Annotated in this window: 87 protein-coding genes and 1 pseudogene (2 of these 88 running past the window's edge); 52 read left to right on the top strand and 36 right to left on the bottom strand. The window is 65.6% G+C overall.

Features of this window, described 5'->3' with window-relative positions; translation table 11 throughout:
* From flhA to H7A87_RS09820, 7 genes are all read left to right on the top strand, one after another.
* On the top strand, positions 1 to 109 hold the end of the coding sequence (gene flhA / locus H7A87_RS09850) for a flagellar biosynthesis protein FlhA (RefSeq protein WP_024937671.1). The gene continues 1964 nt to the left of window position 1, outside the view; 109 of the gene's 2073 nt are visible here — the last part of the coding sequence; the start codon falls outside the window, past its left edge; the stop codon is at positions 107 to 109.
* Between the two features lie 792 nt (positions 110 to 901).
* Positions 902 to 2584: a flagellar biosynthesis protein FlhF gene (flhF, locus tag H7A87_RS09845; RefSeq protein WP_119128798.1), complete on the top strand. Its 1683-nt coding sequence runs from the start codon at positions 902 to 904 to the stop codon at positions 2582 to 2584.
* Complete coding sequence (locus H7A87_RS09840; RefSeq protein ID WP_047125416.1) at positions 2571 to 3455, top strand: MinD/ParA family protein; 885 nt, start codon at positions 2571 to 2573, stop codon at positions 3453 to 3455. The genes flhF and H7A87_RS09840 overlap by 14 nt, the downstream gene beginning before the upstream one ends.
* The gene (locus H7A87_RS09835; protein WP_047125417.1) at positions 3452 to 4219 is read left to right on the top strand and encodes an RNA polymerase sigma factor FliA; all 768 of its coding nucleotides are present in this window, start codon (positions 3452 to 3454) and stop codon (positions 4217 to 4219) included. Before H7A87_RS09840 ends, H7A87_RS09835 begins: the two co-directional genes overlap by 4 nt.
* Positions 4220 to 4253: 34 nt before the next feature.
* The gene (cheY, locus tag H7A87_RS09830) at positions 4254 to 4646 is read left to right on the top strand and encodes a chemotaxis response regulator CheY (protein WP_002813536.1); all 393 of its coding nucleotides are present in this window, start codon (positions 4254 to 4256) and stop codon (positions 4644 to 4646) included.
* Positions 4646 to 5272: a protein phosphatase CheZ gene (locus H7A87_RS09825; protein WP_104585132.1), complete on the top strand. Its 627-nt coding sequence runs from the start codon at positions 4646 to 4648 to the stop codon at positions 5270 to 5272. Before cheY ends, H7A87_RS09825 begins: the two co-directional genes overlap by 1 nt.
* Before the next feature lie 2 nt (positions 5273 to 5274).
* A complete protein-coding gene (locus H7A87_RS09820) occupies positions 5275 to 6927 on the top strand; it encodes a chemotaxis protein CheA (RefSeq protein WP_104585130.1) in 1653 nt (550 codons plus the stop codon).
* A gap of 300 nt (positions 6928 to 7227) precedes the next feature.
* Here the strand turns inward: H7A87_RS09820 and H7A87_RS09815 are convergent, their stop codons facing one another.
* Both H7A87_RS09815 and H7A87_RS09810 read right to left on the bottom strand, forming a co-directional pair.
* Complete coding sequence (locus H7A87_RS09815; RefSeq protein ID WP_146099246.1) at positions 7228 to 7956, bottom strand: hypothetical protein; 729 nt, start codon at positions 7954 to 7956, stop codon at positions 7228 to 7230.
* A gap of 169 nt (positions 7957 to 8125) precedes the next feature.
* On the bottom strand, positions 8126 to 9127 hold the full coding sequence (locus tag H7A87_RS09810) for a hypothetical protein (protein ID WP_146099245.1): 1002 nt from the start codon (positions 9125 to 9127) through the stop codon (positions 8126 to 8128).
* Between the two features lie 306 nt (positions 9128 to 9433).
* On the opposite strand from H7A87_RS09810, the pseudogene H7A87_RS09805 reads away from it, so the two are divergent.
* Positions 9434 to 10174, top strand: a pseudogene (locus H7A87_RS09805) (chemotaxis protein CheW); the annotation flags it as partial.
* Between the two features lie 328 nt (positions 10175 to 10502).
* Here the strand turns inward: H7A87_RS09805 and H7A87_RS09800 are convergent.
* The 3 genes from H7A87_RS09800 to H7A87_RS09790 form a co-directional block, all read right to left on the bottom strand.
* Positions 10503 to 11612: a serine hydrolase domain-containing protein gene (locus tag H7A87_RS09800; protein ID WP_119128799.1), complete on the bottom strand. Its 1110-nt coding sequence runs from the start codon at positions 11610 to 11612 to the stop codon at positions 10503 to 10505.
* A 321-nt stretch (positions 11613 to 11933) separates the two neighbouring features.
* On the bottom strand, positions 11934 to 12350 hold the full coding sequence (locus H7A87_RS09795; RefSeq protein ID WP_065046965.1) for a SymE family type I addiction module toxin: 417 nt from the start codon (positions 12348 to 12350) through the stop codon (positions 11934 to 11936).
* Positions 12347 to 12574 (bottom strand): hypothetical protein, encoded by a 228-nt coding sequence (locus H7A87_RS09790; RefSeq protein WP_232087958.1) that lies wholly within the window; start codon positions 12572 to 12574, stop codon positions 12347 to 12349. The genes H7A87_RS09795 and H7A87_RS09790 overlap by 4 nt, the downstream gene beginning before the upstream one ends.
* A 447-nt stretch (positions 12575 to 13021) precedes the next feature.
* Between H7A87_RS09790 and H7A87_RS20990 the strand changes: the two genes are divergently transcribed.
* From H7A87_RS20990 to H7A87_RS09780, 3 genes are all read left to right on the top strand, one after another.
* Positions 13022 to 13186: a chemotaxis protein CheW gene (locus H7A87_RS20990; RefSeq protein ID WP_342344368.1), complete on the top strand. Its 165-nt coding sequence runs from the start codon at positions 13022 to 13024 to the stop codon at positions 13184 to 13186.
* 310 nt (positions 13187 to 13496) lie between these two features.
* A complete protein-coding gene (locus tag H7A87_RS09785) occupies positions 13497 to 14843 on the top strand; it encodes a hypothetical protein (RefSeq protein ID WP_147421089.1) in 1347 nt (448 codons plus the stop codon).
* A gap of 176 nt (positions 14844 to 15019) precedes the next feature.
* Positions 15020 to 16135 carry a hypothetical protein gene (locus H7A87_RS09780; protein WP_119128802.1) on the top strand — a complete coding sequence of 372 codons (1116 nt, stop codon included), beginning with the start codon at positions 15020 to 15022 and terminating at the stop codon, positions 16133 to 16135.
* Positions 16136 to 16597: 462 nt separating this feature from the next.
* Here H7A87_RS09780 and H7A87_RS09775 read toward each other — a convergent pair whose 3' ends face one another.
* Entirely contained in the window at positions 16598 to 19750 is a 3153-nt protein-coding gene (locus tag H7A87_RS09775) for a TonB-dependent receptor (protein ID WP_180497009.1), read from the bottom strand.
* Between the two features lie 640 nt (positions 19751 to 20390).
* Between H7A87_RS09775 and H7A87_RS09770 the strand changes: the two genes are divergently transcribed.
* From H7A87_RS09770 to H7A87_RS09720, 11 genes are all read left to right on the top strand, one after another.
* Positions 20391 to 21131: a flagellar motor protein gene (locus H7A87_RS09770; protein ID WP_026064871.1), complete on the top strand. Its 741-nt coding sequence runs from the start codon at positions 20391 to 20393 to the stop codon at positions 21129 to 21131.
* Positions 21132 to 21138: 7 nt separating this feature from the next.
* Positions 21139 to 22113, top strand: coding sequence for a flagellar motor protein MotD (gene motD, locus H7A87_RS09765; RefSeq protein ID WP_104585116.1), 975 nt, complete (start codon positions 21139 to 21141; stop codon positions 22111 to 22113).
* 1 nt (position 22114) lies between these two features.
* Positions 22115 to 22897, top strand: coding sequence for a ParA family protein (locus H7A87_RS09760; protein WP_016904758.1), 783 nt, complete (start codon positions 22115 to 22117; stop codon positions 22895 to 22897).
* Positions 22894 to 24228, top strand: coding sequence for a chemotaxis protein CheW (locus H7A87_RS09755; RefSeq protein WP_119128803.1), 1335 nt, complete (start codon positions 22894 to 22896; stop codon positions 24226 to 24228). Before H7A87_RS09760 ends, H7A87_RS09755 begins: the two co-directional genes overlap by 4 nt.
* A 103-nt stretch (positions 24229 to 24331) precedes the next feature.
* Complete coding sequence (locus H7A87_RS09750; RefSeq protein WP_026064926.1) at positions 24332 to 24640, top strand: STAS domain-containing protein; 309 nt, start codon at positions 24332 to 24334, stop codon at positions 24638 to 24640.
* Positions 24637 to 25002 carry a response regulator gene (locus H7A87_RS09745; RefSeq protein ID WP_002806565.1) on the top strand — a complete coding sequence of 122 codons (366 nt, stop codon included), beginning with the start codon at positions 24637 to 24639 and terminating at the stop codon, positions 25000 to 25002. Before H7A87_RS09750 ends, H7A87_RS09745 begins: the two co-directional genes overlap by 4 nt.
* Before the next feature lie 32 nt (positions 25003 to 25034).
* Complete coding sequence (locus tag H7A87_RS09740; RefSeq protein WP_104644543.1) at positions 25035 to 27038, top strand: chemotaxis protein CheA; 2004 nt, start codon at positions 25035 to 25037, stop codon at positions 27036 to 27038.
* A 453-nt stretch (positions 27039 to 27491) separates the two neighbouring features.
* The gene (locus tag H7A87_RS09735) at positions 27492 to 28019 is read left to right on the top strand and encodes a hypothetical protein (protein ID WP_119128804.1); all 528 of its coding nucleotides are present in this window, start codon (positions 27492 to 27494) and stop codon (positions 28017 to 28019) included.
* 352 nt (positions 28020 to 28371) lie between these two features.
* Entirely contained in the window at positions 28372 to 30549 is a 2178-nt protein-coding gene (locus tag H7A87_RS09730) for a methyl-accepting chemotaxis protein (protein WP_119128805.1), read from the top strand.
* A 51-nt stretch (positions 30550 to 30600) separates the two neighbouring features.
* Complete coding sequence (locus tag H7A87_RS09725) at positions 30601 to 33393, top strand: methyl-accepting chemotaxis protein (protein WP_180496964.1); 2793 nt, start codon at positions 30601 to 30603, stop codon at positions 33391 to 33393.
* Positions 33394 to 33604: 211 nt separating this feature from the next.
* Complete coding sequence (locus H7A87_RS09720; RefSeq protein ID WP_119128807.1) at positions 33605 to 35863, top strand: methyl-accepting chemotaxis protein; 2259 nt, start codon at positions 33605 to 33607, stop codon at positions 35861 to 35863.
* A 212-nt stretch (positions 35864 to 36075) separates the two neighbouring features.
* Here the strand turns inward: H7A87_RS09720 and H7A87_RS09715 are convergent, their stop codons facing one another.
* Positions 36076 to 36261, bottom strand: a complete 186-nt coding sequence (locus tag H7A87_RS09715; RefSeq protein WP_147421090.1) for a hypothetical protein — start codon at positions 36259 to 36261, stop codon at positions 36076 to 36078.
* Between H7A87_RS09715 and H7A87_RS09710 the strand changes: the two genes are divergently transcribed.
* From H7A87_RS09710 to H7A87_RS09650, 13 genes are all read left to right on the top strand, one after another.
* On the top strand, positions 36260 to 38512 hold the full coding sequence (locus H7A87_RS09710) for a methyl-accepting chemotaxis protein (RefSeq protein WP_119128882.1): 2253 nt from the start codon (positions 36260 to 36262) through the stop codon (positions 38510 to 38512). The genes H7A87_RS09715 and H7A87_RS09710 overlap by 2 nt on opposite strands.
* 107 nt (positions 38513 to 38619) lie before the next feature.
* Positions 38620 to 41094, top strand: a complete 2475-nt coding sequence (locus tag H7A87_RS09705) for a methyl-accepting chemotaxis protein (RefSeq protein ID WP_119128808.1) — start codon at positions 38620 to 38622, stop codon at positions 41092 to 41094.
* A gap of 715 nt (positions 41095 to 41809) precedes the next feature.
* The gene (locus tag H7A87_RS09700; protein WP_119128809.1) at positions 41810 to 44068 is read left to right on the top strand and encodes a methyl-accepting chemotaxis protein; all 2259 of its coding nucleotides are present in this window, start codon (positions 41810 to 41812) and stop codon (positions 44066 to 44068) included.
* A 478-nt stretch (positions 44069 to 44546) separates the two neighbouring features.
* Complete coding sequence (locus H7A87_RS09695) at positions 44547 to 46811, top strand: methyl-accepting chemotaxis protein (RefSeq protein WP_115677189.1); 2265 nt, start codon at positions 44547 to 44549, stop codon at positions 46809 to 46811.
* Positions 46812 to 47144: 333 nt separating this feature from the next.
* On the top strand, positions 47145 to 49817 hold the full coding sequence (locus H7A87_RS09690; protein ID WP_119128810.1) for a Cache 3/Cache 2 fusion domain-containing protein: 2673 nt from the start codon (positions 47145 to 47147) through the stop codon (positions 49815 to 49817).
* Positions 49818 to 50965: 1148 nt separating this feature from the next.
* Positions 50966 to 51748, top strand: coding sequence for a flagellar brake protein (locus H7A87_RS09685; protein WP_164739190.1), 783 nt, complete (start codon positions 50966 to 50968; stop codon positions 51746 to 51748).
* A 130-nt stretch (positions 51749 to 51878) separates the two neighbouring features.
* On the top strand, positions 51879 to 52364 hold the full coding sequence (locus H7A87_RS09680; protein WP_016904902.1) for a chemotaxis protein CheW: 486 nt from the start codon (positions 51879 to 51881) through the stop codon (positions 52362 to 52364).
* A 171-nt stretch (positions 52365 to 52535) separates the two neighbouring features.
* Entirely contained in the window at positions 52536 to 52919 is a 384-nt protein-coding gene (locus H7A87_RS09675) for a hypothetical protein (protein WP_005993867.1), read from the top strand.
* A gap of 85 nt (positions 52920 to 53004) precedes the next feature.
* Positions 53005 to 55386 carry a methyl-accepting chemotaxis protein gene (locus H7A87_RS09670; RefSeq protein ID WP_180496963.1) on the top strand — a complete coding sequence of 794 codons (2382 nt, stop codon included), beginning with the start codon at positions 53005 to 53007 and terminating at the stop codon, positions 55384 to 55386.
* Positions 55387 to 55591: 205 nt separating this feature from the next.
* The gene (locus H7A87_RS09665; protein WP_104537492.1) at positions 55592 to 56461 is read left to right on the top strand and encodes a CheR family methyltransferase; all 870 of its coding nucleotides are present in this window, start codon (positions 55592 to 55594) and stop codon (positions 56459 to 56461) included.
* Positions 56458 to 57054 carry a chemoreceptor glutamine deamidase CheD gene (gene cheD, locus H7A87_RS09660; protein ID WP_024937701.1) on the top strand — a complete coding sequence of 199 codons (597 nt, stop codon included), beginning with the start codon at positions 56458 to 56460 and terminating at the stop codon, positions 57052 to 57054. The genes H7A87_RS09665 and cheD overlap by 4 nt, the downstream gene beginning before the upstream one ends.
* Entirely contained in the window at positions 57051 to 58127 is a 1077-nt protein-coding gene (locus H7A87_RS09655; RefSeq protein ID WP_047125438.1) for a chemotaxis response regulator protein-glutamate methylesterase, read from the top strand. Before cheD ends, H7A87_RS09655 begins: the two co-directional genes overlap by 4 nt.
* 108 nt (positions 58128 to 58235) lie before the next feature.
* Positions 58236 to 60461 (top strand): EAL domain-containing protein, encoded by a 2226-nt coding sequence (locus H7A87_RS09650; RefSeq protein ID WP_232087974.1) that lies wholly within the window; start codon positions 58236 to 58238, stop codon positions 60459 to 60461.
* 343 nt (positions 60462 to 60804) lie between these two features.
* Here H7A87_RS09650 and H7A87_RS09645 read toward each other — a convergent pair whose 3' ends face one another.
* From H7A87_RS09645 to H7A87_RS09630, 4 genes are all read right to left on the bottom strand, one after another.
* The gene (locus H7A87_RS09645) at positions 60805 to 61683 is read right to left on the bottom strand and encodes an alpha/beta fold hydrolase (protein ID WP_232087957.1); all 879 of its coding nucleotides are present in this window, start codon (positions 61681 to 61683) and stop codon (positions 60805 to 60807) included.
* 197 nt (positions 61684 to 61880) lie between these two features.
* Entirely contained in the window at positions 61881 to 64472 is a 2592-nt protein-coding gene (acnB, locus tag H7A87_RS09640; RefSeq protein WP_119128815.1) for a bifunctional aconitate hydratase 2/2-methylisocitrate dehydratase, read from the bottom strand.
* A 48-nt stretch (positions 64473 to 64520) separates the two neighbouring features.
* Complete coding sequence (locus H7A87_RS09635) at positions 64521 to 64931, bottom strand: type II toxin-antitoxin system VapC family toxin (RefSeq protein ID WP_016903181.1); 411 nt, start codon at positions 64929 to 64931, stop codon at positions 64521 to 64523.
* A complete protein-coding gene (locus tag H7A87_RS09630) occupies positions 64928 to 65176 on the bottom strand; it encodes an AbrB/MazE/SpoVT family DNA-binding domain-containing protein (RefSeq protein ID WP_016903180.1) in 249 nt (82 codons plus the stop codon). The genes H7A87_RS09635 and H7A87_RS09630 overlap by 4 nt, the downstream gene beginning before the upstream one ends.
* Positions 65177 to 65327: 151 nt before the next feature.
* Here H7A87_RS09630 and acnA point away from each other — a divergent pair, with 151 nt between their 5' ends.
* Positions 65328 to 68096, top strand: a complete 2769-nt coding sequence (acnA, locus tag H7A87_RS09625; protein ID WP_119128816.1) for an aconitate hydratase AcnA — start codon at positions 65328 to 65330, stop codon at positions 68094 to 68096.
* Between the two features lie 208 nt (positions 68097 to 68304).
* Here acnA and H7A87_RS09620 read toward each other — a convergent pair whose 3' ends face one another.
* Entirely contained in the window at positions 68305 to 68754 is a 450-nt protein-coding gene (locus H7A87_RS09620) for a nuclear transport factor 2 family protein (RefSeq protein WP_119128817.1), read from the bottom strand.
* 97 nt (positions 68755 to 68851) lie between these two features.
* Between H7A87_RS09620 and H7A87_RS09615 the strand changes: the two genes are divergently transcribed.
* Entirely contained in the window at positions 68852 to 70534 is a 1683-nt protein-coding gene (locus H7A87_RS09615; protein WP_026064479.1) for a long-chain fatty acid--CoA ligase, read from the top strand.
* Positions 70535 to 71008: 474 nt separating this feature from the next.
* Complete coding sequence (locus H7A87_RS09610; RefSeq protein WP_119128818.1) at positions 71009 to 71878, top strand: crotonase/enoyl-CoA hydratase family protein; 870 nt, start codon at positions 71009 to 71011, stop codon at positions 71876 to 71878.
* Between the two features lie 53 nt (positions 71879 to 71931).
* On the opposite strand, the gene H7A87_RS09605 is transcribed toward H7A87_RS09610, so the two are convergent.
* From H7A87_RS09605 to H7A87_RS09580, 6 genes are all read right to left on the bottom strand, one after another.
* Positions 71932 to 74109, bottom strand: a complete 2178-nt coding sequence (locus tag H7A87_RS09605; protein WP_119128819.1) for an ATP-binding protein — start codon at positions 74107 to 74109, stop codon at positions 71932 to 71934.
* Positions 74110 to 74113: 4 nt separating this feature from the next.
* Complete coding sequence (locus H7A87_RS09600) at positions 74114 to 75250, bottom strand: two-component system response regulator (protein ID WP_026064477.1); 1137 nt, start codon at positions 75248 to 75250, stop codon at positions 74114 to 74116.
* A gap of 140 nt (positions 75251 to 75390) precedes the next feature.
* Positions 75391 to 76908 (bottom strand): lysine--tRNA ligase, encoded by a 1518-nt coding sequence (gene lysS, locus H7A87_RS09595; protein WP_053045483.1) that lies wholly within the window; start codon positions 76906 to 76908, stop codon positions 75391 to 75393.
* A gap of 185 nt (positions 76909 to 77093) precedes the next feature.
* A protein-coding gene (gene prfB / locus H7A87_RS09590) for a peptide chain release factor 2 (protein WP_104544732.1) occupies positions 77094 to 78219 on the bottom strand; the annotation gives its coding sequence in 2 pieces (ribosomal slippage) (positions 77094 to 78143 and positions 78145 to 78219; 1125 coding nt in all).
* Positions 78216 to 78398 (bottom strand): hypothetical protein, encoded by a 183-nt coding sequence (locus H7A87_RS09585; protein WP_147421093.1) that lies wholly within the window; start codon positions 78396 to 78398, stop codon positions 78216 to 78218. The genes prfB and H7A87_RS09585 overlap by 4 nt, the downstream gene beginning before the upstream one ends.
* A gap of 55 nt (positions 78399 to 78453) precedes the next feature.
* On the bottom strand, positions 78454 to 79374 hold the full coding sequence (locus H7A87_RS09580) for a LytTR family DNA-binding domain-containing protein (protein WP_119128820.1): 921 nt from the start codon (positions 79372 to 79374) through the stop codon (positions 78454 to 78456).
* Positions 79375 to 79526: 152 nt separating this feature from the next.
* Here H7A87_RS09580 and H7A87_RS09575 point away from each other — a divergent pair, with 152 nt between their 5' ends.
* Together H7A87_RS09575 and H7A87_RS09570 are read left to right on the top strand one after the other, a co-directional pair.
* The gene (locus tag H7A87_RS09575) at positions 79527 to 80741 is read left to right on the top strand and encodes an acyltransferase family protein (RefSeq protein ID WP_119128821.1); all 1215 of its coding nucleotides are present in this window, start codon (positions 79527 to 79529) and stop codon (positions 80739 to 80741) included.
* 100 nt (positions 80742 to 80841) lie between these two features.
* Positions 80842 to 81879: a DUF1176 domain-containing protein gene (locus H7A87_RS09570; RefSeq protein ID WP_119128822.1), complete on the top strand. Its 1038-nt coding sequence runs from the start codon at positions 80842 to 80844 to the stop codon at positions 81877 to 81879.
* Between the two features lie 224 nt (positions 81880 to 82103).
* Here H7A87_RS09570 and recJ read toward each other — a convergent pair whose 3' ends face one another.
* The 13 genes from recJ to H7A87_RS09505 all read right to left on the bottom strand — a co-directional run bounded on the left by recJ (position 82104) and on the right by H7A87_RS09505 (position 96752).
* On the bottom strand, positions 82104 to 83843 hold the full coding sequence (recJ, locus tag H7A87_RS09565) for a single-stranded-DNA-specific exonuclease RecJ (RefSeq protein ID WP_119128823.1): 1740 nt from the start codon (positions 83841 to 83843) through the stop codon (positions 82104 to 82106).
* The gene (locus H7A87_RS09560) at positions 83840 to 84760 is read right to left on the bottom strand and encodes a phosphoglycerate mutase (protein ID WP_119128824.1); all 921 of its coding nucleotides are present in this window, start codon (positions 84758 to 84760) and stop codon (positions 83840 to 83842) included. The genes recJ and H7A87_RS09560 overlap by 4 nt, the downstream gene beginning before the upstream one ends.
* 30 nt (positions 84761 to 84790) lie before the next feature.
* Entirely contained in the window at positions 84791 to 85255 is a 465-nt protein-coding gene (gene greA, locus H7A87_RS09555; RefSeq protein ID WP_016903166.1) for a transcription elongation factor GreA, read from the bottom strand.
* Positions 85256 to 85263: 8 nt separating this feature from the next.
* Positions 85264 to 88506 carry a carbamoyl-phosphate synthase large subunit gene (carB, locus tag H7A87_RS09550; protein ID WP_119128825.1) on the bottom strand — a complete coding sequence of 1081 codons (3243 nt, stop codon included), beginning with the start codon at positions 88504 to 88506 and terminating at the stop codon, positions 85264 to 85266.
* Positions 88507 to 88620: 114 nt separating this feature from the next.
* A complete protein-coding gene (locus H7A87_RS09545) occupies positions 88621 to 88962 on the bottom strand; it encodes a hypothetical protein (RefSeq protein WP_232087973.1) in 342 nt (113 codons plus the stop codon).
* A gap of 11 nt (positions 88963 to 88973) precedes the next feature.
* Positions 88974 to 90107, bottom strand: coding sequence for a glutamine-hydrolyzing carbamoyl-phosphate synthase small subunit (carA, locus tag H7A87_RS09540; RefSeq protein ID WP_119128826.1), 1134 nt, complete (start codon positions 90105 to 90107; stop codon positions 88974 to 88976).
* A gap of 239 nt (positions 90108 to 90346) precedes the next feature.
* Entirely contained in the window at positions 90347 to 91063 is a 717-nt protein-coding gene (gene dapB, locus H7A87_RS09535) for a 4-hydroxy-tetrahydrodipicolinate reductase (protein ID WP_104585275.1), read from the bottom strand.
* 479 nt (positions 91064 to 91542) lie between these two features.
* Positions 91543 to 92265: an MOSC domain-containing protein gene (locus H7A87_RS09530; RefSeq protein WP_119128827.1), complete on the bottom strand. Its 723-nt coding sequence runs from the start codon at positions 92263 to 92265 to the stop codon at positions 91543 to 91545.
* Positions 92262 to 93464 carry a PLP-dependent aminotransferase family protein gene (locus tag H7A87_RS09525; protein WP_119128828.1) on the bottom strand — a complete coding sequence of 401 codons (1203 nt, stop codon included), beginning with the start codon at positions 93462 to 93464 and terminating at the stop codon, positions 92262 to 92264. The genes H7A87_RS09530 and H7A87_RS09525 overlap by 4 nt, the downstream gene beginning before the upstream one ends.
* A 369-nt stretch (positions 93465 to 93833) precedes the next feature.
* Positions 93834 to 94334: an autotransporter outer membrane beta-barrel domain-containing protein gene (locus tag H7A87_RS09520; protein ID WP_119128885.1), complete on the bottom strand. Its 501-nt coding sequence runs from the start codon at positions 94332 to 94334 to the stop codon at positions 93834 to 93836.
* A gap of 57 nt (positions 94335 to 94391) precedes the next feature.
* Positions 94392 to 94646 (bottom strand): DUF6587 family protein, encoded by a 255-nt coding sequence (locus tag H7A87_RS09515; protein WP_016904924.1) that lies wholly within the window; start codon positions 94644 to 94646, stop codon positions 94392 to 94394.
* Between the two features lies 1 nt (position 94647).
* Positions 94648 to 96507 carry a ferrous iron transporter B gene (locus H7A87_RS09510; protein WP_104648642.1) on the bottom strand — a complete coding sequence of 620 codons (1860 nt, stop codon included), beginning with the start codon at positions 96505 to 96507 and terminating at the stop codon, positions 94648 to 94650.
* Positions 96504 to 96752 carry a FeoA family protein gene (locus tag H7A87_RS09505; protein WP_104585288.1) on the bottom strand — a complete coding sequence of 83 codons (249 nt, stop codon included), beginning with the start codon at positions 96750 to 96752 and terminating at the stop codon, positions 96504 to 96506. Before H7A87_RS09505 ends, H7A87_RS09510 begins: the two co-directional genes overlap by 4 nt.
* Positions 96753 to 96868: 116 nt before the next feature.
* Between H7A87_RS09505 and H7A87_RS09500 the strand changes: the two genes are divergently transcribed.
* The 5 genes from H7A87_RS09500 (at position 96869) to H7A87_RS09480 (ending at position 100540) form a co-directional block, all read left to right on the top strand.
* The gene (locus tag H7A87_RS09500; RefSeq protein WP_119128829.1) at positions 96869 to 97666 is read left to right on the top strand and encodes an enoyl-CoA hydratase-related protein; all 798 of its coding nucleotides are present in this window, start codon (positions 96869 to 96871) and stop codon (positions 97664 to 97666) included.
* Entirely contained in the window at positions 97663 to 98559 is an 897-nt protein-coding gene (locus tag H7A87_RS09495; protein ID WP_119128830.1) for a hydroxymethylglutaryl-CoA lyase, read from the top strand. The genes H7A87_RS09500 and H7A87_RS09495 overlap by 4 nt, the downstream gene beginning before the upstream one ends.
* Before the next feature lie 145 nt (positions 98560 to 98704).
* Positions 98705 to 99475: an SDR family NAD(P)-dependent oxidoreductase gene (locus H7A87_RS09490; RefSeq protein ID WP_104648639.1), complete on the top strand. Its 771-nt coding sequence runs from the start codon at positions 98705 to 98707 to the stop codon at positions 99473 to 99475.
* Between the two features lie 100 nt (positions 99476 to 99575).
* Positions 99576 to 100142, top strand: coding sequence for an elongation factor P-like protein YeiP (yeiP, locus tag H7A87_RS09485; protein ID WP_115676860.1), 567 nt, complete (start codon positions 99576 to 99578; stop codon positions 100140 to 100142).
* A complete protein-coding gene (locus H7A87_RS09480) occupies positions 100142 to 100540 on the top strand; it encodes a hypothetical protein (protein WP_180496962.1) in 399 nt (132 codons plus the stop codon). The genes yeiP and H7A87_RS09480 overlap by 1 nt, the downstream gene beginning before the upstream one ends.
* 297 nt (positions 100541 to 100837) lie before the next feature.
* On the opposite strand, the gene H7A87_RS09475 is transcribed toward H7A87_RS09480, so the two are convergent.
* The 3 genes from H7A87_RS09475 to H7A87_RS09465 are packed head-to-tail and all read right to left on the bottom strand — an operon-like array spanning position 100838 to position 104446.
* The gene (locus H7A87_RS09475; RefSeq protein ID WP_119128831.1) at positions 100838 to 102697 is read right to left on the bottom strand and encodes a DUF4105 domain-containing protein; all 1860 of its coding nucleotides are present in this window, start codon (positions 102695 to 102697) and stop codon (positions 100838 to 100840) included.
* Complete coding sequence (locus H7A87_RS09470; protein WP_047125458.1) at positions 102694 to 102993, bottom strand: DUF2388 domain-containing protein; 300 nt, start codon at positions 102991 to 102993, stop codon at positions 102694 to 102696. Before H7A87_RS09470 ends, H7A87_RS09475 begins: the two co-directional genes overlap by 4 nt.
* 34 nt (positions 102994 to 103027) lie before the next feature.
* Positions 103028 to 104446 carry an FAD-binding oxidoreductase gene (locus tag H7A87_RS09465; RefSeq protein ID WP_119128832.1) on the bottom strand — a complete coding sequence of 473 codons (1419 nt, stop codon included), beginning with the start codon at positions 104444 to 104446 and terminating at the stop codon, positions 103028 to 103030.
* 208 nt (positions 104447 to 104654) lie between these two features.
* Here H7A87_RS09465 and serA point away from each other — a divergent pair, with 208 nt between their 5' ends.
* Positions 104655 to 105896 carry a phosphoglycerate dehydrogenase gene (gene serA, locus H7A87_RS09460; protein WP_119128833.1) on the top strand — a complete coding sequence of 414 codons (1242 nt, stop codon included), beginning with the start codon at positions 104655 to 104657 and terminating at the stop codon, positions 105894 to 105896.
* A gap of 409 nt (positions 105897 to 106305) precedes the next feature.
* Here the strand turns inward: serA and H7A87_RS09455 are convergent, their stop codons facing one another.
* Positions 106306 to 106893 carry an NUDIX hydrolase gene (locus tag H7A87_RS09455; protein WP_180496961.1) on the bottom strand — a complete coding sequence of 196 codons (588 nt, stop codon included), beginning with the start codon at positions 106891 to 106893 and terminating at the stop codon, positions 106306 to 106308.
* A 141-nt stretch (positions 106894 to 107034) separates the two neighbouring features.
* Here H7A87_RS09455 and H7A87_RS09450 point away from each other — a divergent pair, with 141 nt between their 5' ends.
* The 6 genes from H7A87_RS09450 (at position 107035) to H7A87_RS09425 (ending at position 114435) form a co-directional block, all read left to right on the top strand.
* Positions 107035 to 108507 (top strand): amino acid permease, encoded by a 1473-nt coding sequence (locus tag H7A87_RS09450; RefSeq protein WP_164739368.1) that lies wholly within the window; start codon positions 107035 to 107037, stop codon positions 108505 to 108507.
* A 79-nt stretch (positions 108508 to 108586) separates the two neighbouring features.
* Positions 108587 to 110017: an amino acid permease gene (locus H7A87_RS09445; protein ID WP_016904398.1), complete on the top strand. Its 1431-nt coding sequence runs from the start codon at positions 108587 to 108589 to the stop codon at positions 110015 to 110017.
* A 1052-nt stretch (positions 110018 to 111069) separates the two neighbouring features.
* Complete coding sequence (locus H7A87_RS09440; RefSeq protein WP_119128442.1) at positions 111070 to 111723, top strand: methylthioribulose 1-phosphate dehydratase; 654 nt, start codon at positions 111070 to 111072, stop codon at positions 111721 to 111723.
* Between the two features lie 39 nt (positions 111724 to 111762).
* Positions 111763 to 112329 carry an acireductone dioxygenase gene (locus H7A87_RS09435; RefSeq protein ID WP_104585392.1) on the top strand — a complete coding sequence of 189 codons (567 nt, stop codon included), beginning with the start codon at positions 111763 to 111765 and terminating at the stop codon, positions 112327 to 112329.
* A 2-nt stretch (positions 112330 to 112331) separates the two neighbouring features.
* Positions 112332 to 113030 carry an acireductone synthase gene (gene mtnC, locus H7A87_RS09430; RefSeq protein ID WP_115676855.1) on the top strand — a complete coding sequence of 233 codons (699 nt, stop codon included), beginning with the start codon at positions 112332 to 112334 and terminating at the stop codon, positions 113028 to 113030.
* Positions 113031 to 113352: 322 nt separating this feature from the next.
* Positions 113353 to 114435 carry a C13 family peptidase gene (locus H7A87_RS09425; protein ID WP_119128441.1) on the top strand — a complete coding sequence of 361 codons (1083 nt, stop codon included), beginning with the start codon at positions 113353 to 113355 and terminating at the stop codon, positions 114433 to 114435.
* Positions 114436 to 114703: 268 nt separating this feature from the next.
* Here H7A87_RS09425 and H7A87_RS09420 read toward each other — a convergent pair whose 3' ends face one another.
* Positions 114704 to 115343: the end of a calcineurin-like phosphoesterase family protein gene (locus H7A87_RS09420; protein WP_104648630.1), read on the bottom strand. The gene runs 947 nt beyond the window's last position; only the last 640 of its 1587 coding nucleotides appear in the window; the start codon falls outside the window, past its right edge; its stop codon occupies positions 114704 to 114706.

The following is a 115343-nucleotide window of genomic DNA, read 5'->3' as shown; positions in this document are numbered from 1 at the left end:
CGCCGCGCTGGCCCGCCTGGTCCGCCACAGCGTCCCGTCCCTGTCGGTGCTGGCCTACAGCGAAGTGCCCGAAGACAAGCGCCTGAAGCTGGTCGGCACGATCAGCTGAGGCGTAGGAGCGCACCCGGGCGCGACGGGCTTTCCCAGGACAGCCCCATCGCGCCCTGGTGCGCTCCTACGACGCGCCGGGTATCCGACGGCACGCCGCAAACCAGGACACCCCTGTAGGAGCGCACCTGGGCGCGACCGGCCTTACCGGGACAGCCCCGTCGCGCCCGGGTGCGCTCCTACGACGCGCCGGGTATCCGACGGCACGGCCGCAAACCAGAACACCCCTGTAGGAGCGCACCCGGGCGCGACCGGCGTTACCGGGACAGCCCGTCGCGCCCGGGTGCGCTCCTACGAAATCGTCAGGCCGTTGTGCCTCCACCACGCCGACCGGCAACGCGTTCAGACCGACCGCCACACCCGGCGTCGGAAAGCCGCCACCGGTCCGGCCATCCAATCGATTGCACGCCGCCGGCCGTTTCGAGGCGTGCCGGGCACAGCAATCCCGGCGCCCGCACCGCCAGCGCATCCGCCCGCACGGGCAATGCCAACACCGTGCCGGCCCGGAGAAAAGTCAATCAATCCATTGACTTGAACTCCCAATCCGGACCAGACGCACAGCCGCCGCCCCACCCCGACCGACCAGGGTCCCCGCGCCGGAACCCTGGCACCACGTTTTGGCACACCACATGCATTAGCTCTGGCGAGACCGCAGCCAGCGTCACCGCTGCGGGGCGAGAGCAGCACTTGGAACAACCGAACGGGACAGGCACCTCATGACGCTGGCAACGCACCCACATTCATCGCGCACCCGTCCGGCGTCCGGCGGGTCCCGTTCCTGGAGGCACTTGGCATGAAAATCAAACGCTTCGTTGCCCCGGACATGCGCACCGCATTCCGCATGGTGCGTGAAGAACACGGCCCGGACGCCGTGATCCTGTCCAATCGCCGTACCGCCGAAGGCATCGAGATCGTCGCTGCCAGCAACTACGACGAAGAACTCGTGCAGCGCGCCCTGGAAACCGCACGCTCCGAGACGCCGGCGGTTGCCGCCGCACCGATCCCGTCGGCACCTGCCCAGCAGGCCCCGGCCCCGCAAGCCGCCGCCGCGCCGGTCCACGCACCGCTCACGCCGGCCGCCGATGCCGGTACGAGCCAGCGCCAGCGTGTTGCCAGCGCCGCCGAAGACATGATCGCCGCAATGGCGCTGCGCCAGCCGGTCAACGTGCCGCGTCAGGCCCCGGTCGCCGCACCGGTCCGTACCGCCGCCGTCCCCTCGCCCGCCGCCCAGGCCCTGGCCCGCGCCGTTGCGGTGTCCGCCGCGCCGCGCCAGGAGCACGCGTTGTCGGCGGTGCCGGAACAACTGTTCGCCGACTTCCTGACCACCGCCCCGGTGCAGCGCGCCGCCGTGCAGGCCGCCCCGGTGCAGGCGCCGACGCCGATCATGGCCGCCGCCGCCGCCCCTGTGCAGGCCGGCTACGACCAGGACGAAGACGCGCTGGCCGACGACGCCGACTTCGACCTGGACGCGCTGCCGCAGATCCTGCCGCCGGCCGCGTTGCCGCCGCTGGTGGCCGCCCCGCCGGCGCTGGCCGCGGTGCCGGCCGCCGCCGCCCCGGCGCCGCAGAACGACGAAGAACTCAAGCAGTTGCGCGGCGAGCTGGCGCTGATGCGGCAGATGATCGAGCGCGAAATGAACCGCCTCACCGACGAGCGCCTACGCGGCTCACCGGTGCGTGCGCAGGCCCTGGAGCTGATGGACGACTATGGCTTCGACGCCGGCCTGATCCGCGATGTGGCGCTGCAGATCCCGGCCGATACCGAATTGCACCGCGGCCGCGGGCTGATGCTGGGCCTGCTGTCCAAGCGCCTGCCGGTGGCCCCGGTCGACCCGCTGGAACGCGGCGGCGTGATCGCCCTGGTCGGCCCGACCGGTGCCGGCAAGACCACCACCATCGCCAAGCTGGCGCAGCGCTTCGCCGCCCAGCACGCCCCGCGCGACGTGGCCCTGGTCACCACCGACACCCAGCGCGTCGGCGGCCGCGAGCAGCTGCACAGCTACGGCCGTCAGCTCGGCATCGCCGTGCACGAGGCCGACAGCGCCGAGAGCCTGCTGGAACTGCTCGAGCGCCTGCGCGACTACAAGCTGGTGCTGATCGACACCGCCGGCATGGGCCAGCGCGACCGCGCCCTGGCCGCGCAGCTGAACTGGCTGCGCGCCGCGCACCAGGTCACCTCGCTGCTGGTGCTGCCTGCCAACGCGCACTTTTCCGACCTCGACGAGGTCGTGCGCCGCTTCGCCCACGCCAAGCCCCAGGGCGTGGTGCTGACCAAACTTGACGAGACCGGCCGCTTCGGTAGTGCGCTGTCGGTCGTCGTCGATCACCAAATGCCCATCACCTGGGTGACTGACGGACAGCGGGTCCCCGACGACCTGCACCGCGCCAATGCCGCCAGTCTCGTTCTTCGCCTTGAAGATTTGCGGCGCGCTGCCGATAAGCCCTGTACTCCGGAGCACAACCATGCAGTCGCGTGAATACGCCAAGCTGACCAACGCCTTCCCCCTGTCGGCGACCCGTCCCGAGCCTTTGGGCCCGGTGCGCACCATTGCCGTGACCGGTGGCAAGGGCGGCGTGGGCAAAACCAACATCTCCGCCAACCTGGCCGTGGCGCTGGCCGACATGGGCAAGCGCACCCTGCTGCTGGACGCCGACCTGGGCCTGGCCAACCTGGACGTGGTGCTGGGCCTGTCGCCTAAGTACACCCTGGCCGACCTGATCGCCGGCCGCTGCACGCTGGACGAGGTGATCATCGAAGGCCCCGGCGGCGTGCTGGTGGTCCCGGCCGCCTCCGGTCGCCGCCACATGGCCGAACTGGCCCCGGCCCAGCACATCGGCCTGGTCAACGTGTTCTCCGAACTGGAGCGCGACCTGGACGTGATGGTCATCGACACCGCCGCCGGCATCACCGACAGCGTGCTGACCTTCTGCCAGGCCGCCCAGGACACCGTGGTGGTGGTCTGCGACGAGCCGGCCTCGATCACCGACGCCTACGCGCTGATCAAGGTGCTCTCGCGCGAACGCGGCGTGGACCGTCTGCAGATCATCGCCAACATGGTGCGCGACCCCAACGAAGGCCGCCTGCTGTACGACAAGCTGTCGCGGGTCTGCGAAAAATTCCTCGGCGACGTGTCGCTGAACTACCTCGGCCACGTGCCGCAGGACGACTGGTTGCGCCTGTCGGTACAGCGCCAGCAACCGGTCATCAAGGCCTACCCCGCCAGTCCGTCGGCGCAGGCCATTGCAGAAATCGCTCGCCGTACCTCGCGCTGGCAGGCCCCGACCGTGTCCCGCGGCAACGTCGAATTCTTCGTCGAACGCATCATCCAACGGGGAGTGGCCGCATGAGCACCGCTACCGCAACCACGGCCACCGCGCAGTACCGTGCCGTGCAGCGCAACAACGCCAATGACATCGTCACCCAGCACGCCGACCTGGTGCGCCGCATCGCCCACCATCTGGCCGCGCGCCTGCCGGCGAGCGTGGAAGTGGACGACCTGATCCAGGCCGGCATGATCGGCCTGATCGAAGCCTCGCGCAGCTACGATTCCGAGCAGGGCGCCTCGTTCGAGACCTACGCCTCGATCCGCATCCGCGGCTCGATGATCGACGAGATCCGCCGTGGCGACTGGGTACCGCGCTCGGTGCACCGCCGCGCACGCGATGCCGCCGCGGCCGTGCGCAAGATCGAGCAGCACACCGGCCGCGCCGCCGCCGCCACCGAGGTGGCCGCCGCGATGGAGATGCCGCTGCCGGACTACCTGCGTCTGATGGAAGATGCCGCCCGCGGCCAGGTGCTGAGCCTGGAGTCGCGGATCGAGGATCACGGCGAGCTGGACACCACCGCCAAGGGTGGCCCCAATCCGCAGCAGATGATGGAGCGCGGCGAGTTCGGCCGCGAGCTGGGCAAGGCCATCGGCCAGTTGCCCGAGCGCGAGCAGCTGGTGCTGTCGCTGTACTACGAACAGGAATTGAACCTGAAAGAAATCGGCGCCGTGCTCGGTGTCAGCGAATCGCGCGTGTGCCAGATCCATGGCCAGGCGGTGGTGCGTCTGCGCGGCCGCCTCAAGGTCTTCGAACTGGCCGATGCCGGTGTCGAAATCGACGAATGATTTTTTCGCGTATTTTTAGTGTTAGGAGCTTGATGTGAACAAGAACATGCGGATTTTGATCGTGGACGACTTCTCGACGATGCGGCGCATCGTCAAGAATCTGTTGGGCGATCTGGGCTTCACCAATACCGCAGAGGCCGAAGACGGCAACAGCGCATTGGCTGCGTTGCGGGCCGGCCCGTTCGATTTCGTGGTCACCGACTGGAACATGCCCGGCATGACCGGCATCGACCTGCTGCGCAACATCCGCGCCGACGCCAAGCTCAAGCACCTGCCGGTGATGATGGTGACCGCCGAAGCCAAGCGCGAGCAGATCATCGAAGCGGCCCAGTGCGGCGTGAACGGCTACATCATCAAGCCGTTCACCGCGCAGACGCTGGAAGAGAAGCTGGGCAAGGTGTTCGAACGTCTGGCGGCGACCGCCTGATGAACGCCACCGTGGACACCAATGCCGAACGCGCTGCGTTGATCGACCGCCTGCAGGGCGCGCTCGATGCACTGGAAAGCGGTGACGAAGCTGCGTGGAAGCGCGAGGTCGACCACCTCGCCGCCCTGCGCACGCGCCCGATGATGCAGGGCCTGAGCCGGCTTGCGCGCGAACTCGGCCAGGCGCTGGGCGAGCTGCCCACCGTGCCCGAGGAAGCCGGCGAGCTGGACGATGCGTGTTCGCGCCTAGACCACGTGGTGGAGATGACCGAGAAGGCCAGCCATCGCACGCTGGATCTGGTCGAGGAATGCCGTGAGCTGGCCAACCAGCTACGCGACGGTGGACTCAATCAGGACCAGGGCGCGCTGATGGACAAGATGCGCCACAACCTGACCGAGCTGTCGCTGGCGCAGAGTTACCAGGACCTGAGCGGGCAGATCATCCGTCGCGTGGCCGGCATCGTCCGGCGCGTGCACGAGGGTTTCGGTGCGCTCGGCCTGCCGCCGAAGAATCCAGAGCCGAAGAAAGACGACGGCGGTCTTGCCGGTCCTGCAGTCAAGGGCCTGGACCGTCACGCGGTGTCGCAGGACGACGCCGATGACCTGCTGTCCGGATTGGGGTTGTAACCATGAGTGCTGTTCCAGACGATATTGCTGCCGATTTCATCGTCGAGGCCCAGGAAATCCTGGATCGCCTCGGCGAACAGCTGGTGTCGCTGGAACAGGCACCTGACGAAGCCGACCAGCTGAACGCGGTGTTCCGCGGCTTCCACACGCTCAAGGGCGGCGCCGGCTTTCTGGCGATCAAGCCCATGGTCGAGCTCTGCCACGCCGCCGAGGAAACCCTGGGCATGGCGCGCTCCGGCCAGGCGGTGTTGCAGGCGCATCACTTCGATGCCGCGCAGCAGTCGCTGGATTACCTGCAGGCCATGCTGGATGCAATGGGCTCGGGTGAAGCCGTGCCGCATGCACCGGCTTCGCTGATTGCGCAGTTCGATGCCAAGAGCGGCCCGCCGGCGGTCAAGGCCGCGCCCAAGGCCGCCGCCGCAGCGCCCGCACCCGACGACGCACATGGCGCCGCTGCGCCCGGCGCCAAGGCCGCGCCCAAGGCGGCGGCCAAGGGAGCCGACGCCGAGCAGACCGTGCGCGTGGACACCAAGCGCCTGGATGCCATCGTCAACCTGATCGGCGAACTGGTGCTGTCGCGCAATCGCCTCAAGACCCTGCGCACCCGCCTGCGCGACGAGGAACTGGACCGCGCGGTCAGCACGCTGGACATCGCCACCGCACGCCTGCAGACCGCGGTGATGCGCACCCGCATGCAACCGGTCAGCAAGGTGTTCTCGCGCTTTCCCAAGGTGGCCCGCGATGTCGCGCGCACCCTGTCCAAGGAAGTGGAGCTGGAACTGATCGGCGCCGAGACGGAACTGGACCGCAACCTGGTCGAGGCCCTGGCCGACCCGCTGGTGCACCTGGTGCGCAATGCGATCGACCACGGCATCGAATCGCCGGCCCTGCGCGAAGCCACCGGCAAGCCGCGTAGCGGCCATGTGCGGTTGTCCGCGCAGCAGGAAGGCGACTATGTCAGCATCGAGATCCAGGACGACGGCGCCGGCATCGACCCCGAGCGCCTGCGCGAGATCGCCCGCAACAAAGGCCTGATCGACGCCGAAGCCGCCGCCCGCCTGAGCACCGACGAGTGCCTGCATCTGATCTTCATGCCGGGCTTTTCGACCAAGGCCGAGGTCACCGACATCTCCGGCCGTGGCGTGGGCATGGACGTGGTGCAATCGCGCATCCGCGAACTCAGCGGGCAGATCCAGATCCAGTCCGAACTGGGCCGCGGCAGCCGCTTCATGATCCGCGTGCCGCTGACCCTGGCGATCCTGCCGACCCTGCTGGTGCAGGCCGGCGAAGCGGTCTATGCGTTGCCGCTGGCCCGCGTGGTCGAGGTGCTGCACGCCCCGCAGACCTCGCTGGGCTGGTTCGACGGCCGCGCCGTGCTGGACCGCCGCTCGCACACCTTGCCGCTGATCGACCTGCGCCGCTGGCTGGGCGTACCTGCCGAACAGCCGCCGCTGCTGACCGTGGTGCTGCTGCAGGCCGGCGAAACGCGTTTCGGCCTGGTGGTGGACCAGGTCCGCGGCCGCGAGGAAGTGGTGATCAAGCCCCTGCCTCGTGCCCTGCGCGGCCTGCCCGGCTACGCCGGCGCCACCCTGATCGGCGATGGCCGCATGGCGCTGATCCTGGATGTGGATGGATTGCGTTCCAGCGATCATTGAAGTATCGCGGTAGTGCGGCCAACGCAGCCCAGGCCGACTGTGGAAGATTTAAACGACCAGCGTGTGCAAACAGGGCCACGATGGCCGAGCGCGCTGCCTTCAGACGTTTCGTCCGGGCCGCTCAGTCATCCATCCGGGAGTCAAGGGTACGGGTAAGCCCCATACCACCAACAGCTCCCGGATGGATGGTGTTTCCGTCACGTAAGCTCGGCATGCTTGACGCTCACGCTGATCCGCTGCCAATACGGACCGTCACTGCGCGAGCAACACCACATCCGGAAGCTTGCTCATCAACAGCTCTCAGATCGGGGTATAAAGGCAAATTTGGCGTTCGAACTCAGGCAGGTAGCCATCCACCGTTTGGCCTGCCCCATTGAACGTGCATAAGGTAAACCTTCCCCACTTGCCAGAGAAATCCGACGCAGTGAAGTGTGGTGGACAGGCTGCGAACTGTCCGGCGACACGATAGGTTTTGGCCGAGATCATCTTGATCCGCCCCATTCGCTCACCGACCCAATTGGCGGCCCGGCCCTCAAAGCCATGATCCGGTTGACAGGTCACCGACTCGGACCGCTCGTGGCATGCCGACCAGCTTTTACCGCCCCCGCCGCTTAGGGAAAACGCGCCCCAGACCGGTGGAATGGGCGGCTCCCAACTTGCGCCGATGTTAAAGGACTGCTCCACACACTGGCTCGTACCCGAGGTTTCCTGCCCTTGGATGCATGCACCACCACCTCCTCTTGGGCAGGCGATGGCATTGGTGGACTTGTTGACATAGTAGGCCTTCTGCTGGTGCCCGAGCCATTGCTGAAAATTGTCTTTTATGGTCTGTGCCTGCGCAGAACCGATTGACACAAGTGACAGCGCCACAATCGCCAACATGTTTCGAAATCGTAGGCGCCGACCAGATTGGTGATGCTCAAACATAAATATGCTCCAAAAGAGGCGGAAGGATTGTTCTGAAATATCGCAAATCGCGCTGCGCGCCCAATTCAAACGCATGAGCGGAATAATTACTGCAATAATCACTTCAAAGGCAGATGCATCAGATGTAAAAATGTTTAAAACGCGCTTCCCTGCCGATAACAAACCAATACCCCGGGACGCATCCGGCTATACGGACCCGCTCCACTGCATCGGCAACTCCGGAGTAGGACGCCGATTGTCGGTCATCGGTATTACCGGTTCGAACAGGTGATCAGGGTCCCTGCGAAACAACAGCGTTGTAGTGCGCCACTGCGGCTGCTGGAAGAGACCCTCGCGCGACGGCGGACGCAAGTGCTGACCTTAGTGCTGGCGTCAGCTCTACATCGCCGCTGGAGACCGAATAAAGCGTCTGATCGACCATCCACGGGTTGGCTCCATCTTTCCTGATGAAGCCGGCGGCGAGATTTGCGGCATCTTCGGGTGAGGAGAGTTGATAGATTTTTTGCGCTGCGATCCCGCGCACTGATTTATCCTGATCGTTGGATACAAGAGAACTCATTTGCGATACGGCTGCTTTGCGCAATTGCGCAGCGTCCAGCGAATCATCCTTTTCCAGCGTGCCGATGAGGTTCAACGATGCGACAGCAGTCCCGCTCCCAATGCCATGCGTACTGAGGCCGGCAATGGCATCGACGATAACCGGCTTGGGGGCCTGGCCCGGAAAGCCCGAATAGGTTTCGTACATGTGCTGGTATGACTCCTTGTCCTTGCTGTCCCATATCCGCTTGGCCTCGTCCAGCATGACTGCACGACCTACAGGCCCAACTGCGAGCATGTTCCGCATGATGTCGCGCCGCATCGCCTTGTCGGCCGGGATTTGACGGTAATACTCAGAGACCGCCTTGCGGGTGTTCTTATCGCTTTCGAGCGCCAATGCAAGCCGATAGGCAAATGCGTCCCGCTCTGCCAGCGTCATTGTCCGATCCGAGTAGAGCCTTGAAAAAAACCCATTGAGATGTGACACGACATTGCCCGCCGTGAAAGATTGATCGCTCGCTGAAAGTTCTGAAAAATCAGATGCATCCCATTGCCCATTGGCGTTGCCATTAGGAGAAATGCTTTTAACCATTGGACGATCCTCACCGGAGGATCTTGCAACTCCAGGCATGGTCGATCCGCTGGTTTGCGCGCCATGCGCAACATAGAGAGCAGCTGCGGCAAACAGCCCCGCAATGACAACCAAAATAAAGACCGACCTCGTTGAACCAGACATCAATTCACCCTCCTGCTCTCGATTCAAGACTGACTATGGACGCCAAATTCCACCAAGTCGCGATAATAGACCTAGTTATCAATTCACTCGCACCAGCATCTATACACATGTAAATACCCAGATTTAGATCCAACCCCCTCCGGGCATTTAAGGTAAGCGACTGCCTTTAAGCTTTTATGTCGCGCGGTGACAAAAAAACAAAATCATTCCAAAATTATTTTGATAAAACAGGAAAATAATATTCCAAGTTTCTTGCCGGAACAGGCTATTGGCAAATCGAATTGCCCGCCCTGCGGGATGCCACCAACAGGCGGTGTGCGCCTGTCCGCGCGGCAGGAATGCGACTACGTCAGTATCAAAATCTAGGACGACGGCGCCGGCATCGACCCCGAGCGCCTGCGCGAGATCGCCCGCAACAAGGGCCTGATCGACGCCGAAGCCGCCGCCCGCCTGAGCACCGACGAGTGCCTGCATCTGATCTTCATGCCGGGCTTTTCGACCAAGGCCGAGGTCACCGACATCTCCGGCCGTGGCGTGGGCATGGACGTGGTGCAATCGCGCATCCGCGAGTTGAGCGGGCAGATCCAGATCCAGTCCGAACTGGGGCGCGGCAGCCGTTTCATGATCCGCGTGCCGCTGACCCTGGCGATCCTGCCGACCCTGCTGGTGCAGGCCGGCGAAGCGGTCTATGCGCTGCCGCTGGCGCGCGTGGTCGAAGTGCTGCATGCCCCGCAGACTTCGCTGGGCTGGTTCGACGGCCGCGCCGTGCTGGACCGCCGCTCGCACACCTTGCCGCTGATCGACCTGCGCCGCTGGCTGGGCGTACCTGCCGAACAGCCGCCGCTACTGACCGTGGTGCTGCTGCAGGCTGGCGAAACGCGTTTCGGCCTGGTGGTGGACCAGGTCCGCGGCCGCGAGGAAGTGGTGATCAAGCCCCTGCCCCGCGCATTACGCGGCCTGCCCGGCTACGCCGGCGCCACCCTGATCGGCGATGGCCGCATGGCGCTGATCCTGGATGTGGATGGATTGCGCTCCAGCGATCATTGACGTTCGGGATTCGGGATTCGGGATTCGGGATTCGGGATTCGGGATTCGGGATTCGGGATTGGGGAATCGGGAGTCGGGAGTCGGGAGTCGGGAGTCGGGAATCGGGAATCGGGAATCGGGAATCGTCAAAACGATCCTGGCTGCCTGATCTAACGACAACGGCCGCGTATTGTGGCCGTTGTCGTTTCACTACCATCATCGCTGCCGATCTATGCCGCTACGCGCGCAGGCATGGGCGCGATGGTCTGCGACGGTCAGGCTGCCGTGGAAGTGAACCTGGAACCGTTATTTACAGCCAATATTTAAGCATCTTAAACCAGCCCGGGTTTTAGAAAAACGGGGGAACATGCGAGCCAGCTGGTGCAAGCATCCCAAGCGCGATATCGTCAACTCCCAAACCCGATGTTTTGTTGATAAACGCGATTGCGGCGACGCGCGTGTCGGCGTTGAAGCCCATGAAGCTACGAACGCCGCCGCCATTTCCATTGCTCCAAGCTATACTCTGGCCATCCGGATGGACCTTCCGCCAGCCGATACCCATTCTGGTATCGGTATTATCGCCGGGCCTATCTACGGTCAGCATCATTGAAGCCGCCCGCGAGAGGGGACCGCTTTCTTTGTTTGTCCAAAGTGTCATGAATTTCGACAGATCCTTCACCGTCGAAAAAAGGCCGCCTGCCGGCGCTAACGCACCAAATTCCCAGGGTTGAGCCGAGTGGAAGTCCGCATCATAACCCCAAATTTCCCGGTGCTGCATCGCCGTTGATAGAGCAAGCGTAGTCTCGTCCATACGAAGCGGTTCAAGAATGCGAGCTCGCAAGAGGTCAGCATACGTTTTGCCAAGGCGCTGTGACAACGCGTAAGCCAATAACGCGTAATCAAAATTCGAGTATTCAAAACTCGACCCCGGTAAGCGCGTGAGATGGACACGACCTAAATCAGCACAAAGATCGCTCTCGGTGTAGCCGGCATAGGGGTTGCCTTGACTGAGGCCGGTGCGACTGGATGGCCGAAGTGGTAGCCCACTCGTATGAGTGGCTAAATCGAGAAGCGTGATTTCATTCCCGTCGAAGGTGGCGGGAGGAACTGCAATGTACATTGATAGTGGATCGACGAGATTCACTTCACCCCGTTGAACGCAGTCAGCAAGTAATAGTGCCGTGAATATCTTGGTTAGCGAGGCGATCTGAAATACTGACCGATCATTCGGCTGTTGGAGTTTACCTAGGCCAATCGTTCCGTAGTGGAAGGTCTTCAATTCGCCTGCGCGTACCACCCCCAATACGGCCCCGGTGCCCTGCTTTTCCTCGGCTACGCGACGGCGAAGGGCCGAGGACACGCTATCAGCTTCAATTCCGGGTTTGGCAAAGCTACGCATCGGCAGGGCCATGGATAATGCCGCAGCCAAAACAGTGCGGCGTTTAATCGAGGCGACCATTTTTACTCCTCACTCCAACATCAGCGTTTGAGCCATGCAGAGGGTATCACCCTATTCGGACGGATGCTTCCTGTCCGAATACGCGACGTTGTATGGTGTCGCCACCTCGCAAGACAGAAATCTCTCGCCGGTTTGGTGATACGGCCAAGCGGCGGGAATCGCTTTAGCTGCTTCGAAACCAGCCTTTCCGCATTCCACCAATCCCGGCCATTCAACAATGGCATCTATTTGTCGAATAACGGGTCCAAACCTCAGGGTCAGGTTGACTTCCTTAAGTGAATCTGAGCCCGTTCTTTTGCAAGGGGTATGGCAGCCGCCGCATCATCGCCGCACGCTACGCGCCTTGGCCGGCACCTCCACCGGCGGTAGCACCTCCATCAACAGCTGCCCTTCGCTGGCGGTGATGCGTAGCTTGGTGCCGATGGCAAAGCCCAGTTGTTCCAGCCATAGGCCGCTGAGGCGGACGTGGGGCACGTGCTGGTCGCCGGCGTGGTCGTGGGCACCGGGGTAATGGGTGTAGCTGACGGTGCATTGGCGCGGGCGGCGGGCGCGGCGGGGTGCGCGTAGCGTGCCGGGGCCTTGCGGGGAGGCGTCCGGGTCGGGCGGCAGCATCGGTGGCAGCTTGGTGCGGTCGGGTTCCACCACGACCCACTGCACCCGCTTGGGTGGCGCGGAGCGCGCACGCGTGCGGGTGGGCCGTGCGTTGGCAGATGCCTTGGGTGGGCGGCGGCGTGTCATGGCGCCTCCGGGTGATGGCGGGTAGTGCTGGGTGCAGCGACGCACTGCTGCAACGCCACGTCGATGCGTGCAGAAAGGCTATGCAAGGCCTGCGACAACACGCCGGGCTGGTTGAGCAACTGCTGCGCACGATCGTCGTCGGCCTGCTCAACGGCCGCGCATGCGGCCCGCCGGCGCAGCACTTCGCCTACCTCGCTCAGCAAGCTGTGGGCGGAAGCTGGCAACAGATCAACCGGCACAGATACCGGCATGGATGGTGCGGTAGACATGGCAACGCCCTCCTGGAACAACCCAAGAACCGCCGCCAACGGCGACGGGATGTCGGGAGGTTCGAAACCGCTAGTAGCCGGCGGGCGTATTCCCCTTGCGGGTGTTGTATTAGCCGCCCTCCCGACACAGGCATTGCGTCGGCTTGTACCTGCGGAATGCAGGCACAAAAAACCCACCGGTTTGACGGAGGTGGGTACCGCTACTAGAGGAGTTTCGACGCTCCTTGGGCCTAGATTGCAAGCACACGGTCTGGCGTGTCAATACACGCTGTCGGGTCTCGCGCGGCTGCGTGCGCCGCTGGCGCAGTTCCATAAGGGCCACGCAAGCCGAGCGCCGTCGCCTGATAAGTGCACCTGACCCCATCACGGTCCGAGGCCCTACAGGCCACGGCTGCAAGCTGCATGCCTATGTATTCAAATGACGGTTCCAGATTCATTTCTTTCGTGATCAAACCCCTACCCCACGCCCTGCGCGGCCTATCCGGCTACGCCGGCGCTACCCTGATCGGCGACGGCCGCATGGTGTTGATCCTGGATGTAGACGGATTGCGCTCCAGTGATCATTGATTTTTCGGGAATCTGGAATCGGGAAAACGATCCCGGTTGCCTGATCTAACGGCCACGGCCGCGTACTGCGGCCGTGGCCGTGTCACTACCAGCATTGCTGCCGATCTATGCCGCTACGCGTACAAGCATGGGCGCAATGGTTTGGCGACGGCCAGGCTGCTGTGGAAGTGAACCTGGAAAACCTGGAACCGTTATTTCGAAACGGCCGCCCTATAAAGCCGCAGGCGTGGCGGGGCGATAATTGCGCGCGAGACTTGTGAAAGTGACGCCCCCCACCTAGGCTTAACAGCTCAATGAGTGGGGGGATCACATGTCTGAACAAAATGAGAGCGAGAGTTCACTAAAGGAAATCGCAGCGGTGTTGCATGAGCTTCAACGTTCAGTTGGAGCTATACGTGGCGAGGGGAATTCTGCTATCCACGCTCATGGGTGGCTGGCACCAGCGGTGACACTCTGGGATCTAGAGAAAGCGGCAGAGCTTTTAGCCGAACAAATAGAATCAGAGCTGCCTTTTACTGAGGACGAGGACGCGCGCCAACTGCTTGAAGACTGGCCAACGTCGCTGCGGGCTCTGATGTCGCAAACCGTACCCCAGTTAGCAACGACGAACGCCGCTACAGCAGCATCTGTTTATATTTCTAGTATCAGTGCTTTGCGAATTGCGTTGTATTCTGTGCTGGGTTGGTCGGATGTTCGCGACAAGGGAAAAATGCCCGCTGCGCTCAGAAGACGAATCAAGAATACAGAATTAATTCTCAACTCGATCATCCCCGACGCTGACAAGCTGAAAGAGCAGGTCCAACGAATTAGCCAAGCCGCAGATGCGGCTGATGACCTCCCTGTGACTCTAGTAGAGTTGGAAAGGGCAAGAGCTCAAGCTGCTATAGATGCTGATAATGCACAGAGTCGATCATTACAGGCGTCAGCCGCACTAGAGTCGACCCAATCCGTACTAGCCAAGATAGAAGCTGCAGCAACTGAGGCAACGGCTTTGGTTGAAAAGGTTCGCGAAGCTCATCGCATCACTACTTCTGTAGGGCTGGCAGCCGCTTTTGACGAGCGCGCCAAGCGCCTAGGCCGCACATTATTCTACTGGGTCATAGTACTTATAGGCTCATTACTCACGGGTGCCGCGCTGAGTGCTGTGCGCTGGAGCGCTTTGACTAAGCTGGCCGAAGGCACGCCAAACTGGCCTGCAGTAGGTCTGCAGATATTTCTTTCGGTAGTTAGCCTAGGGGGGCCAATCTGGCTAGCATGGATGGCTACCAAGCAGATTGGTGAGCGTTTCAAGTTGTCTGAAGATTACGCTTTCAAAGCCTCAGTTGCGAAAGCATATGAGGGTTATAGACGAGAGGCCGAGGCAATCGCAGACGAAGGAATGGCAACACGTCTATTTGAATCCGCATTGACTCGACTGGAAGAGGCCCCGCTAAGATTTGTAGAGCAGGAATCGCATGGAAGCCCTTGGAACGATTTTTCCAGCTCCCCTGCGTTTCAGGAGGCGATGAATAAAATTCCGGGATTTTTAGAAAGTTATAAAGCACTACTTCCTAGTGGCATGCGTCTTCCCTTTAAGAGAAATAATCAAGCAGAGCCCGCTTCAGCCGCCGCCGCCTCCCCGGCCACCGATTCCAGCGATGGGACCGGCACCAGCTAATTGATCGCAACACTGCCTTTATTGCGTAAAAATTAGGCAATCCCTTGTGATGGGTCTGCTCTTGTTTAATTCTCATAGAGCCCTCATGTTAAGATTGACCTCCTTAAGTGAATCTGATCTCGTTCTTTAGTTCTTCAATAGAATCGAACCCGTAGGGGGATGAGGGATCATTCAAGATGTCCGGATACTTCAAGGTATCGATGAGTGCGGCAAAGGCCATCGCAATCGCAAGCGAAGGACCGGATCTGCTGGCCGGCTATATGACGCTAGCGTCATACGCCTACGGTCCGAAGCGCGAGCACACTGCAGCGGGCGCGAAAGCGATTCGCCTGACAACTAGCTGCTCCGACTTCCGGTCAAAGAAGGTTCTGAAACGCCTTCTGTCTTTCAGGGCGGACCACGGGTTGCCTCAGGGCCTGATAAGCGCGACTGGTCGTAAGAAGGCCAACGCTGATGAATACAGGATAGAGCAATGGGGGGATGAATTTGCCTATCTGCCATCCCTGCTCACAGATCGGCATCCTGATTTCGGGTCGCACCTTGCTCGACTCCTACTATTAGATAAGCCAGAGTCGGCCATCAGAGATGCCTTGATCGTGCTCCTGCACGTGTATGCGTCCACTGACTACGCTGAGTGGTTTGGTTGCCCGCCTGACACCATGCCCTACAGAGAATGGGAACAGTCTGGGACTTCCAGCCAGGACTTTGAGCTTGGGTATCAGGGGGACGTTGGAGCACTGCAGCTCTGGCTGGTCTCAGAAAGAGATGAGGAAGCTTGGCGAGTTCCGCGCCAAGTAGTTGCTAGCCTCTTCGGGTCTGACTCCGAGGAAAACATTGCCCGCTTCTGGAGGGCTTGGGACTGCCTGATCGAAGCGGGGTCGCTCGTCACCGTGGTCTCGGTCCAATCCGGGGGGCGGGCCTACCCGCTGTGGGTGTACTCCAAGGGCTATCGGCAATCCCTAGTAAAGCACCATGGAATTGTTGCTGATCTGGGGAGGGAGGCGCAGCTCGCAGCCTGCGTAAGCGGGCTGGATCCAGACAACCTAGTGATCCGGTACGCAGTCGACGACCTGGGGGGATCCGGATCGGGGCTCTTCTACTGTTTCGGCAAGTCGCCGAAAGTCCGAACCATCGTAGCTCCCCGCCTGCACGCGCCAACTCCTCTCAACCTTGATGGGCTCAGGGAGGCCGCAGCGGTGACCCGGAACATCTCTCGAGAGATCAGTGCAGCCCGCCGCGAAGACCGTGAAACCTACGCTGAGTACACCGCTACTTCCATGGTACTTCCATGACCTTCCATGTGATTTCCAAGACTACAGGCGCGAAGCAAGATGCGACAGCCTCAGTAGCCAAGCCTGCCAATGGCATTTGCCAAACCTTGGCAGACTATTACTTTACTGAGCTGGAGCGGTGGCAAGCCAGACGTAAAAAGGCCCGTATATCAAGCGCACGCCCTGGAAACGTGATCGACCTCTGCGCGATGCGGCGTGGCCGAAAGGGTGTGAGCTTAGTCCAGGGGCTACCAGAAGCGGTGGTCATATCCGGCGCTACTTCACTGGGAGTGTTCGGACATCCCGCGTGCACTGCGTGAGCCTCTGCTCGTACTCGTAAGAGCTTTCCTCCAGTTGGGAAAAGCCGGTGCAAGTACGCGCTTCGAAGAACGCAAGGCCATATGCCAGACCCGCCAGCCGTCGCCAAACCATCGCGCCCATACCGTCCGCCACGCGGCAGGCATGGGCGCCACACACTGGGACCTAGAACTTGTAGGTCAGCCCCAGGTACGCCAGCCGGCCTGCGTATCCGCCCGTATAGAAGCGGGCGCGGGTGTCCTCGCCCAGGTGCGAGCGGGACTCCTGCTTGGTCAGGTTCAGCACCGAGGCGGTGAGGCTGAGCGCGGGGGTGATGTTGTAGGCCGCGTTCACGTCGATCTGGTAGTACGGCTCCTCAAAGACGTTCAACCCGTTGACCAGGCCTTGCACCAGCTCACCGCGACGGTTGTACGAGGCGCGTAGCAGCAGGCTGTCGGTCTCGTAGAACACGGTGAGGTTGGTCTGGTTCCTGGCGCTGCCCGGCATGGCGGTCTCGCCGGCCTCGGTGCCATCCTCCAGCCGCACCGCCGCCTTGCTGGCATCGTTGTAGGTGTAGTTGAACTGCACCCCAAGGCCAAACGGCAGCGTGTGCTGCGCGTACAGCTCCACACCCTGCGAGACCGCGTCCTGGCCGCCGGCCTGGGTGCTGTAGTTCTGCACGGTGACCGGTTGCCCGTCGACCATCATGTTGACGTCGCTGATCACGTCGACCGCGAAGTTCTCCACGTTCTTGCGGAACAGCCCCACACCCGCCACCGAACCCGGGAGGAAATACCATTCCAGCCCCAGGTCGAACTGGTTGGCCTTGTACGGCTCCAGGTTCTTGTTGCTGCCCGAGCCGTACCAGCCCTGCTCGCTAGCGCCGCCGGTCAGGCGCCGGTCGGCCACGTACTCGGGGCTGTAAAACTCCAGGCTGCCGGGTGCGGCGATGTCGTTGTAGCTGGGGCGTGCAATCACTTTCGACGCTGCCGCGCGCAGCAGCAGGTTCTCGGTCAGGTCGTAGGCCAGGTTGAAACTCGGCAGCACGTCGGTGTAGTTGCGGTCCAGCCCGCTGACCACGAACGACTCGGTGCGTTGCACGCTGTCGGCCAAGCGCCAGTAGCCTTCGGTGCCGCAATAGGTGTCGGCCGGGGCGCCGCCGGGCATGGCGGCGCCCTGCTGGCAGGCCAGCGGATTGCCGTCGGCGCCGTCGAAGAAGTAGTCGTTGTAGGCGGTCACCTTGTCGGTGGAATCGGCACGCTGGCCGGTACGCGCCACCCGCACGCCGACGTTGCCACGCAGCCGCTCGGTGTGGAAGTTGAGCTGCAGGTAGCTGGAATAGATCTCTTCGTCCACGTTGTAGACGAAGTTGTCTTCGTTGCGGGTCTGCATCGCGCCGTAGGTTTGGTTCAAGTAGCCGATGTAGCCCGGGAAGTTGATCGCCGGGAACGCGCTGGCGTTGACGCCGCCGGCCAGGTTGTCCTGCGCGAACAGCAGGCCCGGGGAGAACTGCGTGGCGATGGCATTGCAGCGCCCGTTCCAGTAGCGGTTGTCGTAGTCGCCCGGGTCGGTGCCCGGGCACACCCAGTAGTTGTTGCCGGTACTGCGGTGGATGCCGCCGTCGCGCCGTTTGATGCCGAACTGCAGCGAGTCGAAGACCTCGCCGTCGAAATGCCAGGTGGTATCGATCTGCGCGTACTGCTGCTGGTTGGTGTTGCGGGTCCAGGACGAGCCGGTCGAGCCCAGGTCGACCTGCAGGATGCCGTCGCGCAGGTTCTGCATCAGCTCCGGCGAGAACGTCATGGACGGCGTGCCGGTCAGGTCCCAGGCGCTGGCGAAGTTGGCGTTGGTCCAGCTGCCGTCGGCGTTCTGCAGGCGCGGCTTGATCGGCAGGGAAAACTGCAGCTCCGGCCCGCCCTTGGCCCAGGTGCGGCCGGCCTTGAACGCCACGTCCACCTGCTCGCCACGCCATTCGCCGCCCAGGTCCACAGTCTGCGACAGCGATTTTTCGATGTTGTAGCTGCCGGTGATCTGCGGCGTGGGCACCGTGCAGTCGTCCGAGCCCCAGCCGCCCGGCGGCAGGCCGGCCGCAGCGGCCTGCGCCTCGTTGCAGTAGTAGGTCTTGCCTGGGCGCAGGCTGTAGGCGGCGCCAGTGACGATGGTGCCGCTGGGATCGAACTGCAGCCGGTCGAGCAGACGGCCGCCGCGCCAGTTGCCGTCGCCGTTGTAACGGGCGATGTTCCACTCGGGAATCTTGATGGTATTGGTCTGCGAGTCCTGCGACAGGTCGAAGCGGAAGTAGTTCGCGGTCAGCGTCAGGTCGTCGGTCGGCTTGAACTGCAAGGTCAGTTGCGCGCCCTTGCGCTCGCGTTCCTCGCGTTTGGCGCCCAGGCTGACCGCCGTCGGCATCATGAAACCGGTGGCGTAATTGCCGTCCTGGTTCCAGAAACCGGTCCCGCCCCACCAGTTGGCGTTGAAGTCCGACGGATTACCGTTCACGTCGACCGCCGGGCCGCCTTCGTCGCGCCCGTACCATTGCCAGCTCTCGGTACTGGCATCGAGTGTACGTGCGGTGCGCTTTTGCTGCGTGTAGCCGACGAAGACACCGAAGCGGTTGTCCTTGTCGTGCCACGAATACGAACCGGAGAACTGGCCGTCGGTCTTCTTGCTGGTATCGGACCAGGTGCCCTCGGCGGACACGAAGCCCGAATGTGGCTCCAGTTCCAGCGGGCGCCGCGTCTGCAGGATCACCGTGCCGCCGATGCCGCCTTCGTCGATGCGCGCTTCCGGGGTCTTGTACAGCTCCGCGCTGCCCAGCAGGTTCGACGGCAGCAGCGTGTAGTTGAACGAGCGCGTCGGGTCGCCGTTGGACTCAGCGGTGGCGATGTAGTTGCCATTCAATTCGGTCAGCACCAGCTCCGAGGACAGGCCGCGCACGCTGACGTTCTTGCCTTCGCCGCCGTCGCGGCTGATGACCACGCCGGGCACGCGCTGCAGCGCATCGGCCACGTTCTTGTCGGGGAACTTGCCCACGTCCTCGGCGGTGATCACATCGACCACGGCGTTGGCGTTGCGCTTCTGCTCCAGGCTTTTTTCGATCGCGTAGCGGTAGCCGGTCACCGTCACTGCGTCCAGGTCCGTGGCCTGCACCTCGGCCTGGCCCGTGGGCGCCGGCGTGCCGTCGGCCTGCTGGGCGGCGGCGGTGGAGGCGGCACTCGCGAACAAGGCGATGGCGATACCGGCGGACAGCGTGCTGCGGTGGCGTGCGAATGGCATGCAGTTCATTTCGATCATGCTCTCCCAAAGGTGATTGGCTTCGGCGGATTTCTGTCGATCCAGCGATCGGCCAAGAACGCTGCGCGAAGTGACACAAAAATATCCGGCGCCGTTGCGCCCCCCTCCTCTTGCGTCCGCTTCCACGCAGATGCGATTAGATCGTTCTAATGCCGTGGAAAGCTAAGTAGCACAGCCCAAGCGGCAGCGCATTCTGCCGCGCAACAGACCAGCGGCGTTGCGAGGCATCCACGATGAACGGCCGGCCCGCCACGCTTGCACGCGGCACGGCACAGCCGACCGCGTCGCGGCTGCAGCAGCGTGATCGCTTCAAACGACACACCCTCGCCCGCAACCGGACGCAAGCGGTTTGCCGAAGCGCCAGCACACACCTTGCTTAAAACCGAGCTCAGCAAGAGACTGGATCGAGTAGAGGGCATCGCCCACCACACGCCGCTTGGCGGCCATCGCCAACGCGGTCGCCACACCGAACATGCGCGCGCCTGTTGCCTGCGTGCACGCGCAAGGGGGGCGGGCCTGCTGCGGCATTGATGACACGCCCTGGTCGGGAGCGCATGCGCCGATGACCTGTCACCCCTGCATCGACGCCAGCGTGGAAGCGGCCCATGCCGCAAAACGACAACTTTCTGGCGCTCTCGACCATCTGCTCTATCAAGTCCGCCGCGCTCGCGCCGATATCGCCTCCATGGACAGACTCAGCATCATCGGACTGGTGCTCGCGATCGTGGCGATCGTGGGCGGCAGCGTGTTGAAAGGCGCCGGCATTTCGTCGCTGTGGTCGCCGGCTGCCTTCGTGATCGTGATCGTCGGCACCGTGGCGGCGATCCTGCTGCATACCTCGCCGGCGGTTTTCCGGCGCGCCTTCAAGATCCTGCGCTGGGTGATCCAGCCGCCGGCCAGCGACCGCCCGCAGTTGCTGGCGCGCATCGTCGAGTGGAGCAACATCGCCCGCCGCCAGGGCCTGCTGGGCCTGGAAGACCAGCTGCCGCGCCAGGACGACGCGTTCCTGCGCAAGGGCCTGCAGATGCTGGTCGATGGCGTGGAGCCCGAATCCATGCGGCATATGCTCGAGATCGAAATGGACAACCAGGAGCGGCAGGACCTTGCCGCGGCCAAGGTGTTCGAAGGCATGGGCATCTACGCGCCCACGCTGGGCATCATCGGTGCGGTGCTCGGGCTGATGGCGGTGATGAAGAACCTGGCCGACCCGGCCATGCTCGGCCATGGCATCGCCGCGGCCTTCACCGCCACCATCTACGGCATCGCCTCGGCCAACCTGCTGTTCCTGCCGGTCGCCGCCAAGCTCAAGAGCGTCATCCATTGCAGCACCAACGAGCGCGAAATGGCGATCGAAGGCTTGATCGCGATCGCCCAGGGCGAGAACCCGCGTAACATCGAGTCGAAACTGGCAGGCTACTTGCATTAGTCCCGTCATGGCCCGCCGTCGCAAACACCACGAAGACCATGGCAACCACGAAGCGTGGGCGATTCCGTATGCCGATCTGATGACGCTGCTGCTGGCGTTCTTCGTGGTGATGTACGCAATCTCCTCGCTCAACGAGGGCAAGTACAAGGTCATGGCGCAGGCGCTGACCACCGCCTTCGGTGGCGCGTCCACCGCCGCCAGCCCGGTGCAGGTCGGCAGGACCCAGACCCTGGGCGCCGATTACGACCGCCCGTCGGTGATCAAGGCCGGCGCGCCGATGGCCGCGTCCAGAGGACCGACCGACCCCACCCTGCTGCCGTCGATGGCCGCGCAGATGCGCATGCCGGTGTCGCTGCGCAACCAGGCGCAGCTGGCGCGTGCGCAGCGGCAGATGGACGCGGTGGCCCAGCAGTTGGGCAAGACGCTGGCGCCGCTGATCGACCAGAAACTCATCACCATCCGCCGCAACGATCTGTGGATCGAGGTGGAGATCAACAGCGACATCCTGTTCGGTACCGGCTCGGCGGCATTGGCAGGCAGCGCCCGCGGCACCCTGTCGGCGCTGGCCGCGGTGCTGCGCGATGCGCCCAACGGCGTGCGCGTGGAGGGCTATACCGACAATCAGCCGATCGCCACCGCACAGTTCCCCTCCAACTGGGAGCTGTCGGCCGCGCGCGCCGCCAGCGTGGTGCACCTGTTTGCCGACGACGGCATCGCCCCGCAGCGATTGGCGATGGTGGGCTATGGAGAATTCCGCGCACGTGCCGATAACAGCACTGAGGCGGGACGGAATGCGAACCGGCGTGTGGTGTTGATCATCCTCGCTGACTCGGCTGGCTCACTCGCACCCGATCCGCCATCGCAGCTGCATGCGACCGCCGCCGGGGCGCCCAAGCTTCCCAAGTCTGACGGCGGCCAAACGGCCGTCACCACCGAAAGCGGCACAAGTTCCGTTCCCGCCGTAATTCAAGGAGTGCAGTGAGATGCGTATCTGGGCAATCGCCAACCAGAAGGGCGGCGTCGGCAAGACCACCACGACGCTGGCATTGGGTCGTGGCCTGGCCGCGCTCGGCCACCGGGTATTGTTGATCGACCTCGATCCGCACTCCTCACTCACCCGCGCGTTCGGTGTGGCGATCGACCCGCCGCCGCGCGGGGTGCTGGACCTGTTCGGCACCCCGCCGAGCGACCTGGCCAGCCTGGCCCACGAAAGCGCCATCCCCGGCCTGTCCTATGTCTGCGCGCAAGCCGCATTGGCCACGCTGGAACGCCGCAGCGCCAACCAGCCCGGGCTGGGCCTGGCCCTGCAGAACGCGATGACCCGGCATGCCGGCCAGCACGACTACATCCTGCTCGACTGCCCGCCCACGCTCGGCCTGCTGATGATCAACGCGCTGGCCGCCTGCGACCGCGTGGTGGTGCCGACCCAGGCCGAGCCGCTGGCGCTGCATGGCCTGGCCAGCATGGTGCGTACCGCCGACATGGTGCAGCGTTCGCGTCGCCGCGCACTGCCGGTGTCGATCCTGCCGACCCTGTTCGACCGCCGCACCCGCGCCGGCACCGAGACGCTCAAGGAGATGCAGGACACCTACGGCGCCGTCGTCTGGGAAGACGCGGTGCCGGTGGATACCCGAATCTGCAACGCCGCCGCACTGACTGTCCCCGCCACCGGCGGCGACTACCAGGGCCGCGGCCTGTCCGCCTATCGCCGTGCGCTGGAATGGGTGCTGGCCGATGACGCGGTGCGTATGGAGCAAGCCGCATGAGCAACCACACCGCCAACGGTGAGCTGGACGATTATCTGGAAGGCCTGCTGCACGATGCCGGCGTCGAGCCCCCTGCCCCGGCTGCCACTGCCACCGTCGCGGCGGCACCGGCAACTGCCGAGGCAGACGTCACGCTGGCTGAAGCGCCGGTGCAGGCTGCCGCGGCCCCCGAAGCCGCCGCTGTCTCCGAAGCGGCCACTTCCAACGCGATCGCCGCGGTGCTCAGCGCCGATGCGATCGCCGCCGATTTCCTTGCCGAAATGGATGCCGACCCGGCCTTCGGCCCGCCGGTGGTCGCCGCGCCCAGCGCCGCGGACATCGCCGCCGATTTCCTCGCCGAAATGGATGCCGACCCGGCCTTCGCCCCGCCGGTGGTCGCCGCGCCCAGCGCTGCGGACATCGCTGCCGATTTCCTCGCCGAAATGGATGCCGACCCGGCGTTCGGCCCGCCGGTGGTCGCCGCGCCCAGCGCCGCGGACATCGCTGCCGATTTCCTCGCCGAAATGGATGCCGACCCGGCGTTCGGCCCGCCGGTGGTTGCCGCGCCCAGCGCTGCAGATATCGCTGCCGATTTCCTCGCCGAAATGGATGCCGACCCGGCGTTCGCCACGGCGGCGCCCAGCCCGTTCATGAGCACCGCCGACCTGATGGCCGAGATGGACGCGGACCCGGCCTTCGCCAGCGCTGCCTCCGGCGCAGACCTGCTGGCCGCCGATCTGCTGTCGGAGATGGATGCCGACCCGGCCTTTGCCGATGCCGCACCCGCCGCGCCGGCACCTGCGCGGCCTGCGCCGGCACCGATGCAGGCACCGCACCGCGCACCGCCGTCGCCGATCTATCCGCAAGGCCTGCAGGCACTGCTGGCCCCCGGCCAGGCCGAGCACATCCAGGCCGAGCGGCGCGCGGCCGAACGCAGCACGCGCTGGCTGCGCCTGCGCTGCGGCGAACAGACCTATGCGCTGGAATTGCTCAAGGTGCAGGAGGTGGTACTGCCGGTGCCGCTGCTGCCACTGCGCGGCACCGCCAGCGCGATGCTCGGCATCATGAACCTGCGTGGCCAGGTGGTGCCGGTGATCGACCTGGGCATGCATCTGGGCTCGGCGCCGATCAACATGGATCTGCAGACGCGCGTGGTGGTGCTGGAGGAAAACGGCGAGACCATGGGCCTGCGCGTGTCGGCGGTGGAAGACGTCACCAGCCTGACCGATCAGCAGATCGAACCACCGGACAACGCACGCCTGTGCCGCATTTCCAACAACCTGTTCCGCGGCGTCGCGCGGCTGGGCCATCAGCCGATGATCCTGCTCGATGCCAGCCATTTGCTGCATTGACCCGGCGCGCAGCTGACGCGCACCTGCACGCGCAACGATTCACCGTTAAAGCTTTCCCGCCGCCCGCCGTTAGTACGCATAGAACCATCCGTTCGGAGCAACAATGAGCACAGTGACATTGGGTGAGGATCTCGGCATCGAGACCAGCGCCGACCTCAAGCAGAAGCTTGCCGCGTTCCTGGCCCAGGACGGCGAGGTGGTGCTCAATGCCGGCGACGTCCGGCGTATCCATACCGCCAGCGTGCAGTTGCTCTGTGCCTTTGTGCAGACCCGCCGCCAGGCGGGGTTGCATACCGAATTCGATGGCTGCAACGACACTTTTAGAGATGCGGCCCGTCTGCTCGGCGTCACCGACGCGCTCGGACTTTCCGCATCCAATGACAACCTGAAATCTGTGGAGAACGCCGCATGAGCGCACGTATCTTGGTGGTGGACGATTCGGCGTCAATGCGCCAGATGGTCTCTTTCGCCCTCACCTCTGCCGGCTTTGCCGTCGAAGAAGCCGAGGACGGCGCCGTGGCGCTGGGCCGCGCGAAGGGCCAACGCTTCAACGCGGTGGTGACCGACGTGAACATGCCCAACATGGACGGCATCTCGCTGATCCGTGAGCTGCGCCAGCTGCCGGACTACAAGTTCACCCCGATGCTGATGCTCACCACCGAGTCGGCGGCCGACAAGAAGTCCGAAGGCAAGGCCGCCGGTGCCACCGGCTGGCTGGTCAAGCCGTTCAACCCGGAACAGCTGATCGCCACCGTCCAGAAAGTTCTGGGTTAATTCCACTTGCCTCCCCATCGGATGTCACGCCCATGAGCATGGACCTGCAACGTTTCCACGCCACCTTTTTCGAGGAAAGCCGCGAAGGGCTGGACGCGATGGAGGCCGGGCTGTTGTCCCTTGAAGAGGGCAACCGCGACCCGGAAATCATCAATTCGGTGTTCCGCGCCGCGCACTCGATCAAGGGCGGCGCTGCCACCTTCGGTTTCGAAGCGGTCGCCGGCCTGACCCACGTGCTGGAGACGCTGCTGGACGAGTTGCGCTCCAACAAGCGCCAGCTCGAGCCCAATGCGGTCGATGCCATGCTCGGCTCGGTCGACGTGCTGCGCGCGCTGCTGCGCGAAGCCGAACACGGCACCCCGGCCGACCCGGCCGCGGTCAAGGCCGTGCATACCCGCTTGAACGCGGTGCTGGCCGGCGAAGCGCCGACCGCCGCGGCGGTGGCCAAGCCGAAGGAAGAAGAACCCGAAGCCTGGCATATCGGCTTCACCCCGGCGCCGTCGCTGTTCATGAGCGGCAACGACCCGCTGCGCATCATCCGCGAGCTCGAGCACCTGGGCCCGCTGCAGATTGCCGCGCGCCTGGAGCGCATGCCGGGCTTTGAGAACATCGACCCGCTGGAAGCCTACCTGGCCTGGGATCTGGGCCTGATCGGCAAGATTCCGCGCAGCAAGATCGAAGACACCTTCGCCTGGGTGGTGGACGATTGCGAGCTGGACATCCGCCCGATGGCGGTGCCCGGCCCGCCGCCGAGCCTGGCCGTCGAAGCCGCCGCTGCGCCTGTCGCCGTCGCTGCGGCACCGGTGGCCGCTGCCGAACCTGCCGCCGCCGCTGCCACGCCGGCCAAGGCCGCCGCAGCCGAAGCCGAAACCTCGATCCGCGTCAGCGTCGACAAGGTCGATGCCCTGATCAATCTGGTCGGCGAGCTGGTCATCACCCAGGCCATGCTCAAGCAGGTCTCCACCGGCCTGGATCCGGCGCATGCCGAACAGCTGTTCGCCGGCCTGGATCTGCTCGAACGCAATACCCGCGACCTGCAGGAAGCGGTCATCGGCGTGCGCATGCTGCCGGTGGACGCGGTGTTCCGTCGCTTCCCGCGCCTGGTCCGCGACCTCTCCAGCCGCCTCGGCAAGCAGGTCCGCCTGCGTACCATTGGCGAAGGCACGGAACTGGACAAGGGCCTGATCGAAAAGATTGCCGATCCGTTGGTGCACCTTGTGCGCAACTCGATCGACCACGGCCTGGAAATGCCCGATGCGCGTCGCGCCTCCGGCAAGGACGAAACCGGCACGATCACCCTGGCGGCCTCGCACCAGGGCGGCCATATCGTGATCGAAGTCAGTGACGACGGCCGCGGCCTCAATCGCGCCAAGATCCTGGAAAAAGCCGCCGAACGCGGCATCGCCGTGCCGGACAACCCGACCGACGCGCAGGTGTGGGACCTGATCTTCGCGCCGGGCTTCTCCACCGCCGACGCGGTGACCGACCTGTCCGGTCGTGGCGTGGGCATGGACGTGGTCCGCCGCAACATCCAGGGCCTGGGTGGCGAAGTGCAGCTGGAAAGCAACGCCGGCAGCGGTACCCGCGTGCTGATCCGCCTGCCGCTGACCCTGGCCATCCTGGACGGCATGACCGTCTCGGTCGCCGGCGAAACCCTGATCCTGCCGCTGGCCTACGTGCTCGAGGCACTGCAGCCGGCGCCGGAAGACATCCGCTCGATGGCGGGCGACGGTCGGGTGCTGCGGGTGCGCGGCGAGTACCTGCCGATCCTGTCGCTTACCGACTACTACGGCTTCGGCGGGCAGCAGTCCTCGCAGGAACCGCTGGTGGTGGTGGTCGAAGGCGACGGCCAGAAGATCGCGCTGGAAGTGGATGAATTGCTCGGCCAGCAACAGGTCGTGGTCAAGAACATCGAGAACAACTACCGCCGTATCCCGGGTGTCTCAGGCGCCACCATCCTGGGCGATGGCCGGGTCTCGCTGATCGTGGACATCGGCGGGCTGGTGCGCTCGCTGCGTGTGCCGCAGGCCGCGTAACACGCCAGGCCACGCAACAAGCGCGGTGTGGCTCCTTCTCCCGCGGGAGAAAAGGCCGCAGATTATGTGCGGTCACGACAAAGCCCTGGCAGCGATGCCGGGGCTTTTCATTTCTGCCAGGCACCGCAGTGCCCGGCGCAGTCCTGCAATTGCGCACCTGCCCCGCGACGCGTGCCGCATGGCCTGCAGCCGCTGCCCCGGCGTGTCGGAACATGTCCGGCGCAGCGCCTATCCACGCGCGCAGGGCCAACCACGACGATGCTCAACACGCCCCGATCCTGCCGGGGCGTTCTGCCATTTGGCAGCGACCGACAGACGCACGCGCTTCGTAATACCCGCTGCGTTTCCCCGCAAACGTGCCGTCCGTCGAAAGGTGATCAAGCCCGCGCCGCGGCGGCCGATACAGGGAGCAATGAGGGCTGCCTGGCCCGCGCCACGTCGAAGGAAGTCCGCATGCCCACCGTCAACTCACCACGCGCTGTCCGCCACCTGCTGGGCTCGGTGTGCGCCGCCGCGCTGCTGGCTGCCAGCATCTCGCTGCCGCCGTCCTTCGCAGCACCGGCCGCGCCGGTGTCGGTCCTGCTGGACAACGTGCCGGTGAACGCGCTGCAGTCGCTCGCCATCGACCTGGTGCAGTTGCGCGACGAGCAGCGGGCGCAGCTTGCCGCAGCGCATGACCCCGCCCGCATCGAGGCCTACGACGAGCGCCTGGGCAACCTGCGTCAACGCATTGCACGGCATGCGGGCTACGTCCAGGCCAGCGCGCCACAGGGCGAGCAGGCGCGCCAGTTTGCGCTGGTGCAGCAGCAACTGGGCCAGTATCTGGCGCAGCAGCGCCAGGCCAACCGCGCCCTGCATGCCGGCGACCTGCAGGCTGCGCAGGCCTTGTCGCTGGACCATGCAGGCGACGCACGGCTGTGGACGCAACTGCACACCCTGCAGCAATCGATGGCCAGCATGGGCACAACGCAACGCCACTGAGCATTGCCCGCCTCGCGACCGCGATGGTCGCAGCGGCGTCGTAGGCTCTCCAGCCAGCCAGCCAGCCCCGCGCTGCGCGACGTGCGCCGAAGCGCCGGCCTGCGCTGCAGGTCCTATCGCCCTCGTGCGCACTGCCTTTGCCAGCGGGTCCACGGGCCGCGTGCCCTGCCCGGCCCGATACACGCCGCCGCATCGCCATGGCAACCGTATGACGCCCCCAAGGTGCGGCTGGCGCACCTGCAAAACGCACTGAAAAACGCCCTCACGCCGGCTGTCGCGCACTGCTCAACATTTTGGGGATCAGGTCGCTATTCGACTTACCTCGGTCACATTCCTTTGCTGGATACCTGCCATGACCTTCAAGACCACGATTGCAAACACGCTGGCCAACGTACCGCTGAAGCGCAAGTTTCTGGCGCAGACCGCGCTGGTGGCGCTGGGCATCATCGTGCTGGCGGTGATCGCCGCACGCTTGCAATATGTGGATCTCACCGATACGCGCCGCGACGGGCTCAAGAGCCAGATCGAAATGGCCATCGCGGTGGTCAATGGCTATGCCGAGCGCGCGGAGAAAGGCGAGATGGATGTGGACAGCGCCAAGAAGGCCGCGCTGCATACCTTGTCCACCATGCGCGCACGTGGCGGCGTGGATTACATCTACGTCACCGACCAGACGCCGGTGATGCTGATGCACCCCACCCGCCCGGACCTCATCGGCAAGCCGCTCAACGATGTGCTGAGCCCCGACGGCAAGCGCATCTTCCCGGCCTTCGTCAGCGCGGCGCAGGCCGGCGGCGGCTACGTCGATTACGCCTGGGCCAAGCCCGGCGAAAAAGACCCGGTGCAGAAGACCTCCTACGCCTCGCTGTACAAGCCGTGGGGCTGGGTGATCGGCACCGGCGTGTATCTGGACGACACCCAGGCGCAGGCGCTGGTCTTCACCGGCATCGTCACCCTGGCCGGCGGCGTGCTGGTGCTGCTCAACCTGCTGGTGGGCTGGCTGATCGGCAATTCGGTGCTGGAGCCGGTGTCGCGCGCGCTTGCCGCCATCAAGGGCGTGGCGCGTGGCGATCTGAGCGTGCGCACCGCCCAGCATGGCAGCGATGAAATCGGCCAGATGCTCAAGGCCACCGACGACATGGTGCATACGCTGGAGCGCTTCTCCGCGCAGACCAAGGTGATGATGCACATGCACGCCGGCGAAGACGTCAGCCACCGCATGCCCACCGATTTCCCCGGCGTCTACGGCGAGCTGGCCGGCGGCATCAACACGATGATCTTCGAACACCTGGACGCCATCATCGACGCGATCGGCATCCTCAACGAGTACGCGCAAGGCGATCTGTCGCGCGACGCCGCGCGCCTGCCCGGTACCCGGGCGGTGCTGCACGAAGCGATGGATGCGGCCAAGGCCAGCCTGCTGGCGATCAACACAGAGATCAAGCGGCTGGCCCAGGCTGCGGCCAATGGCGACTTCAGCCAGCGCGGCGATGCCACGCGTTTCAGGCACGACTCGGCACGCATGATCAACGACCTCAACGCGATGATGGACGTCAGCGACCGCAACCTGGGCAAGCTGTCCGAGCTATTGGCCGCGCTGGCCGAGGGCGACCTCACCGCGCGCCTGGACGGTGAGTTCCACGGCGTGTTCGCGCGCATGCGCGATGATGCCAACACCACCGCCACGCAGCTGGCCGGCATCGTCGGGCGCATCCAGCAGGCCGCCGGTGCCATCACCGGGTCGGCCAGCGAGATCGCCGCCGGCAACAACGACCTGTCGCAGCGCACCGAACAACAGGCAGCCAACCTGGAAGAAACCGCCGCCTCGATGGAAGAGCTCACCTCCACGGTCAGGCAGAACGCCGAAAGCGCCCGCCAGGCCAACCAGCTGGCGATCGGCGCGGCATCGGTGGCCTCGCAAGGCGGCCAGGTGGTCAGCCAGGTGGTGGACACCATGTCCGGCATCCAGACCTCGTCGAAGAAGATCGCCGAGATCATCTCGGTTATCGATGGCATCGCCTTCCAGACCAATATCCTGGCCTTGAACGCGGCGGTGGAAGCCGCCCGTGCCGGCGAACAGGGCCGCGGCTTTGCCGTGGTTGCCTCCGAGGTGCGCACGCTGGCGCAGCGCTCGGCCGGCGCGGCCAAGGAGATCAAGCACCTGATCGACGATTCGGTCGGCAAGGTGGCGCAGGGCTCGGCGCTGGTGGATCAGGCCGGCAAGACCATGGCCGAGATCGTGTCCTCGGTGCAGCGCGTGACCGACATCATGAGCGAGATCTCTGCCGCCTCGCAGGAGCAATCGGCCGGCATCGAGCAGGTCAATCTCACCGTCACCCAGATGGACGAGAGCACCCAGCAGAACGCCGCGCTGGTGGAAGAAGCCACCGCCGCCGCCAACGCCATGCAGCAGCAGGCGCAGCAGCTCGACGAGGCGGTGTCCAGCTTCCGGGTGACCGCGGCCTCGCCCGTGCAGCGCGGCCCCGCCCGTGATGCCGCGCGCGCGGAGGCCCTGCGCGTCGCCAGCTGATCGCCACCAGATCGCTCTCCCGTACCACCTCCTCACTTCGAAGCCACGCCCATGCCCTCGCCCCCCACGCAATCCCGCTCCGGCGGCAGTCTGGCGTACCGCCTGATGCTCGGCACCGCGGTCGCTGCATTGCTGTGCTTCGGCCTGACCGCGGCGATCAGCTACTGGCAAAGCAGTCGCGCGTTGATCGCTTCGGCGCAGACCACGATGCAGAACGCGGCGCGCTATCAGGCCGAGCAGATCGGCAGCGAGCTGGGGCAGGCATTCACCACCGGCCAGTCGCTCGCCAGCGCCCTGCTGGCGCAGCGTGCGCATGGCGGGGTGAGCCGCGAGGCGGCGGCGGCGATCATGCACGACGCATTGCAGAACCATCCCGAATGGGTGGGCATGGGCACCTTGTGGGAGCCGCAGGCCTTCGACGGCAGGGACGGCGAGTATGTCGATGCCGAGGGCCACGACAGCAGCGGTCGCTTCATGACCTATTGGGCCTACAACGGGCAGTCGCTGATCCGCGAGCCGTTGGTCGGCTACGAAAAGCCCGGCGACGGCGACTGGTACCTCAAGCCCCGCGAGCTGGGCCGGCAGATCGTGGCCGGCCCCTACGATTACCAGATCGGCGGCAAGCCGGTGCTGATGACCACCTTGTCCACGCCCATCCTGGACCAGGGCAAGTATGTGGGCGTGGTGTCGGTGGATTTCGCCCTGGCAGCATTGCAGAAGCGCCTGAGCGCGTTGCGTCCGATGGACGATGGCTATGTCGAGCTGATCTCGCCGGCCGGGGTGATTCTGGCCTCGCGCGACGCTGCGCGGATCGGCAAGCCGGCCGACGGTGCCGACTACCGCGCGATGCTGGAGGCCACCAGGGCCGGCAAGGACTATCTGGACTTCACGCCGGACGCCGCCGGCACGGTCAGCGCCTATGTGCCGTTGCAGATCGGCCAGGCGCAGGAGCGTTTTGCGCTGGGCGTGGTGGTGCCGTACGCGGCGATCATGCAGCAGGCACATCGGCTGTTGTGGACCATCCTGGCGGTCGGCCTGGGCTCGGCACTGGTGCTCAGCGTTGCGCTGTTCGCACTGTTGCGCCGTCAGGTGGTGGGCCCGCTGGATGCCGCTGCAAAGGTGGCAGGTGCCATTGCCTCCGGCAAGCTGGACAACCAGATCGCCGCGCAGCGCCAGGACGAGGTGGGCCGCCTGATGGGCGCCATGCAGCGCATGCAGACCGACCTGCGCCAGCGCATCGAACGCGATGCGCAGATCGCCAACGAAAACCTGCGCATCCGCACCGCGCTGGAACATTCGGAGATGGAAGTGCTGCTGGCCGACGAGCAGCACACGGCGGTGTTCATCACCCAGGCGCTGCACAACTCGTTGAAGCGCAGCGAAGCGGCGTTTCATGCCAAGGGCCAGCAGGGCTTCAGCGCCGATGCGGTGGTCGGCAATCCGCTGGACTATGTGTTCGGCACCGATGCCGACGGCAAGGCACGCTTGCAACGCCTGCAACAACTGCAGTCCACCACGTTGGAGCGCTACGCCTTCGGGCCGGTGACGCTGGATCTGAGCATGACCCCGCTGTACGCCGCCGATGGTCATCGCAGCGGCAGCATGCTGCTGTGGCGCAATGTCAGCGCCGAGGTCAGCACGCAGGCAGAGGTCGCCGCGCTGGTGCAGTCGGCGCTGATGGGCGACTTCGGCCAACGCCTGGCATTGGACGACAAGCACGGCTTCTATCTGGAATTCGGCCGTCAGCTCAACGGACTGCTGGAAACCACCTCGCAAGGCCTGGAACGTATTTCCCGCCTGCTCAGCGCGCTGGCCGAGGGCGACCTCACCGTGCGCATGGACGGACAGTTCCAGGGCGTGTTCGCCCGCATGCGCGACGATGCCAACGCCACCGTGGCGCAACTGACCGGCATCGTGGCGGGCATCCAGACCTCGGCCACGCAGATCAACGCGGCCGCCAGCGAGATTGCCGCCGGCAACAGCGACCTGTCGCAACGCACCGAACAACAGGCCGCCAACCTGGAAGAAACCGCCGCCTCGATGGAGGAGCTCACCTCCACCGTCAAGCAGAACGCCGAGCACGCGCGCCAGGCCAACCAGCTGGCGATCGGCGCGGCCGATGTCGCCTCGCATGGCGGCGCGGTGGTGGCGCAGGTGGTCACCACCATGTCCGGCATCGAGATCTCCTCGAAGAAGATTGCCGAGATCATCAGCGTGATCGACGGCATCGCCTTCCAGACCAATATCCTGGCCTTGAACGCGGCGGTGGAAGCGGCGCGTGCCGGCGAACAGGGCCGTGGTTTTGCCGTGGTCGCCACCGAAGTGCGCACGTTGGCGCAGCGCTCGGCCGGCGCGGCCAAGGAGATCAAGCACCTGATCGACGACTCGGTAGGCAAGGTCGCGCAGGGCGCGTCGCTGGTGCAGCAGGCCGGCACCACCATGGCCGAGATCGTGGCCAGCGTGCAGCGCGTGACCGACATCATGGGCGAGATCTCCGCCGCCTCGCAGGAGCAGTCCAGCGGCATCGAGCAGGTCAACCTCACCGTCACCCAGATGGACGAAGCCACCCAGCAGAACGCGGCACTGGTGGAAGAAGCCACCGCCGCCGCACGCGCGATGGAAGAACAGGCCGGCCAGCTGACCGATGCGGTGGCGGTGTTCAAGCTCAGCCACGTCGGCAGGCCGGCGGCGATTGCCGCTGCCGCCACACCCGGCGTCAGCCCGGTTGCGCCCTCCACAGGGGCACCGACCGGCAACAAGCGCGCTGCCATGCCGCCGCGTCCCCCTACCCGCAAGTCGCCCGGCCGTGCCGCCGGCAACGACAGCCAGTGGCAGGATTTCTGAGTGCAGCGGCGCTGCCCTGACCGGGGCGGCTCCCGTGCACCTTCAGCGTCACCGGCGTGCGCACCCTGCCCGCCACGGCCGCGTTGCCGGCGGCTGATCGCCGCACACACCGGCCGGCGGCCCTACCGTTCGTCCTTCAAAAATAAAGAATCATCCCGGGCGGCCGTTAGCGTGCTGGAGAGCGTCCCTGCGCAATGTCCCGGAGTCACTGATGAACAAGTTCAACGATTGGCCGATCCGCCGCAAACTGATGGTTGCCTTCTGCCTGAGCGCCGTGCTCACCGCCTTGCTGGGCGGCCTGGGCTATTCACGCATGCGGCAGATGCAGCAGCAGACCACCCTGATCAACCAGGACGTGGTGCCGGTGCTGAGCCGCCTGTCCGAGCTGCGTGGCTTTGCCGGCGAATTCCGTGTCTATGAAGTGGGCCAGTTCGCCAATCTGGACGACCCGGAACGCTATGCGATGTTCTTCAAGCGCATGGACGAGATCCAGGCCAAGTACGTGGAGACGCAAAAGCTCCTGGACGCCAAGATCGGCGCTGCCTCGCCGCTGAAGGCCGAATACGCCAGGCTGACCGATGCCAGCACGCGCTATTTCGCCGCCAACCGGCAGCTGCGCGCGCTCTATGCACAACCCGATCGCAGCGCGGCGATGGAATTTTCGCGCAATCAGTCCGGCGAACTGCGCAAGGAGGTGTTCGCCTCGGTCGACAAGCTCTATGCACAGCAGTCCAAGGCACTGAGCGACATGGTCGCGGCCAGCGCCGCCTCGTTCAAGCTGACCAGCGCGGTGTTGCTGCTCGGCACGCTGCTGATGGCGGCACTATCGGTAACCTTTGGCTGGCTGATCGCACGCAGCATCACCAATCCGCTGGCCAAGGCGCTGGGCGCCATCAAGGCGGTCTCGCGCGGCGACCTGAGCGTGCAGGTCCACAAGACCAGCAACGACGAGATCGGCCAGATGCTCGAGGCCACCAGCGGCATGACGCAGATGCTGCGCCGCTTCAGCGACGAGACCGCGCGCATGTCACACCTGCATGCGGCCGAAGACATCACCCACCGCATGCCGGAGGATTTCCCCGGCGTGTACGGCACGCTGGCCGGCGGCATCAACACGATGATCTTCGAGCATCTGGATGCCATCACCGACGCGGTGCGCATCCTCAACCAGTACGCACAGGGCGACCTGACCCAAGACGCACGCCGCCTGCCGGCCAGCCGCGCGATCCTGCATGAAGCGATGGATGCGGCCAAGGCCAGCCTGTTGTCGATCAATACCGAGATCAAGCAGCTGGCGCAGGCCGCAGCCGCCGGCGACTTCAGCGCACGTGGCGACGCGGCGCGCTTCAAGTACGACTTCGCGGTGATGGTGGCGGATCTGAACTCGATGATGGAGGTCAGCGACCGCAATCTGGGCAAGCTGTCGCAGCTGCTCGGCGCGGTGGCCGAAGGCGACCTGACCGCACGCATGGACGGGCAGTTCCACGGCGTGTTCGCGCGCTTGCGTGACGATGCCAATGCCACCACCCAGCGCCTGACCGATATCGTCGGCCGCATCAAGCACTCCACGCTGGCCATCAACACCGCTGCCGGCGAAATCGCCGCCGGCAACAACGACTTGTCGCAGCGCACCGAGCAGCAGGCCGCCAACCTGGAAGAAACCGCCGCCTCGATGGAAGAGCTCACCTCCACGGTGAAGCAGAACGCCGAGCATGCGCGCCAGGCCAACCAGCTCGCCATTGGTGCGGCCGACGTGGCCTCGCACGGCGGCGCCGTGGTCAGCCAGGTGGTGGACACCATGTCCGGCATCCAGACCTCGTCCAGGAAGATCGCCGAGATCATCTCGGTCATCGACGGCATCGCCTTCCAGACCAATATCCTGGCCTTGAACGCGGCGGTGGAAGCGGCGCGCGCCGGCGAACAGGGCCGTGGCTTTGCCGTGGTCGCCTCCGAGGTGCGCACGTTGGCACAGCGTTCGGCCGGCGCCGCCAAGGAAATCAAGAGCCTGATCGACGATTCGGTCAGCAAGGTGGCCGAAGGCTCGGCGCTGGTGAACCAGGCCGGCAGCACCATGAGCGAGATCGTCGCGTCGGTGCAGCGCGTGACCGACATCATGAGCGAGATCTCCGCCGCCTCGCAGGAACAGTCGGCCGGCATCGAGCAGGTCAACCAGACCGTCACCCAGATGGACGAGGCAACCCAGCAGAACGCCGCACTGGTGGAAGAAGCCACCGCCGCCGCACGGTCGATGGAAGAACAGGCGCAACAGCTCACCGAGGCGGTCGCCTTGTTCCGCCTGTCAGCCGAGCTCGAAGCGGTGACCCGCGCCACGCCGGTGGTGCGCCAACTCGCTGCCAAGCGGCCAGCCGCCGCCAGTGCACCGGCGCCTAGGCCGCAGGTCGCCAGGCCGGCGGCACGTGCTGCCGTGGCATTGGCTCCGTCCAACGAATCGGACTGGGCCGAGTTCTAGGCCACGCCGCAGCGGCCGCGCACTGGCCGCCGTCAAACGCAAGCCGCGCTCTCCAGAGCGCGGCTTTTTTTTATGCCGCGCCACGCTTTTTAAAAGGCGCATCGACCCGATAACAAATAAAGAAGCATTCGAATAACTTTTTATTTATGTAGCAATACGATTATTGTCGAGTCCGCCGTCATCCCCCCGCCGATAACGATTACACAATCCGATCAATTCCATTCTCGCGATTTATTATTTTTCACAAGCCTGACCGCGTTATATATTTTTTTGATATCGAGGTGTTCAGCGATGCTGTCGTGCGCCGTTACTGCGCATAGCGACATGTGACGCAGACACTGTTCGGCGTCACCTGATCGCTCCCATCCATTGCGCACCGCCTGCCGGGAATTGATCATGACTGCATTTCTTCAACGCTATAACGTCGGCCCCCGACTGGCGGCGGCATTTGCCGTGCTGATCGTTCTCTCCGCCCTCATTGCCATTATCGGCTATCGCGGGCTGAGCTCGGCACGCACCCTGGTCGACGATCTGGTGCACCAGAACATGGTGAAGATTCGCCTGTCCAACGACATGATGAATGCCAACTACATTATTGCGATGCAGATCCGCAATGTGGTTTTGCCAACCAGCAGCGAAGATAATCTCAAGTTTATCGAGACCATCCAGGCTGCGCGCGCCGATTACTCCAAGGCACGCGAAGCGCTGTATGCGATTCCACCGTCTGACCAGGGCCGGGAGATCCGCGCAGAAATCGATCGCCGGCGCGCCGTGGTCAAGGCATTGAACGACCAGGTCATGGACCTGGTCCAGACCGGCCATAGCGATGAGGCCCTGCCCTTGCTGCTGACCAAGGCCGCACCGGCGATGCAGCAGTGGCAGGACAAGATCGCCGAGAACATCGCGCTGCAGAACACGCTGTCGGCCGAGGCCTCCGCCGTTGCGCTGCAATCCATGGACGACTCACGCAAGCTGCTGATCGCCGGCTCGCTGCTGGTGGTGCTGCTGAGCGGCGTGCTGGGCCTGCTGATCACCCGCAGCCTGACCCAGCCGCTGAGCCGGGCCACACGCGCGGCCGAATCAATTGCCGGCGGCAAGCTGGACAACGACGTCGACACCCAGTTCAACGACGAAAGCGGCCGCCTGCTCAAGGCGATGAGCAAGATGCAGCTGCAGTTGCGCAACCTGCTCGCCGCCCAGACCGACATGGCCAAGCGCCACGACGATGGCCAGATCAGCTTCCGTATCGATGCCGACGCCTTCCCCGGCGAGTACGGCCGCATGGCGCATGACACCAATACGTTGGTGGGCTCGCACATCGCGGTGAAGCTGCGTCTGGCGCAGATCATGGGCCGCTACGCGATCGGCGACCTGTCCGAGGACATGGAGAAACTGCCCGGCGAAAAGGCCGTGCTCAGCGAGACCATGGCGCAGGTCAAGGTCAATCTCGGCGCGATGAATACCGAGATCAAGCACCTGGCCGTGTCGGCGGCCAACGGCGACTTCAGTGCCCGCGGCGATGCCGAGCGCTTCCAGTACGACTTCCGCCTGATGGTGGAAAGCCTCAACAACCTGATGTCCACCGCCGACGGCAATCTGCAGTCGCTGTCCAGCCTGCTGCAGTCCATCGCCGCCGGCGACCTCACCGCGCGCATGAGCGGCGACTTCCGCGGCGTGTTCGCGCAGATGCGCGACGATGCCAACGCCACGGCCACGCAGCTGGCCGAGATCGTCAGCGGCATCAAGGCCTCGGCGGTGTCGATCAAGGGCGCCGCCAGCGAGATCGCGGCCGGCAACCAGGATCTGTCGCAGCGCACCGAACAGCAGGCCGCCAACCTGGAGGAAACCGCTGCCTCGATGGAAGAGCTCACCTCCACCGTCAAGCAGAACGCCGAGAGCGCACGTCAGGCCAACCAGCTCGCCATCGGCGCGGCCGGTGTGGCCTCGCAGGGCGGCGAGATCGTCAGCAGGGTGGTCGAGACCATGAGCGGGATCGAAGCCTCCTCCAAGAAGATCGCCGACATCATCTCGGTCATCGACGGCATCTCGTTCCAGACCAACATCCTGGCCTTGAACGCAGCGGTGGAAGCGGCGCGTGCCGGCGAACAGGGGCGCGGGTTTGCCGTGGTCGCCTCGGAAGTGCGGACGCTGGCGCAACGCTCGTCGGCGGCCGCCAGGGAGATCAAGGGGCTGATCGACGACTCGGTGCAGCGTGTCTCCGAGGGGTCGGTGCTGGTGCACAGCGCCGGCAAGACCATGGGCGAGATCGTGTCCAGCGTGCAGCGGGTCACCGACATCATGGGCGAGATCTCCGCCGCCTCGCAGGAGCAATCCTCGGGCATCGAGCAGGTCAACCAGACCGTCACCCAGATGGACGAGACCACCCAGCAGAACGCCGCGCTGGTGGAAGAAGCCACTGCCGCCGCACGGGCGCTGGAAGACCAGGCCACCCAGCTCACCGACGCCGTTGCGGTGTTCAAGACCGATGCCCATGCCTATGCCAAGGCACCGGTGCGCACCGTGCCGCCGCGCCCGGTGGTGACTCCCGCGCTGAAGGCCAAGGTGGCAGCGGCCGGACGCACCGCCGCGGCCAGGCCGCGCATGGTCGTCACCGCGCCCAGCAACGACACCAGCTGGCAGGAGTTCTGAGCCAAGCGGGCACAACAGTCTGAATGGAGCCGGCCGGCGCGACACCGGCCGGCTCAAGGCACAACGGTGATCGGCCGATAGGCTGCGTACGCCTATGAGACGCATCCATGATCACCTCGCCCGTGCAGTCGCCACCGACCGCCCCACGTTCTGCGCATCGCTGGAGCAGCCGCTGGGATGATCTGGCGATCGCCAGGAAGCTTGGTGTGATCGGGATGCTGGCGCTGGCCGGCCTGGTCATTCCGGTGCTGCTGTACAGCGGCAAGCTCAATGAAAGTGTGGCCATCAGCAGCAACGAGTTGCGCAGCTATGCGCCGCTCGAACAGATGCTGGGGCTGATCACCGATCTGCACGCGGCCCACGTGGACAGCGGCGGCACCGCCCGCGCCGCGGCCGAGCGCGCCGAGCGCGATCTGCAGCGCCTGCTGGCCACCACGGCAACCATGCCGGGCTTCGAGCGCAGCCAGAAGGCCCTGCTGGGCCTGCAGCAACGCCACGTCGCCGCTGCCGCTGCAAACGGCTACGCCGCCGTCAGCGAACAGGCGTTTGCCGCACTCGACGCCCTGCGCGACGACAGCCAGCTGGTCTACACCCCGTATATCGAGAGCTACCACCTGGTGGTGGCCACGCTGATCTACAGCCCCGATGCCACCGAGTCGCTGACCCGGCTGGATGCGGCCAGCGACCCGTCGCAGGCGGCCGGCAGCCGCGCCATGCTGCGCGAACAGCTCAACCAGCTGGCCCGCAGCCACCGGCGTTTCCGCCACGAGCTGGACAAGGCGATCGGCCTGCTGGAACAGCCCGACCCCGCGCTGGCCGATGCCGCCAAGGCCGAAACCGCGCGTGCAAACGCGGCGCTGGCCGCACTCGGCACCGCGCTGGACGGCAACGACGCCAGCGCCGATCTCCAGTGGAACGCTGCGCTGGACGCGCTCGGCCAGGCCATGCAAGCGCTCGGCAGCGTCTCGCTGCAGGCCTTGCAGCGCCAGTCCGAACGTCACCTGGCCGACGCCCGCAACGCGATGTGGCAGGCCATTGCCGGATTGTCGCTGCTGGCCGTACTGATCGCGGCGCTGGGCTGGTCCACCCTGTCCAGGCTGACCCGCAATGTGCGCCGCGCCGCTGCGGTGGCGGCCAATATCGCCCAAGGCCAGCTCGGCGAGCCTATCGCCGCGCCCAGCCGCGATGAAACCGGCCAGCTGCTCGACAACATGCGCCGGATGCAGGAGCAGCTGCAGCGCGTGCTGGCCGCGCAGAGCGAGATGGCGCAACGCCACGATGCCGGCCAGATCAGTTACCGCATGGACGCCGATGCCTTTCCGGGCGCCTACGCCAGCATGGTGCACGACACCAACGCCCTGGTCGGCTCGCATATCGCAGTGAAGATGAAACTCGCCCAGATCATGTCGCGCTATGCAATCGGCGACCTGAGCCAGGACATGGACCGACTGCCCGGCGAGAAAGCCGTGTTCAGCGACACCATGGATGCAGTCAAGGCCAACCTGTCGGCAATGAACAACGAGATCAAGCTGCTGGCGCAGGCCGCCGCCAACGGCGATTTCAGCGTGCGTGGCGATACGCAGCGCTTCCAGCACGACTTCCTGGCCATGGTCGACAGCCTCAACCAGCTGATGGCCACCGCCGACGGCAATCTGGGGGCGTTGTCCGGCGTGCTGCAGGCCATCGCGGCAGGCGACCTCACCACCCGCATGCAGGGCGACTTCCACGGCGTGTTCGCGCAGATGCGTGACGATGCCAATGCCACCGTGGCGCAGCTGGCCGATATCGTCGGACGCATCCAGCGCTCCACCGATGCCATCAACGCTGCGGCCAGCGAGATCGCCTCCGGCAACCAGGAGCTGTCGCAGCGTACCGAGCAGCAGGCCGCCAACCTGGAGGAAACCGCCGCCGCGATGGAAGAGCTCACCTCCACCGTGCGCAGCAACGCCGCGCACGCGCGGCGCGCCAGCGAGCTGGTGACCGGCGCCGCCGCGGTGGCCTCGCAAGGTGGCACGGTGGTGGGCGACGTGGTCGGCACCATGGCCGGCATCCAGGCCGCGTCCCGGAAGATCGCCGACATCATCTCGGTCATCGACGGCATCGCGTTCCAGACCAACATCCTGGCCTTGAACGCGGCAGTGGAAGCGGCCCGCGCCGGCGAACAGGGGCGCGGCTTTGCGGTGGTCGCCTCGGAAGTGCGCACGCTGGCGCAGCGCTCGGCCGGCGCGGCCAAGCAGATCAAGCAGCTGATCGACGATTCGGTAAGCCGGGTCGAGCAAGGCAATGTGCTGGTCAGCCAGGCAGGTCGCACCATGCAGGACATCGTCGAGTCGGTGCGCAGCGTCACCGAGATCATGCACGAGATCAGCGACGCCTCGCAGCAGCAGTCCCAAGGCATCGAGCAGGTCGGCCAGACCGTCGCACAGATGGACCAGGCCACCCAGCAGAACGCCGCGCTGGTGGAAGAAGCCAGCGCCGCCGCACGGGCGATGGAACAGCAGGCGCAGCAGTTGCGCGATGCGGTGTCGGTGTTCCAGCTGCACGCCGCCGTGGTGCCGGCCCGACGCGTGCGTGCCGCCTGACGCCCCTGTGTGCGGAGTTGGGTACGCGCGCGGTGGGCGACGCCGCGCGCATGGGGGCAGTCACACCGTGCACTCGTGCTGCGCGGTCACTGGCCGCGGTGTCTGCTACGCGGTCGCCGGCCGCGCTGTCTCGACCGAGACTGGCTGAGCCACCCCGCCTGCGCCTGCGATCGCGCATTGCATCCGGGTCGCAACCGAGGCAGTGGCGCCACCCCGCCGTTGCGGACTCGCTTCAACTGCCTAGCGCAGGTTCGATGCCTGCCGCAGGCAATACTGCCGCAGCCAATAGCCCCGCCTGCGCATACGGCGCCAGGGTCACCAGGCTGCTGCATCGCTCCAGCAGCCGGTGCCGTCCGCCCGTCTGTCCTTGCAACCGCAACGTCGCATCCACGCTCGAACGAGTGAGCCAGATGTGAATCCGCCGGTCGATGCAACTGCGTCGATGGCACGCACATCGACGTTTCCGGTCCGTTTCTGCACATGCGCGTCACTTCGGTGACGGCCGCCCATACGCAGCGCGGCTGACCAGTTCAGTCGCCCAACCACTGGCCGTTACCTTCCACGGCACGCTTACCAGCCTTGTCATCGCCGGGGTCTCCCGCTGTTGCCCGCGCGATGGATCGGCTGGATGCCTGCCTTGCCGTACCTGCGTCCGACCCACGCGTCCGCGCCGACGCATTTGTCCTTTCTTGCCCCACTGCCTCGAGACCCCCAAATGATCGCTCTTCTTCAACGGTACAACGTCGGCAAGCGCCTGAGCTTCGCCTTCGGCACGCTGATCCTGTTGTCGTGCGCACTGGTCGCTGCCGGCCTCTACACGCTGGCGCAGGCCCGCGACCGCATGGATACGGTGGTCAACCGCAACATCACGATCATGCAATACGCACAGGACATGACCAACGCCACCTCGGTCATCGCCGTGCAGCTGCGCAATATCGTGTTGCCGACCTCGCAAGAAGACAATCTGCGCTTCTACGCCGTCATCAAGGACCAGCTGAAGGACTATGAGGAGACCCGCCGCAAGCTGTACGCGTTTTCTGCCTCGCCCCAGGCCACCCAGATCCGCGACCGCATCGACCTGGCCAGCGACCAGGCCCGCAAGACCAACGACGCGGTCGCGCAGCTGGGCCTGACCGGCAAGCCTGACGAAGCACTCAAACTGCTGCTGGAGAAGGCCGCACCGGGTACGCAGCATTGGCAGAACGCATTGACGGAGTATTCGGACCTGCAGCGCCAGCGCACCCGCGAAGCCTATGTCGCCACCACGGAGGAAATGGCACGTGGCCGTGCGATGTTGATCGGCGGCGGGCTGGCGGTGGTGCTGTTCAGCGCCCTGCTCGGCTTCCTGATCACCCGCAGCCTGGTGCGCCCGCTGACCCGGGCCACCCGCGCCGCCGAAGCGATCGCCAACGGCAATCTCGACAACGATGTGCGCACGCAGTCCAACGACGAAACCGGCCGTCTGTTGCAGGCCATGGATCGCATGCAGGGCCAGGTACGCAACCTCATCACCGCCCAGCTGGACATGGCCAAGCGCCACGACGAGGGCCAGATCAGCTTCCGCATGGATGCCGGTGCCTTCCCCGGCGACTTCGGCCGCATGGCCAAGGACACCAATGCCCTGGTCAGCTCGCACCTGGCGGTGAAGATGCGCCTGGCGCATATCATGGGCCGCTATGCGGTCGGCGACCTGTCCGAGGACATGGAAAAGCTGCCCGGCGAAAAGGCCTTGCTCAGCGACACCATGGCGCAGGTCAAGGTCAATCTGAGCGCAATGAATACCGAGATCAAGCACCTGGCGGTGTCGGCGGCCAACGGCGACTTCAGCGCCCGCGGCGATGCCGAGCGCTTCCAGTACGACTTCCGCGTGATGGTGGAAAGCCTCAACAACCTGATGGCGACCGCCGACGGCAATCTGCAGTCACTGTCCGGCCTGTTGCAGTCGATCGCCGCCGGCGACCTCACCGCACGCATGAGCGGCCAGTACCAGGGTGTGTTTGCGCAGATGCGCGACGACGCCAACGCCACCGCCGCACAGCTGGCCGGCATCGTTGGCCGCATCCAGAGCGCTGCCGACGCGATCGGCCTGGCCTCGGGCGAAATCGCCTCCGGCAACCAGGACCTGTCGCAGCGCACCGAGCAGCAGGCCGCCAATCTGGAGGAAACCGCCGCCTCGATGGAAGAGCTCACCTCCACCGTCAAGCAGAATGCCGAGCACGCCAGCCAGGCCAACCAGCTCGCCATCGGCGCGGCAGCAGTGGCGTCGCAGGGCGGCGACGTGGTGGCCAAGGTGGTCACCACGATGTCCGACATCCAGGGCTCGTCGAAGAAGATCGCCGAGATCATCAGCGTCATCGACGGCATCGCCTTCCAGACCAATATCCTGGCACTGAACGCAGCGGTGGAAGCGGCGCGCGCCGGTGAGCAAGGCCGTGGCTTCGCGGTGGTTGCCTCCGAGGTACGCACCCTGGCGCAGCGTTCGGCCAGTGCGGCGAAGGAAATCAAGCAGCTGATCGACGACTCGGTCGACAAGGTCACCCAGGGCGCCACCCTGGTCGATCAGGCCGGCACCACCATGGCCGAGATCGTGGCCAGCGTGCAGCGCGTCACCAACATCATGGGCGAGATTTCCTCCGCGTCGCAGGAGCAGTACTCCGGCATCGAGCAGGTCAACCAGACCGTCACCCAGATGGACGAAACCACCCAGCAGAACGCCGCGCTGGTGGAAGAAGCCACCGCCGCCGCACGTGCGATGGAAGAACAGGCCCAGCAGCTCACCGAAGCGGTCGCCGTGTTCAAGGTCGCAGAGCACGCACCGGTGGCGCGCCAGTTGTCGGCCATTGCCAATGCGCCCGCCAATGCCCGCGGCACACCGCGTCCGATCGCCCGCACCAGCAGTGCCGCACCGTTGCGGCGCAGCGCCGCAGGCGCATCCGCGACGACAACCGACGTGGGCGACTGGCAGGAGTTCTAAGCGGCACTGACCGCTGCCGGCAACGCGCGTGTCTGTGCGCGAGGGACACACCACGCCCAGGCACGCGGCCATGTAATCCGCATCAGCAGCATCTTTATCACGGCACCGCACACGCGGTGCCGTTTTGCGTTGTGCACGACCAGGCAGCTGTCCGCACGCCGCTATGGACCGTGGGCAGCGTGAAATCGCACTTCACATCGTCCAGACCGGCCTGCGCCGGCACACCTCCAAAACCGCATTCAAGCGGGGGTTTTCTAGGGATATTCCCCACACACCCCCACCGATTCCCTACCCCGCATACACATGGCAGTCACGTGCCTGAGACCCGGCTTTACCGACCGGTCCAGCCTGCCTCAATACAGCAGCGCTAACGCCGTTATCTGACCGACGCATCACACAAGGGATGACGTGCAACGCACTGCTCCAGCACTGCGCTGCATGCCACTCCATCCAACGGCACATTCGCTCAGGTCACTCCATGAACTCCTTCCTGCACCGCTTCAACGTCGGCAAGCGCCTTTCCCTGGCCTTCGGCGTCTTGATCCTTCTCTCCTGCGCGCTGGTGGCCGCCGGTCTGTACACGCTCAGCCAGGCGCGCGAACGCCTGGACACCATCGTCAACCGCAACATGGCGATGATCCAGTACGCCACCGACATGCTGGACGCCAATGCCACCATCTCGTTGAATCTGCGCAACATCGTGCTGCCGACCACTGCCGAGCAGAATCGCCAGTTCGGCGAAGTGATCGACGCCCAGCGCATCCGCTACAAGGAGCTGCGCGACAAGCTCTACGCATTTCCCGCCGACGCGCACGACCAGGAACTGCGCAACGCGCTGGATTCGACCCGCGAGCAGGCACTGGCGCATAACCAGCAGGTGCGCGAACTGGGCACCGCCGGCAAGGTCGACCAGGCCATGCCGATCCTGCTCGAACGCGCCGCGCCGGCCACCCAGCGCTGGCAGGATGCGATCCGCACCTACTCGGACGCGCAGCGCAAGAGCAGCCAGCTGGCCTACGACCAGGCCAACGCCTCGATGGCGCGTGGCCGCAGCATGCTGATCGGCGGCGGCCTTGCGGTGGTGCTGCTGAGCGCCCTGCTGGCCTGGACGATCACCCGCAGCCTCACCGGCCCGTTGAACCGCGCCACCCGTGCTGCCGAGGCGATCGCCGACGGCAAGCTCGATAACGCCGTGCACAGCGAGGCCAGCGACGAGACCGGCCGCCTGCTGCAGGCGATGGACAAGATGCAGTCGCAGGTGCGCAACCTGATCACCGCGCAGCTGGACATGGCCAAGCGCCACGACAGCGGCCAGATCAGCTTCCGCATGGATGCCGACGCGTTCCCGGGCGACTACGGCCGCATGGCCGGTGACACCAACGCGCTGGTCGACAGCCACGTCCAGGTCACGCTGCGCCTGGCACAGATCATGGGCCGCTATGCGATCGGCGACCTCAGCGAAGACATGGACGCGCTGCCGGGCGAAAAGGCCAGGCTGACCGACACCATGGCGCAGGTGAAGACCAACCTGTCCTCGATGAATCAGCAGATCAAGCAGCTGGCCCAGTCCGCCGCCGACGGCGACTTCGGCGCACGCGGCGATGCGGCGCAGTTCCAGTTCGATTTCCGCGTCATGGTCGAGAGCCTCAACCAGTTGATGGCCACCGCCGATGGCAGCCTGCAGTCGCTGTCGGGCATCCTGCGGGCGATTGCGGCGGGTGACCTGACCGCGCGCATGGACGGCGAGTTCAAGGGCGTGTTCGCACAGATGCGTGACGACGCCAACGCCACCGCGACCCAGTTGTCCGGCATCGTCGGGCACATCCAGCACTCGGCCACCTCGATCAACGCCGCCGCCAGCGAGATCGCCGCCGGCAACCAGGACCTGTCCCAGCGCACCGAGCAGCAGGCCGCCAACCTGGAGGAAACCGCTGCCTCGATGGAAGAGCTCACCTCCACCGTGCGCCAGAACGCCGAAAGCGCACGCCAGGCCAATCAACTCGCCATCGGCGCTGCCAGCGTGGCCTCGCAGGGCGGCGAGGTGGTCAGCAAGGTGGTCGACACCATGAGCGGCATCGAGGCCTCGTCCAAGCGCATTGCCGACATCATCAGCGTCATCGACGGCATCTCGTTCCAGACCAACATCCTGGCCTTGAACGCGGCGGTGGAAGCGGCGCGTGCCGGCGACCAGGGCCGTGGTTTTGCCGTGGTCGCCTCCGAAGTGCGCACCCTGGCACAGCGCTCGTCCGCAGCAGCCAAGGAGATCAAGAGCCTGATCGACGACTCGGTGCAGCGTGTGGCCGACGGCTCGCAGCTGGTGGACCAGGCCGGCAAGACCATGGCCGAGATCGTGGCCAGCGTACAGCGCGTCACCAACATCATGGGCGAGATCTCCGCCGCCTCGCAGGAACAGTCGGCCGGCATCGAGCAGGTCAACCAGACCGTCACCCACATGGACGAAGCCACCCAGCAGAACGCCGCGCTGGTGGAAGAAGCCACCGCCGCCGCCCGCGCCATGGAAGAGCAGGCCCAGCAGCTCACCGAGGCGGTTGCCGTGTTCAAGATCGTCGAGCAGGGCCCGGCAGCCCCCCGGCCCTCGTCGATGGTCGCCGCGCCGGTCAACGCACGCTTTGACACACGCCCGGCCGCACGTGCGGTCGGTAACGCAGCCCCGCGCCGCAGCACCACCGGCACGGCGACGGCGGCAGCCACCGCCGGTTCCAGCGACTGGCAGGAGTTCTAAGCCCCACCGCAACGCGTCACACCCGCAGTCTCCAGAAACAGCATTCGAGCGCAGTTTGATTCGTGATCCACGAATCTTGAGGGCCGCTTCCTAGCGAGGGAAGCGGCCCTTTTTTTGTCCCTGGGGACCCGTCGGACGGCAGCGGGCGGGCACTGCGCGGAACGCTATTCTTCACCCAAAAATAACAAATGCCACTCCGCCACGTTCGCTCCAGAGGGCAAGCGAACTGGAAAATTGTGCTGTTTTAGACGCCAATCATCAATTAATTGCATAAACGGCCGCTATCGATTTCACGCATCCGTAACGCCCTCCCCCGGGCAAGGTCGATTCCTCATGCACTCCTTCCACCGGCTGTCTGTCGGCACCCGGCTGTCCGCGCTGCTGACATTGGTGATCGCGCTTTCCCTCGGCCTGCTGGCCCTGACCATCTACCGCCAGTCCGCCGCGGACATCGCATCCCAGGTCAAGGCCGAGCTGCACTCCAGTACCCGGCTGATGCAGCAGTCGGTCGCGATGTACGACGTCACCCTGACCGAGGGCACCCAGCGCCTGGGCAGCGTGTTCGACGACATGCTGCCGCGCGGCGCACGCGTGCTGGATACCGCCAGCACCGTGACCATCGGCGAGCAGAACACGCCTACGCTGCGCTCCGGCACACAGGTACAGAATCTCAATTTCGATGCGGTGGATCGCTTTGCGCAGACCACCGGCGGCGTTGCGACCATCTTCGCGCGCACCGGCGAGGACTTCGTGCGCATCACCACCTCGCTACGCAACAAGCAGAACGAACGCGTGATCGGCACCCTGCTCGACCGCAAGGGCAAGGCCTACGCCGCATTATCCGAAGGCAAGCCCTTCACCGGCCAGGCGCAGCTGTTCGGCGAGCAATACATGACCCACTACCAGCCGCTGCGCAATGCCGCCGGCGACGTGATCGGCGCGCTGTTCGTCGGTCGCAACTACACCCAGGGCCTGGCCGCGCTCAAGGCGCAGGTCGGTACCACCCGGCTGGGCCAGGACGGCTATTTCGTCATCGTCGACATGGCGGCGGGCGAGCATCAGGGCCAGGTCATCGCCGCCCCGCCGGGCACGCCGGCCACCCTGGCGGCCCTGGTGCCGGCCGGGCAGCAGGCACTGTTGCAGTCGGTACTGGACGGCAGGCAGCCCAGCGCCAACCTGCAGTTGCGCGATGCCAGGGGCAACAGCCAGGCCTTCGAAGTCACCGCCCAGCGCTATGCGCCGTGGCAGTGGGCGGTGATCGGCACCCAGCCGCGCAGCGCCATCGACGGCCCGCTGGACGAGCTGATGGGCAGCATGCTGCTGCTCTCGCTGGTGGTGCTGGGCCTGTGCATCGCAGTGGTGTTCATCGCCGCGCGCAAGATGGTCACCCGCCCGCTGCTGGCGGTGGAACGCGTGCTCGGCGATGTCGCTGCCGGCCGCCTGGACAACCCGATCGAGATCGACCGCCACGACGAACTCGGCCGCCTGCTGCGCAACGCGCGCACCATGCGCGACGACCTGCGCGCGCGCCTGCAACGCGACCACCTGATCGCCAGCGAAGCGTTGCGCGTGCGCACCGCGCTGGACGATGTCAGCACCAACGTGATGATCGCCGATGCGGATCGCCGCATCATCTATGTCAACCGCCCGCTGCAGCGCATGCTCAAGAGCGTGCAGGACGAGCTGCGCCGCGACCTGCCCAACTTCGATGCCGATGCGCTGATCGACGCCAGCATCGACCAGTTCCATCGCAGGCCCGAGCATCAGGCACGCATGCTCGATCAGCTCACCGGCACCCACACCGCGCAGATCCACGTCGGTGGCCGCACCATGCGACTGGTGGTCAACCCGGTGCTGGGCGCGGCCGGCGAGCGCATGGGCTTTGTGGTCGAGTGGGCCGACCGCACCCAGGAAGTCCAGGTGGAACAGGAGGTCGCACGCATCGTGCAGGCCGCCGCTGCCGGCGACCTGAGCGGGCGTGTCGGCCTGGAAGGCAAGCAGGGCTTCCTGCTGCTGCTCGCCCAGCAACTCAACGTGCTGCTGGACAACAATGCAGACGGATTGTCGCGGGTGTCCGCGCTGCTCTCTGCGCTGTCGCAGGGCGATCTGACCGCGCGCATGGATGGCGACCTGCAAGGCGTGTTCGCCACCATCCGCGACGACGCCAATGCCACTGCCGACCAGCTGGCCGGCATCGTGCGTCGGATCAAGGACTCGTCGCTGGCGATCAACGCGGCCGCCACCGAGATCGCCACCGGCAATGGCGACCTGTCGCGTCGCACCGAACAGCAGGCCGCGGCACTGGAAGAAACCGCCGCCTCGATGGAAGAGCTCACCGCCACCGTCAGGCAGAACGCCGACAACGCCGACCAGGCCAATCGGCTGGTGCTGGATGCCGCCGGCGTGGCGGCCAAGGGCGGCGATGTGGTGGGCCGCGTGGTCACCACCATGGCCGACATCGACACCTCGTCCAAGAAGATCGCCGAGATCATCTCCGTCATCGACGGCATCGCCTTCCAGACCAATATCCTGGCCTTGAACGCGGCGGTGGAAGCGGCGCGCGCCGGCGAACAGGGGCGCGGCTTCGCCGTGGTCGCCTCGGAAGTGCGGATGCTGGCGCAGCGTTCGGCCGGTGCAGCCAAGCAGATCAAACACCTGATCGACGACTCGGTGACCCGCATCGGCAACGGCGCCGCGCTGGCCTCCGAGGCCGGCAGCACCATGCAGCAGGTGGTCAGCTCGGTGCAGCGCGTCACCGACATCATGGGCGAGATCACCAGCGCCTCGCGCGAGCAGGCCGCCGGCATCACCCAGGTCAACCAGACCATCACCCAGATGGACGAAACCACCCAGCAGAACGCCGCGCTGGTGGAAGAAGCCACTGCAGCTGCACGCGCGATGGAAGACCAGGCCGCGCAGCTGGTGGATGCAGTGGCGGTGTTCCGCCTGGAACAGCAGGACCAACTGAACACCTTGCTGGCCAACGCACGGCACGCCTATACCTGATGCCACACGGTCCCGCAACCGGCAAGGACACTGCACCAGACAGTTGGTCGGCGCTCATCTAAAAGCTGTCTGTCATGCGGTGTGCATCAGACCTGGAGCCGATGCTTCAATGATCAAAAAAAGCACGTCCAGCACTGCTCTTCCCATGCACACCGACCGTCTCAACTGGTCCTTGCCCGCTCACCGTCGCGGGACCCTGAGCGGCATGGATGCCGCGCCGGAGCCTACATGGACGTACTTGCGGCGTGTCCTGCGATGGTGAGTGGGCAAGGACCCTGCAGCAAACCCGCAGCGTCGAGCGCGCGGTGCCCATCAAACATGGAGCCGATACGTCATGAGCGGACGACGCATCCAGCACCGCTCTTACCGTGCACACCGACCATCTCGATAGGTCCTTGTCCGCTCACCGTCGCGGGACCTTGAGCGGCATGGATGCCGCCCCGGAGCCTACATGGACGTACTTGCGGCGTGTCCTGCGATGGTGGGCGGGCAAGGGCCCTGCAGCAAACCCGCAGCGTCGAGCGCGCGGTGCCCATCAGACATGGAGCCGATACGTTATGAGCGAACGACGCATCCAGCACCGCTCTTACCGTGCACACCGACCATCTCGATAGGTCCTTGTCCGCCCACCGTCGCGGGACCCTGAGCGGCATGGATGCCGCGCCGGAGCCTACATGGACGTACTTGCGGCGTGTCCCGCGATGGTGGGCGGGCAAGGACCCTGCAGCAAACCCGCAGCGTCGAGCGCGCGGTGCCCATCAAACATGGAGCCGATAGGTTATGAGCGAACGACGCATCCAGCACCGCTCTTACCGTGCACACCGACCATCTCGATAGGTCCTTGCCCGCTCACCGTCGAGGGACCCTGAGCGGCATGGATGCCGCGCCGGAGCCTACATGGACGTACTTGCGGCGTGTCATGCGATGGTGGGCGGGCAAGAACCCTTCCGCAAACCCGCAAACCCCGCCCGCTCCGCAACTGGATCCATCCGCACCATCCAGCGCCAGGAACACAGCGCCGAAGCAACCAAGACGTCACGCAGTGGTTTTTTGTCAGCCGCTCTTAAAGATTTCGCTTTTCCGCCGATATCAAGGCGACGCCAGGACAACCGTTCCGGCGTCTTCCCGCATCTACTGTGCTTGTGCCCATGTCCCAAGGCGATACCTCAGAGCTGGACCACGACGATCACCTTGCCGAAGGTGACGAGCGCTATCTGCTGCGCAACAAACGGCAGATCCGTGGCCTGCTGCGCCAGTTGCTCGACCAGCGTGCCATCGTGACCATGCATGTGGCCGGGCGCGACATGGCCGTGCCCACCGCCGTGCTCGAAGTGGACGAAGACGAGGACTGCGTGATTCTGGACGGCAGCCACAACGAGGCCTCCAACCGCGCCATCCAGGAGGCCAAGTACCTGCTGTGCTACGCACAACTGGAACGGGTCAACATCCGCTTCCGGCTGGAAACGCCCGACCGGCTGGAACGCGACATCCATGTCGCCTTCCGCGCCGACCTGCCCGAGGCGATGTACCACATGCAGCGCCGCGAGTCGTACCGGCTGGAAACGCCGATCACCGACTCGCCCATCTGCATCATTCGCCAAGACGAGGCACAGGGCGGCAATCTCAACCTGCAGTTGCGCGTGATCGACATCAGCAGTGGCGGCCTGGCGGTCTCGCTCACCGACGGCATGCCCCTGCTCGAACCGCAGCGCACCTACCGCAACTGCACGCTGCAACTGCCCGACACCGCGCCGATCACCCTGCCGCTGACGGTGTGCAGCCAGTACAAGCAGACCCTGCCCAACGGCAGCGAAGGCTTCCGGGTCGGCATGCAGTTCAGCGACCTGCCACGCGGTGCCGACGAGACCATCCAGCGCTACATCTTCCGGGTCGACCGCCAGCGCAATGCGCGCAAGAGCGGCGTGTTCTGAACCCACCCGCACCAGCCTCGGCGCACGGCTAAAGTTGCCCTGCACTGCGCCGATGTTGCTAGGGCAATCCTCATCCGCATGCTTTTTTATAGCTGCAATCCGACACTCAGCCGCAACGCCCGGAGTTTCCATGAACGACAAAAGCACGACCACCGGCACCGGTGGTGAATTCCTCAGCTTCGCCCTTGGCGAAGAACACTACGGCGTGGACATCCTGAAAGTGCAGGAAATCCGCGGCTACGACTCGGTCACCCGTCTGCCCGACGCACCGGACTACATCAAGGGTGTGATCAACCTGCGCGGCACCATCGTGCCGGTGATTGACCTGCGCCTGAAGCTGCGCCTGAAAGAAGCGCGCTACGACGCCTTCACCGTAATGATCGTGCTCAATGTCGAAGACCGCGTCGTCGGCATCGTGGTGGACAGCGTCTCGGACGTGATCCCGCTCAACGACGATCAGATCCGCCCCACCCCCGAATTCGGCGCCTCGGTCGATACCCGCTTCATCTCGGGCATCGGCACCCAGGACGATCGCATGCTGATCCTGCTGGATATCGAGACCCTGCTGGACAGCACCGAGCTCGGTCAGCAGCAGCTGGCCGAAGAAGCGGCCTGATTCAGACCATCTGGTGTCGGGAGCTTCCCGACACGAGACGCACAACGAAGTTGAAGTGAGATAGAAATCACGTTTTTCGGATTCAAGTTGAACGGCGGCTAGCCGATAGCTGAATAGAAGCCCGCGCACATAAACGGGTCACCGTTCGACTTTTGATTCTGGAGAATCCCAATGAAGTTCCTGCTCTCGCTCCTCCCCGTCGCTGCTCTCGTGATCGTTGCTCCCACGCTGTCGGCTCAGTCGCAGGAAATGATTCCGCCGGAAATGGCGACCCGTTTCGTCGGCAAGGACGGCATGGTGTGCGGCAAGGTCGAAAAGGCCAAGTACGCCCAGAGCTCGGAAGGTGAACCCACCTTCCTGTACATGGGCGGCATGTTCCCGCGTCACACCTTCTCGGCCCGCATCGACGGCGCCAACCGCGGCAAGTTCAGTTTTGCCCCGGAATCCCTGGAAGGCAAGGACGTCTGTGTGCTCGGCAAGATCCAGCGCGACAGCTCGCGTGCCGAAATCGAAGTCAGCTCGCCGGCCAGCCTGAAGTTGGCCACCATCAAGTAATCGCCTAGCAGATCGCCACGCCCTCGCGCGTGGCGATCTGCTGTTTGCGGTTATGCGCACTGACTTCTACCGGGGAATCGTGTCAATGCAATGGATCAACAATCTCAAATTGATGCCCAAGCTGATGCTGGCGTTCGGCATCGTGCTGCTGATCATGCTGGTGCAGGGAATCATCGCCTACGCGGGCCTGGCCTCGCTCAATAATGTCACCCGCGACCTGGCCGGCAATACCATGTCCAGCGTGCGCGAAGCAGGCGATCTGCGCGGCATGCTCGGCGAATATCGAAATGCGTCCTATCAAAATCTGGTGCGCGCCAGCGACTCGGTCAAGCAGGAAGCCAAGGTCCGCGCCAAGCGGCTCAATGGCGAAATCGAGGCCACGATCAAGGGCTATCCCCGCCTGATCGAGAGCCCGCAGCAAAAGCAGCTGTTTGCTACCTTCGTTGCGGATTGGAAGAAGGCCTCGGCCTCTTACGAAAGCGTCGACGAAATGCTGGAACTGAACCTGCCTGACGACGCCGTCGATACCTTCGTTGGCGAAACCAGCGCACTGCATGCCAAGGCACAGGCATCGTTGGCCGCATTGATCGCCGAAGACAACAAGTTGGCGCAGGCTGCCAAGAGCAAGGCCGAAAAGGTCCATGCCACCTCGGTCTCGCTGACCGTGCTGGTGCTGCTGATCGGCATCGCCGGTGGCCTGGGCCTGGCATTCCTGTTCGCACGGTCCATCGTCAAGAGCATGCGCGGCGCGGTGTCCACTGCCACCGAAATCGCCAGCGGCAAGCTCGACGGCCAGATCAATGTGCAGGGCCAGGACGAAGTGGGCGAACTGATGCGCTCCATGCACAGGATGCAGCGCGACCTGAAGGAACGCATCGAACGCGACAAGAAGATCGCCGACGAAAACCTGCGTATCCGTACCGCACTGGACAAATCCTCCACCAGCACCTTCATCACCGACACCGATCGGATCATGATCTACGCCAACGAGGCGTTCCAGAAGCTGGTCACCCATTACGAAGGCAGCATCCGTCTGTCCTCGCCCGAGTTTGAGGCCAGCAAGATCATCGGTCAGCACATCAGCTATCTCGGCCTGCCCGAAGCGACCGTGCACAAGGCCATCGCAGCGCTGGAACGCGACGGCATCACCAGCTTCGAGGAGCGTTACGGCGAGTTTGTGATGATGCAGACCGTCACCGTCATCAAGAACGAGCAGGGCGAGAGCACCGGCGATGTCTGTGAATGGCGCGATCGCACCATCGAGGTCCAGGTCGAAGAAGAAGTCGCCCGCATCGTGCGTGCCGCCGCCAGCGGCGACATGAGCGGCCGGGTGGAAACCGATGGCAAGCAGGGCTTTTTCCTGCAGCTGGCCCAGCAGCTCAACGGCCTGCTGGATGCCAACGCTGCCAGCCTGGAGCAGATCTCCGCATTGCTGTCGGCGCTGTCGCGCGGCGACCTGACCGTGCGCATGCGCGGCGAATTCAGCGGCGTGTTCGCGCAGATGCGTGACGATGCCAATGCCACCGCCGAGCAGCTTTCCGACATCGTCGGGCGCATCAAGGTCTCGTCCACCGCGATCAACTCGGCTGCCGGCGAGATTGCCTCCGGCAACAGCGACCTGTCGCATCGTACCGAGCAGCAGGCGGCCAACCTGGAAGAAACCGCCGCATCGATGGAGGAGCTCACCTCCACGGTCAGGCAGAACGCCGAAAGCGCCCGCCAGGCCAACCAGCTCGCCATCGGCGCCACCGGCGTGGCCTCGCAGGGCGGCGACGTGGTCTCGCAAGTGGTCACCACCATGTCCGGCATCGAGGCCTCGTCCAAGAAGATCGCCGACATCATCTCGGTCATCGACGGCATCGCCTTCCAGACCAACATCCTGGCCTTGAACGCGGCAGTGGAAGCCGCCCGTGCCGGCGAACAGGGCCGCGGCTTTGCCGTGGTCGCCTCGGAAGTGCGTACGCTGGCACAGCGTTCGGCCGGCGCGGCCAAGGAGATCAAGGGCCTGATCGACGACTCCGTGCACAAGGTGGCCGAGGGCTCGGCACTGGTGCGCAAGGCCGGTGCGACCATGGCCGAGATCGTGGCCAGCGTGCAGCGTGTCACCGACATCATGGGCGAGATCTCCGCCGCCTCGCAGGAACAGTCGGCCGGCATCGAGCAGGTCAACCAGACCATCACCCAGATGGACGAGACCACCCAGCAGAACGCTGCCCTGGTGGAAGAAGCCACTGCGGCCGCACGCTCGATGGAAGAGCAGGCCGGCCACCTGGCCGAAGCAGTGTCGGTGTTCAAGCTGGACGAGCCGGCTGCGCCGGCCGCGCCGGCTGCACGCGCCCGCCCGGTCGCCTCGCGCCCGGTTGCGGTGACGCCCGCAACCAAGCCGGCCGCGCGTGCGGCGGCCACGCCGTCGCGGACGGCCAAGCCGCAGGCTGCCCTGGCCGACGGCAACTGGCAAGAGTTCTGATCCAAGGCTGTCCCGCAAAGCCCCGGCACTGCCGGGGCTTTGCGCATCTGCAGCCAGCGCAGTGCGCAGCGCCGCGCATTGGCCTCGCCCGCTACCCCGCCAACGCGGTTGCAGGCGCCAGATGCGACCCTGCCCCGCAAGACACCGATTAGTGCTTCAGTTGCATGACCACGTGGCCGATATCCAGTCATAGCTCACGACGCTTATGGATATGACGACCACCTCGACTCCCGCTTCAGACACACGCGAATTTGATTTTGGCGACCGCGATTTCAAGCGCGTCTGCGACCTGATCTATCAGCGTGTCGGCATCGCCCTGGCTCCGGCCAAGCGCGACATGGTGTATGGCCGGCTGTCGCGTCGTCTTCGCGTGCTCGGTCTGCGCTCCTTCCGCGACTATCTGGACCAGCTGGAAGCAGGCACCGACGAAGAGGAATGGCAGGCGTTCACCAACGCGCTGACCACCAATCTGACCTCGTTCTTCCGCGAGCCGCACCACTTCGACAAACTGCGCGAAGAACTGCAAAAGCGTGCCTCGCAGGCGCCCTTGAAGATCTGGTCGTGCGCGGCCTCCACCGGTGAGGAGCCCTACTCCATCGCCATCACCGCCTGCGAAGCCTTCGGCACCTTGACCCCGCCGGTCAGCATCGTGGCCACCGACGTCGACACCCAGGTGCTGGAAACCGCCTCGCGCGGCGTCTACGCCATCGACCGCGTCGCCTCGCTGGACGCATCGATCAAGCGCAAGTATTTCCAGCGCGGCAGCGGCCCCAACGAGGGCAAGTGCCGGGTCATCCCGGCGTTGCGCCAACTCATCGAATACCGCCAGTTGAATCTGCTGGCACCGCGTTACGACGTCGGCGGCCCGTACGCGGCGCTGTTCTGTCGCAACGTGATGATCTATTTCGACAAGCCGACCCAGCGCGGCATCCTGTCGCGTCTGGTCAGCCACATGGGCGATGACGGTCTGCTCTACACCGGGCACTCGGAGAATTACCTGCACGCAGCCGACCTGATCCAGCCGTGCGGGCGCACGCTGTATCGGCGTGCGCCGCGCGCCGGAGCCGCCACATGAGCACCGCCGTGCAGGTCGACGATGTCATGCGCTACCGCGACTCGCGGTTCCAGACCATCACCGCCAAACTGCTGCCCACCCAATACCTGGTGGTGGACGACGACACCGCGTTGACGACCACCTTGGGATCGTGCGTTGCCGCCTGCCTGCGCGACCCGGTCCTGAAGATCGGCGGCATGAATCACTTCCTGTTGCCGGAAGGCCAGGTCGGTGACGGCGCACCCGCGCGCTACGGCAGTTATGCGATGGAGTTGCTGATCAACGACATGCTCAAGCGCGGCGCGCATCGCAAACGCATCGAAGCCAAGGTGTTCGGTGGCGCCAACGTGCTCAAGGGCTTCACCAGCAATCCGGTCGGCACCCGCAATGCCGAGTTCGTGCGCCAGTACCTGCAGGCCGAGCACATTCCCATCATTGCCGAAGATCTGTGCGGCATCCATCCGCGCAAGGTGTGGTTCTTCCCGACGACCGGACGCGTGGTCGTGCAGCGTTTGCCGCATGCACACGAAGCCGAAGTCGCCGCCGCCGAATCGGCCGTGCGCGCCCGTCTGTCCAAAGCACCGGTCACCGGTGGAGTGGAGTTGTTCGAATGACGCTGGAAACCCCTGTGCGTGTATTGATCGTCGACGACTCGGCGGTCGTACGCCAGATGCTGACCGAAATCCTCTCGCGCGATGCCGGCATCGAGGTGATCGGCTCGGCCGCCGACCCGATCCTGGCGCGCGAAAAGATCAAACGCCTCAATCCGGACGTGATCACGCTGGATGTGGAAATGCCGCGCATGGACGGCCTGGTGTTCCTGGAAAACCTCATGCGCCTGCGCCCTACCCCGGTGGTGATGATCTCATCGCTGACCGAGCGTGGCGCCGACACCACCTTGCAGGCCTTGTCGCTGGGTGCGGTGGATTTCGTCTCCAAGCCCAAGATCGACGTCGCACGCGGGCTGGAAGGCTATGCCGAGGAGATCGTCAGCAAGGTCAAGATGGCCTCCAAGGCCAAGGTCAGCGCGCTCAATCGTCCCAGCGCGCCCAAGGTCACCCTGGACATGCAGTCGGCACCGGTGCCGGGCAGCGCGCTGCGCTTTCGCACCACCGACCGCCTGATCGCCATTGGCGCTTCGGCAGGCGGCACCGAAGCCCTGCGCGTGGTGCTCGAGCACATGCCCGCCGATGCACCGGCGGTGGTGATGACCCAGCATCTGCCGGCCAGCTTCAGCACCGCCTTCGCCGAGCGCCTCAATCGCCATTCGGCGATGTCGGTACGCGAGGCCAGCGATGGCGAGGCGATCCTGCCCGGCCATGCCTACCTGCCGCCCGGCGGCCAGCATCTGCGCATCATCCGCGACGGTGCGCGCTGGCGCTGCCGCATCGACGACGGCCCGCCGGTCAATCGCCACAAGCCGGCGGTGGACGTGCTGTTTCGCTCCGTCGCTGCCAACGCCGGCCCGAATGCGGTCGGCGCCATCCTCACCGGCATGGGCGACGACGGCGCACGCGGCCTGCTGGAAATGCTGCAGGCCGGCGCGCCCACGCTGGTGCAGGACGAAGCCAGCAGCGTGGTCTGGGGCATGCCCGGTGCCGCCTATAAACTCGGCGCCGCGCAGGAAGTGGTACCGCTGGACCGCGTGGCCGAGCGCCTGATCGCGCTGTCGGCGCAGGCGCGCTGATCCGGCATGAAGTCCCGCCCCCCGCACCCGACCGAACAGGCGGCGGCTCCCGGCGTCGCGGACGCCGCGTCGCCGGTGACGGCGGATGCGCGAGCAGATCACCCGCTTATGCCCGGGACGATCAAGGCCGGCCCGATCACCGCCGGCATGACCAGGCCCGACGAACATCCCGACGCCACGCGCTCGCGCCTGCTGGCCGAAGCGCTGGACGGCAGCAGCAGTGCGATCCTGATCTGCGATCTGCAATCGCGCCTGCTCTATGCCAATGACGGCTTCCAGCGCATGTTCGGCTATACCGAGGCCGAACTGGTCGGCAAGCGTCCCTCGGACGTGCTCACCCGCGCGCAAAGCGACCAGGACGAGGTGGCACGCATCCGCGACCGCGCCGACGCCCTGCAGCAGACCCAGGCCGACCTCCTGGTGTACCGCAAGGACGGCACGCCGCTGTGGATCTCGCTCAACTTCAATCCGATCTACGACGCCAGGCATCTTCCCTCGCATTACGTGGCGGTGCTGACCGACATCACCGACACCAAGATGCATGAGGTGCTGCAGCACCGCGTGCTCGAGGCGCTGGTGCAGGAGCGGCCGCTGATCGAGGTGATGACGCTGATCTGCACCGAGGTCGAGCGCATCGCGCCGGACGTGCTGGCCACGGTCATGAGCGCGGACAATCAAGGCTGCCTGCATTCGCTGGCGGCCCCCAGCCTGCCGCCGGAGTATGCCGATGCGGTCAACGGCTTGAAGATCGCGCCGGGCGCAGGCGCCTGCGGCACGGCCGCCTGGCGCGGCCGTGCGGTGATGGTGGAAGACATCGCCACCGACCCGCTGTTCGCGCAATTTCGCGAACTATTGTTGCCGATGGGCCTGCGCGCCTGCTGGAGCACGCCGATCCGCTCCAACAGCGCACGCGTGCTCGGGACCTTCGCGCTGTACTACCGCAAGGCCCAGCGGGCCGATGCCTGGCACGTACGCCTCACCGATCTGTGCCAGCAGCTGTGCACGCTGGCACTGGAGCGCGAGCAGACCCGCCAACGCGTGCACCAACTCGCGTTCTACGATGCGCTGACCGGCCTGCCCAACCGCATCATGTTCAGCGCACGCGCCGAGCAGGCCCTGACGCAGGCCGAATATGCCGGCGAACCGGCCACGTTGATGTTCATCAACATCGACCGCTTCAAATTGATCAACGACAGCCAGGGCCATGCCGCTGGCGATGGTCTATTGCGCGACATCGCCCTGCGCATCGGCGAACAGCTGCCCGCCACCGCGATGCTGGCGCGCCTGGCAGGCGACGAATTCGCACTTGCGCTGCCGCAATGCAGTGCCGAGCAGGCCAGTGCCGCCGCAGAACGGGTGCTGGGCACCATTGCCAGGCCACTGCCGGTCGGGCACATGACCGTGCATCCGTCCGCCAGCATCGGCGTGGCGATGTTTCCCGAGGACGGGCGCGACATCAACATCCTGCTGCGGCATGCCGATCTGGCCATGAACCGCGCCAAGCAGGAAGGCGGCGGACGCTTCCGCTTCTTCAGTTCCGACATGAACCGTATGGCGCAGGAGCGCGTTGCGCTGGAAGCGGAGCTGCGCCAGGCCATCGGCCGCGATCAGCTGCAGCTGCACTATCAACCGCAATTGCACAGCGCTGCGCCGCACGCGCTGTACGGCGTGGAAGCATTGTTGCGCTGGAATCATCCGCAACTGGGCGCCATTTCGCCGGCGCGTTTCCTGCCCGTGGCCGAAGAGCAAGGCATGATGCCGCAGCTCAACGATTGGGTATTGCGCAGCGCCTGCCGGCAGATCGCCGATTGGCGCACGCGTGGTGTGCCGGTGACGCGGGTGTCGGTGAATCTGTCGGCGAGCAGCTTCGAAAGCCCGCGCATGCTCAGCGACCTGCTGCGCCTGATCGCCGAGACGGGCGCGCAGCCCTCCGACCTCACGCTGGAAATGACCGAGAGCGTGATGCTCTCCGGGCAACCGGGCGTCCTGGAAAACCTGCATGCCATCCGCGAAGCCGGCATCTCGCTGTCGCTGGACGACTTCGGCACCGGTTATTCCAGCCTGAGCCACCTGCATCGCCTGCCGATCGACGAACTCAAGCTGGACATGAGCTTCGTGCGCGACATCGAACACAGCGAAGACGCCCGCGCCCTCACCACCTCGGTGCTGCGCATCGGCGAGCATCTGCGCAAGCACGTGGTTGCCGAAGGCGTGGAAAACGAAGCGCAGCGCCTGTTCCTTGCCGACCTCGGCTGCGAAGTGCTGCAGGGCTATCTGTTTTCGCGGCCCTTGCCGGCGGCGGCACTGGAAGCCTGGTTGGGCGCGCAGCCTTAGAAGCGGCTCACGACACTACGTCGTGGTTTGTCAGGCTGTTCTCATAGCGTTTTACGTTCGCATCAGCAGGTCGAGGCACCCTGCTAGAAGGCAAAGCGTCTGATCTGGTGCTTCGGTGCAGGGCCCTTGCCCGCCCACCATCGCGGGACACGCCGCAAGGACGTCCCTGTAGGCTCTGGCGCGGCATCCATGCCGCGCGAGGTCCCGCGACGGTGAGCGGGCAAGGACCAAGTGAGGTGATCGGCGCTCATGGTTGCAAGCAGCGCCAATCGAGATGGTCGTTGCGCATGGTTGCAAGCAACGCATGGTGTCGTTCTGATTCACCAGATCAGCAGCACACCAGTCAGAGCGGTGCCTGTGCCTGAGCGCTGCCTTCAAGCGCGCGCCTTTCCATCCGCGTCGAATCCGATGCCACCGTGCGCTTCAACCACCCCAGCAACTGCGCGGTGACGAAGGCCGGATTCTCCAGCGATGCGATATGCCCGGCATCGGGAATCAGCTCGTAGTCGCAACCGATCACCTCGGCCATCAGCCACAATTCTTCGGGCGGCCGCGGAATATCGTCCGCGCCGCCGAGCAGGAACGTGCTGGCCGGATTCAGCGCAGACATCGCCTCCAGGCGATCGGCGCGCCCGAAGATCAGCCGGCCCAACGGCACGATGGAGGCGCGCACCTGCTCGGCCGACAGCGCCGCCAGGCGCTGTGCAAACGCCGCCGGCAGCGCGGAATTCAGATCGATGCCGGGACGGAAAAAGATCGGCACGATCGCCTCGATCAACGCAGGCGTCACCTGCCCCGCGGCTTCCATTGCATCGAGCAACCCGAAATAACGCGTTTGCGTGGCCTGCGGCTCGGCCCCCAGGAAGGTATCCATCAACACCAGGCTGCGCACGCGCTCCGGTGCCAGCAGCGCCAGCTCGGCGGCCCACATGCCACCGACCGACAAGCCGACCACCGCGCACTGCGGCAGCTCCAACGCGTCCAGCAATTGCAGCATCTGCCTGGCAAGATCGCCAACCGTCTGCGTGTCTGCCGGCAATGCTGCCGACTGTCCGTGTCCCCACAACTCGGGGACGATGACCCGATAGTGCTGCGACAGCGCCTGGATCTGCGGCTCCCACATGGCCGCATCCCAGAGATAACTGTGGCCGAGCAGAACCGGAAACCCGTGACCGTAGTGTGCGTAGTGCAGCGTTTGACCAGCGATCGTGCAAGTAGGCATTGGAGATCATCACAGCGAGTGGAAGCGGCGCCACTCTAGGCCTCCCGACTTCAGATTTTTGTTGCAATGCGGCAGGTGAGTTAACTGCGATTGCCTTTAACTTCCGGCATTGCGTGGCCAAGACGAAGCCATCGCCCGAATAACGAAAAACGCCCGGCATTGCCGGGCGTTCTCGAACGGGTGATCCAACCGTTGGATCAGGCAGCGACGGTGTCGGCCACGTCCTGATATTCCTGGATCTGATCGAAGTTCATGTAACGGTAGATCTGGTCGCCACTGGTCTTGATCACGCCCACATCGGCCATGTACTCGTCCTTAGTCGGGATGCGACCCAGACGCGAGCAGATCGCGGCCAGTTCCGCCGAACCCAGGTACACGTTGGTGTTGCGGCCGAGACGGTTGGGGAAGTTACGCGTGGAGGTGGAGAACACCGTGGCGCCCTCGCGTGCCTGGGCCTGGTTGCCCATGCACAGCGAGCAGCCCGGCATTTCCATACGCGCACCGGCCGCGCCGAAGGTGCCGTAATGGCCTTCCTTGGTCAGCTCGGAGGCATCCATCTTGGTCGGCGGCGCAACCCACAGGCGGGTCGGGATGTCGCGCTTGCCTTCCAGCAACTTGGCGGCGGCACGGAAGTGACCGATGTTGGTCATGCACGAACCGATGAACACCTCGTCGATCGCCGCGCCGGCCACGTCGGACAGTGTCTTGACGTCGTCCGGGTCGTTCGGGCATGCCACGATCGGTTCAACGATGTCGGCCAGGTCGATCTCGATGACGGCCGCGTATTCGGCGTCGGCATCGGGCTGCAGCAGCTGCGGGTCGGCCAGCCACTCTTCCATCTTCTTGATGCGGCGGCCCAGCGTGCGCGCATCGGCATACCCTTCTGCAATCATCCAGCGCAGCAGCGTGATGTTGCTGGTCAGGTATTCGATGATCGGCGCCTTGTCCAGGTGCACGGTGCAACCGGCCGCCGAGCGCTCGGCCGAGGCGTCGGACAGCTCGAACGCCTGCTCCACCTTCAGGTTCGGCAGCCCTTCGATTTCCAGGATGCGGCCGGAGAAGATGTTCTTCTTGCCCTGCTTGGCCACGGTCAGCAGGCCGTCCTTGATTGCGTACAGCGGGATCGCGTTGACCAGGTCGCGCAGGGTCACGCCCGGCTGCATTTCACCCTTGAAGCGCACCAGCACGCTCTCGGGCATGTCCAGCGGCATCACGCCGGTGGCAGCGGCGAACGCCACCAGGCCGGAACCGGCCGGGAACGAAATGCCGATCGGGAAACGCGTATGCGAGTCGCCGCCGGTGCCGACCGTGTCGGGCAGCAGCATGCGGTTCAGCCAGCTATGGATCACGCCATCGCCCGGACGCAGCGACACGCCGCCACGGGTGGAGATGAACTCCGGCAAGGTGTGATGGGTCTTGACGTCCACCGGCTTCGGGTAAGCGGCGGTGTGGCAGAACGACTGCATCACCAGGTCGGCCGAGAAGCCCAGGCAGGCCAGGTCCTTGAGCTCGTCGCGGGTCATCGGGCCGGTGGTGTCCTGCGAGCCCACCGAGGTCATCTTCGGCTCGCAATAGGTGCCCGGGCGCATGCCCTGGCCTTCCGGCAGACCGCAGGCGCGGCCGACCATCTTCTGCGCCAGCGAGAAGCCCTTGCCGGTGTCCGGCGGGTCCATCGGCAGGCGGAACAGGTCCGAGGCCGGCAGGCCCAGGAATTCGCGTGCCTTGGCGGTGAGGCCGCGGCCGACGATCAGCGGAATGCGGCCGCCGGCGCGCACTTCGTCAAACAGCACGTCGGACTTCATCGCGAACTCGGCGATCACCTGTCCGTTCTTCAGTGCCTTGCCGTCGTACGGACGCAGCTCGACCACATCGCCGTGCTCCATCTGCGACACGTCCAGCTCGATCGGCAATGCACCGGCGTCTTCCATCGTGTTGTAGAAGATCGGGGCGATCTTGCTGCCCAGGCACACGCCACCGAAGCGCTTGTTCGGAATGAACGGAATGTCCTCGCCGGTCCACCACAGCACCGAGTTGGTCGCCGACTTGCGCGAGGAACCGGTTCCGACCACATCGCCCACGTAGGCGACCAGATGGCCCTTGGCCTTGAGGTCGGCGACGGCCTGGATCGGGCCACGCTTGCCGTCTTCTTCCGGCACGAAGGCCGCGCCGTCGCGGGCGTTCTTCAGCATCGCCAGCGCGTGCAGCGGGATGTCCGGGCGCGTGGTCGCATCCGGGGCCGGCGACAGGTCGTCGGTGTTGGTCTCGCCGGGCACCTTGAACACGGTGACGGTCATGCTTTGCGGCACTTCCGGCTTGCTGGTGAACCACTCGGCCTCGGCCCAGCTCTGCAGCACGGCCTTGGCGTGCGCGTTACCGGCTTCGGCCTTTTCCTGCACGTCGTGGAAGGCGTCGAACACCAGCAAGGTGTGCTTGAGCGCTTCGGCGGCGGTGGCGCCCAGCTCGGCGTTGTCGAGCAGATCGATCAGCGGCTGGATGTTGTAGCCGCCCAGCATGGTGCCGAGCAGCTCGGTCGCACGCTTGGGGCTGATCAGCGCGGTCTTTTCGGTGCCGAACGCCACCGCGGCCAGGTACGAGGCCTTGACCTTGGCGGCGTCATCGACACCGGCCGGCACGCGCTGGCTGAGCAGTTCGACCAGGAATTGTTCTTCGCCCGCCGGCGGAGCCTTCAGCAGCTCGATGACCTCGGCGGTCTGCTGCGCGGTCAGCGGCAGCGGCGGGATACCGAGCGCGGCGCGCTCTGCAACGTGGTGGCGATAGGCTTCCAACATGCGGATTCTCCGAAAGACAACAGTGAATGTGTAAACGCGAAACGTGGATCAGCGTGCGGGTTTGGGGACAACGATCTTCAAACCCTTGAAGTAGTCGCGGAAAAAGCCCTCGTCGCGGGTGATCAACCCGTCGCACTGGAGCATCGCGTGGGCGCCGATCAGGAAATCGGCCACCACCCGCTCGCGCTTGCCGCCGCGCGCGCGGAAGCGCTTGTTCATATGGCCGGCGCGCACCGCCGCCGCTTCCTGGGTGGCTTCGTAACGCACCCCGATCGAGGCCAGGGTTTCCATCAGGTCGACCTGGGTGTCGAGCATGGCCAGCACCTCGGCCACCACCGCATCGCAGACCACCACCTCGTCGCGCGCCAGCGCATCGCCGATGCAGATCTCCGACACCTCGCCGTAGACCGCATCGCCGACCAGGATGTCGAGCAGCACCGAGGAATCCAGGGCGATCATGGGTCGAACGGATCCCCGGGGGCGCGGCCACGGATGGCGCGCATCGCCTCGTCGGTACTGGTCAGCCCGTCGACCAGCTTGAACTTGCCGCGCACCTTGCGCAGCGCCTCGCTGACGTCCTTGCGCAGGATGATGCGCCCGCCGTCGAGCTCGATCTTGAGCGTGGTGCCCTTGGTCAGGCCCAGGGCATCGCGCACGGCCTTGGGCAGCGTGATCTGCCCGCGTTCGGCAACTGTGGCTTCCATGGAGGTGGCCCCGGCAGAAAGTATGCAGTGATTCTACATACTTGACTTGTCGTACTCAAGGCCACATACCCTGTGCTGCAACCGAACGTACACACTGAATTGGTCACACTGTCCCAAACAGACCTAAAGCCTGCTGCCATAGGAGTGATGCATGAGCGATTCCTTTTCCACCCGCACCTCGTTCGAGGTCCACGGCCAGAGCTACGAGTACTACAGCCTGCCCAAGCTGGGCGAGCGCTTCGAGATCGGCCACCTGCCCTATTCGATGAAGATCCTGCTGGAGAACCTGCTCCGGCACGAGGACGGCGGCGTCACCGTCGGCAAGGACCACATCGAAGCGGTCGCCAAGTGGGACCCGAAGGCAGAGCCCGATATCGAAATCGCCTTCATGCCGGCTCGCGTGGTGCTGCAGGACTTCACCGGCGTGCCGTGCGTGGTCGACCTGGCCGCGATGCGCGATGCCGTGGTCAAGCTCGGCGGCAAGGCCGACCAGATCAACCCGCAGATTCCCTCCGAGCTGGTCATCGACCATTCGGTGCAGGTGGATGTGTTCGGCTCGGCTGACGCGCTCGACCTCAACGGCAAGATCGAATTCCAGCGCAACCAGGAGCGCTACGGCTTCCTGCGCTGGGGCCAGAAGGCATTCGAGAACTTCAAGGTAGTGCCGCCCAATACGGGCATCGTCCACCAGGTGAACCTGGAGAACCTGGCGCGCGTGGTGATGAGCGCGGACAAGGACGGAACGCGGATCGCCTACCCGGACACCGTGTTCGGCACCGACAGCCACACCACCATGATCAACGGCATCGGCGTGCTGGGCTGGGGCGTGGGTGGTATCGAGGCCGAGGCCGCGATGCTGGGCCAGCCCTCGTCCATGCTGATTCCGCAGGTGGTCGGCTTCAAGCTCAGCGGCAAGCTGCCCGAGGGCGCCACCGCCACCGACCTGGTGCTCACCGTCACCCAGATGCTGCGCAAGGCCGGCGTGGTCGGCAAGTTCGTCGAGTTCTACGGCGACGGCCTGCAGCACCTGCCGCTGGCCGATCGCGCCACCATCGGCAACATGGCACCGGAATACGGCGCCACCTGCGGCATCTTCCCGGTCGACGAAGAATCGCTGACCTATCTGCGCCTGTCCGGCCGCAGCGAGGAGCAGATCGCCCTGGTCGAAGCCTATGCCAAGGCGCAGGGCCTGTGGCACGACGCCAACACCCCGCCGGCCCAGTACAGCGCCACGCTGGAGCTGGACATGGGCGAGGTCAAGCCGTCGCTGGCCGGCCCCAAGCGCCCGCAGGACCGCGTACTGCTGGAAGACATGCAGTCCAACTTCCGCGAGAGCCTCAAGCCGTTCGTGGACGCGCGCAGCAAGCGCCTGACCGACGTCAAGCAGGAAGACCGCCTGAAGAACGAAGGTGGCGGCGGCACTGCGGTCGGCGCCAAGGCTGCGCAAGCCGAGAGTTCCACCGACAGCGGCGCCGGCTGGCAGCTGCGCGACGGCTCGGTGGTGATCGCCGCGATCACCTCCTGCACCAACACCTCCAACCCGGCAGTGATGCTGGGTGCCGGCCTGCTCGCGCGTAACGCGGCGGCCAAGGGGCTGAAGGCGCAGCCGTGGGTGAAGACCTCGCTCGGGCCGGGCTCGCGCGTGGTCACCGATTACCTGAGCAAGGCCGGCGTGCTCGCCGATCTGGAAAAGCTCGGGTTCTACGTGGTCGGCTATGGCTGCACCACCTGTATCGGCAACTCCGGCCCGCTGCCGGACGATGTGTCTGCGGCGATCGCCAAGGACGATCTGGTGGTGTCTTCGGTGTTGTCGGGCAACCGCAATTTCGAAGGCCGCGTGCACCCCGAAGTGAAGATGAACTACCTCGCCTCGCCGCCGCTGGTGGTGGCGTATGCGATCGCCGGTACCACCGACATCAACCTCACCACCGACCCGCTGGGCACCGGTAGCGACGGGCAGCCGGTGTATCTGCGCGACATCTGGCCGAGCAACAAGGAAATCGGCGACACCATCGCCGCCACCGTCGGCCCGGAGATGTTCAAGCAGAACTACGCCGACGTGTTCAAGGGCGACAGCCGCTGGAACACCATCGCTTCCCCGGATGGTGCGCTGTACGAATGGGACGCGGCCTCGACCTACATCAAGAACCCGCCCTACTTCGACGGCATGACCATGCAGGTGGGCCACGTCGAGGATGTGCATGGCGCACGCATCATGGGCCTGTTCGGCGACTCGATCACCACCGACCACATCTCGCCGGCCGGCAACATCAAGAAGGATTCGCCGGCGGGTCGCTTCCTGCAGGAGCGCGGCGTGCAACCGGCCGACTTCAACAGCTACGGCAGCCGCCGCGGCAACGACGACGTGATGGTGCGTGGCACCTTCGCCAACATCCGCATCAAGAACCTGATGTTCGGCGGCGAAGAAGGCGGCAACACCCTGTACTACGGCAAGGACGGCGCGGCGCCGGAAAAACTGGCGATCTACGATGCGGCGGTGAAGTACAAGGCCGACGGCGTGCCGCTGGTGGTACTGGCCGGCAAGGAATACGGCACCGGCTCCTCGCGCGACTGGGCGGCCAAGGGCACCAACCTGCTCGGCGTCAAGGCAGTGATCGCCGAGAGCTTCGAGCGCATCCATCGCTCCAACCTGGTCGGCATGGGCGTGCTGCCGCTGCAGTTCCTGGAGAACGAAAACGCCCAGACCCTGGGCCTGGATGGTTCGGAGGTGCTGGACATCACCGGCCTGCAGGACGGCGCCAGCCGTCGTGCCACGGTGGATGCGAAGAAGTCCGACGGCAGCGTCAAGCAGTTCCAGGTCAAGGTGCTGCTGCTGACGCCCAAGGAAGTGGAGTACTTCAAGCACGGTGGCCTGCTGCAGTACGTGCTGCGTCAACTGGCTGCCCGCGAGGCGGCCTGATCGCAGCGCGCTGCCCTGTAAGCATGACCCCACTCCCGCCGCCCGGCGGGAGTGGTGCTTTGGGCAACTGGAACCTCGTATTGCGGGACAGGTGAGCAGTCATCGGAGGCGGACGGGCGCTGCACGCAAACGCAGCGCAGCGGGGAAATACCTTGCCACCCGACACCCACCGCGCCCACCTGGCGATGCGCGCTCCAGAATCGCGGCATCAGTGCCCGGTCGGCTCCCACTGCGCGTGGTACAGCTGCCAGTCGCCGTCCTGCAAGCGCCAGCCGGTGGTCACCTGGGAGGTCTGTGCCTGCTCGGGCAGCCAGCGCCCGCTGCCGCCGGTCAGCAGCGCGGTGAAACGCACGCGTGCGGTGTCATCGTGCAGTTGCACATCCACCGGCCCCAGGGTCACGCCGATGCGGCGATTGCCCAGCATCTGCAGCTGCATCAATCGTCGCAGGCCGGCTGCGTCCAGTCCTTGGTCGCCGACAAAATCCTCGGCCACCGGCGCCATCGCCTCGCCGATGTCGCGCGCTTCGATCGCCTGGTGCATCGTCTCCAGCGTTGCGCGCAGCCGTTGTTCCGGTGCGGCACGCGTGCAACCGACCAGGCCCACGATGCAAATCGCAACCAACCCGACCCGCCACCGCGCTTGAATGCTGCCCTGCATCACGCTTCGCCTTTTCCATCCATGACGGTATGCTGCCAGCTGTTGTAGCGCCGTGGAACACACCGCGTCACGTAGCGAACACCCTGGAGGGGGGCAGATGAATCAGGCACGTCCTTGGTTGCAAAGTTATCCGGCCGGCGTTGCCGCCGAGATCGATCTGGAGCAGTTCCGGACCGTGGCAGAGGTGTTCGCCACCTCGGTCAAGCGGTTCGCCGACCGCCCCGCATATCACAGCTTCGGCAAGACCCTCACCTATCGGCAAGCCGATCAGCTGGTCGAGCAGTTCGCCGCCTATCTGCTTGGCGAACTGCAGTTGAAGAAAGGCGACCGCGTCGCCCTGATGATGCCCAACTGCCTGCAGTATCCGGTGGCCACCTTCGGCATCCTGCGTGCCGGCCTGACCGTGGTAAACGTCAATCCGCTCTATACCCCGCGCGAGCTGAAGCATCAACTGATCGACGCCGGCGCCAGCGTACTGGTGGTGATCGACAACTTCGGCACCACCGTGCAGCAGGTCATCGCCGACACCCCGGTCAAGCAAGTGATCACCACCGGCCTGGGCGACATGCTCGGCTTCCCGAAAGCGGCGCTGGTCAACTTCGTCGTCAAGTACGTCAAGAAGCTGGTGCCCGATTACCGCATCAAGGGCGCGATCCGGTTTCGCGACGCACTGGCGCTGGGCCGCAAGCACAGCGTGCCGACGCTGCAGATCGAGCCCGATGACATCGCCTTCCTGCAGTACACCGGCGGCACCACCGGCGTGGCCAAGGGCGCGATGCTCACCCACCGCAATCTGGTGGCCAACATGCAGCAGGCCCACCAGTGGCTTGCCGGCACCGGCAAGCTGGAAGAAGGCGCCGAGGTGGTGATCACCGCGCTGCCGCTGTACCACATCTTTGCATTGACGGCCAACGGCCTGGTCTTCATGAAGATCGGCGGCTGCAATCACCTGATCAGCAATCCGCGCGACATGCCCGGCTTCGTCAAGGAATTGAAGAAGACCCGCTTCACCGCCTTCACCGGCGTCAATACGCTGTTCAACGGCCTGCTCAATACGCCCGGCTTCGACCAGGTGGATTTCTCCACGTTGAAGATGACCCTTGGCGGCGGCATGGCGGTGCAACGGTCGGTCGCCGAACGCTGGAAAAAGGTCACCGGCCTGACCCTGGTCGAGGCCTACGGCCTGACCGAAACCTCGCCTGCCGCCTGCATCAACCCGATGGACCTGAAGGACTACAACGGCTCGATCGGCCTGCCGATTCCGTCCACCGATGCCTGCATCAAGGACGACGCCGGCGCGATGCTGCCGCTGGGCGAGATCGGCGAGCTGTGCATCAAGGGCCCGCAGGTGATGAAGGGCTACTGGAAGAAGCCGGAAGAAACCGCCAAGGTCATGGATGCCGACGGCTGGCTGCACACCGGCGATATCGCGCGGATGGACGAGCAGGGTTTCGTCTACATCGTCGATCGCAAGAAGGACATGATTCTGGTGTCCGGCTTCAACGTCTACCCGAACGAAATCGAGGACGTGATCGCCGAAATGCCCGGGGTGCTGGAAGTGGCCGCCGTCGGCGTGCCGGACGAGAAGTCCGGCGAGATCGTCAAGGCCGTCATCGTGAAGAAGGACCCTGCGCTGACCGCCGATGCGGTCAAGGCGCACTGCCGCGCCAACCTGACCGGCTACAAGCAGCCGCGCGTGATCGAGTTCCGCAAGGAACTGCCGAAAACCAATGTCGGCAAGATCCTGCGCCGCGAACTGCGGGATGCGCCAAAGGGATAATCCCCCGGCGCCACCGCAGATCGACGGCCACCCGGCTGCCATCCCACGCCCGCACTGCCTCCAGGCCTTGCGGGCGTCTGCTTTTGCACGCTTCGGACGGTTCACGCGTCTCAGACGAGTGGTATGCGACCACGGGCATGCCGGAATGATGGCCGGTTTGCACCTGGTTATATCCGCATTTTTGACACCCGCAAATGCAGGCACGCACTTTGCGGTTGATAACACCGGCCAGGGGAGTCCTGCAGGAAACCACAGGCCAATGACCAGACAGATAATTTCAGCACTGGGTAATCCACAATAAACTGCATTTGTTTGCAGACATTCGCTGAAAGATTCAGCACACAGGGCTCACCGGGTAGAAAGGAAGCCCTCAGCGTTCATGGAGATAGTGCCGGTGTAGCATCGATTCGGAGTGGATCGCGCGCGCCCGCCGGCGTCCACTCTCCCATCGCGGGCTTTTCCAGGATCACGCCCATGAATACCGTTGAAAAGATTTCGATCGGCCGCCCCCACTCCACCATTCGGGTCGATGCGTCGGCCGCTGATGGCACCCACTGGTTGTTCATGCATGCCAATGCGCGTTTTGGCATCCGTCCCTGCTGCAGTCCCGAATTGCTGGACGACATATGGGATGTCATGGGATCCATCACCCGCGCCCCGCATGAGCGGCGCAGTGGTGAACTACGCCACTTCGTGCTTGCATCTGACTCCACCGCCTTCAATTTAGGCGGCGATCTGGACCTGTTTGCACGCCTGATCCGCGACCAAAACCGCGAGCAGTTGATGCGCTATGCCACCCGCTGCGTGGAAGGCGTCCATCACCTGCATGTCGGCTTTGGCGGGGACGTGCGCAGCATTGCGCTGCTGCAAGGCGATGCATTGGGAGGTGGATTGGAGATGGCCCTGGCCTGCCACACCATCGTGGCCGAAGAAGGCATCGGGATGGGACTGCCCGAGGTCTTGTTCGGTCTGTTTCCGGGCATGGGCGCGTATTCGTTCCTGTGCCGTCGCGTGTCGCCCCAACTGGCAGAAAAAATCATTCTCGACGGACGCATCTACAGCAGCGAGGAAATGCATGCGATGGGAATCGTGGACGTGCTCGTCCCCAAGGGCCAGGGAGTCGTTGCCACCGAAACGCTGATTCGCCAGCAAAAGCGCATCTCCCACGCCTATCTGGCGATGAACGCCGCACGCAACCTCGCGCAGGCGGTGCCTTACGACGAATTGCTGCGCATTACCGAGGTCTGGGTCGACACTGCCCTGGCACTGAGCGATAAATCACTGCGCACGATGGACCGTTTGGTCAAGGCACAGAATCGCCGCGCTGGCGCAAGTGCCGCCTGATTTGGTGGATCCAGTACTGGGGGAATCAGGCCCGGCCTATCGCCGGGCTTCACTTAGCCGCGGTCGCCATTCCCGCTGACTCCGCCGTCGGACTTGTTCTGTGCGCGTTGAGCAAGCGCCTCGCGCCCGAGTGTCAACCCCGTCTTCAGCTGCTCCAGCCTCTGGCTCCATTCTGCGCGCAGCTGCGCTTCCGGCAGGCGCATCAACTCACCTCCCTGTTCGGCCAGCGCCACCAGCCCGAGATTGCTGGAAACGCCCTTGACCGCATGAGCATGCTCGCGCAGACGAGCCCAGTCCTCGTCCGCCGCCGCCTTGCCGAGCTGGACAACGCAAGCTGCGGCATCGCTGAGACATTGTTGAATGAACTCGCGTTCGAACTCATTCCCCATCCCCAGTTCCGCCAGCTCGTCGAGCACGGCAGGGTCGAGGACGGCGCCACTCGGCGCCGGGCTGCGGGTAGCGATGGCCGGGTCGGCCTGACGCAGTTTCTGGTTGACGGCGATGTCGGCCAGCGTATCCAGCAGCTTGATCGCCGCCACCGGCTTGGCCAGGAAGGCATAGGCGCCCGCCTGCTCGCAGCTGCGAATCGACTCGGGGGTGACATCGGCGCTCAACACCACGACCGGGGTGCCCGGCATACCGCCCGCCTGCATCACCCTGAGCTGCTTCAACATGTCCAGACCGCTGACACCGGGCATGTGCAAGTCGACGATGGCCGCGTCGAAGTCTGCCTCGGCCAATGCATCCAGTACGGCCTCGCCGCCGTCAACGCAGGTCACGCGATGGCCTGCTTTCTGCAGCAGCCGCTGCAGAACCAGGCGATTTGCCAGATGATCGTCCGCCACCAGGATATGCATGCTGCGCACGCGGGCACGGTGACGTAGAAACGGATCGGCAAACGCAATCACGTTGCCCGGTATCGTGGACTCCGCCTCATGCAGCACAGGCGATGGCGTTGCTGCGGGCTTGGCGGCCGCCAGGCCAAACGGCAGTTCAAACCAGAACAAGCTGCCGCCCGCGGGATTTTCCTCGAACCCGATCGCGCCCCCCATCGACTGGACCAGCCCCCTGGCGATCGTGGTTCCCAGGCCGCTGCCTTCGAACCGGCGCGCCAGTCCGGTATCTGCCTGTTCGAACGCCTCGAACAAACGCGGACGCATATCGACCGGCACACCGATGCCGGTATCGAGCACCTCAAAACGGAGCAGCAAACCGCCACGGCCGCTGGCCTCGGTGGCCGCCACCTTCAACTGGACACTGCCGTGGTCGGTGAACTTGACCGCGTTGCCGACCAGGTTGAGCAGGATTTGCCGCAGATGTCCCGCGTCCCCGTGCACACGCGAAGGCACGTCTGCAGCCACGGCTGTCTGGTAATGCAGCCCCTTGGCCCTGGCCTGTGGCTCCAGGATCAGACCGATTGCCTGCAGGATGTCCTGCAATGCAAAGTCGGACGTGTTGATCCGCAGCTTGCCGGCTTCGATGGCCGAGATGTCCAGCACCTCCTCTACCAGCGCCAGCAGGCTGCGTGTCGATGCCTGAATGGTCTTCAGGCATTCGCGCTGCTCGCTATCCAGACGCGTCGTTGCCAATACCTCGGTCATGCCGGACAGGCCATTGAGCGGTGTCCGAAACTCGTGACTCATGTTGGCCAGGAAGCGGCTCTTGGCCTCACTGGCACGGCGCGCCTCGGCGGTGGCGCGGGTCAACTGCCGCAGAAGACTGGAGAAATACAACGGAACGGCGGCCAGACCAACGGCAAGCCCGATACCGAGCCGCTGGTTGCGTTGCCAGTAGTCGGTCATCCACAGCGTCGTGGAAAAGCTCACCACCGCCATTCCCACCGCAAGGTACAGATAGCGGTTGCCGTAGCGCAGGCCGTTGCCGACGGTGACCCACATCACCACGACATAGACCCAGGCTAGCGGCTCGCCCATCTGGATCATGCCGGCCGCCATCAAGCCGTAATCGGCCAACATGCCCAGGATGCGACGCGCATCCGAGCGCCCGGGCCGCCACAGCAGCCACCCGAACAACGCAAGTCCGAGACTCAGGCCCGTCAGCACAATGACCAGAACGCCGGTGTGCTGGTGCGGCGGCAGGCTGTGCCGGACACCCGGCAGCAGGACATACGCCAGGATCAGGCTGATCAGCACGATGCGGACGATCGCCTGACCATGTTCGCTGTCGGGTCGATGCATCAACCGCTGCCGGATCCTTCCGAACGGATTCATTGCCTCACACCCCGGGTCGTGCCGATGCGGTCGAGAATTCGCCGCAGATCTGGTCCAGCTGCGCGCGACCGCGCAGCAGCGCATCCACGCAGCGCGGGTCGAACAGGCGACCGCGTTGTGCATACAGATAGGCCAGCGCGGCGTCCATGGTCCATGCCTCCTTGTACGGGCGCGGCGACAGCAGCGCGTCGAAGACGTCGGCCACCGCCACGATGCGCGCTTCCAGCGGGATCGCTTCGCCAACCAGCCCATCCGGGTAGCCGGTGCCGTCGTAACGCTCGTGATGACGCAACGCGATCAAGGCGCCGACCTGGATGAAACGGTTCTGGCTGCCACTGAGCAGCTCGTAGCCGATGCGCGGATGCCGCTTCATGATGCTCATCTCGTCGTCGGTGAGCTTGCCCGGCTTGAGCAGCACCGCGTCGGGAATGGCGATCTTGCCCATGTCGTGCAGCGGTGCGGCCATCTCGATGATGCGCACTTCTTCCTCGGACAACCCGAGCTGCTCGGCGATCAGGCCGGCCACGTGCGACATGCGCTCCAGGAAGGCGCTGGTGCCCGAGTCGCGGTACTCGATGGCGCGCGCCAGCCGCGACAACGTCTCGCGTTCGCGCTCTTCGACCTCGTTCATGCTGGCCAGCAGACGCTGCTCCAGCGACAGCGCGCGTTGCTTGACGCTTTCGCTCTGCTGACGCAGCTGCAGCAAATTGGCGCAGCGTGCGCGCAGTTCGCGCGGACGGATCGGCTTGACCAGGAAGTCGATCACGCCCGCCTCCAGCGCGGCCTGGCGGATCGGCTCGTCGCCGACGATGGTGATCAGGATGATCGGGATATCGCGATGGCTGGGCAGCCGGCGCAGACGCCGGGCGAACTCCAGGCCATCCATGCCCGGCATGCGATAGTCGAGCAGCAACAGATCCACCCGTCCGGCCTCGCACCACGCCAACGCGTCGAGCGGATCACCGAAATCGTAGACCTTCAATTCCGGTGCGATGTCCTCGATGACGTGGCGCAGCATCGTCCGCGCAGACATCTGGTCATCGACAATGACGATGTTCAATCCCAGATCCGCCTTTTCCGACCAGCTTCCCGATGTATCCGCCGACGACACGCCGGCAAGATTACCCAAAACATCCTGCATAGCCGTTGCTCCTCTTTCCTGAGAACGGAAAAGCGATGACGCCGGCCGCCGGGCCGACTCCCCCGACGATACGCCATTCGGGGCTCCGCTCTAGCATATGCAGTATCTGTGCCGTCGGCACGCCGACGGCACAAAAAAGATCAGGCTTCCGGACGCATATATGGGAACAGCAGCACATCGCGGATCGAGGTGCTGCCGGTCAGCAGCATCACCAGGCGGTCGATGCCGATACCCAGGCCGCCGGTCGGCGCCATGCCGTACTCCAACGCACGGATGTAGTCGGCGTCGTAATGCATCGCTTCGTCGTCGCCACCGTCCTTGGCCTGCACCTGCGCCTGGAACCGCGCGGCCTGGTCTTCCGGATCATTGAGCTCGGAGAAGCCGTTGGCCAGCTCCTTGCCGTTGATGAACAGCTCGAAGCGGTCGGTGTACCCCGGCTCGGTGTCGCTGGAGCGCGCCAGCGGCGACACTTCAACCGGGTGGTCGGTGATGAAGGTCGGCTGCACCAGCGTGTGTTCCACGGTAGCCTCGAAGATTTCCAGCAGCAGCTTGCCCCAGCCGTAGGACGGCTTGACCTTGATCTTCAGCCGCTCGCAGTGCGCCAGCAGCGCGTCGCGATCAGTGCAATCGGCCGCGCTGATCTGAGGATTGTGGTGACGGACGGCCTCATCCATGCGCCAGCGCCGGAAAGCCGGCGCCAGATCGATGGCGGCGCCGTCCCAGTTCACCTGGGTAGTGCCCAGCACCGACTGCGCGGTGTCGCGGATCACCTGTTCGGTCAGGTCCATGATCTGGTGGTACGTGGCATAGGCCTCGTAGAGCTCGAGCATGGTGAACTCGGGGTTGTGCCGGGTCGACACGCCCTCGTTGCGGAAGTTGCGGTTGATCTCGTAGACGCGCTCCAGGCCACCGACCACCAGCCGCTTGAGGTACAGCTCCGGCGCTACGCGCAGGTACAGGTCCAGGTCCAGCGCGTTGTGGTGGGTGGTGAACGGCTTGGCGGTGGCGCCACCGGGGATGTAATGCATCATCGGCGTTTCCACTTCCAGGAAGCGGCGCGCGTCCAGCCAGGCGCGGATCGCGCGGATGATCCTGGAGCGCTTGATGAAGACCTCGCGCGCTTCCGGGGTGACGATCAGGTCGACGTAGCGCTGGCGATAGCGCTGCTCCACGTCCGACAGGCCATGCCACTTGTCCGGCAACGGACGCAGCGACTTGGTCAGCAGGCGGAGCGCGCTGGCCTTGACCGACAGCTCGCCGGTCTTGGTGCGGGTCAGCCCGCCCTCCACCGCCACGATGTCGCCGACATCCCAGCCCTTGAACGCGGTATAGGCATCGCCGAGCACATTGCCCTGCAGGAACAGCTGCACGCGCCCGGACTCGTCCTGGATCTGCGCAAAGCTGGCCTTGCCCATCACCCGCTTGGCCATCAGGCGGCCGGCCATCCGGACCGTGCGCCCGGTTGCTTCCAGCGCTTCGGAAGTCCAGGTGTCGGCGTCGGCGAATTCGGCCTGCAGGTCGCCGGCGAAGTGCTCGCGCACGAAATCGTTGGGATAGGCGATGCCCTGGCCGCGCAACGCGCCCAGTTTCGCGCGACGCTCGGCGATGAGGCTGTTCTCGTCGGCGGGGATCTGCGGCGCGGGGGTCTGCTCGGTCATGGCGGGAATCGGTCTGCGATAGGTCGGGCGCATGCCCGGTGGAGAATGCGGAACCGGGCGGGCCGGTTCCTGCGTTTTACGGTGTCTCGGTGACAACTGCGCGGCGCAACGGGACTGCGTGGCGATGTGCCGCACTGCAACCGCGCCGCCGATGTCGCAGCGGACGCGGCGGCCTCGCCGCGCGATCAGGCATCCAGGCGTTTGGAGCCTGCCGCCAGGCCGGCCTTGAGGCTGGCCTCGACGAATTCGTCCAGATCGCCGTCCAGCACTTTCTGCGTATCGCTGCGTTCGATGCCGGTGCGCAGATCCTTGATGCGGCTCTGGTCGAGCACGTAGTTGCGGATCTGGCTGCCCCAGCCGATGTCGGACTTGGTGGCTTCCAGCGCGTCGCGTTCGACGTTGCGCTTCTGCACTTCCAGCTCGTACAGCTTGGCGGCCAGCATCTTCATCGCGTTGTCGCGGTTCTGGTGCTGGCTGCGGCCGGTCTGGCAGGCGACCACGGTGTTGGTCGGGATGTGCGTGATACGCACTGCCGATTCGGTCTTGTTGACGTGCTGACCACCGGCACCGGAGGAGCGGTACACGTCGGTACGCAGATCGGCCGGATTGATGTCGATCTCGATGTTGTCGTCCACTTCCGGCGACACGAACACCGAGGTGAAGCTGGTATGCCGGCGGTTGTCAGAATCGAACGGCGACTTGCGCACCAGCCGGTGCACGCCGATCTCGGTCTTCAGCCAGCCATAGGCGTACTCGCCCTCGATGCGGATCGTGGCGGACTTGATGCCCGCCACTTCGCCGCCCGACACTTCCATCAGCTCGGTCTTCCAGCCGCGCGACTCGGCCCAGCGCAGGTACATGCGCAGCAGGATTTCGGCCCAGTCCTGCGCCTCGGTGCCGCCGGCGCCGGCCTGGATGTCGACGAAGGCATTGGCCCCGTCCATCTGCCCGGAGAACATGCGCTGGAATTCCAGCTTCTCGACATGGGTCTGGTACTTGTCCAGATCGGCGATCACCGCCACCGCGGTGTCTTCGTCCTGCTCGCTCTCGGCAAGTTCCAGCAGATCGGCGGCATCGCCCAGGCCGGCCAGCACATCGGCGATGCCGATCACGGTCTTTTCCAGCATCGAGCGCTCGCGCCCCAGGGCCTGCGCGCGCTCGGCGTCGTTCCACACGTCGGGGCTCTCGAGCTCCCGGCTGACTTCTTCTAGACGCTCTTTCTTGACGTCGTAGTCAAAGATACCCCCTGAGCGAGAGCACGCGATCGTTGAGATCGGTGATGCGCTGGCGGATCGGATTGGTTTCGATCATGACGGATTTCCGGCAAACAAGCCCGGTAGTTTAGCAAGCGGGCGGCGGCGGCGGAACGCGGTGGCGATCGTGACGGGCCGCAGGTTCGTGCCGGCCATGGACGTCATGGCGACCACTGCAAGCTCAGACCGGAGCAAGGCAGCCAGCAGGCGGTCCAGATGACGAGCATCTGGGCTCATCTGCCACTGCGAGGCTGGCGCTCGCTCCGGTCGCAGGGCTGACCGCCTGGAACGGTCAGCCCGGCGCGGCCTCGACACGCTGCGGTGTGGGCGCCTGCCCCGCCAACGCCCGTAATGCAGCCAGGTAACGGCGACTGCACGGCAGCACGCCGGCGTCGGCCAGGTGTACGCGGGCGTCGCCGGATTCCAGCGGCTCGATCGCCTGCACGCGTGCCAGCTTCACCAGATAGCTGCGATGGATGCGCACGAACACGGCCGGGTCGAGCCTGGCCTCGATCGCGGCCATCGTGCTGCGCAGCGGGTAATCGTGGCCGCGTACATGCAGGTTGACGTAGTTGCCCGACGCCTGGATCCACTCGATGTCGGCGGTGGCGACCAGGAAGTCGCGCCCCAGCTTGCGCACCAGAAAGCGTTCCGGACGGTCCAGTGGCTCGACCGGCGGGCCTTCGTCCGGCGCGGCCAGCAGATGCGCCTCGCCCTGCCGACGGCGGCCATACCATGCCAGCGTGTGGCGTAGCGCCACCAGCAGGGCAAAGGTGCGCAGATCCTTGGACAGTTCGTACATCCACTGCAACCGCAAGGCGCCGAAATCGTAGTGCGCACCGACCGCCAGATAGACCAGCTTGCGCAGCAGCACCATGCCGCTCACGTGCAGCAGCCACCAGGCAAGTGCGGCCGCAATATAGACAGGAACGCGCCGCCGCCAGACATCGGCATGCAATGGCCAACGCGTGCAGAGCCAGATCAGCGGCGGCAAGAGCAGCAGTGAGACGGTCGCGCTGCTCAACTCCCAGGTCAGCACCTGCCACAGCAGCAGCGGCTGGCCGTCGCGCCGTGCCGCCAACCATGTGCTGGCGGTGTTGCCCAGCGCGCTGCCATAGAAAACCAGCAGCCAGATCAACGCTACCCACCGCCTGCCCGCATTGGCAGCGCTGTCGGTCTCGCGTTCGATCGCCCCGGACACAGGTGAATTCATCCGCGCATTCTATGCAAACCGCCCGCTGGCCGCCCCCGGTTCGTCCCTGCAGGACCGCAACTGGTCACTCAGGGACGGCATCGCCGCCCTTGGCGCAGCTGCCTGGGGCCGGCGTTGCCGAGGATGCGGGCACGTCTCCTACCGACACGACCATGACCGAGCGCCGCCACGATATCGACGCCTTGCGCGTCTTCGCCTTCGCACTGCTGATCCTCTACCACGCGGGCATGGCCTACGTGGCCGACTGGGAGTTCCACCTCAAGAGCGCGCACACCGCGCAGTGGCTGCAATGGCCGATGATCGTGCTCAACCGCTGGCGGATGCCCTTGCTGTTCATGATCTCCGGCATCGCGATCGGGCTGTCGCGGCCGCAGGCCACGCCCTGGCGCTTTGCCTTGCGGCGCTGCGGGCGATTGCTGCCACCGTTGTTGTTCGGCATGTTCGTGGTGGTCGCGGTGCAGGCCTATTGCCAGGGCGTGAGCAACGGCAAGGTCAGCCCGGGCTTGGGCAACTTCCTGCTGCGCTACTGGCAGGTGCGGCCGTGGCCGGCCGGCAGTTTCGATGGCTGGCAGCATGGCATCACCTGGAACCACCTGTGGTATCTGGCCTATCTGCTGCCCTATACCGTCGCATTGATGGCGCTGGTGTCGCTGACACGCCCGCTGCGGCTGACCGCGTTACCGGGCCTGCCCGCTGCGCTGGCGGTGCCGGCCCTGCTGCTGTTGCCGATCCTGTGGGAAGCGTTCTGCGTGCTGTGGGTGATGCCGCGCCATCCGCCCACCCACGCGCTGTTTGGCGACTGGTTCGTGCACGCCGAGTCGTTCCCGTTGTTCGTCCTGGGATACCTGCTGGCGCGCAGCGAGCGCTTCTGGCAGTGGGCCGTGCAGCTGCGCTGGCTCACGCTAGGCACCGCGCTTACGGCAATCGGCACCGAACTGGCCATTCGCTATGCCAGCATCCATGGGCAGACTGCGCATCCGGGTGCAGCGCTGGCCGCGCTGCCGTGGGAGGTGATCGAGCACAGCGCACGTGCCGCCTACACCTGGCTGGCGCTGCTGGCGATTCTTGGCTGGGCCAGGCACCGATTGAACCGCCCGTTCCGCTGGCTGCCGTACTGCACGGAGGCGGTGTTCCCGTGGTACATCCTGCACCAGAGCCTGATCATCGTGACGCTGTACTGGCTGATGCCCCTGCATCTGAATGCCTGGCTGGAGCCGACGCTGGTGATCGCCGCCACCGTGATCGGCTGCTTGGCGTTGCATGAGTTTGCGATCCGCCGGGTGCGCTGGTTGCGTCCCTTGTTCGGATTGCGCGCACGCACGCCGCGTTCGGCGAGGAAGGCCGACGTCATGCCGATGACCTCATGAACACCAGGCGCAGGGGTGGCGCTGTTTCGCCTGCCACGCACTGGACGGCCCGTCGGCAGCAACGCAAGATGCGCGCCGGACACGCTCTTTCGAAGACACCATGCGCCCTACCCTGCTTGCCGCCACCTTGTTGCTCGCGCCTGTCGCCGCCCTTGCCGATGCGCCGGTGGGCATCGCCTTCGACCACCAGGACTGGACCATCGCCTGCGACAACACCCGCACCTGCCGCGCTGCCGGCTATCAGCCGGATGAAGACGACAGCACGCCGGTGTCGGTGCTGCTGACGCGCAAGGCCGGTGCCGGACAAGCGGTCACCGCCGAGTTGATGCTGGGCCAGTACGACGAGGTCAAGATGCCGGCCTCGCTCAGCTTGCGCATCGACCAGCGCGACCTGGGCAAGCTGGCATTGAATCGCGACAGCGGCACCGCGCCGCTGACCAGCGCGCAGGTGACCGCACTGCTGGCCGCACTGACCCGCAGCAGCAAGATCGTGGCAGTGGGCAACGATGGCCGCCGCTGGCAGCTGTCCGATCGCGGTGCCGCGGCGGTGTTGCTGAAGATGGACGAGTTCCAGGGCCGGCTAGGCACGCGCGGCGCACTGGTACGCAAGGGCGATCGCGACGAAGCCACGGTGCTGCCGGCCGTGCCGGCACCGCAGGTGCGCGCGGTCAAACTGGCAGCACCGCAAGCGGCCGATGCGCGCCTGGGCACGCTGCCGGCGCTCTATCAAGCACTGCGTGCCAGCTTGCCGGCCGATGAGGAATGCAAGGGACTGCAGGCCGACGATACGGCCGAGCCGCTGTCGATCACCCGGCTCAGCAGCGACAAACTGCTGGTGTCGACCGACTGCTGGATGGGCGCCTACAATGTCGGCACCGGTTTCTGGGTGATCAATGCACGCGCGCCGTTCGCGCCGACCTTGGTGACCACGCACGCCAGCGATATCGACGGTTCCACCATCCTTGAATCGCAGAAGGGCCGCGGCCTGGGCGATTGCTACAGTGAGGCCAGCTGGACCTGGGACGGCCGCCGTTTCGTGCCGACCTCCGAATCCACCTCCGGCCTGTGCAGATTGGTCGCCGCTGGCGGCGCGTGGGAATTGCCGACCTTGGTGACCGAGGTCAAGAAGTCGCCCTGACCGGGGCGAGGACAGTGCGAGCGTGCGCTTGCACTGTCTTGCAAGACGCCTTGAGCGGCGAACGAAACCATCTTGCCGCCATCAGACATGCGCTACTTGCGGCATGCACCACCAAGTGCATGCCGGCTGTGGGTGCGCCGTCCCGTGCAGAGCGGTTGATGTGAAGCCTGGCTGCAGGGACGCGCTGTCGCCCCTACCGAAGCCCGCGATTGACAGCCCCGCGCTCAGCCAGTGACTGTCGCCGGCTCGCAATGTTCGACGATCAACTGCACCGCGGTGCCGCCGCGATAATCGTCGCTGACCAGGCGGTACGCCAGCCGTACCATGCGCGGCGGTTCGCTGCCGCGCCAGCCATTGAAGTGGATGGCGTTGAGCGGTTCGGCGCGACCCGCGCAGCGCAGGGTAAGCTTGAGATGGCGCTCCTTGAGCAGGCGCCATTGCAGCACTTCGAACCGGCCATCGAACAGCGGCTCGGGAAAACCCTGCCCCCACGGCCCGGCCACGCGCAGTGCCTCGGCATGCAGGTGATCGAGCTCGTGCGCGGCCAGTTCGCCGTCGCTCTGCAATTCGGCATGCAGCAACGAGGCGTCCACCATCGTCTGCACCTGGCGCTGGAATGCCTGCTCGAAGGTCGCCAGCGCGGCCTGCTCCAGGCTCAATCCGGCCGCCATCGCATGCCCGCCGAACTTCTGGATCAGGCCCGGGTGGCGCGCGTCCACCGCAGCCAGCACATCGCGGATATGCAGGCCGGGAATCGAACGCGCCGAGCCACGCAGCTGGCTGCTGCCCGGCTCGGCCGGCGCCAATGCAATCACCGGGCGATGCAGCCGGTCCTTGAGCTTGGAGGCGACCAGGCCGATCACGCCAGGGTGCCAGTCGGCATCGAACAGGCACGCGGCGATCGGCAATTCGCCATCGGCATCCAGCACCACCTTGGTGACCGCCTGCTCGGCATCGTCGGTCATCAACTGCTGCACCGCGCGACGCTCGGCGTTGATCTCTTCCAGGGTGCCGGCGATCTCGCGCGCCCGGCTCCAGTCTTCGCTGAGCAGCAGTTCGATGCCCAGGGCCATGTCTTCCAGCCGGCCGGCGGCGTTGAGACGTGGCCCCAATGCAAAGCCGATATCGCTGGCGCTCAGGCGCGCCACGTCGCGGCCGCTGGCATCGATCAGGGCGCGCAGGCCGATGCACCCCTTGCCCTCGCGCAGGCGGCGCAGGCCGGCCGACACCAGCGCACGGTTATTGGTGTCCAGTGGCACCAGGTCGGCGACCGTGCCGACCGCCACCAGGTCCAGCAATACCGACAGATCCGGCTCGGCGCGTTCGGCAAAGGCGCCGCGCGCGCGCAGCACGCCGCGCAAGGCCATCAGCACGTAGAAGATCACCCCGACCCCGGCCAGGGATTTGCTCGGGAAGCGGTCGTTGGCCAGGTTGGGATCGACGATCGCATCGGCCGGCGGCAACACCTCGCCAGGCAGGTGATGATCGGTGACCAGCACCGTCCAGCCACGCGCCTTGGCCGCGGCCACGCCGGCGTGGCAGGCGATGCCGTGATCGACGGTGACCAGCAGATCCGGCTGCAATGCAGCCAGCTCGTCCACCAGCGCAGGCGACAGACCATAGCCATGCACCATGCGATTGGGCACCGCGTGGTGGACATCCAGCGCGCCGAGCATGCGCAAGCCACGCACGCCGACCGCACAGGCGGTGGCGCCATCGCAGTCGAAATCGCCCACCACCAGGATGCGACGCTGCTGTGCGATCGCATCGGCCAGCAGCTCGGCCGCGACGTCGCTGTTGTGCAACAACTGCGGTGACAGCAGCTGCCCCAGACGCGGCTGCGCGCCCTGCGTATCGGTCACGCCGCGCGCGGCATAGATGCGGCGCAGCAGCGGCAACATGGCATCGGGCCAACTGCCGGCCTGCCCGGGTGGGCGCCGGACGATCCGCGGGGTGGAGGTCATTGCGCCAGCTGTGCCCGCGGCTTGCGCCAGAAGCGCCAGCGTTGCGCATGCGTCAGCGACACGGTGTCCCCATCCTGGAAATCCAGCACCAGCCGATCCAGTTCGCCACGCGCCATTGCCGCCAGCAACGGCGCCACCGCGTCGTCGCTGAACTGCTGCAGCGAGCGCAGGTGCCGCAGGTCCACCAATGCGTCCACGCGTTGTTCGCCCTGCGCATCGGCGCCAGCCGCCAGCGCCAGCGCACGCAGCAGCGATTCGCGGCTGCGCACCTGACGGTGCGGCGAGCTCACTGCCTGCGGCAGCACGCCGCCGCCCCAGAACCACAGCGAATTTATCGCCGGCTTGCCGCTGGCCACGCGGCCCTCGTTCCAGGGATGCTGATGCAGCAGCACCTGCGCTTCGGTCAGCAAGGCACGCCAGCGCCGGCCGATCTCGCCACCCGGCAGATGCTCGAACAGGTCATCGCCAATCGCCAGATCCGGCGGCGCGAAGTCGGGCAGCCTGGCATCCGGCGACAGCCGCAGATACCAGCGCGCAGGCGTGGGCGCATCCAGCAGGAAGCCGGCATCGCCGAACATCGGCTTGAGGATCGGCAACAACACCGCCAGATCCTCGGCGGTGGGGCCGAGCGCCTCGCCGTAGCCCATCAAGCGCGCGCCCTGCATGTCCGGTACCACGTAGGCCGGATCGGCACGCACCCAGGTCGCACCGGCCGCATCGCCGGCATCGAGCTGACGGGTCAATGCGGCCACCGGCCACTGCGCCGGCGTCAGCGTGAAGTGGCGCTGCAGCTGCGCCACCTCGCCGGGCTCGACGCTTTGCTGGTCGGCGCGCGCCAGCGCACGCGCCACCGGCGTGTCGCCCAACGCACCGGGCAGGCGGCGTCTTTCCGGCAGCAGCAGCGTTGCGGTGGTCATCGGTCGGTGGGGTCGCTCGATCCCGGTCCGTCAGTCCAGATAGGCAACGCTGACCACTTCGTACTCGCGCTGGCCGGCCGGCGCATCGATGGTGACCGAATCGCCTTCCAGCTTGCCGATCAACGCGCGTGCCAGCGGCGAGGAGATCGCGATCATGCCCAGCTTGATGTCCGCTTCCAGATCGCCAACGATCTGGTAGCGCTTCTCTTCGTCGGTCTCGGTGTCGGCCAGCGTCACCGTGGCGCCGAACACGATCTTGTTGCCGGCCGACAGCTTGGTGATGTCGATGATCTCGGCATGCGAGAGCTCGCCTTCCAGCTGCTTGATGCGGCCTTCGATGAAGCTCTGCTGCTCGCGTGCGGCGTGATATTCGGCGTTTTCCTTCAGATCGCCGTGCGCACGTGCTTCGGCGATCGCATTGATCACCGCCGGACGCTTGACCGACTTCAGCTGGTCCAGCTCTTCGCGCAGGCGCTGCGCGCCCTTTGCCGTCATGGGTGCTCTCATGCTTCCAGTTCCTTGTGCAGTTCCTGCAGCGACCAGACAGGGCCGGTGCCGCGGAATTCCAGCGAATGCACCAGCGCCTTGGCGCCGGCGACAGTGGTCGAATAGGTCACGCGATGCTGCAACGCTTCACGCCGGATCGAGAACGAATCGGAGATGGCGGCGCGGCCTTCGGTGGTGTTGACGATATACACGATCTCGCCGTTCTTGATCGAATCGACGATATGCGGGCGCCCTTCGGCGACCTTGTTGACGATCTCGCAGTTCAGCCCGTTCTGCTGCAGCCAGGCGCCGGTACCGCGCGTGGCGACCAGCGTATAGCCGCGCTCCACCAGGGCCTGCGCCACCGGCAGCACGCGCTGCTTGTCCGGGTCGCGCACCGACACGAACGCCTTGCCCACCGGCGGTGCCTTGATGCCGCCAGCCTCCTGCGCGCGCGCAAACGCGGCGCTGAAGCTGCGGCCCACACCCATCACCTCGCCGGTGGAGCGCATCTCCGGCCCGAGGATCGGGTCCACGCCCTGGAACTTGGCGAACGGGAAGATCGCCTCCTTCACCGAGTAATAGCCCGGCACGATTTCCTTGGTGGCGCCCTGCTCGGCCAGCGTCTTGCCGGCCATGCAGCGCGCGGCGATCTTGGCCAGCGGCATGCCGATCGCCTTGGACACGAACGGCACGGTGCGCGAGGCACGCGGGTTCACTTCCAGCAGGAACACCACGTCGTCGCCGGCCTCATCGACCTGCACCGCGAACTGGGTGTTCATCAGGCCCACCACGTTCAGGCCTTCGGCCAGCATCACCACCTGGCGACGCAGCTCGGCCTGGGTCTTGGGCGAGAGCGAATACGGCGGCAGCGAGCAGGACGAATCGCCCGAATGCACGCCGGCTTCCTCGATGTGTTCCATCAGCCCGCCGATCAGCACGTTGCCATCCTTGTCGGCGATGATGTCCACGTCCACTTCCACCGCGTTGTCGAGGAAGCGGTCCAGCAGCACCGGCGAATCGTTGGAGACCTTGACCGCGTCGCGTACATAGCGCGCCAGATCGGATTCGCCGTAGACGATTTCCATCGCGCGGCCGCCGAGCACGTAGCTCGGGCGCACCACCAGCGGGTAGCCGATCTCGCGCGCCAGCACCAGGGCTTCCTCGGCATTGCGGGCAATGCGGTTGGGCGGCTGCTTCAGGCCCAGCTTGTCGACCAGTTGCTGGAAACGCTCGCGGTCTTCGGCCAGGTCGATCGAATCGGGCGAGGTGCCGATCACCGGCACGCCATTGGCTTCCAGCGCGCGCGCCAGCTTCAGCGGGGTCTGGCCGCCGTACTGCACGATCACGCCCTTGGGTTTTTCCAGCTCGACGATTTCCAGCACGTCTTCCAGCGTCAGCGGCTCGAAGTACAGACGGTCGGAGGTGTCATAGTCGGTGGACACGGTCTCCGGGTTGCAGTTGACCATGATGGTTTCAAAGCCGTCATCGCGCAGCGCCAGCGCCGCATGCACGCAGCAGTAGTCGAACTCGATGCCCTGGCCGATGCGGTTGGGGCCACCGCCAAGGATCATGATCTTGTCGCGATCGGTCGGCAGCGCCTCGCACTCGTCCTCGTAGGTCGAATACAGGTATGCGGTGCTGGTGGCGAATTCGGCAGCGCACGAATCCACGCGCTTGTAGACCGGGCGGACCTTGAGCGCGCGACGCAGCGTGCGCACCGATTCTTCGTTGGTGCCGGTCAGCTCGGCCAGGCGCGCATCGGAGAAACCGGCGCGCTTGAGCGTGCGCAGACGCGCCGCATCCAGTGCCTGCATGCCGTCGTCGGCCAGTTGCTGCTCGTGGCTGATCAGTTCCTCGATCTGATCCAGGAACCAGGGGTCGATGAACGACAGCGCATAGACATCGGCCACGCTCATGCCGGCGCGGAAGGCATCGGCGACATAGAACAGGCGCTCCGGACCCGGCGCCTTGAGCTCGCGCTTGAGCGAGGCGATATCGTCTTCGCTGCTCAGGTCCAGCCCGGTCGGATCCAGCCCGATCTTGCCGGTTTCCAGCCCACGCAGCGCCTTCTGCAGCGATTCCTGGAAGGTACGGCCCATCGCCATCACCTCGCCCACCGACTTCATCTGGGTGGTCAGGCGCGCATCGGCCTGCGGGAATTTCTCGAACGCAAAGCGCGGGATCTTGGTGACCACGTAGTCGATCGACGGCTCGAACGAGGCCGGGGTCAGGCCACCGGTGATCTCGTTCTTCAATTCGTCCAGCGTATAGCCCACCGCCAGCTTGGCGGCGACCTTGGCGATCGGAAAGCCGGTGGCCTTGGACGCCAGCGCCGAGGAACGCGACACGCGCGGATTCATCTCGATCACCACCACGCGGCCGGTGGTCGGGCTGATGCCGAACTGCACGTTGGAGCCGCCGGTATCCACGCCGATCTTGCGCAGCACCGCGATCGAGGCATCGCGCAGGCGCTGGTATTCCTTGTCGGTGAGCGTCTGCGCCGGTGCCACGGTGATCGAGTCGCCGGTATGCACGCCCATCGGGTCGAGGTTTTCGATCGCGCAGACGATGATGCAGTTGTCCGCGGTGTCGCGGACCACTTCCATCTCGAACTCCTTCCAGCCCAGCACCGACTCTTCCACCAGCACTTCGGTGGTCGGCGACAGTTCCAGGCCACGGCCGACGATCTCGATCAGCTCTTCGCGGTTGTAGGCAATGCCGCCGCCGCTGCCACCCAGGGTGAAGCTGGGGCGGATGATGGTCGGGTAGCCGACGCGGGTCTGGATATCCAGCGCCTCTTCCAGCGTGTGCGCCACTTCGGCCCGGGGGCAATCCAGGCCGATCTCGCCCATCGCCACGCGGAACAGCTCGCGGTCTTCGGCCATGCGGATGGCTTCGCGCTTGGCGCCGATCAGCTCGACGTTGTACTTCTCCAGCACGCCGTGGTCGGCCAGATCCAGCGCGCAGTTCAGCGCGGTCTGCCCGCCCATGGTCGGCAGCAGGGCATCAGGCTTTTCCTTGGCGATGATCTTCTCGACCGTCTGCCAGTTGATCGGCTCGATGTACACCGCATCGGCCATGTCCGGGTCGGTCATGATCGTGGCCGGATTGCTGTTGACCAGCACCACGCGATACCCCTCGTCGCGCAGCGCCTTGCACGCCTGCGCGCCGGAGTAATCGAACTCGCAGGCCTGGCCGATGACGATCGGGCCGGCGCCGATGATCAGGATGGTTTTTAGGTCGGTGCGCTTTGGCATTTCTTTACTCGATTAGGAACATGCGGCGAGCCGCAGGTGCGGAAGAGTGGCCGCGGCGATCGCATCGCGACGCGGCATGATGTTGCATCGACTCCACGGAGCCGAAAGCCGGGGTCATCCGGCGTATCCATAGCCCAGGGCGCGCAGGGTGTTCTGCATCCATTGATGCAGCGCGAACGCGGCGGCGAAGCTGACCAGGAGCAACAGCCAGCCGGTCCCGGAGGTCTTGCCCCAGCGACGCACCTTGTCCGGGTCGGTGTTCTGCATGCGCTGGTGAAAGGATCCTCCTCCAACCACATAGCCGATGCCGAAGACGACGCACATCGGCACCAGCAAGGCCAGTTTGATGCCTCCGGGCAGCGTGATCGACGCCACGCCCGCCTGCGCCTGCTGCAGCGGCATCCAGACGCCCCAATAGGCCACGGCGGCGCCCACCAGCAGGATCAGCACACCCATCAACCGAGCGCTCATGCGCGCTTGGCATCCTTGGCCATCAGCTCCACAAACCGGTCGAACAGCGGCCCCACATCGCGCGGCCCCGGCGAGGCTTCCGGGTGGCCCTGGAACGAGAACGCCGGCGCGTCGGTCAGCGCGATGCCCTGGTTGGTGCCATCGAACAGCGAACGATGGGTCACCCGCACATTGGCCGGCAGCGTGCTTTCATCCACCGCAAAGCCATGGTTCTGCGAGGTGATCATCACCCGCCCGCCGTCCAGATCCTGCACCGGATGGTTGGCGCCGTGATGGCCGGTGGTCATCTTGACCGTGCTGGCGCCGGCGGCCAGCGCCAGCAGCTGATGCCCAAGACAGATGCCGAAGGTCGGCACCTTCTGCGCGACCAGTTCCTTGATCGCGGCGATCGCGTAATCGCAGGGCTCCGGGTCGCCCGGGCCATTGGACAGGAACACGCCATCGGGCTGCATCGCCAGCACCTCGGCCACCGGCGTGCGCGCCGGCACCACGGTGACGTCGCAACCACGGTCGGCCAGCATGCGCAGGATGTTGAGCTTGACGCCGTAGTCATAGGCCACGACCTTGTGCTTCAGCTCGGTGCGCACGAACGTGTCGGAGTTCAGATCCAGCGAGCCTTCCTGCCAGCTGTAGCTGGTCTCGGTGGAAACCACCTTGGCCAGGTCCATGCCCTTCAGGCCGGGGAAGCTGCGCGCGGCTTCCAGCGCCTTTTCGACATCGATCTCGCCGGCCATCAGCGCGCCGTTCTGGGCGCCCTTCTGCCGCAGCAGGCGGGTCAGCTTGCGGGTATCGATGCCGGAAATGGCCACCACACCGCGGGCCTGCAGCCACTCCGGCAGTGCGACTTCGCTGCGCCAGCTGCTGGGGCGACGCGGCACATCGCGCACGATCAGGCCGGCGGCCCAGATCTTGCTGGCCTCGTCATCCTGATCGGTAAAGCCGGTATTGCCGATGTGCGGATAGGTCAGCGTGACCATCTGGCGGGCGTAGGAAGGATCGGTCAGGACTTCCTGGTAACCGGTCATGGCGGTGTTGAACACCACTTCGCCGACGGAAAGCCCGTTGGCGCCTACGGATTCGCCCTCGAACACGGTGCCGTCTTCGAGGACAAGGATTGCGGGTTGGGTCACGTGGGGGTCTCGCTCTGGCTGCCTGGGACTCCGATGCGCTTCCGGCCAAATTCCGGTTGCAGCAAAGCGCGGACGCGGTGCTGGGGACCGGTCCGACGCTGGTTCGGGCAAGCGAGAATTGTAAAGGCAAGTGCCCCGGCATGCCAGCCTGAAGAACGCCGGCTGCCGTGCCGGCATCGCAATGGCGGGATGAATGCGCCACTGCGATCATTCGCCATTCATGCGCGGCGACGCAGCGCTTATAGCACCAGATCGCGCACGCGATAGCTGCCGGGCGGCTTGCCGAGCAGCCGCTTGGCCGCATGCAGGGCACCACGCGCGAAGATGTCGCGGTTGGTCGCGCGGTGCACCAGTTCCACCCGCTCGCCCAGCCCGGTGAACTGCACCGTGTGCTCGCCGACGATGTCGCCGGCGCGCAGGCTGGCAAAGCGCGGCTGCGCGCCACTGCCGGTGGCCGCCTCCCCCAGCGTCAGCGCGGTCCCGGAGGGTGCATCCTGCTTGTGCACGTGGTGGGCTTCGACGATGTCGCAATCCCAGCCCGGCAGGCTGCCGGCAGCACGCTCCACCAGTTCGGTGAGCACCGCAACGCCCAGGCTGAAGTTGGACGCCCACACCAGTGGAATCTGCTGCGCGGCCTCCAGCAAGGCGGCGCGCTGCGCCTCATCCAGACCGGTGGTACCGGACACCAGCGGTTTGCCGCGCTGCGCGCACAACGCCAGGATCGGCGCGAAGCCCTGCGGCAGGCTGAAGTCGATCGCCACGTCGAAGCTCGGCGCACCGCCGAGCTCGCTGGCGGCGAAATACGGCACGCCGTCCACCACGCGCTGCGAGGGCGCACGCCCCACCACCGCACCGACGACATGCAAGGCCTCGTCTTCGGCCGCCAGACGCAGCAATGCCTTGCCCATCCGCCCGGAGGCGCCGTGGATCAGAACTTTCACAGGAGACGTTGTCATGGCGGCAGGCCTAGCTGGGCGATGGGGTTGTACAAGATAGCTGGGAATCGGGAATCGGGAATCGGGAATCGTAAAAGCTGGGATTGGGGGGTCGGGATTGGGGAGTCGTTAAAGCCGGGAATCGGGAATCGGGATTGGGGAGCCGGGAATCGGGATCAGGGACTCGTGAGAGCGGGTGCGGGTGTGCGCGTTTTATGTGCTGTGGCGCTTTGGCTTGGTGGCGTCCGTGGGGTGCGCGTGGTGGTTGGCACACAACGGCGCGAGCGGCCATGGGTCGGTGAGGGCTGCGCCGCTGTACGTTGGTAAGGACGATGAAGACGCATGGCACACGGCCATCATGGCGGCGCCTGGAAGGTGGCGTTTGCCGACTTCGTGACCGCGATTCCCCAATCCCGACTCCCGACTCCCGAATCCCAAATCTCAGCCCTGCAGCTAGCGCGGCTGCGGGCTTTGATTGCGTGCGATGGTGTTGGCGGCTCTCAGTCGCTTGCGCCATGCAGGCGCTTGCTCCAGCTCTCTATTTCGCGGCGTTGCAGGCGGCGTTCGAATAGCGCCCGCCATGACGGCACCAGCGGCAGCTGCAACACTGCGGTGATGGCGGCGGCATCGACATCGCGCGCGTACAACACCTGTTGCAGGCGCGACAGCGGCCATTGCGGATGCGGCCGCTGTTGCAGCGTCAGCATGTCGCCGGCTGCCACGTCGCCGGGGTGCAGCACGCGGTAATACCAGCCGGTGCGGCCGGTGTCCTGCACGCGGCGCGCCATGTCGCGCAGGCCGAAGCGGTCGGACAGCTTCCAGCACGGCTGACGCAGTTGCGACACTTCCACCACCGCCGTACCCAATGCAAAGCGATCGCCCAGACAGACCTCGGCCTCGGTAAGGCCGACGCTGCTCAGGTTCTCGCCGAACGCGCCGGCCGTCTCCAGCAACGCATGCGCGCCGAGGTCGGCCTGCCAGGCGGCGTAGTGATCGCGCGGATAGTGATGGATCGCCTTGTCCGGCCCGCCATGCACACGCAGGTCGCCCTGCTCGTCACCGTGCAGCCCGTCCGGACCGACGCGCACCCTATCGTCCACCGCCCGCTTGTCGATGGCGCTGCGGCTACCGGGCCGGGTGAAGTCGCGTGCGATACCGATCGCCACGCTGTCGATGGTGATCGCAAGCGCAGGCACCTGCACGCCAGCGGTCTGCGTGCTCACGCGCCCTGCCCGGGCAACTCGGCCAGCGCCTCGCGCAACACCTCACCCAGGACCTGGATGCCGGCATCGATCCTGTCGCCGGGCACGGTGACGAACGACAGCCGCAAGGTATTGACCTGCGGCAAGGTGGCGTAGAACGGCGCGCCCGGCACGAACGCGACATTGCGCGCGATCGCACGCGCCAGCAGCGCGGTGCCGTCCAGCCCGGGCGGCAGGCTCACCCACAGGAACATGCCGCCTTCGGGGCGATTCCATTGCACCTGGGGCGGGAAATGCCGATCCAGGGCCTCCAGCATCAGGCTGCATTGGCGCGCATACAGCGCGCGGATCTGCGGGATATGCGTGTCCAGGAAATCGTCCTGCAGCGTCTGGTGGACCACGCGCTGGGTGAACGACGGCGTATGCAGATCGGCCGCCTGCTTGGCCTGGATCAGCTTGCCCAGCACCGCCTCGGGCGCAACCACATAGCCCAGCCGCAAGCCGGGCGCGAGCACCTTGGAGAACGAGCCCATGTAGATCACGCCCTCCGGATTGAGCGACAACAGGCTCGGCAGCGGCCGGCCGCTGTAATACAGCTCGCCATACGGATCGTCTTCGACGATCGGCACGCCCGCTGCTGCTGCGCGCTCCACCAGGGCCTGGCGCCGCGCCAGCGGCAACCGGCGACCGGTGGGGTTCTGGAAATTCGGCAGGCAGTACAGAAAGCGCGCATCGGCCAGCAATGCAGGGTCCAACGCGTCCACCACCACCCCGTCCTCGTCCGAGGGCATGCCGACGAAGCTAGGCTGGAACAGCGAAAACGCCTGCAACGCACCCAGGTAGCTCGGCGTTTCCACCAGCACCTTGCTGCCCTCATCGATGAAGACCTTGCCGAGCAGGTCCAGCCCCTGCTGCGAGCCGGTGGTGATCAACACCTGGCTGGGCCGGACGCTGGCGCCGTCGCGGCTCAGGCGTGCGGCCACCCAGTCGCGCAGCGGCGCATAGCCTTCGGTGGGGCCGTATTGCAGTGCGGCCTGCGGCGCATCGCGCAGCACCTGATCGCTGGCCGCGCGCATGCGCTCCACCGGAAAGGTGGCCGGCGACGGCAGCCCGCCGGCGAAGGAAATCACCTCCGGCCGCTCGGTCACCTTGAGGATTTCGCGAATCGCCGAACTGGTCAGCGCCTGCGCACGCCGGGAGATCTGGAAGGAGGTCATCATGGCCCAAGCATAGCGAAGGCGTATGGCCGGCGCGCTGTGCACTGCAGCGTCGGATGCGCACCTCGGCCAATGACGGGGGTAGTGCCGCACCGACCATCACCACGCGTAGCGACCTGCTTTCCTGCATTGCGCTGGCGCTACCGACATTGCCGTGCAGTACGGTCGACATACTCGCGTTGGCGTCTGCCAGCAAGGCGATCGCCGCGCGTGCATCGCCATGCACGGAATGTCACCTGTTTCTGCCGACGCAGGCTGCGTGCGCAGGTCGGCTGGGCAGCGAGCCAGATCGGCGCGTGCCGATGACCGACATCGCGTCGGCGCATCGATGGCACCGCCTTGGCAATGCGGCAGCGATAGTGCCGGCGGCGCCTACTCGTACGCCGGGCCGACCCAGGCCGTGCCTTCGCTGCGTTCGATCAAGGTCTTCCAGCGCTTGCGGATCAGCTTGTCGCGCGAGCGGAAGGTCATGCGCACCCCCGGCAAGCCGAGCGTGGCACGTGTCTCGACCAAGGCCGAGGCTTCATCGGCGGCGATCTCGATCCTGGTGATCGACTGCTTGTAGTCGATCACCTCTTCCGGGTTGGCCACATGACGCATCTGACGCAGCACCTGCGCCCACTCGCCATTGGATTTGCAGTACTGCTCGCGTGTGGTGGTCTGCCGCTGCTGATGCGAATCCATGCGGTACAGCACCACCATTTCGAACGCCGGCGCGGTCATCGCACACAGCGCTTCGCCGTCCTGACCACGCATTGCCTTGTCGTGCGCGGCGTAGAAATCGCGCACCTGCGCTTCGTCCAGCGCGTTGCCGCCATAGTTGTAAACACCGGCGACCGCCGCCAGGACCGCCAACAACACCAACAACCGCATCTGCGTCCCCTGCACCACCGCGTCCTGCGGCCGCGCAAGTGTAAGGGGTGCAGTGCGTCAGTGACGACGGGGCGGCGTCGGCCCGCAGCTGTCGCAGCCACCACAGGCCGCGGCGTTCTGCGCGGCCGGCGGTGCGACGCGGCGGCCCAGCGCCCGCATCCATGCAGGCCGCCCATCGCGCAACAGGCCGATCGCCACTGCGCCACGCAGGCGCCGCAGCGTGCCGGGAAATTGCTTCTTCATCACTACCCATAGGCTGAGCAACACCGCCAGGGCGATGACCACGTATTGTAAGGTGAGCGACAGATCCACCTCAGCCGGCTCCCAGCAGCACGGCCAGCTGGTAGGTCACCAGCGAGGCCAGGTAGGCCAGCGCGAACAGGTACACCGCGCTGATGGTCATCTGCTTCCACGAGTTGGTTTCGCGCTTGATCGTGGCCAGCGTGGAAATGCACATCGGTGCATAGATGTACCAGACCAGCAGCGACAGCGCGGTGGCCAGCGACCAGCCATCGCTGATCAGCGGCGACAGGGCCTGCGCGGCGGCATCGTCGTCGGCAGCCGACAGCGCGTACACCGTCGCCAGCGAGGCAACCGCCACTTCGCGCGCGGCCAGGCCGGGGATCAGTGCGATGCAGATCTGCCAGTTGAAGCCCAGCGGTGCGAAGAAGATCGCCATCGCATGGCCGATACGCCCGGCGAAGCTGTAATCGATCGCCGGCAAGGTGGCGTCGGCCGGCGCGGCCGGAAACGACAGCAGGAACCACAGCAGGATGGTCAGGGCCAGAATGATGCCACCGACGCGCTTGAGGAAGATCATCGCACGCTCCCACAGCCCCAGCGCCAGGTCCGGCAGATGCGGCAGGCGGTAGGACGGCAGCTCCAGCATCAGCGGATGCTCGCTCTTGTCGCGGCGCCACTTCTTCATCGTCCACGACACCAGCAGTGCGCTGACGATGGCCGCGGCATACAGCGCGAACAGGATCAGGCCTTGCTGGTTGAAGATGCCCCACACGGTTTTTTGCGGAATGAAGGCGCCGATCAGCAGCGCATACACCGGCAACCGCGCCGAACACGTCATCAAGGGCGCGACCATGATGGTGGCGAGCCGGTCGCGCGGGTCCTGGATGCTGCGGGTGGACATGATGCCGGGCACCGCGCAGGCAAAGCTCGACAGCAGCGGGATGAACGAGCGCCCGGACAAACCGGCCGCCGACATCATGCGATCGAGCAGGAAGGCCGCGCGCGGCAGGTAACCGGACTCCTCCAGCGCCAGGATGAAGGCGAACAGGATCAGGATCTGCGGCAGGAACTTAATCACCCCGCCCAAACCGGTGATGATGCCGTCCTTGAGCAGGCTGTTGAGCGGGCCCTCCGGCAGCGTGGTGCCCACCCACTCGCCCAGCATCGCGGTGCCGGCATCGATCAGGTCCATCACTGGGTTGGCCCAGGCGTACACCGCCTGGAAGATCAGGAACATCACCACCGCCAGCGTGACCAGGCCCCAGACCGGATGCAGCAGCCAGCGGTCCAGCGCATCGTCCACCCGCGAGGTGCGCGTGGGCATGGTCACTGCCGCCCCCAGGATCTGCCGCACCTGGGCGTGGTAGTTGCCGTCGGCCGGTGGCGTGGCCGACGGCGCGGCCAGGCTGGCCGCCTGCGTATCGAGCCGCTCGACCAGGGCCTTGGCACCGCCGCGGCGCACCGCCACCGTTTCCACCACCGGCACTCCGAGCGCCTGTTCCAGCGCCGGCAGGTCGATGACGATGCCGCGCCGCTGCGCGGCGTCGACCATGTTCAGCGCCACGATCATCGGCCGGCCCAGCTCGCGCAGCTCCAGCGCAAAGCGCAGATGCAGGCGCAGGTTGGTGGCATCCATCACGCACACCAGCACGTCCGGCGCAGGCTCACCGGGATAGAAGCCGCGGCACAGGTCGCGGGTGATCGCTTCATCCAGGCTGGCCGGCTGCAGGCTGTAGGCGCCCGGCAGATCCAGCACCGCGAAGTCGCGCCCGGACGGCGCGCGGAAATGCCCTTCCTTGCGTTCGACGGTGACGCCGGTGTAATTGGCGACCTTCTGCCGGCTGCCGGTCAGCTGGTTGAACAGTGCGGTCTTGCCGCTGTTGGGGTTGCCGACCAGCGCCAGACGCATGGGGACGGTTGCGGTGCTCATGCCTGCGCTCCATCGACGCGCACCTGCACGCGGGCGGCCTCGCTGCGCCGCAGGGCGAACCGCGTGTAACCGACCTGCACCAGCAAGGGTTCGCGCCCGACCGGACCGGTCGCCAGTACCGTGACTTCCTCGCCAGCGACAAAGCCCAGTTCGCGCAGCCGCCTGGCGATCGTGTCGTTGGGCAGACGCTCCTCCACGGATTCCACGATGGCGGCGCGATGCAAAGGCATGTCGGACAACGTCACAAAGACGGCCTGATTGTTAGGAATGGTTCTCAATTCTAGCATCGACGCACCGCGTCATGGCTCGGCCGACCCGTGCCACTATCATGGTTCGCATCCCATTCATGGACGTTGACGCAATGCAGGACACCGGCTTGATCGTGGAGGACCAGGGAGCGGTCCGTACGTTACGTCTGCACCGCCCGGCGGTGCATAACGCCTTTGATGCGACCTTGATCAGCACGCTTACCGACGCCTTGCAGCAGGCCGGCCAGGCAGCGCAGATCCGGGTGGTGGTGATCACCGGGGCCGGCGCCGCGTTCTCTGCGGGCGCCGACCTGAACTGGATGCGCGGCATGGCCGGCGCCAGCGAGGCCGACAACGCGGCCGATGCGCTCGCCCTGGCGCGCCTGATGCGCACGCTGGACGAACTGCCCAAGCCGACCATCGCACGCGTCAACGGCGCGGCGTTCGGCGGGGGCGTGGGCCTGGTGGCGTGCTGCGATATCGCCATCGGCTGCACCGAGGCGCGCTTCGGCCTGACCGAGAGCAAGCTCGGTCTGCTGCCGGCGGTCATTTCGCCCTACGTGATCGCGGCGATCGGCGCGCGCCAGGCGCGGCGCTGGTTCGCCACTGCCGAGATCTTCGACGCGGCCACCGCGCAGTTGCTGGGCCTGCTGCATCAACTGGTCACCGCCGACCAACTGGATATCGCGGTGGAGCGCCAGGTCCGCCTGTTGCTGGCGGCCGCGCCACTGGCGGCCGCCAGCGCCAAGGCATTGGTGCGCGCGGCGCTGCCGCCGACCGACCGCGACGCCATCGACGCCACCAACGCCGCGTGGATCGCACGCCTGCGCGTTTCCCCGGAAGGCCAGGAAGGCCTGGGTGCCTTCCTCGACAAGCGCAGCCCGGCCTGGTTGCCGGAGGGTGCGGCATGAACGACTTCGTGCGCATTGTCGAAGTCGGCCCGCGCGATGGCCTGCAGAACGAAGCCACACCGATCGCCACCGCCGACAAGATCGCGCTGATCGACCGACTCTCCGCGACCGGGCTGCGCAGCATCGAGGCGACCAGCTTCGTCAGCCCACGCTGGGTGCCGCAACTGGCCGACGCGGCCGAGGTGTTCGCCGGCATCACCCAGGCGCCGGGCATCGCCTATCCGGTGCTGGTGCCCAACCTGCAGGGCTATGCGCGCGCACGCGCCGCCGGTGCTCGGGAAGTGGCGGTGTTCACCGCGGCGTCGGAGGCCTTCAATCGCACCAATACCAACGCCGGCATCGACGAATCGATCGAACGCTTTCGCCCGATCCTGGAACAGGCGGCCCTCGACGGCGTGCGCGTGCGCGGTTACGTCTCCACCGTACTGGGCTGCCCGTACCAGGGCGAGGTGCCGGTGGCCGACGTGGTCGATGTCGCGCAACGGCTGTACACGCTGGGCTGCTACGAGATTTCGCTGGGCGACACCATCGGCGTGGGCACACCGGGCAAGGCACGCCAGATGCTGGCCGCCGTGGCGCAGGCGGTGCCGATGCCGGCATTGGCGGTGCACTTCCACGACACCTATGGCCAGGCGCTGGCCAATATCGCTGCCTGCCTGGAGCAAGGCGTGCGCGTGGTCGATGCGGCGGTGTCCGGGGCCGGCGGCTGCCCCTACGCCAAGGGCGCCAGCGGCAATGTCGCCAGCGAAGACGTGGTGTACCTGCTGCACGGGCTGGGCATGCCGACCGGCATCGACCTGCCTGCCCTCGCCGACACCGGCCGCTGGCTGGCGCAGTTGCTCGGCCGCCAGACCGGCAGCAAGGTCGGCAAGGCCCTGGCGGCCGCCGACTGAGGCGCCAGTCCGGCATGCCACCGTCGCCGCGCCCGCTCCATTCCAGGATCAGTCGCGCTAACGCTTCGGCTAGAATCGCCGGCTGCGTCGCCACCCGTTCGCCGGCCGGCATCACCGGCCTCCAGGATCTCCGAGGAACCACCGCATGCAGCCTTCTTCTGTTCTTGCCATCGTCACCGGCGGCGTTTCCGGCCTGGGCCTGGCCGTGGCGCAGCGCATCGTGGCCGATGGCGGCAAGGTCGCGCTGTTCGACGTCAACGCCGACAAGGCCGACGCGGCGCTGGCGCTGCTCGGTGCGGGCAACGCACTGTACGTCGCCACCGATGTCACCGACGAGGCGCAGGTTGCCGCCAACGTGGCGCAGGCCGCGCAGGCGCTGGGCGGGCTCAACCTGGTGGTGAATTGCGCCGGCATCCTGGGCTCGGGCCGGGTGCTCGGCAAGGAAGCGCCGATGCCGCTGGCGACCTTCCGCACCACCGTGCTGGTCAACCTGGTCGGCAGCTTCAACGTGGCCAAGGCCGCGGCCGACGTGATGCAACACAACCATGCCGGCGACGACGGCGAGCGCGGCGTGATCATCAACACCGCCTCGGTGGCCGCCTACGAAGGCCAGATCGGCCAGGCCGCCTATGCCGCCAGCAAGGGCGGCGTGGTCGGCATGACCTTGCCGATGGCACGCGAACTGGCGCGCTTCGGCATCCGCGTGATGACGATCGCTCCGGGCGTGTTCTGGACCCCGATGGTGGACGGCATGCCCGAGGCGGTGCAGCAATCGCTGGCCGCGGCGATCCCGTTCCCCTCGCGCCTGGGCCAACCCGACGAATACGCCGACACCGTCGCCTTCATCCTGCGCAATCGCTATCTCAATGGCGAGGTAATTCGCCTGGACGGCGGCGTGCGCCTGGCACCCAAGTAGCGGGAATCGGGAGTTGGGAATGGGGAATCGTAACGACGCCCTGCTCTCAGTGTCCCGGCCCCCGGCTTTTTCGATTCCCCATTCCCAACTCCCGATTCCCATGAAAGCCAACGACATCAAGAAAGGCAACGTCGTCGAATACAACGGCGGCATTTACCAGATCCGCGACATCGAGCGCAGCTCGCCGCAGGGCCGCGGCGGCAATGTGCGCTTCCGCTTCATCATGTACAGCGTGCCGGGCGGTGTGAAAACCGACGCCAGCTTCGACGCCGACGACAACCTGCCGGAAGTGGAACTGCTGCGTCGCCTGTCCACGTTCTCGTACAAGGATGGCGAGGCGTTCGTATTCATGGACGACGAAGACTTCACGCCGTACACGCTGGATGCGGAGGTGATCGGCACCGACGCCGGCTACATCACCGACGGGTTGACCGGCATCTACGTGCAGGTGATCGACGACCAGCCGGTGGCCGTGCAACTGCCGCAGACGGTGACGCTGGAAGTGATCGAAACCCCGCCCGAACTCAAGGGCGGCACCGCCACCAAGCGGCCCAAGCCGGCCAAGCTCAACACCGGCCTGGAAATCATGGTGCCCGAGTACATCACCAACGGTGAGCGCGTGCTGGTCAACACCACCACCGGCGAATTCGCGGGCCGCGCCGACTGATGCGCACGCCGGTCGTGATCCTTGCGCTGGGGCTGTTGGCTGCCTGCACGGAGCAACCGGCTCCGGCTACGGCGCCGACGTCCGCAGCCACGCCCGCGCCGGTGGCCTGCACCGACGCCAAGGTGGACGAGGAGTGGCTGCAACATCCGCCCGGCCTGTGCGGCATGCCGGAGGATGTGCGCACGCTGGTGGAGGACTACGACACCTGCGAGCACTTCGCGGGCGAGGAGCCGTACGACGCCGATCGTCGCCACGAAATCGACGTGGCGATCGCGCAGTTCTGCACGCCGGCACCGGCGCGGCTTGCAAGGCTGATGCAGCAGTACCGCAACAACGCGCAGGTCAGCGACTGGCTGCGCAGGTATTCGGTGCAGGCGGATCTGCAACCGACTGGCTGAGCTGCGCCGGCTGGTGTGACAGGTGCCAGCTGGTGCATGCGTCGTCCCTGGCCGGAGCACTGGAAACTGGGACTTGCAGCTGCACACCACAGCGCATCCCTTCCCCCATCGGGAGAAGGTGGCGCAAAGCGCCGGATGAGGGGACGGGCGAAGCCTCATGCAGTTGGACCTCTACGGGAGCTTCGCCCCGTCCCCTCGCCCCAATCTCCGCTCCGCGCGCCAGTGGCGTGCACGCCGCGCCTTCTCGCCCCGCAGGGAGAGGGGCCGGTACCGCCCTCCCCCGCGTGGTCCGAACCGCTATTGCGCCTGCGGAAGTATCCCCATCCCTGACCGCACTTCGTCGGCAGCCGCATCACCCCGCGCTAGCCCGCGCAGGCGCGCGCGCAGACGTTGCACATTCGCCTCGCCCTGCTCCAATCCAGTGCGGACCTCGGCCGGCAGTTGCTGCCGCCCCAGTGCCTGCAGCTGTTTCCAGCCGTCGACTAGTACGCCGGCTTCCTGCGCCACGCGCGCGCTCAGGTCCAGCTGCTCGTCTGCTTGCGGCAGTCCGTAGCCGGCGCTGCCCAACAGCGTGGCCGGGTGACTGAGCTGGGCCTGCCGCGCAAATAGTGATTGCAGTTGACCCTGCACCGAGTCACGCCCGGCTGCGCCGGGTGTCAGCAGGCGCTTGAGCGCATCGCGTACCAGCAACTCCTGGCGGCGCAACGCGGCCTGTTCCAGCAACAACGCTGCAGCCGTCTCGCGCAGACCGCCGCGCTCGAACCATTGCGCACGTGCGTCCGGCCGCGCGTCCAGCCATTGCTCCACGCTGGTCTGCGGCAGCGGCAGGCCGCGCCGGATCACCTCGAACATGGCCTGGTAATGCGCCGCCGCCGACTCGAAGTAATAGCCCTGGCGAGTCGCCTGCGCACGGTCGTCCAGCACCTGCAGGTCGGCGATGCCAGCACGGTGCAGCCGCTGGCGCACGCCGCGCGGGGTGATCGACGACAGCCCGGCCGCGGCCAGCCGCGGCACGCCGTCGTGCAGGAGCTTGAAGGTCTCCACCGCGCAATTGTTGCCGATGAAGTAGTAGCGCCCGTCGTAACTCCAGTGCACCTGCGCGGCGCGTGCGAGCAGCGCGGCGATCTCCTCGGGCGTGAGCTTCAGCGGCACCGACGACAGGGCACGCAGCTCCACCTTGGTGTATTCGTCGACCACCTGATTCAAGGGCAATACGAACAGCCGCGAAGGATACGCGCCGGTCAGCCCGCGCCAGCTGGAAATCTGCACATCGCCGACGAAGGCGCGGAACGACAGCACGCGGTGATACTGCAGATCCAGACGGCAATCGGGGCCGGGCGCACGACCAGGGGCGCAGATCACCAGACGCAGCATGCTGTGGCCCCAGCGGCTCATCGGCTGCGCATTGCCCTCGGCCAGCAGGTAATCCACCGAATACACCCGCGATGGATCCAGTGCCAGCAATGACATTGCGCCGGCATCGTTGTCGGCCTGCAGATACGGCAGCGCCGCCTCGCAGCGCGTTGCATCGGGCATGGCGCCAACCTGCTCGGCAAACCAGGCCGCCAGCGCCGGACGCCGGCAGTGGTAATCGGCATCGAGCACGTAGTGTTCGAGATTCACCGCGACGAATTCGGCCGGGCTGCGGCGTTCGTAATCGTCGGGGCTGCGATCGCTGAACCGGTTTGCGCCACGCCCGATCCGCCAGGGACGCACCTGCCAGCCAGCCAGGTCGCGCAGGCGCGGGGAATGCGACAGGCCACCATGCGCACCGCGGTCCAGCACGTGCGCCAGTTCGTGCACCACCGCCGCCATCGCCGCGCGCGTGGCCGGTGCACCGGAGTCGGCCTGCGCAGCTGTCGCCTGCGCGCTCCAGGCATCCAGCAGCGCACGATCGAGCAGGATGCGCCGGCCGATCGCGCGGCCATGCACGTGTGCCGGCAAATCCGTACGCCACTGCAGCTGGATCGGTGCGTCGATACGCTGCATCCAGGCCGGCGGCAGGCGCTGCGCAACCTGCTGCACCAAGGCATGCGAAGCCTCGATCTGCGCCGCCGACAGGCCCTGCGGATCGACATCGACGCGTGGCTCGGCGTGCGCCGCCGGTGCGATCACTGCGGCCAGCCACAGCCACCAGCACCGGCGTGGAGAACTCACTGGGCCAGGATGGACTGCGCCAGTTCCAGGTCGCTGGACAGCCGCGCCGCATCGCTACGACTACGCAGCCGCAGCAGCGCCGCTTCCAGACGCACGCCGCGGATCGCGCCATTGCTGGCGACAAAGCCGGCCGCATCTTCGCGTGCGTCGGCCACCACCTTGTCGTCGCCGGAACTGCTGCCGGAGGAATTGGACGAACCGGCCGACGATGCGCCGGCCGAGGTCCCGGCCAGGCTGGAGGCAACGGCTGCCAGCGGCAGCAGCGTCAGGGCGCAAAACACGAGGGAGCGCATCATTGGCGTATCGATTCCATGTGAAGGTGGTGAAAGACTAACCGGCACGTGCAGCGGCAGGCGCGTCGTCGATCTCGAACAGCTTGCCGGGATTCAGCAAAAGATGAGGATCGAACACATGCTTGATCCCGCGCATCAAGGCGATCTCCTCGGCCGAGCGCGTGCTCCACAGGTAGGCCTTCTTGACCAGGCCGATGCCGTGTTCGGCAGAGATGCTGCCGCCAAAACGCTGCAAGGCCTGCGCCAGCAACTTGGTCACCTGGTCGCAGGCCGCGACGAAATCGGCCTGGCTGGTGCCATCGGGCTTGAGCACGTTGATATGCAGGTTGCCATCGCCGATATGGCCGAACCACACCACATCGAAATGCGGATACGCATCGTGCAGCAGCGCCTGGGTTTCGGCCAGGAATGCCGGCATCACCGAGATGCGCACCGACACGTCGTTCTTGTAGGGCGTGTAGCGCGCCAGCGCCTCGGTGATGCCTTCGCGCAGTCGCCACAGTTGCGCGGCCTGCGCATCGCTCTGGCTGATCACCCCGTCGCTGACCCAGCCCTGCTCCATGCAGGTCTCGAATGCCGCCATCGCCGCGGCTTCCTGCGCCGCGTCGCCGGCGGCGAACTCGGTGACCACGTAGTACGGATGCACCTGCGCAAACGGCGCCTGCGCGCCGTGCGCCAGCACGTGCTCCAGTGCGCGGTCGGTGAAGAATTCGAATGCCTCCAGCCGCAGCTGCGCGCGGAACGCGGCGAACACCTGCATCAGCACCTCGAACGAAGGCAGCGCCAGCAGCATCACGTTGCTGGGCGGCGGCGGGTCGGTCAATCGCAGCGTCGCTTCGACCACCACACCGAGCGTGCCTTCGGAGCCGATCAGCAGATGGCGGAAATCGTAGCCGCTGGAGTTCTTCACCAGCGCGTTGTTGAGTTCGAGCAGCTCGCCGGCACCGGTGACCACCTTCAGGCCGGCCACCCATTCGCGGGTGTTGCCGTAGCGGATCACGCGGATACCGCCGGCGTTGGTGGCGATATTGCCGCCGATCGAGCACGAGCCACGTGCGGCAAAGTCCACCGGATACACCAGCCCGTGCTCGCGCGCGGCGTTGTGCACCGCCTCCAGCGGCATGCCGGCCTGGACGGTGAGCGTGCGATCCACCGCGTTGAACTCCAGCGGCTTGTTCAGGCGCTCCAGGCTCAGCACCAGCTCACCGTTGGCGGCCACCGCGCCGCCGGACAGGCCGGTGCGCCCGCCCGAAGGCACTACCGCCACCGCATGCGCATTTGCCCAGCGCAGCACCGCCTGCACCTCGTCCACCGAGCTGGGCAAGGCGATCGCGAGCGGGTTGGGCGTCCAGCGCCGCGTCCAGTCGCGGCCGTAGTGTTCCAGGTCGGCCGGCTCGGTCTTCAAACGCAACGCGGGCACGGCCTGTTGCAACGAAAGGATGCGGGGATCGGTCATGGCACACGGCGCTGCGGTAGGAACCGCACAGCGTGCCAGTGCACGCCAGCCTCGTCCAGCTGCATGGCCTGCGGCCGAGGCGGTGTTGGATTCAGCTGAAACCGTTGCACCGCAAGGACTTTGCCTACGCAAACACTGCGTTGCGACCGCCCCATCGCGCAGCCCATCTGGCATAGTTGCCGACCCGATTGCTGCATTGCGCTCCCCCATGTCGCCGAAGAGAACCTCGTTTCCCAAGCAGGACATCCGCGTCCTGTTGCTGGAAGGCATCAGCCAGACTGCCGTGGATGTGTTCCGCGCCGCCGGTTATTCGCAGATCGAGCTGCACGCCAAATCATTGCCGGAAGACGAGTTGATCGCCCGCATCGCCGAGGCGCATATCGTCGGCATCCGCTCGCGCACGCAGCTGAGCGCGCAGGTGCTGGCACATGCCAAGCGGTTGATCGCGGTGGGCTGCTTCTGCATCGGCACCAACCAGGTCGATCTGGACGCGGCCGAACTGGCCGGCATCCCGGTGTTCAACGCGCCCTACTCCAACACCCGCAGCGTGGCCGAGCTGGTCATCGCCGAGGCGATCCTGCTGTTGCGCGGCATCCCGCAGAAGAACGCCCAATGCCATCGCGGCGGCTGGTCCAAGTCGGCCGCCGGCAGCCACGAAACGCGCGGCAAGGTGCTGGGCATCGTCGGTTACGGGCATATCGGCACCCAGGTCGGCGTGCTGGCCGAGTCGCTGGGCATGCAGGTGATCTTCCACGACATCGAAACCAAGCTGTCGCTGGGCAACGCGCGCGCGGCGATCGACCTGGACGACCTGCTGGCACGCGCGGACGTGGTGACCCTGCATGTGCCGGAGACGCCGTCGACCAAGGACATGATCGGCGCGGCGGAAATCGCGCGCATGAAACACGGCGCGCACTTGATCAACGCCTCGCGTGGCACGGTAATCGACATCGATGCACTGGACGCGGCGCTGAGCTCCGGCCAGATCGGCGGCGCGGCGGTGGACGTGTTCCCGATCGAGCCCAAGGGCAATGGCGACGCGTTCGAATCCCCGTTGACCGCACACGACAACGTGATCCTGACCCCGCACGTGGGCGGCAGCACGCTGGAAGCGCAGGACAATATCGGTGTCGAAGTGGCCGCCAAGCTGGTGCGCTACAGCGACAACGGCAGCACCCTGTCGGCAGTGAACTTCCCCGAGGTCACCCTGCCCGAGCATCCCGACAGCCTGCGCCTGCTGCACATCCACCGCAACGTGCCGGGCGTGCTGTCCAAGATCAACGAACTGTTCTCGCGCCACAACGTCAACATCGACGGCCAGTTCCTGCGCACCGATGCCAAGGTGGGCTACGTGGTGATCGACGTCAGCGCCAGCGAGGCGCAGGCCACCGCGCTGAAGGAAGGCCTGGCGTTGATCGAGGGGACCTTGCGGACGCGGATCTTGTATTGAGCTGTTGATGCACGCGCGGCCCTCATCCGCGGCCCTCATCCGGCGCTTTGCGCCACCTTCTCCCGCAAGCGGGAGAAGCAAGTGCAGGTCACCCTTCTCCCGGGAGCTCCCTTCTCCCGGGTGCTCCCCCCCGGGTGCTCCCTTCCTTCTCTCGCGTGCTCCCTTGTCCCGCTCGCGTCCCTCGCGTGCGCTCCCCTCTTCCGCGCGCCCTCTTCTCCCGCCAGCTACCTTCTCCCGCTCGCGCCCCTCCCGCTCGCGCCCTTCTCGCGCGTGCTCCTTTCTTCCGCGCGCCCTTGTCTTCCCGCTGGCGCCCTTCCCTCGCGTACTTCTTTCTCCAGCGCGCTCCCTTCTCCCGCTTGCGGGAGAAGGTGCCCGCAGGGCGGATGAGGGCACACGCCCTCAATCCCCCTCACACGCCTCGCGCCACCCACTTCTCGGCCATGCGCCGCATCGACGGATCCAGCTGCGGATCGGCAAGCAGCTCGGCGATCGGCCGCCACGCCAGGGCCAGTGACTCCTCGCTGACCTCGAACGCCTCGTCCGCTCCAGCCACCACCACATAGCGCGCGTCGTAATGCCAGTGCCCGGCCACCTCGCCGCGTGCGGGAATCCAGTGGCGGTCCAGGTCGAAGATGGCCGCATCCACCAGGCGCAAGCCGCTCAATCCGGATTCCTCCTGCGCCTCGCGCAGGGCCACCTGCCCCAGGTCGCGGTCGCCGTCGGCGTGCCCGCCCAGCTGCAGCCAGCGCTGCAGCTTGCGGTGGTGGGTCAGCAACGTGCGCGTGCCATCGGCGCTGACCACCCAGGCCGAGCCGGTGAAATGACCTTCGACACGCTCGCGCAGGAACGGGTTGGTGGCATCGTCCAGCAGCTGTGCGAACTGCTCGGCCAGCCCGGCTTCGTCGGGCCAGCGTGCGCGGTAGTCGGCCAATCGCTGTTGCAGGGTTGCATCCACCATCTGTCGTTCTCGGTCGCCCGTCGCGGGCCAGGTGGCCATTATCGCCATTCATGCTGCGTACGTGCTTGTCGTGAGCGTGTAGCTTTGGCAAGGTAGGCCGCTTGCCTGTCCGTTGGGGACGCGGCGCACACCTTCGCCCGGGCGCCAGCGCCTTAGCCTTGCCACTTAGGGATGTACCGAATGCTGAAGTCTCTGTTGAGGGTCAAACCGATCGAGCCCGCTGGACATGTGGACGGGGGCGAACCGGTCGAAGGCAGCCTGCAAGGCGAAGCCACCCTGCAACGCACCCTCACCGCCAAGCACCTGATCATGCTCGGCATCGGCGCGGTGATCGGCGCCGGCATCTTCGTGCTGACCGGCCAGGCCGCTGCCAACCATGCCGGCCCGGCGGTGATGCTGTCCTTCGTGTTTGCGGGCATCGCCTGCGCGTTCGCCGGCCTGTGCTACGCAGAGTTCGCGGCGATGATGCCGGTCTCCGGCAGCGCCTACTCGTATTCATACGCCACCCTCGGCGAAGGCATCGCCTGGTTCATCGGCTGGTGCCTGGTGCTGGAATACCTGTTCGCCGGCTCCAGCGTGGCGGTCGGCTGGTCGGCCTACCTGATCAGTTTCCTGACCGGCACGCTCGGATTGCCGTTCCCGGCGGAGCTGGCCGGTGCACCACTGGCCTGGGACGGCCACAACTTTGTCAGCTCCGGCAACCTCATCAACCTGCCGGCCGTGCTGATCGTGGCTGCGGTGAGCATGCTGTGCTACGTGGGCGTCACCCAGTCGGCGTTCGCCAATGCCATCGTGGTGGCGATCAAGGTGGTGGTGATCTGCCTGTTCGTCGGCTTCGGCATCGCCTACATCGATCCGGCCAACTGGCACCCTTTCATTCCGGAAAACACCGGGCCGGGCCAGTTCGGCTGGGACGGCGTGTTCCGCGCGGCGTCCATCGTGTTCTTCTCCTACATCGGCTTCGACGCGGTCTCCACCTCTGCCGGCGAGACCAAGGATCCGCAGAAGAACATGCCGATCGGCATTCTGGTGTCGCTGGCGGTCTGCACCGTCATCTACATCATCGTCTGCGCGGTGCTGACCGGCCTGCTGCCCTACACCCAGCTCGGCACCGCCAAGCCGGTGGCCACGGCGCTGGAAGCGCACCCGCAGCTGACCTGGCTCAAGACCGCAGTGGAGATCGGTGCGATCGCCGGCCTGTCCTCGGTGGTGCTGGTGATGTTGATGGCGCAGCCGCGCATCTTCTACACCATGGCCAAGGACGGGTTGATGCCCAGACTGTTCGGCAAGGTGCACCCGAAGTTCCACACGCCCTACGTCGGAACGATCTTCGTCGGCGTGGTCGCGGCGCTGCTGGCCGGGCTGATCCCGCTCAGCGTGCTGGGCGAACTGGTGTCGATGGGCACCCTGCTCGCCTTCGCCACCGTGTGCGCCGGGGTCATGGTGCTGCGTTTCACCAAGCCGGATCTGCCACGGCCGTTCCGGGTGCCGCTGGCGATGCTGATCTGCCCGCTCGGCGCGCTGGCCTGCCTGTTCCTGTTCTTCCAGGCCTTCCAGGAACACTGGAAGGTGTTCGTGGGCTGGACCGTGATCGGCCTGGTCATCTATTTCGGGTATGGCATTCGCCATAGCCGGCTGGCCCGCAGGGTTTGACTGCAAGTCCCTCGCAAGAGCCCGCACATCTCGCACACGCCCGCACCTCCATGTGCAGGGATTCAACAGGAACCGCTGCATGTTCAAGCAACTCTGGGCCACCAAACACCCGCACGCCAGCCATGAGGCGGCCGACGGGCTGGGCCTGCAACGTGCACTCGGGCCCTGGGGGCTGACTGCCCTGGGCATTGGCGCGGTGATCGGCGGCGGCATCTTCGTCATCACCGGCCAGGCCGCGGCCGACCATGCCGGCCCGGCGATCATGCTGTCGTTCGTGCTGGCCGCGGTGTGCTGCGCGTTCTGCGCGATGGCCTACGCCGAATTTGCCGCGATGGTGCCGGTGTCCGGTAGTGCCTACACCTATACCTACGCCACCTTCGGCGAACTGGCGGCCTGGTTCATCGGCTGGATGCTGGTGCTGGAATACGGCGTCTCCGCCTCGGCGGTGGCGGTCAGCTGGACCGGCTACTTCCTCAGCCTGCTGGAACATTTCAACATCCACCTGCCGGCCGCCCTGGTCAGCGCGCCGCTGGACGGCAAGCTGCAGCGCACCGGCGCGATCGCCAACCTGCCTGCGGCCGGTATCGTGCTGCTGCTGACCTGGCTGTGCTACGTGGGCATCCGCAAGTCGTCGGCAATGAACATGGCGATGGTGATCCTCAAGACCGGCTTGATCCTGCTGGTGATCGCAGTGGGCTGGAAATACGTCGATACCGCCAACTGGCACCCGTTCATCCCGGCCAACGAAGGCCCGGGCAAGTACGGCATGGAAGGCGTGCTGCGCGGCGCGGCAATGGTGTTCTTCGCCTACATCGGCTTCGAGGCGGTGTCGGTGGCGGCGCAGGAATCGCACCGCCCGCAACGCGATCTGCCGATCGGCATGATCCTGTCGCTGGTCATCTGCACCGTGCTCTACATCGCCATGGCGGCGGTGATGACCGGCCTGGTGCCCTACACCCTGCTCGGCACCGACGAGCCGGTGGTGACCGCGGTAGCGGCACATCCGCAACTAGCCTGGCTGCGCGTGGTGGTGGAAGTGGGTGCACTGATCGGGCTGTCGTCGGTTGTGCTGGTGATGATCATCGGCCAGCCGCGCATCTTCATGATCATCGCGCGCGACGGCCTGCTGCCGTCGATCTTCACCCGCATCCATCCCAAGTACCGCACCCCGCACGTCAACACCGTGATCACCGGCGTAGGCATCGCCCTGCTGGCGGCGGTGTTCCCATTGGACGTGCTGGGCGAGCTGACCTCGATGGGGACGCTGATCGCCTTCGCAGCGGTATGCGCCGGCGTGCTGATCCTGCGCCGTACCCACCCGGAACTGCCGCGCCCATTCCGCATGCCGGTGGCCTGGCTGATCTGCAGCGCCGGCGTATTGAGCTGCCTGGCGCTGCTGTCGGCGATGACCCTGCACAACTGGATGTTGATGGGGGTGTGGACGCTGGTCGGGCTGGTGGTCTATTTCGGCTACGGCTACCGCCACAGCCGTCTGCGCGACGGTCGCTGAGCACGCGCGCACGCCAGCAGCCACTGACGAACGACCGCCCGCCGGTGTATGGCAGAGAGGGCGACAGGTCTTCGGCTGCTGGGCGGCTGATCTGTGACCTAGTTGCAGGACCCTGATCCGCTGATCTGCAACTTGGCTGCAGGGCCCTGATCTGCTGATCTGCAACTTGGCTGCAGGGCCCTGGTCTGCTGATCTGCAACTTGGCTGCAGGGCCCTGGTCTGCTGATCTGCAACTTGGCTGCAGGGCCCTGGTCTGCTGATCTGCAACTTGGCTGCAGGGCCCTGGTCTGCTGATCTGCAACTTGGCTGCAGGGCCCTGGTCTGCTGATCTGCAACTTGGCTGCAGGGCCCTGGTCTGCTGATCTGCAACTTGGCTGCAGGGCCCTGGTCTGCTGATCTGCAACTTGGCTGCAGGGCCCTGGTCTGCTGATCTGCAACTTGGCTGCAGGGCCCTGGTCTGCTGATCTGCAACTTGGCTGCAGGGTCCTTGCCCGCCCACCGTCGCGGGACACGCCGCAAGTACGTCCCTGTAGGCTCTTACGCGGCATCCATGCCGCGTAAGGTCCCGCGACGGTGGGCGGGCAAGGACCTGTCGAAATGGTCGGTGTGTGTGTTTGCAAGCAGTGCATGACGTGCTCTGGTTGGATCACGGGGGCGTCCGCAAGCCGAGCGGAAGACCAGACTACAAACGTCTAGCCTGCCCACCGCAAGCCGAGCAACATGTTTTCAAGAAAACAGCCGACCAACTGTCTGGTGCGGTGCCCTCACCGGTTGCGGGACCGTGTGGCGGCATGGATGCCGCCACCGAGCCCCCAGGGACGGGTTCACGGCGTGTCCCGCAAGCGGTGAGGGCACCGCGCCCTCGACCGACTAAAGCGTTTCACCTGGCTCTCTGACTGCCTCCGACAAGAGGCGGCTAACAAAAACCATTGCGTTCACCGCCTGACGCGCGCTCTTTGTCTCCTGTCAGCCATTCGCGACCCGGGCGTGGCAGCAACAAACCCTGCTGCGCTGCACCTGACCGTAATCCGGCGGGGCAGTAGAATAGGACCATGAATGCGACCACTGCCCCCTTGCCCTATAGCGCCGCGCGTCTGCACGAGCTGGCGCAACTGCTGATCCGCAACATCCGCGAGCTGGCCCAGGCCGGCTGGACGCCGGCCACCAGCAGCAATTTCTCCCATCGCCTGGACGAACAGCACGCCGCGATCACCGTGTCCGGCCGCGACAAGGGCCGCCTGGTCGAGGAAGACATCATGGTGGTGGACTTCGATGGCCTAGCCGTCGGCCGGCCGTTGCGCCCGTCCGCGGAGACGCTGCTGCATACCCAGCTGTATCGCCGCTTCCCGGAGATCGGCTGCGTGCTGCATACCCATTCGCCGGTGCAGACCATCGCCTCGCGGCTGTATGCCGGCGCCGGCGTGATCCGGCTGGAAGGCTATGAGCTATTGAAAGCCTTCGAGGGCAACACCACCCATGAAACGGCAGTGGACGTGCCGGTGTTCGCCAATACCCAGGACATGCAGGTGCTGGCCGCGCAAGTGGAGGCCTTGCTGGACAAACAGAGCCTGTGGGGGTATCTCATCGAAGGACACGGTCTGTATGCCTGGGGCCGCAACATGGCCGAGGCACGCCGTCACCTGGAGGCCTTCGAATTCCTGCTGCATTGCGAACTCCAGCTGCTGAAGCTGCGCGGCCCGCGCTGAGTCCTAGCCACCTCCCCTTCCCTTGTGAGCCAGATCGCCATGAGCCGACTGCGTATCTTCGCCGACACCAATCCCAGCATTCCGGAATTCGACAGCCGCGACGGCGATGCCATCGCCGCCGAGCTGACCAAGATCGGCGTGACCTTCGAGCGCTGGCATGCCAGCCAGCCGGTCGAGCCCGGCGCCACGCCCGAGCAGGTCATGGATGCCTACCGCGTCGACATCGACCGCATCAGTGCCGAGCGCGGCTTCAAGACCGTGGACGTGGTCAGCATCGCGCCGGACAACCCCAAGCGCGAGGAGATGCGCGCCAAATTCCTCGACGAGCACTTCCACAAGGAAGACGAGGTGCGTTTCTTCGTGGCCGGCTCGGGCCTGTTCACGCTGCACGTGGACGACAAGGTCTACGAGATCGAATGCGTGAAGGACGACCTGATCGCCGTGCCCGACAGCACCCTGCACTGGTTCGACATGGGGCCGGAGCCGCACTTCGTGGCGATCCGCTTCTTCACCGAGCCTGATGGCTGGGTCGGCCATTTCACCGGCACCGAAATCGCCCAACAATTCCCCCGCTACGCCCCCGAGAAACCTCACAAGGCCAGCTGACGATGACACGACCGCAAGCGATCCTCACCGATATCGAAGGTACGACCAGCAGCATCTCGTTCGTCAAGGACGTGTTGTTTCCGTATGCGCGCCGCGCCATGCCGGCCTACGTGCGCGAGCACGGTGGCCACCCACAGGTGCGGCACTGGCTCAACCAGGTGGCCGACGAGATCGGCGAGGATGTGCCGGACGAGGTGCTGGTCAGCACCCTGCAGACCTGGATCGACGAGGATCGCAAGCACACCGCACTCAAGGCGCTGCAGGGCATGATCTGGGGCGATGGCTACAAGACCGCCGACTTCACCGCGCATATCTATGCCGATGCGGCAATCCAGCTGCAGGCCTGGCATGCGGCCGGCATTCCGCTGTACGTGTATTCGTCCGGCTCGGTGCCGGCGCAGAAGCTGTTCTTCGCGCACAGCGATGCCGGCGACCTGAGCGGGCTGATCAGCGACTGGTTCGATACCGAGGTCGGCCCCAAGCGCGAGAGTGCCAGCTACCGCCGCATCGCCGAACGCATCGGCGTGCCGCCGGGCGAGATCCTGTTCCTGTCGGATGTGATCGAAGAGCTGGACGCCGCCAAGCGTGCCGGCATGCGCACTGCGCTGCTGGACCGTCTGGAGGATTACCCCACGCCACGCGCGGCCGACGAGATCGGCAGCCACCAGCGCGTGGAGAGTTTTACCGAGCTGGCGCTGTAAGCACGCTCGACAAGCCGGCTGCGCTCACCAATGGGTCAGCGCAGCCGCTGTCTGGTGCTTCGCGCGCTGCGGATAGGTGACGGTTCAAGTGCACCATCTGCGCCTGCCTGACGGCACGCTCGCGCCGCCTTTTGCCGGCTCGGGTCAGCCGGCCCCGCCGATGCGGATTGGCGAGGCCCGGCATGGAAGGCCAGCTGCACGGGACGTATTCTGCAAGATGTGCCTGAAGCACAGCGATGGACGTTGTGCAGCGTCACCGCCTGCGTTGCAATCACGGCGCCCAGGCGCTCCACCCGTCTCTACCAGACTTCGGCGTTTTTCCATGTCGCTGCATTCCACCTTCGGACCGAGCGCCTTGCTGCGGCGACTCTCATTGTTGATCGTCATCGTGGCCTTGATGGCCGGCTGCCATCCCGATGCCGGTGCCGCATTGCCGAACCAGGCGGCAGCAAGCAAGGACGAGGTCGATCCGGTCGACCACGCTGCGCTCGCGCAGGCCTTGAACGCGCTGCAGCCGCAGCGCCCCGGCGTGACCGACCTGTATGTGGTCGGCTTCGCCGGCGATGCCAGCGACGATGTATTCCGCAACGAAACGCTCTACCTCAAGCAGCTGTTCGAACGGCGCTTCGATGCGCGCGGCCGCGTGGTCACGTTGGTCAACAACCCGGACAATCTGGGCGAGCAGCCTTACGCGCCATTGGCGACCTACGACAACCTGTACGACACGCTTGCGGCGGTCGGCAAGCGCATGGATCGCAAGGAAGACGCGCTGCTGCTGTTCGTCACCACCCATGGCACCGAAGACCACACGCTGTACGTGCAGGTGGACCAGAACGAGGAGGATTTCATCAGCCCGCAGGATCTGCGCCAGGCGCTGGACGATGCCGGGATCGGCAATCGCATCATCGTGCTGTCGGCCTGCTACTCGGGCGGCTTCATTCCGGCGCTGCGTTCACCAGACACGCTGGTCCTCACTGCTGCGCGCGCAGACCGGCCTTCGTTCGGCTGCGGCAACACCTCCAATGCGACCTACTTCGGCCAGGCCTGGTTGATCGATGCGATGAACCGCAGCGACGACCCGTTGGCGGCGTTCGCCAGCGCCAAAACGGCGATCACTGCGCGCGAGAAACAGGACGGCGAATTGCCGTCGTTGCCGCAGCAGTCGCTCGGCAGGCGCATCGCGCCGGTGCTGGCACGCTGGCGTGCAGGCCTGCATGCAGGCCCGGAGGTGGCCTATCCGTATCCGCCGCTGGATGCTGTGCCGGATGACGGGCAAGACCGCGCTCCAGAAAGCGATTCCGATACGCAGCCACTGCACAGCCCGACGAACGCCAAAACGCCGGCCGCTCCCACCCGCCCGCGCAGCCCGCTGCCCGTGCCGCCGACACCGGCACCGACACCCTGATCACTGTCACGCACTGAGACTAATTCTCATTTCGTCAGCGCTTGCGCGGCCTCGCTACACTCGCCCGGCCAGCCAGCGCACGCCAGCCAGCATCGATCCCCGCCAGCGCGCCATCGCCTGCCAGCCCGGATCCCAGAACGCCTCCCTCGTGGAGGCGTTTGTGTTTCTGCCCCCCAGGATTCAGCCGCGCATCCATCCACAACGCTCCCGTAGGAGCGCATTCATGCGCGAAGGGCTCTCCACACACACCCGCACCCCGCACAGCCCCTCAAGGATCGGCGCGCTGCAGGCGATATACCGTGCGTGCGCTGTACTGCCCGGTCGGCAGCGACGCGCGCACGTCCACGGTGTGTTCGCCCAGCTCCAGCGTGGTCGGCAATGCGCCACGCCACAGGTGCGTGGATGGCGTGGCCTCGGGCGAGCGGTCGTAGCCGCGCAACTGCTCGGCCGCATCGTCGCGCACGTTCTCGGCCAGCAGGCGCGGATCGGCACGCTCCACCCGCTTCATCGGCTGCCATGCGCCATTGTCGATGCGCATCTCGACGAGGGTGTCGTCCCGGCCCATGAACACATTGGCGTAGATCCCCCAGGCCGCATACGCGCCCTGGCGCAGCACCTTGGGCGCGTGCAGCAGCAGTTGCGCATCATCGACCGAACGCGCGACGTGATAGGCCAGCGTGTAGTCGCCGCCGGGCGCCACCTGCAGCACCGCGTAACCGTTCGGCGTGCCATCGCTCATCGTCGCGTCGGGAATGCCGGCGGCATCCTTGGCACCGGACCAGAACGCACCGCAGGCAGCGCCGACATTGTATTCGTGCAGCGGGCGGGCGCCCTGCCAACCTTCGTCGGCGCCGTGATCGACCTGTCGCTGGGTATGGCTGTGTGCGCTGAGCACCAGCACATGCGGG

Origin of the sequence: Xanthomonas sp. CPBF 426 (assembly GCF_903989465.1) — a bacterium.
Taxonomy (GTDB): domain Bacteria; phylum Pseudomonadota; class Gammaproteobacteria; order Xanthomonadales; family Xanthomonadaceae; genus Xanthomonas; species Xanthomonas euroxanthea.
This window is presented reverse-complemented; position numbering and strand designations above follow the sequence as displayed.

What these genes read in the sequence shown, in the direction of transcription:
- H7A87_RS09780 (WP_119128802.1), top strand. Translation starts at nt 15,020, where the DNA reads ATGTCCGGATACTTCAAGGTATCGATGAGTGCGGCAAAGGCCATCGCA.
- H7A87_RS09600 (WP_026064477.1), bottom strand. Translation starts at nt 75,250, where the DNA reads ATGCAGGATGTTTTGGGTAATCTTGCCGGCGTGTCGTCGGCGGATACA.
- H7A87_RS09705 (WP_119128808.1), top strand. Translation starts at nt 38,620, where the DNA reads ATGATCACCTCGCCCGTGCAGTCGCCACCGACCGCCCCACGTTCTGCG.
- H7A87_RS09825 (WP_104585132.1), top strand. Translation starts at nt 4,646, where the DNA reads ATGAACGCCACCGTGGACACCAATGCCGAACGCGCTGCGTTGATCGAC.
- H7A87_RS09450 (WP_164739368.1), top strand. Translation starts at nt 107,035, where the DNA reads ATGCTGAAGTCTCTGTTGAGGGTCAAACCGATCGAGCCCGCTGGACAT.
- H7A87_RS09440 (WP_119128442.1), top strand. Translation starts at nt 111,070, where the DNA reads ATGAATGCGACCACTGCCCCCTTGCCCTATAGCGCCGCGCGTCTGCAC.
- H7A87_RS09735 (WP_119128804.1), top strand. Translation starts at nt 27,492, where the DNA reads ATGCCCACCGTCAACTCACCACGCGCTGTCCGCCACCTGCTGGGCTCG.
- yeiP (WP_115676860.1), top strand. Translation starts at nt 99,576, where the DNA reads ATGAAAGCCAACGACATCAAGAAAGGCAACGTCGTCGAATACAACGGC.
- H7A87_RS09685 (WP_164739190.1), top strand. Translation starts at nt 50,966, where the DNA reads ATGTCCCAAGGCGATACCTCAGAGCTGGACCACGACGATCACCTTGCC.
- greA (WP_016903166.1), bottom strand. Translation starts at nt 85,255, where the DNA reads ATGACGGCAAAGGGCGCGCAGCGCCTGCGCGAAGAGCTGGACCAGCTG.
- H7A87_RS09745 (WP_002806565.1), top strand. Translation starts at nt 24,637, where the DNA reads ATGAGCGCACGTATCTTGGTGGTGGACGATTCGGCGTCAATGCGCCAG.
- H7A87_RS09795 (WP_065046965.1), bottom strand. Translation starts at nt 12,350, where the DNA reads ATGACACGCCGCCGCCCACCCAAGGCATCTGCCAACGCACGGCCCACC.
- H7A87_RS09700 (WP_119128809.1), top strand. Translation starts at nt 41,810, where the DNA reads ATGATCGCTCTTCTTCAACGGTACAACGTCGGCAAGCGCCTGAGCTTC.
- H7A87_RS09490 (WP_104648639.1), top strand. Translation starts at nt 98,705, where the DNA reads ATGCAGCCTTCTTCTGTTCTTGCCATCGTCACCGGCGGCGTTTCCGGC.
- H7A87_RS09495 (WP_119128830.1), top strand. Translation starts at nt 97,663, where the DNA reads ATGAACGACTTCGTGCGCATTGTCGAAGTCGGCCCGCGCGATGGCCTG.
- H7A87_RS09510 (WP_104648642.1), bottom strand. Translation starts at nt 96,507, where the DNA reads ATGAGCACCGCAACCGTCCCCATGCGTCTGGCGCTGGTCGGCAACCCC.
- H7A87_RS09820 (WP_104585130.1), top strand. Translation starts at nt 5,275, where the DNA reads ATGAGTGCTGTTCCAGACGATATTGCTGCCGATTTCATCGTCGAGGCC.
- H7A87_RS09445 (WP_016904398.1), top strand. Translation starts at nt 108,587, where the DNA reads ATGTTCAAGCAACTCTGGGCCACCAAACACCCGCACGCCAGCCATGAG.
- H7A87_RS09435 (WP_104585392.1), top strand. Translation starts at nt 111,763, where the DNA reads ATGAGCCGACTGCGTATCTTCGCCGACACCAATCCCAGCATTCCGGAA.
- H7A87_RS09755 (WP_119128803.1), top strand. Translation starts at nt 22,894, where the DNA reads ATGAGCAACCACACCGCCAACGGTGAGCTGGACGATTATCTGGAAGGC.
- H7A87_RS09810 (WP_146099245.1), bottom strand. Translation starts at nt 9,127, where the DNA reads ATGTCTGGTTCAACGAGGTCGGTCTTTATTTTGGTTGTCATTGCGGGG.
- cheD (WP_024937701.1), top strand. Translation starts at nt 56,458, where the DNA reads ATGAGCACCGCCGTGCAGGTCGACGATGTCATGCGCTACCGCGACTCG.
- H7A87_RS09615 (WP_026064479.1), top strand. Translation starts at nt 68,852, where the DNA reads ATGAATCAGGCACGTCCTTGGTTGCAAAGTTATCCGGCCGGCGTTGCC.
- H7A87_RS09545 (WP_232087973.1), bottom strand. Translation starts at nt 88,962, where the DNA reads ATGGGTGTGCTGATCCTGCTGGTGGGCGCCGCCGTGGCCTATTGGGGC.
- H7A87_RS09465 (WP_119128832.1), bottom strand. Translation starts at nt 104,446, where the DNA reads ATGACCGATCCCCGCATCCTTTCGTTGCAACAGGCCGTGCCCGCGTTG.
- H7A87_RS09500 (WP_119128829.1), top strand. Translation starts at nt 96,869, where the DNA reads ATGCAGGACACCGGCTTGATCGTGGAGGACCAGGGAGCGGTCCGTACG.
- H7A87_RS09580 (WP_119128820.1), bottom strand. Translation starts at nt 79,374, where the DNA reads ATGAATTCACCTGTGTCCGGGGCGATCGAACGCGAGACCGACAGCGCT.
- H7A87_RS09680 (WP_016904902.1), top strand. Translation starts at nt 51,879, where the DNA reads ATGAACGACAAAAGCACGACCACCGGCACCGGTGGTGAATTCCTCAGC.
- acnA (WP_119128816.1), top strand. Translation starts at nt 65,328, where the DNA reads ATGAGCGATTCCTTTTCCACCCGCACCTCGTTCGAGGTCCACGGCCAG.
- H7A87_RS09620 (WP_119128817.1), bottom strand. Translation starts at nt 68,754, where the DNA reads ATGCAGGGCAGCATTCAAGCGCGGTGGCGGGTCGGGTTGGTTGCGATT.
- H7A87_RS09800 (WP_119128799.1), bottom strand. Translation starts at nt 11,612, where the DNA reads ATGGTCGCCTCGATTAAACGCCGCACTGTTTTGGCTGCGGCATTATCC.
- H7A87_RS09840 (WP_047125416.1), top strand. Translation starts at nt 2,571, where the DNA reads ATGCAGTCGCGTGAATACGCCAAGCTGACCAACGCCTTCCCCCTGTCG.
- carB (WP_119128825.1), bottom strand. Translation starts at nt 88,506, where the DNA reads ATGCCAAAGCGCACCGACCTAAAAACCATCCTGATCATCGGCGCCGGC.
- H7A87_RS09655 (WP_047125438.1), top strand. Translation starts at nt 57,051, where the DNA reads ATGACGCTGGAAACCCCTGTGCGTGTATTGATCGTCGACGACTCGGCG.
- H7A87_RS09665 (WP_104537492.1), top strand. Translation starts at nt 55,592, where the DNA reads ATGGATATGACGACCACCTCGACTCCCGCTTCAGACACACGCGAATTT.
- acnB (WP_119128815.1), bottom strand. Translation starts at nt 64,472, where the DNA reads ATGTTGGAAGCCTATCGCCACCACGTTGCAGAGCGCGCCGCGCTCGGT.
- H7A87_RS09690 (WP_119128810.1), top strand. Translation starts at nt 47,145, where the DNA reads ATGCACTCCTTCCACCGGCTGTCTGTCGGCACCCGGCTGTCCGCGCTG.
- flhF (WP_119128798.1), top strand. Translation starts at nt 902, where the DNA reads ATGAAAATCAAACGCTTCGTTGCCCCGGACATGCGCACCGCATTCCGC.
- dapB (WP_104585275.1), bottom strand. Translation starts at nt 91,063, where the DNA reads ATGACAACGTCTCCTGTGAAAGTTCTGATCCACGGCGCCTCCGGGCGG.
- H7A87_RS09740 (WP_104644543.1), top strand. Translation starts at nt 25,035, where the DNA reads ATGAGCATGGACCTGCAACGTTTCCACGCCACCTTTTTCGAGGAAAGC.
- H7A87_RS09560 (WP_119128824.1), bottom strand. Translation starts at nt 84,760, where the DNA reads ATGACCACCGCAACGCTGCTGCTGCCGGAAAGACGCCGCCTGCCCGGT.
- recJ (WP_119128823.1), bottom strand. Translation starts at nt 83,843, where the DNA reads ATGACCTCCACCCCGCGGATCGTCCGGCGCCCACCCGGGCAGGCCGGC.
- H7A87_RS09520 (WP_119128885.1), bottom strand. Translation starts at nt 94,334, where the DNA reads ATGCGGTTGTTGGTGTTGTTGGCGGTCCTGGCGGCGGTCGCCGGTGTT.
- H7A87_RS09480 (WP_180496962.1), top strand. Translation starts at nt 100,142, where the DNA reads ATGCGCACGCCGGTCGTGATCCTTGCGCTGGGGCTGTTGGCTGCCTGC.
- H7A87_RS09455 (WP_180496961.1), bottom strand. Translation starts at nt 106,893, where the DNA reads ATGGCCACCTGGCCCGCGACGGGCGACCGAGAACGACAGATGGTGGAT.
- H7A87_RS09835 (WP_047125417.1), top strand. Translation starts at nt 3,452, where the DNA reads ATGAGCACCGCTACCGCAACCACGGCCACCGCGCAGTACCGTGCCGTG.
- H7A87_RS09785 (WP_147421089.1), top strand. Translation starts at nt 13,497, where the DNA reads ATGTCTGAACAAAATGAGAGCGAGAGTTCACTAAAGGAAATCGCAGCG.
- H7A87_RS09725 (WP_180496964.1), top strand. Translation starts at nt 30,601, where the DNA reads ATGCCCTCGCCCCCCACGCAATCCCGCTCCGGCGGCAGTCTGGCGTAC.
- H7A87_RS09570 (WP_119128822.1), top strand. Translation starts at nt 80,842, where the DNA reads ATGCGCCCTACCCTGCTTGCCGCCACCTTGTTGCTCGCGCCTGTCGCC.
- lysS (WP_053045483.1), bottom strand. Translation starts at nt 76,908, where the DNA reads ATGACCGAGCAGACCCCCGCGCCGCAGATCCCCGCCGACGAGAACAGC.
- H7A87_RS20990 (WP_342344368.1), top strand. Translation starts at nt 13,022, where the DNA reads ATGCCTATGTATTCAAATGACGGTTCCAGATTCATTTCTTTCGTGATC.
- H7A87_RS09770 (WP_026064871.1), top strand. Translation starts at nt 20,391, where the DNA reads ATGGACAGACTCAGCATCATCGGACTGGTGCTCGCGATCGTGGCGATC.
- H7A87_RS09610 (WP_119128818.1), top strand. Translation starts at nt 71,009, where the DNA reads ATGAATACCGTTGAAAAGATTTCGATCGGCCGCCCCCACTCCACCATT.
- H7A87_RS09575 (WP_119128821.1), top strand. Translation starts at nt 79,527, where the DNA reads ATGACCGAGCGCCGCCACGATATCGACGCCTTGCGCGTCTTCGCCTTC.
- mtnC (WP_115676855.1), top strand. Translation starts at nt 112,332, where the DNA reads ATGACACGACCGCAAGCGATCCTCACCGATATCGAAGGTACGACCAGC.
- H7A87_RS09605 (WP_119128819.1), bottom strand. Translation starts at nt 74,109, where the DNA reads ATGAATCCGTTCGGAAGGATCCGGCAGCGGTTGATGCATCGACCCGAC.
- H7A87_RS09635 (WP_016903181.1), bottom strand. Translation starts at nt 64,931, where the DNA reads ATGATCGCCCTGGATTCCTCGGTGCTGCTCGACATCCTGGTCGGCGAT.
- H7A87_RS09720 (WP_119128807.1), top strand. Translation starts at nt 33,605, where the DNA reads ATGAACAAGTTCAACGATTGGCCGATCCGCCGCAAACTGATGGTTGCC.
- H7A87_RS09695 (WP_115677189.1), top strand. Translation starts at nt 44,547, where the DNA reads ATGAACTCCTTCCTGCACCGCTTCAACGTCGGCAAGCGCCTTTCCCTG.
- serA (WP_119128833.1), top strand. Translation starts at nt 104,655, where the DNA reads ATGTCGCCGAAGAGAACCTCGTTTCCCAAGCAGGACATCCGCGTCCTG.
- H7A87_RS09425 (WP_119128441.1), top strand. Translation starts at nt 113,353, where the DNA reads ATGTCGCTGCATTCCACCTTCGGACCGAGCGCCTTGCTGCGGCGACTC.
- H7A87_RS09645 (WP_232087957.1), bottom strand. Translation starts at nt 61,683, where the DNA reads ATGCCTACTTGCACGATCGCTGGTCAAACGCTGCACTACGCACACTAC.
- H7A87_RS09525 (WP_119128828.1), bottom strand. Translation starts at nt 93,464, where the DNA reads ATGATGACCTCCTTCCAGATCTCCCGGCGTGCGCAGGCGCTGACCAGT.
- H7A87_RS09750 (WP_026064926.1), top strand. Translation starts at nt 24,332, where the DNA reads ATGAGCACAGTGACATTGGGTGAGGATCTCGGCATCGAGACCAGCGCC.
- H7A87_RS09715 (WP_147421090.1), bottom strand. Translation starts at nt 36,261, where the DNA reads ATGATCAATTCCCGGCAGGCGGTGCGCAATGGATGGGAGCGATCAGGT.
- H7A87_RS09710 (WP_119128882.1), top strand. Translation starts at nt 36,260, where the DNA reads ATGACTGCATTTCTTCAACGCTATAACGTCGGCCCCCGACTGGCGGCG.
- H7A87_RS09585 (WP_147421093.1), bottom strand. Translation starts at nt 78,398, where the DNA reads ATGAGCCCAGATGCTCGTCATCTGGACCGCCTGCTGGCTGCCTTGCTC.
- H7A87_RS09730 (WP_119128805.1), top strand. Translation starts at nt 28,372, where the DNA reads ATGACCTTCAAGACCACGATTGCAAACACGCTGGCCAACGTACCGCTG.
- H7A87_RS09630 (WP_016903180.1), bottom strand. Translation starts at nt 65,176, where the DNA reads ATGGAAGCCACAGTTGCCGAACGCGGGCAGATCACGCTGCCCAAGGCC.
- H7A87_RS09670 (WP_180496963.1), top strand. Translation starts at nt 53,005, where the DNA reads ATGCAATGGATCAACAATCTCAAATTGATGCCCAAGCTGATGCTGGCG.
- H7A87_RS09675 (WP_005993867.1), top strand. Translation starts at nt 52,536, where the DNA reads ATGAAGTTCCTGCTCTCGCTCCTCCCCGTCGCTGCTCTCGTGATCGTT.
- H7A87_RS09470 (WP_047125458.1), bottom strand. Translation starts at nt 102,993, where the DNA reads ATGATGCGCTCCCTCGTGTTTTGCGCCCTGACGCTGCTGCCGCTGGCA.
- H7A87_RS09650 (WP_232087974.1), top strand. Translation starts at nt 58,236, where the DNA reads ATGCCCGGGACGATCAAGGCCGGCCCGATCACCGCCGGCATGACCAGG.
- motD (WP_104585116.1), top strand. Translation starts at nt 21,139, where the DNA reads ATGGCCCGCCGTCGCAAACACCACGAAGACCATGGCAACCACGAAGCG.
- H7A87_RS09760 (WP_016904758.1), top strand. Translation starts at nt 22,115, where the DNA reads ATGCGTATCTGGGCAATCGCCAACCAGAAGGGCGGCGTCGGCAAGACC.